Below are 110,359 nucleotides of genomic sequence, written 5' to 3' on the forward strand. Positions count from 1 at the left end.
TGCCAAGACAATGCGGTTCCATCCTCGCCCATTGGGCGTCCGTCAGTACAAATCGTTCCATTCACAGCTTGAATCACAGCAACACCCAAATGGGAATCCAAAATCCCCACAAACCCTAGGGCACTTTCCGATCCGATGGAATCATCTAATCGGATAAAGATGCTCTGTTTATCAATGTGATAGAGCACTACATCCGATCCAATCGGATCGGAAAGTGCTCTAAGACGCTGCGAAAAACTGCCGCACGGCCTCGACCGTCTCGGCCAGCCCCACGCGCTCTACGGCAACGCCGGGCGGAAACGCGCTCTCGAGTCGCGAGGGAAACGCCCGGTCCAGCAGCACGAACACGCCGCGGTCATCGGCGCGGCGGATCAGCCGGCCAAATCCCTGCCGCAGTCGGAGCCTGACGATCGCATCGTCATAGCCGCGCGGATCGCCGTCCGAGAGATGGGTGCGTCGCACCCGGTGCAGGATGTCCGGCCGCGGCCAGGGCGTCCGCTCGAACACGACGAGACGCAGCGCGTTGCCCGGAATGTCGACCCCATCGCGCATCGCGTCGGTGCCGAGCAGGCAGGCATTCCGCTCGGCGCGGAAACTCTCGACCAGGGTCGCGTTGTTCATCGCATCGACATGCTGGGCGAAGAGCGGAATGTTGGCCGCATCCAGCGCGGGGGCGATCCGCGCCTGCACGTCGCGCAGCCGCGCGATCGCGGTGAACAGCCCCAGCGCGCCGCCGCCCGAGGCGAGGAACAGGGCGCGGAACCCCGCGGCCAGCGTCTCGGGCGAGGCGCGGAGATTGTCGCGCACGATAAAAATCCGGGTCTGCGCCGGATAGTCGAAGGGTGAGGCGAACGCGGCGCGGATCGCCGGTGCTGCGAGATGGGTGGCGCCGCTGCGCGCCTCGGCCCGCCGCCATTCGGCATCCTGCTCGGCATCCTCGACGGCGGTGGTGCGGTCGCGCAGCGTCGCCGAGGTGATCAGCAGCCCGTGCGCCCGGCTCGCCACGGCATCGGCGAATGCCTCGGTCGGGTCGAGCAGGTGCGACAGCAGGGCGCTGTCGCGGCCATGGCGGATGAACAGCACGTGACGCGGCCGTTCGCCCGGCTCCGGCGGCGCGGCGGTGACGGCGGCGAGCATCCGCCGCCAGCTCGCCACCGGATCGAGCGCGCGGCGCGTGAGGCCGCGGATCGCCGCCTCGATTCGCTGCCGTTCGGCGCTCTCGATGGTGCCGGCCTCCTCGTCCAGCCGCGCCGCGAGCCGTGCGCGCAGCGACGCGAGCGGCGTTTCGAGCCGGGCGAGATCCCGCCCGAGATCGGCGGCGGCGGCGGCAAGCTCCGGCTCGGCCGGGTAGAGATCCGCCTCGATATCCAGTGCGGCGTCGCGCTCGGCCGGGGTGGCGCGGGCGCGGGCCTGGGCGGCGAGGGCGGCGAGAAAGGCCTCGGCCGCGCCGGGGCCGATCTCGTCGAGCGTGGCCGCCGGGTCGGCAAGCCGCGTCAGCGCCGCCCCGCCAGGCAGCACCCGCGCCGCCGCCCGCATCGCCTCCAGCGGCGGAGCGAGCTGCGAATCCGCGCCGACCAGATCCTCCAGCCGCCGCGCCAGCCCCCGCGCGCGCGACCGCCCGCCCTCGGCGCCGAGCAGCCACCGGCGCAACTCCGCCATGCTGGCGCCGGAAAGCTCGGCCGCGAAGGCGGAATCGGCGGCGTCGAACAAATGATGTCCCTCGTCGAACACATAGCGCGTCGGCACGCTCGCATCATCGAGCCCGCCCCAGACCGCCTGCGCCATCACCAGCGCATGGTTGGCGATCACGAGATCGGCGCCGCGGGCGCGGCGGATCACATGCTCGATCGTGCAGCGCTTCCAGTGCGCGCAGGCCGAATGGATGCACTCGCCGCGCCGGTCGGCGATCTGCGCGAGCAGCCCGGTGCCGAACAGCTCGGCGAACCAGCCCGGCAGGTCGCCGCCGGCGATGTCATGGTCGCCCGAGGCCAGCGCCCAGCGCGCGACCAGCCCGAGGCCGACAAGATTGCCCCCCCGCGCCCCGGCGGTCGCGTCCTCGAAATTCAGCAGGCAGAGATAGTTCTCCCGCCCCTTGCGCAGCACGACGCGCTGCCGGCGTCGCGCGGCATTGCTCTCCAGCCGCGCGGTCTCCTGCTCGATCTGCCGCTGCAAGTGCCGCGTATAGGTCGAGATCCACACGCTGCCCTGGTTGCGCTCGGCCCAGAGCGAGGCCGGGGCGAGGTAGCCGAGCGTCTTGCCGGTCCCGGTGCCGGCTTCGGCCAGCACGCAATGCGGCGCGCCCTCGGCTTCCGGCGGCGCAAAGGCGGCGGTCGAGGCCGAGGCGTAATCCGATTGCGCCGGTCGCGCTTCCGCCGCGCCGCCGCGCAACTCGGCCAGCCGCGCGCGCGCCGCGTCCGGCGGCACAGCATAGGCCGAGGGTGGCGGCCGCGGCGCCTCCTCCTCCCATTCGGGCAGGATCACGCCGAGTCGCAGCGCCGCGCGGTCGGGCCGTGCGGCGGGCTCGCCCAGCGCCGCCGCCACCGGCTTCGCCCAGGGCCAGCCGGCGTCTCCCATCAGCGCCGCAAGCCCCGCGGCCCGCCGGTTCATCGGCAGCGCCGCCCCCTGGCCGAGCCGGCCGAGCAAGGCGGTGGCGATGTCCGGCAGCAATGCAGCCGCCGCCTCGATCGTGGCCGGCGGATCGAAATCGAGGGCGCGGGCAAGGCCCGACGGGGTCGGCGCCGCCGTCACCGCCGGCAGCACGAAGGCGAACAGGTCGAGCAGGTCGAACACCGGGATCGACAGGTCGAGCCGCCGCAGCGTCGCCGGGCCATGCACCACGAGGGGCGGCGGCAGGTCGCGCAGCGCTGCCTGCGCCTGCGCGGCGGTGAGCAGCCGCAACTCGCCATCGGGATCGAGCAACGCCGCCCTGCCATGCGCCGTCACCAGCGATGGCGCGGCTTGCGGGGCAGGGGGATGCGCGGACTCCATGCGGTCTCTCTATCCCGCGCCGGCGGTTTCGCCAAAGGGCGCGGAAATCAGCCGGCGATCCGCGCGAGCAGGGTGCCGACCACCGATTCGAACATCGCCGCGGTCAGCCGGCCGGTATTGGTGTTGAGGCGGGAGACGTGGAAACTGTCCGCGAGCGCGATGCCGCCCGGCAGCTCGATCATCGCGCCATGGCCGAACCGCGCATGGCTCGCCCGCAGCCCGAAGGCGCGCAGCGTCGCCTGGTGCGCGACGCCGCCGAGCGCGAGTATGCCGCGCAGCCGCGTCATCGCCGCGATCTCGTCTTTCAGGAACGGGTTGCAGGCGGAAATCTCGGACGGCAGCGGCCGGTTTTCCGGTGGCACGCAGCGCACCGCATTGACGATCCGGCAATCCTGCAACTCCAGCCCGTCATCCGCGCGCTCGGCATAAACACCGCTGGCGAGGCCGAATTTCAGCAACGTGCCATAGAGCAGCTTGCCGGCGAAATCGCCGGTGAAGGGCCGGCCGGTGCGGTTGGCGCCGCGCAGCCCGGGCGCCAGCCCGACGACCAGCAGCCGCGCCTCGCGCGGGCCGAAGCCCGGCACCGGCGCATTGAACCAGAGGGGAAACGCCGTGCCGTTCGCCGCGCGAAATTCCGCAAGGCGCGGGCAAAGCTGGCAGTCGCGCGGCGGCTCCGCTGGCATCGGCGGCTCGGTCCCCGAAGGGCTCAGTCCTGGGTCGCCTCGGCGCGCTGCGTGCGCTGCTTCGGCTCGGTCTGCCGGCGGGTAAACTCGGGTGCGATATCGGCAAGATCGACGAACTGGTCCGCCTGCCGGCGCAACTCGTCGGCAATCATCGGCGGGCTGGTCTTGATGGTCGAGATGACCGACACGCGCACGCCCCGCCGCTGCACCGCCTCGACGAGCCGGCGGAAATCGGAATCGCCCGAGAACAGCACGGCATGATCGATATGCGGCGCGATTTCGAGCATGTCGATCGCGAGTTCGATATCCATGTTGCCCTTCACCCGGCGCCGCCCGGCGCCATCGGTGAATTCCTTGGCCGGCTTGGTGACCAGGGTATATCCGTTATAGGCAAGCCAGTCGGTGAGGGGCTTCAGCGGCGAATATTCCTCGGTCTCCAGCAGGGCAGAGTAATAATGCGCCCGGATCAGGTGCGACTTGTCGAAAAATTCAAGAAGTCTCCTGTAATCCACGTCGAAACCCAGGGCACGAGACGCTGCATACAGATTTGCGCCATCGATGAACAAAGCCGTTTTTTCTTGTGGTAACAGGCGCATCAGAAAAAGCCTTTCAGGGATAATATAGTTCGGTCAAACATGTTGCTTAAAACAGGTTCGGCTATCACGGTTGCGCCGATATGTCACGCAAGCAAGAGTAGCATTCATGATTCTGGTCGCGCTCGGTGCAAACCTGTCTTTCGCAGAGAGTGTCTCACCGTATGACACATGTTTTCGTGCCTTGGAAGACGTCGTAAAAATTCCAAATATTTGTTTCGATGCGGCTTCGGGTTGGTATCGAACTTCGCCGGTGCCGCCCGATCCATCGCAGCCGGACTATTGCAACGGTGTCGCCCGGTTCTCCGGCACACCCGATCCGGCCGACCTGCTCGCCGCCCTGCACCGGATCGAGGACGCGTTCGGCCGCACCCGCAGCGTCCTTAACGCCGCGCGAACACTCGATCTGGACCTCATCGACGTCAACGGTATCGTACGCAATGCGGTCCCGCCCATTCTGCCGCATCCGCGCGCCCATTTGCGGGGTTTCGTCTTGCGGCCGTTACTTGATGTCGCCCCCGATTGGGTGCATCCTGTGGTTAAGTCGTCGGCAGCAGAGCTGCTTGCAGCACTCCCGGCGGAGGAAATGCGCGGCATTTCGCGCTGGTAGCAGGAACGCACCGGTTCGCTTGCGCGCCGGGCGCTAAGTTGCTATTTTTCCCAATCAGGTTGTTCACGGCGCCCTTGTGCGCCCGGCTGGAGTGTTGCCATGGCCCGCGTCACCGTCGAAGACTGCATCGAACAGATCCCCAACCGGTTCGAGCTCGTGCTGCTCGCGGCCCAGCGCGCCCGCAACCTCGCCCGCGGCGCCACCATCACGATCGACCGCGACAACGACAAGAACCCCGTCGTCGCCCTCCGCGAAATCGCCGATTCCACCGTGGTCTTCGGCGAGCTTGAGCAGGATCTGGTCAAGTCGCTCTCCCGCGTCCCCGACCCTGAGCCGGCCGATGAGGAGGTGCAGGACCTGATCCCGACCGACCAGAACATTTTCGGCCTGCAGGACGTCTCCGCCGAGGAGGAAGCCGCCGCGATGGCCGCGGAATCCGAGGAAATGACCTCCGAGGACATCGCCGCGGCGATCGAGGCCGAGCTCGGCGGCGGCCGTCCGCGCCGCTGACCGGACCTTGAACCGGTGGGCGCGCCGCGCGATGGGCTGGCATTGAACCAACCCTCCCGCGCGCCCGAGGGGCTTTCCGGCATCACCGTCACCCATGAGGCGCTCACCCCGCTGATCAGCCGGATCGCCGCGTACGATCCGCGGATCGACGCCGCCCTGATCGACGATGCTTACGGCGTCGCCGAGGCCGCCCATGCCGGCCAGACCCGCGAAAACGGCGATCCCTACATTTCCCACCCGCTTGAAGTCGCCGGAATCCTCGCCGATTACCGGCTCGACGCCAGCAGCATCGCCACCGCCCTGCTGCATGACGTGATCGAGGATACCGGCGTCACCCTGCCGACCCTGTCCGGCCGCTTCGGCCCGGAAATCGCCGGCCTGGTCGATGGCGTCACCAAGCTGACCCGCCTCGAACTCCAGTCCGACCGCACCAAGCAGGCCGAAAATTTCCGCAAGCTCGTGCTGGCAATGAGCAAGGACATCCGCGTCCTGCTCGTCAAGCTGGCCGACCGGCTGCACAACATGCGCACCATCGATTTCGTCCGCGCGCCCGAGCGCCGCGCGCGAATCGCCCGCGAGACGATGGAGATCTACGCGCCGCTGGCCGAGCGCATCGGCATGGACCGCGTCAAGGTCGAGCTGCAGAACCGCGCCTTCGCCGTGCTCGATCCCGAGGCCGCCGATTCGATCAAGGCGCGGCTGAACTTCCTGCGCGGCCAGGGTGCCGACGTGATCGACGAGGTGCGCGGCGAACTCGGCCGCATCCTCGGCGATGCCGGGGTCGAGGTGGTCGATATTTCCGGCCGCGAGAAGTCGATCTACTCGATCTGGGAAAAGATGCAGCGCCGCAACGTCGCCTTCGAGCAGTTGTCGGACATCATGGCGTTCCGCATTCTCGTGCCCACCCGCGAGCAATGCTACATAGCACTTGGCGCCATCCACGCCGCCTTCCCGGTCATCGCCGGCCGCTTCAAGGACTATATCTCGACCCCCAAGGCCAACATGTACCAGTCGCTCCACACCGGGGTGACGCTGCGCCATCCGCGCAACCAGAAGATCGAGGTGCAGATCCGCACGCCCGAGATGCACGCCATCGCCGAAAACGGTGTTGCCGCGCACTGGCTCTACAAGCAGGGCGATGCCTCGCCGTCCGATGTCAGGCAGTTCCGCTGGGTGCAGGACCTGCTCGAAATCCTCGAAAACTCGTCCGCCCCCGACGAATTCCTCGAAAACACCAAGCTCGAACTCTACCAGGACCAGGTCTTCTGCTTCACCCCCAAGGGTCAGCTCATCCAGCTCCCCCGCGGCGCCACGGCGGTCGATTTCGCCTATGCGGTCCACTCGCAGATCGGCGATACCTGTGTCGGCGCCCGGATCAACGGCCGGCTGATGCCGCTGCGCTACGAGTTGCAGAATGGCGACCAGGTGGAAATCCTCACCGCCCGCGGCGGCACGCCCTCGCCCTCGTGGGAACGCTTCGTCGTCACCGGCAAGGCGCGCGCCCGCGTCCGCCGCTTCATCGCCAGCCAGCTGCGCGAGCAGAACCGCGACCAGGGCAAGGCCGCGCTCGCCAAGGCGTTCCGTCAGGATGGCGTCGATGGTTCGGAAAAGGTGCTGGACGCCGCGCTGAAGGGGCTGAAACAGGCCAGCCTCGACGATCTCTACGTCGCCGTCGGCACCGGCAATCTCGCCGCGAAGGACGTGGTTCACGCCGCCTATCCGGAACTGCGCGAAAGCCGCGCGCCGCGCATGGTGCCCGGCCTGCTCGCCCGCGCCCCGCGCCCGCCCGCGCGCGGCACCGGCCTGCCGATCACCGGGCTGATCTCCGGCATGGAGGTGCATTATGCCGGCTGCTGCCATCCGCTGCCGGGCGACAAGATCGTTGGCATCATCGCCACCGGCAAGGGTGTGACCATCCACACCCGCGACTGCCTCACCCTCGAAACCTTCGCCACCACGCCCGAGCGGTTCATCGATGTCGACTGGGACTATGCCCAGATCGCCCATGGCCGCGACGGTGCGCGCGACGGCGCCGGCCGCGAGCGTCCCTTCACCGGGCGCATCAGCGTCATCGCGGCCAATGCCCCGGCGACCCTCGCCAACATCGCCAACGCCGTCGCCAAGCAGGACGGCGCCATCGCCAATCTCAAGATCGTCCACCGCCAGCAGGATTTCTTCGAATGCCTGATGGATGTGGAGGTGCGCGACCTGCGGCATCTGTCCCAGGTGATCGCCGGGCTGCGCGCCGCCGGCGGCATCGCCCAGGTCGATCGCGCCCGCACCTGACCCCGCCGGGTTGGCGCTGCCGCTCTCAATGGCTATGACGCTCGCATGATCATCGGCATCGGCTCCGACCTCTGTGACATCCGCCGCGTCGAGCGCACGCTCGAACGCTTCGGCGAGCGGTTCATCCAGCGCGTCTTCACCGAAACCGAGCGCCGCCGCGCCGCCCGGCGCCCGGCGCAGTTCGCCGCGACCCTCGCCAAGCGCTTCGCCGCCAAGGAAGCCTGCGCCAAGGCGCTCGGCACCGGCTTCAGCCGCGGCGTCTTCATGTCCGATCTCGGCGTGGTCAACCTGCCGAGCGGCCAGCCCACCATGCAGCTGACCGGCGCCGCCGCCGAACGCCTCGCCGCACTGACCCCGCCCGGCCGCACCGCCTTCGTCCATGTCTCCCTGACCGACGAGCCGCCCTACGCCTATGCCCATGTGATCATCGAAGCGCGGGACGGCGCGTGAGCCGATGAGCGAATCGGCCATGACGGTCCCGCTCTGCCGGCATTTCGGCGTTTGCGGCGGGTGCAGCGCGCAGGATGTCGCCCCCGCAGCCTTGGCCGCGTCCAAGCGCGCCCGCCTCGCCGCCGCCCTCGCGCGGGCCGGATTCGCTAGCCCCGAGATCGCACCGATAATCTCGATCCCGATGGGCTCCCGCCGCCGGGCGGATTTCGCCGTCGCCCGCGTCGCCGGCGCGGTCCGGCTCGGCTTTCACGAGGCCCGCTCGCGCAACGTGGTCGACATCGCCGAATGTCCGCTGCTCCGGCCCGAGCTCGAAGCGCTGATCGTCCCGCTCCGCGCGCTGCTCGCCCGGTTGCAGGGGCTGCGCAAGAGCGCCGATCTCAGGGTCAACCTGCTCGATGCCGGCGTCGACGTGTCGGTTGCACTCGATGGCGAGGCCACCGCCGCCGACCGCGCGCGGCTGGTCGCCTTCGCGCAGGAACACGACCTGCCGCGGATCAGCCTCGGCGCCGAGCCGGTGCTGATCCGCCGCCCGCCCACGCTCGACTGCGCCGGCCTCGTCGTCGTCCCGCCGCCCGCAGCCTTCCTGCAACCGAGCTTCGAGGGCGAGGCCGCAATCCGCGCCGCCGTGCTCGCCGGCTTGCCGCCGAAGCTCACCCGCAAGTCGCGCATCGTCGAGCTCTACGCCGGAATCGGCACCCTCACCGGCGCGCTCGCCGCCCATGCCAGGGTGCATGCGGTCGAAGGCAGCGCCCCTGCGGTCGCCGCGCTCGATGAAGCGGCGCGGACCGGCGGCCTGGCCGGCCGGATCGACACCGAGCGGCGCGACCTCGCCCGCCGCCCCGTCACCGCAAAGGAACTTGCCGGCGCTGCCTGCGTCGTGCTCGACCCGCCCTTCGATGGCGCCGGCCCGCAGATCGCCCCGCTGGTCGAGGCGAAGCTCCGCCGGATCGTCTATGTCAGCTGCAACCCCGAGGCCCTCGCGCGCGAGGCTTCAGCCTTCGCCCGCGCCGGCTACCGCCTGCTCGCGTCCACCCCGATCGACCAGTTCCCCGGCTCCGACCATCTGGAAAGCGTCATCGTCCTCGGCCTCTGAGCGGGGCGCGCGGCAGCAAAACCTTGCGCGCGGCGAAGTCGCCATGTTACCTACGATCGCATGAGCCAGACGGGATTCCGTTCCGCGCTTTTCCTGCGCCGCGCCGCCATTGTGCTGCGGGGCCTTCCGCTCGCGCTTCGACTTATCGACCCCTGGGCGTAACACCCGGCTGAAAACCGGCGCGCACAGGGGAGACAGACGAAGCGACCCACCGGTTCCCCAGCAGAGCGAGTGCATTCCATGACGATCCATCACCCGAATTTCGGCGCGATCCAAGACGATCGCGTGTTCATCTTCGACACCACGCTGCGCGATGGCGAGCAGTCGCCCGGTTTCTCGATGAATCTCGACGAGAAGCTGCGCATGGCCGAAGCCCTGGCCGAACTCGGCGTCGACGTCATCGAGGCCGGCTTCCCGATCGCGAGCCAGGGCGATTTCGAAAGCGTGCGCCGCATCGCCGAGACCATCAAGGGGCCGGTCATCGCCGGCCTCGCCCGTTCGGGCCGCGACGACATCGTCCGCGCCGGCGAGGCGGTGAAACCGGCCGAGCGCAAGCGCATCCACACCTTCATCTCCACCTCGCCGCTGCACATGAAATACAAGCTGCGAATGGAGCCCGAGGCGGTGCTGGAGGCGGTGGTCCGCTCCGTCACCCTCGCCCGCGACTATACCGACGACGTCGAATGGTCGGCCGAGGATGGCAGTCGCACCGAGCCCGATTTCCTCTGCCGCTGCGTCGAGGCGGCGATCCGCTCCGGTGCCACGACGATCAACATCCCCGATACGGTCGGCTACGCCGTGCCGGAAGACATCGCGCGGATCTTCACCATGCTGCGCGAGCGCGTCCCCGGCGCCGATGCGGTGATCTTCTCGACCCATAACCACAACGATCTCGGCCTCGCCGTCGCCAACACCATCGCCGCGATCAAGGCTGGCGCGCGGCAGATCGAATGCACGATCAACGGCATCGGCGAGCGCGCAGGCAATGCCGCGCTGGAAGAGATCGTGATGGCGATCCGTACCCGGCCCGATGCCGTGCCCTACCGCAACAATATCGACACGCCGCGCATCCTGCGCACCTCAAAGCTGCTCGCCACCATCACCGGGTTCGACGTGCAGCCCAACAAGGCGATCGTCGGGCGCAACGCCTTCGCGCATGAAAGCGGCATCCACCAGGATGGCGTGCTCAAGAACGCCGCGACCTACGAGATCATGACGCCCGAATCGGTGGGCTGGCAGAAGACCAGCCTCGTGCTCGGCAAGCATTCCGGCCGCGCCGCCTTCCGCGACAAGCTGCGCGCCCTCGGCTATGGCGAGGTTGGCGACAACGCGCTGAACGACGCCTTCCGCCGCTTCAAGGACCTCGCCGATCGCAAGAAGCTGGTCTACGACGAGGACATCGCCGCCCTGTTCGACGAAACCGTGCTGCGCGACCAGAGCCGCATCCGCTTCGTCGCGCTGGAAGTCTGGGCCGGTTCGAAGGCGAAGCCCCGCGCGCGGCTCGAACTCGAGGTCGATGGCGAGATGAAGGTGCACGAATCGCATGGCGACGGTCCGGTCGATGCCACGTTCAACGCCATCCGCGCGATCTGCCCGCATGAGGCGGAGCTGAAGCTCTTCACCGTCGGCGCCGTCACCGAGGGCACCGATGCGCAGGCGAAATGCGGCGTCCGCCTCGAGGAAGGCGGCAAGAGCGTCGACGGCCAGGGATCGGATACCGACACCATCGTCGCCGCCGCCCGCGCCTATGTCCACGCGCTCAACAAGCTCATCGTCAAGCGCGAGCGCAAGGAACCGGCGGCGCTGACCGCCTGACCCGGTCCCTTCTGGCAGGCGGCGCCATAGAGCACGTTCCGATCCTTCCGGATCGGATATCGTGCTCTATCATATTGCTAAACAGAGAATCTTTATCCGATCAGATGACTGCATCTGATCGGGTGATCTTCTATCCGTCCACCAGAAATCCCTGGAGTGCGGCCAGCGTCGCCCCCGGGGCTTCCTCCGCGAGGAAATGGCCGGACTCGATGGCCTGCCCCCCGACCGGGCCGGACGCATACCCCTGCCAGATCTCAAGCGGATCGTAGAGCGCGCCGACCAGCCCGCGCGACCCCCACAGCACCTGCAAGGGGGGCGTGATCCGCTCCCGCCGCGCGCGGCTCTCGCGGTCATGGTCGAGGTCGATCGCCGCCGCCGCGCGATAATCCTCGCAGATCGCCGTCACCGTCGCCGGGTCGGCCATCGCCCGCCGGTAATCCGCCATCGCGGTCTCGTCGAACACCGCCTTCGCGGTCTTGTGCCGGGCGGTCTGCGACAGCAGCCAGTATCCGGCGTCGCGGTTGATCAGGTCTTCCGGCAGCGGCGCCGGCTGGGCGAGGAAGAACCAGTGATAATAGCCCATGGCGAAGCGCATGTCGGTGCGCTCGAAATGCTCGATCGTGGGAATGATGTCGAGCAGTGCCAAGCGCGAGATCCGCTCGGGATGATCGAGGGCCAGCCGGTGCGACACCCGCGCCCCGCGATCATGGCCGACCAGCGCGAAGCGGCCGATCCCGAGATGCGCGGCGAGGTCGACGATGTCTCGCGCCATGCGCCGCTTGGAATAGGCTTCGTGGTCCTCGCTCGCGGCCGGCTTGTAGCTCAGCCCATAGCCTGTGATGTCCGGGCAGATCACGGTGAAGCGCGAGGCTAGCGCGGGAGCGATCCGATGCCACATGCAATGGGTCTGCGGCATGCCGTGCAGCATCACCAGCGGCGGTCCGCTGCCGCCACTGCGCAGCCGGAACTGCCGCCCGTCGCCGAGATCGGCCGTCGTCTCGCTGAACCCTTCGAAAAATCCGCTCATCTGCGCTCCCGGCATGTGTTGGCGAATACCGCAAGCAGCGGTCCCGCCGGGACAGAGTGCCAGCAGGGCGCGGCCTTGAACAGGGCATCGAGACGCGGCACCAGCGCGCGGCTCGCCCCATCCGCCTCGATCCGTGCTATAGCGATGCGCGGATAAGGCAGGGAAGCCGCCAGCACCGCCGGCCCTGCCGTCCGCGCCACCAGAATCCGCATCGCCGCCGGCGCCGCCGCCACGAACGGGCCCGGCACGCCCACCCCGTCATTGCCGAACGGCAGAACGACCAGCGTGCCCGCCGGCAGACGCGCCGCCGCCCGCGCCGTGCGCCCGGCCGGCTGCATCGTCGCCGGCGAAAGCGCGAGCCCCGCGACCGACGCCGCCCCGACCGCCAGCAGCACCGCCAGCACCCGCGGCCGATCCCGCAGCGTGGCCGCCAGCGCCAGCCCGGCAAAGGGCAGGCCAAGCCACACATAGCGCATCTCGAAAGGCTGGTTGCCGAACGCCGCCCCCAGCGCCAGCAGGCCGAGCGGCGGCGCGGCGAACCCCGCCGCCAGCAGCGCCCGATCCTCCCGCCCGAGCGCCCGCCGCCCGTCGCGCAGGACAAGGAACACCAACCCGGCCAGACCCACCCCAAGCACCGCCGCAACCGGCATGGCGAGGGCGGGCGGCACCTCGCGGGGCAGCGCGCCGAGCAGCGCGCCGGCTTCATCCCGCGCCAGCGCGCCCAGCGCCGGGGCGAGGTGAAACGGCGGAAACTGCCCCCGCCGCGACCCCGCCTGGGCAAGAAAGAACCACAGCCCCGCCGGCAGGAACACCGCCCCGCCCATCGCCGCCGCCAGCCACACTTGCCATCGCCGCCAGGTCATCCAGGCCAGCCACAGACCCACCGCAGCCGCGGTGAAGCTGGCGAGATAATTGCTGAAACACGCGGCACCCAGCAGCGCGCCGGCGCAAAACCCGGCGCGGACATCGCCCCCTCGCGCCGCGCGGATCGCCAGCAGCGTCCCCCCCATTGCGCAGAGCGTCGCCAGCGCGAAATCCCGCGCCACGATCCCGGTATAGGCGAAGCCGTAGAACAGCGTCGTTATGCCGATGGCGAGCGAGGGACCGATACCCATCCGCACGGCGATCCGCCCGAGCAGCGCCAGCGCGCCCAGCGTCTCGCCGACCGAGAGCAGCCGCAGCCGGAACAGCCCGGTCCCGATCGCGTCGCGCCAGAGCGACAGCAGCCAGAAATACAGCGGCGGATGCACATCGCCTTGCCGCAAGCCCGTCGCAATCGCGCCAAACCCCGCATGGCCGCGATAGAATGCCCGCGCGGCGCCGGCGCTGAAGGGCAGGGCGGGCCAGTCCGGCCGCGGGTGCGAGGCGACAAGGAAGACGGAATAGAACTCGTCATACTCGCCACCCCGGCACCACGCGATCGCGACGAGCAGGATGGCGGCGCCGCACAGCGCGGGCGCAAGGCGGGCAGGGCGCATGTCGGCAGCTCCGGGTCTATCCCGAATAGCAACCACAGGTTGTTGTGCCTGACAACCCGGTCAAAGCATGTCCCGCAGCCGGAACCAGCTCGTCGCCAGCACCAGGGTGGGCATCCGCAGCAAGGGCCCGCCCGAAAACCGCGCATGCGGAATCCGGGTGAAGGTATCGAACCGCTCGGCGCGGCCGGCCACCGCCTCGGCCATCAGCCGGCCAGCGAGCCCGGTCAGCGCCACGCCATGCCCGGAAAACCCCTGGGCGAACAGCACGTTGCGGCCGAGCCGGCCGAAATGCGGCAGCCGGTTGCGGGTGATCGCGACATTGCCGCCCCACACATGCTCGGCCCGCGCATCCGCGAGCTGCGGAAAGGCCCGCTTCGCCCGCGCCAGCATCGCCGCGCCGAGATTGGGCGGCGGCAGCGTCGAATAGGAAACCCGCCCACCGAACAGCATCCGGTCGTCCGCGCTGCGGCGGAAATAGTCGAGCACGAAATTGAGGTCCGCCACCGCCTCGTCATGCGGAATGAGATCGCGCACATCCGCCCGCGATTCGGTCGCGACGATATAGGTGCCGACCGGCATGACATAGCCCGCGATCGGCTGCGCCAGCGTGCCGAGATAGGCATTGCCGCAGATCAGCAAATGCCCCGCGCGCACGCTGCCGCCCGCCGTCTTCAGCACCACACTCTCCCCCGGCGTGATCGACGCGACCCGCGTGCCCGTATGGATCGTCGCCCCCGCCGCCATCGCCGCATGGGCCAGGCCGAGCGTGTAGTTCAGCGGATGGATATGGCCCGCCACCGGGTCGAGCAGCCCGGCGCGGTAGCGCGGGCTGCGCAGCCGCTCCTGCAGCGCCGCACCACGCAGCAACCGGAATCCCTCCAGCCCGAGTTCCTCGAGTTCCCGCTGCCAGGCTTCCAGCTCGGCCACCTGCCGGTCCTTCACCGCGACATGCAGGTAGCCAAGCCGCGGATCGCACGGGATCGCGAACCGCGCGATCTGCGCATGCACGAGGTCCACTGCCTCGAGCGACATCTCCCACAGCGCCTTCGCCGCCTTATCGCCGACAAGCCGCCTGAGCTTGCCGAGATCGGCGGCGAAGCCCGGCAGCACCTGCCCGCCATTCCGCCCCGAGGCGCCGAAGCCGATGCGCTCGCCTTCGAGCACGACGACGCGATAGCCACGCTCGGCAAGGTGCAGCGCCGCCGAGCATCCCGTCATCCCCGCGCCGATGATCGCGACATCGCAGCTGATGTCGCCTTCGAGCGGCGCCGTCGTCGCCTCATACCGCGCCGTGGTGTCGTAATAGTTCGACAATGCCATGCGGTTCAGACGTTCAGCAGCAGGTGTTCGCGCTCCCACGAGCTGATCACCCGCAGATAGGTCTCGTATTCGAGCCGCTTCACCGCAACGAACACCTCGACCAGCTTCTGCCCGAGAATGTCGATCAGCGGCCGCGCCTGTTCCATCATCTCGAGCGCGTGCGAGAGTTCGCGCGGCAGCGAATAAGGCTGCGAATAGGCCGAGCCGCGGAAAGCCGGCGTCGGCGTCAACCCTTCGACCATGCCGAGATAGCCGCAGGCGAGCGAGGCGGCGAAGGCGAGATAGGGGTTCGCATCCGCCCCCGGCACCCGGTTCTCGACGCGCATCGCATCCGCCTCGCCATAGGGCACGCGCAGCCCGCAGGTCCGGTTGTCATGCCCCCATTGCAGGTTGATCGGCGCGTTCGAGAAGCGCGTCAGCCGCCGGTAGGAATTCACGTTCGGCGCAAAGATCGGCATGATCACCGGGATATATTTCTGCAACCCGGCGATGAACGAGAGAAACAGCGGGCTCGGCCGCCCGTCCGTATCGGCGAACAGCGTCCGCCCGGTTTCGAGATCGACCACGCTCTGATGCACATGCATGGCGCTGCCCGGCTCCTCGTCCATCGGCTTGGCCATGAAGGTGGCATACATGTCGTGCCGCAATGCGACCTCGCGCACCGTGCGCTTGAACAGGAACACCTGGTCCGCCCGGTTCAGCGGGTCGCCGTGCAGGAAGTTGATCTCGACCTGGGCCGCCCCCTCCTCGTGGATGAGCGTGTCGAGATCAAGTTCCTGCATTTCGCAGAAATCGTACATCTCCTCGAACAGCGGGTCGAACTCGTTGACCGCGTCGATCGAGTAGGATTGCCGTCCGGTTTCCTGCCGCCCGGAGCGGCCGACCGGCGGTGCCAGCGGATAGTCGGGATCGGTGTTGCGCCCGACGAGATAGAACTCCAGCTCCGGCGCCAGCACCGGCTTCCAGCCGCGCTCCTCGTAGAGTGCCAGCACATGGCGCAGCACCTGGCGCGGGGCGATCGTCACCGGCCTGCCGTTGGAATACTGGCAGTCATGGATGATCTGCGCGGTCGGCTCATGCGCCCAGGGCACGAGGCGAACGGTGGCAGGGTCGGGGATGAGATTGATGTCGATGATCGCCGGATCGGTCAGCTTGTCATCCGGGTCCTCGGGATATTCCCCGGTGACGGACTGGATGAAGATGCTCTCCGGCAGCCGTGGCGCGCCGCCGCGCAGGAATTTCTGCGCCGGCATGATCTTGCCGCGCGGAATACCGGTGATGTCGGGCACCAGGCATTCGACTTCGGTGATGCGGTGTTCGTTGAACCATTCAGCCAGGTCGTTCATGTGTGCCTCAAGGGCGGTCCCGGCGGGCGGCGAGGCCCGCCGGCGATATGCCCGGTTGCAGATATGCGGCGCGGGGTCCGGCCGCCGCGCCGCAGGTCCGGCGCGCCCGGCCGGGCGCGCCGTCTTGCCTTAGAGCATCATCCGATCAGATGGAATCATCTGATCGGATAAAGATGCTCGACTTATCAATATGCTAGAGCACTACATCCGATCCAATCGGATCGGAAATGGCCTGCGCCGGCGTCAGCGCCGGCAGGAAGCTCAGCCGCTTCATCTGCGCCGGCGTCGGCGTGACCAGCTCCTGCTTGATCGCCTTGTCGAGATACGGAATCGAGGCCGCGTTCGGGCTCGGATACATGTTGAAGTTCGACAGCTCCGCCCCCTCCTTGGCGCCGAGGATGAAGTTGATGAACTTGTAGGCCAACTCGGGGTCGGGCGCATGGGTCGGGATCGCCATGTTGTCCACCCAGGCTTCCGAGCCTTCCTTCGGCAGGATCCAGCCGATGTTCAGGCAGGTCTTGTCGGCATAGCACTGCGCGACGCTGCCGCTCCAGGTCATGCCCATCGCCACGACCCCCTTCTTGAGCTGCTGCATCGTCGGATCGCCGTCGACGAAGCCCGAGAAGTTCGAGCGCTTGACCTGTGTCTCGATCAGTTTCGCCGCCTTGATCCAGGCCGCCTTGGTCTTGCAGGCGAAGCCCTCGCCGAGATAGGCGCAGGCCGCGCCGATCAGGTCGCGCCCCGAGCCCTTCATCATCGAGAACGGATAGCCCGAATTGTATTTCGGATCGAACAGCGCCGCCCAGCTATCGGGCGGGTTCTTGATCTTGTCCTTGTTGTAGCCGATCACGATCGTGCCCCACTGATAGGGGACCACGTACGCATCGTGCGGATCGTAGCTGACATTGCGGAAGCGCGGCAGCAGGTTCTTGAAGTTCGGCAGCGTCGCCTTGTCGAGCTTGCGGATTAGCCCCTGCTGGACCAGCTGCGGGATGTAGTAGCTCGACGGCACGACGACGTCATACTGCGAATCCCCGCCGGCGCGCAGCTTCGCCTCCAGCTCCGAATTCGAATCGTAATAGGTCTGCACCACCTTGCAGCCGCAATAGGCCTCGAATTTCTTGATCAGGCCCTTGCCGATATAGTCCTGCCAATTGAACAGATAGAGCGTCTTGCCCGCGGCATGCGCGGCCGGCGCCCCACCGCCGATCGCGATCAGCGCGGCGAGCGCGCCCCCCGCGATCCTGCCCATCAATCCCTTCATCAAAAACCTCCTGTAGCGTTTTCCATCCGCGTTTCCGCGTCCTCGTCCATTGCCTTTGCGGCGGCTCGTCGGTCTCAGTCGCCCGGCCGCGCGACGAGCTTTCGCGTCCGGTTTCTCGTGAAGGCGTATTGCAGCAGCCCGGTGCCGATCACGGTCGCGATCATCAGCGTCGCCAGCGCGTTGATGTCGGGTGAAACGCCCTTCCGCGCCACCGCGCTGTAGATATAGATCGGCAGCGTCGTGCTGCCCGGCCCGGCGGTGAAGAAGCTGATCGTGAAATCGTCGATCGACAGGGTGAAGGCGAGCAGGAACCCGCCGATGATCGCCGGCCGGATCACCGGCACGGTCAGATGCAGGAAGGATTGCCGCGCATCGGCATACAGATCGTGCGACGCCTCGAACATGTTCGGATCGAGCCCCGAGAGCCGCGCGAACACCACGAGGGCGACGAACGGCGCCTCGAAGGTGACATGCGCGATCCCCATCGTCAGCAGCCCCGCGCCCAGCAGCCCGGTCGTGCCGTGGATGAAGCTGAAGAATATCAGCTCGGAAATCCCGAACACGAGGCTCGGCATGATGATCGGCGTATAGATGATCAGGCTCGGCAGCGCGCTGCCGAAGCCCCGCGCGCGGCGGTCGCGATAGCGATACAGGCCGAAGCCCATCAGCGTGCCGAGCGCCGTCCCCAGCACCGAGGAGCCGATCGCCAGCGTCAGCGACCGCCGGAACGCCGCGATCACCTCCGGCGAATGCAGCAGGTCGGCATACCAGTAGAAGGTCTGCCCCTTCGCCAGAGGCGGCGGTGCGAAGGAAAAGATCGCGATCAGCAGCAGCGGCGCATAGAGCAGCACATAAACCGGCAGGCTCATCGCCAGCAGCGAGCGGCGGGTCGATTTTCCCATCGAGATGGCCATCATCCGCGCCTCACATCATGCTCTCCTCGGCGCCGCCGAGCCGCTTGCTCAGCACGCGGAAGGCGAACAGTCCCGCACAGGTGAATACCAGCATGAAGATCGTCAGCGCCGCGCCATAGGGCCAGTTCGGCGTCTCCAGGAATTGCGAGGCGATCAGCGAGCCGATCATCATCGACTTGCCGCCGCCGAGCAGCGTCGGCACCACGTAGTCGCCGAAGGCCGGGATGACGACGAGAATGATGCCCGAGAGCAGCCCCGGCAGGGTCTGCGGAAACACCGTGTTCCAGAACAGCCTGGGGCCCGAGGCGTAGAGATCCCGCCCGGCCTCGACCAGCGCCCAGTCCAGCTTCTCCGCCGCCGCGTAAAGCGGCACCACCATGTAGGGTAGATAATTGTAGGTCAGCCCGATCTGCATCGCAAGCACGCCGGGAAACAGGCCGAGATGCGGCTGCAGCAGCCCGAGCGACTGCACGAGATGCGACAGCGCCGATTCCGGCCCGAGCAGCTCCATCCACGCATAGGTCCGCACCACCTGGTTGGTCCAGGACGGCAGCACGATGAACAGCAGCAACAACGGCCGCGCCGCCGGCGGGCGGGTGACGATGAAGAACACCACCGGATAGGCGAACAGCACCGTCAGCACCCCGGCACTCATCGCCTGGACCAGCGAGCGCGCGAGCACGGTGATGTTGCCGGAACTCCAGCCGAGAATCGAATACCCGGCGACCTCGCGCAGCGGCTGCAAGGTCAGCGGCAATTCCGGCCCGCCATAGCTGCCCGAGGTGAAGAAGCCGATGCCGAGCAGGATCGCGCTCGGCAGCACGAGAAACGCCACGATCCAGGCAAGGCCCGGCCCCGCCGTCACCCAAAGCCGCACCGCGCGGCCGAAGCGCTCGGCCCGCGCCGCACGCCCGCGCAGCGAGGCGGCCGCCGCACTCATGCGCCGATCAGCACGATGTTCTCGGGCTTCAGCTCGCAGGTCACCGCCTCGCCGGGCCGCCAGCTCCGTTCGGCCGCCTGGTTGTTGGTATCATAGACCAGCAGCGGCGCGCCGTTCTCCAGCTCGACCCGGTATTGCGTCGATGCCCCCATGTAAATCGCCTCGCGCACCACGCCGGCGAGCATGTTCGCCCGCCCGGCGGGCGCGCCGCCCTCGCCATACATCCAGATCTTCTCGGGGCGGATCATCGCCGTCCCGCGCGCGGGATCGGGCGCGCTGATCGCCAGCCGGCCGAGCGGCGTCTCGATCAGCCCGCCCGGCAGCGCGCTCACCGGCCAGATGTTCGACAGGCCGAGGAACTCGGCGACGAACACGCTCGATGGCCGCTCGTACACATCCAGCACCGGGCCGACCTGGAGCAGCCGGCCGCGCTGCATCACCCCGATCCGGTCGCTCATCACCAGCGCCTCGTGCTGGTCGTGGGTGACGAAAATGAACGTCATGCCGAGCCGCTTCTGCATCCGCATCAGCTCGACCTGCAATTCCGCCCGCAGCTTGGCATCCAGCGCCGAGAGCGGCTCGTCGAGCAGCACCACCTCCGGCTCGTTGACCAGCGCGCGGGCGAGGGCGACGCGCTGGCGCTGCCCGCCGGAAAGCTGCGCCGGGTTGCGGTCGGCGAAGGCGTCGATCTGCAACAGCTCCATGATCCGCTGCGTGCGCGTGCGCCGCTCGGCGCGGGCGATGCGCCGCATCCTGAGCCCGAAGCCGATATTCTCCGCGACACTCAGATGCGGGAACAGCGCGTAGGACTGGAACACCGTGTTCACCGGCCGATGATGCGCCGGCACCGCCTGCATTTCCCGGCCGGAGACCAGGATGCGCCCGGAATCGGGCGTCTCGAAGCCGGCGATCATCCGCAGCAGCGTCGTCTTGCCGCAGCCCGAGGGGCCGAGCAGGGTGAAGAACTCGCCCGGATGGACCACGAGATTGACCCGGTCGACGGCGATGGCATCGGCGGCGAACACCCGGCTGATGTCTTCGAGAATGATCTGCCCGCGCCTCTCGGCCACCTCCGGCCTGCTTGCGGTATGCTGCGCTTTCATGGCTGCCGAGACTACCGGTCCCGCCATCAGCCGCAAGCCCCCCGCGGGGATATCGGCGCGGCGCCGCGGCATCGCGGCGCTTTGTCGCGTTCCATGATCTCTCCCAGCTTTCCTGCCGGATGGCTCCGGCGGATTTTTCGGCCCTTGCGCCAGCTTTCGTTCCCTGAAGGTGAAGCATCGCCAAACTCACGGTTATCGTCAAGAATAATCAACGAGCGGGATGAGGGTTGACGAAGCATCGCCCCCCTTTCCACCGCCGCCGTTGAAAGTTCGGATCATATTGCCGAAAACCTCGTTGGCGGTCGCATGAGCCGGTTGCGCGGGGCAGGGGGCGCGACTAGGGTGTGATGATTATTCTAAACACCACCGTCGCGAAAGGATCCTGCCCATGCTGATCGGCGTTCCGCGGGAGATCAAGAACAACGAATTCCGGGTCGGCCTCACGCCCGCTTCGGTGCGCGAGCTGCACGCAAACGGCCATCGCGTCCTGGTCGAGACCGGCGCCGGCGAGGGAATCGGCATGGACGATGCGGCCTATGTCCGCGCCGGCGCCGCCATCGCCCCGGATGCCGCCACCGTGTTCGCCGAAGCCGAGATGATCGTGAAGGTGAAGGAGCCGCAGCCCGTCGAATGCCGCCGCCTGCGCCCCGGCCAGATCCTCTTCACCTATCTCCACCTCGCCCCCGATCCCGAACAGGCGAAGCTGCTGATGGAGTCCGGCGCCATCGCCATCGCCTATGAAACCGTGACCGACGCGCAGGGCCGCCTGCCGCTGCTGGCGCCGATGAGCGAGGTCGCCGGCCGCATGGCGGTGCAGGTCGGCGCGGTCTCGTTGCAGAAGGCCGCCGGCGGGTTCGGCGTCCTGCTCGCCGGCGTGCCCGGCGTGCCGCCCGCCCATGTGGTGGTGCTCGGCGGCGGCGTGGTCGGCACCAACGCCGCCCGCATCGCCCTCGGCATGGGGGCCGATGTCACCATCCTCGACAAGTCGATCGCCCGCCTCGCCCAGCTCGACGATCTCTACGGCCCGCGACTGAAAACGATGTTCTCGACCACCGAGGCGCTGGAGCAGATGATCTTCAACGCCGATCTCGTCATCGGCGCGGTCCTCGTCCCCGGCGCCTCGGCGCCGAAACTGGTCACCCGCGACATGCTCGGCCACATGCGCCGCGGCGCCGTGCTGGTCGATGTCGCGATCGACCAGGGCGGCTGCTTCGAGACCAGCAAGCCCACCACGCATGACAACCCGACCTATATGGTCGACGGCGTCGTGCATTACTGCGTCGCCAACATGCCCGGCGCCGTGCCCCGCACCTCGACCTTCGCCCTCGCCCAGGCGACGCTGCCCTACACGCTGCGCCTCGCCGGGCAGGGCTGGCGCGAGGCGCTGCGCGCCGATCCGCATCTGCGCGCCGGGCTCAACGTCGCCGAGGGGCGGATCGTCCACCCGGCCGTCGCCGCCGCCCTCGGCCACGAGGTGCTGCCGGTCGAGCGGGTTCTCGCCTGAGCATGGACGCCGACGCGCCGTCCCCGCCCGAACCGGCGTCCCTCTCCGCGCCCGCCGCCGATGCTGACGCCGGGGCCGATGCTGACGCCGATGCCGGCGTCGGCGCCCGGCTGCGGCGGATGCGCCAGGTCTTCGGCCTCACCCAGCGCGAACTGGCCCGCCGCGCCGGTGTCACCAACGGCGCCATCTCGCTGATCGAGCAGGGCCGGGTCAGCCCGTCGATCTCCTCGCTGAAGAAAATCCTCGACGGCATCCCGATGTCGCTGGCCGAGTTCTTCACCCTCGACCTCGCCGCCCCGGAAGACGTGTTCTTCACCGCCGCCGAGCTGACCGAAATCGCCTTCGGCGAGCGGATCTCCTTCCGCATGGTCGGCCGCCGGCTGAAGGACCGCGCGCTGCAGATGCTGCACGAACACTACGCCCCCGGCGCCGATACCGGCGAGGCGATGCTCCGCCACGAGGGCGAGGAAGCGGGTGTGATCGTCAGCGGCCGCCTCCTCGTCACCGTGGGCGACCAGGAGCGCACCCTCGGCGCCGGCGATGCCTATTATTTCCACAGCCGCATCCCGCATCGCTTCCGCAACCCGTTCGACGCGCCCTGCGAAGTGATCAGCGCCAACACGCCGCCGAGCTTCTGACCCGGCACATTCCGGTTGAACCGCGCGGCCGGAGCCGATACTCTCGATCGGTGATGTTTTGCTCCGGTCCACCAGCGCCGGCTCCGTCCCGCCCTGGCGCGCGGCGCCAGCCCGTCTCGCCCCGCGCCGGCCTCGACCTGCATGCCGAGATGCTGCGCCTGTGCGCCCGCATCGGCTTCAGCCCGCCCCGTTCCTGATCGCTGCCGAGCCGCGGCCCAGGCCGCACCCCCCGCACGACACAACGGAGACATTCATGCCCGACCAGCCCCTCGCCCTCGACTGGCAGCACGCCGATGCCGCCCACCACCTCCACCCCTTCTCCGACCACAAATCCCTCCACGAGGGCCGCGTGCGGATCATCACCGAAGGCGACGGCGTCTGGCTGACCGACGATCAGGGCAACCGCATCCTCGATGCGATGGCCGGCCTCTGGTGCGTCGCCGCCGGCTATGGCCGCGCCGAACTGGTCGAGGCCGCGGCGGCGCAGATGCGCGCGCTGCCCTTCTACAACACCTTCTTCAAGACCTCGACGCGCCCGGTCATCGCCCTGGCCGAGCGCCTCGCCGCGATGGCGCCGGGCGATCTCAACCACGCCTTCTTCGCCTGCTCCGGCTCCGAAGCGGTCGATACCGCGCTGCGCATGGCCCGCACCTACTGGATCACCCGCGGCAAGCCCGCCAAGCGCATCATCATCGGCCGCGACTACGGCTATCACGGCTCCACCACGCTCGGCGCTGCCGCCGGCGGGATGAAGGACATGCACCGCCAGGGCGCCGCACTGCCCGATTTCGTCCATATCATGCCGCCTTACTGGTATGGCCGCGGCAGCCAGATGGACCCGGCCGAATTCGGCCTGCACGCCGCTCGCGCGCTGGAAGCGAAAATCGCCGAACTCGGGGCCGACAACATCGCCGCCTTCATCGGCGAGCCGATCCAAGGCGCCGGCGGCGTCATCATCCCGCCCGCGACCTACTGGCCGGAAATCCAGCGCATCTGCCGCGAGAACGACATCCTGCTGATCGCCGACGAGGTGATCTGCGGCTTCGGCCGCACCGGCCGGATGTTCGGCTGCGAGACCTTCGGCATCCAGCCCGACATGATGACCCTCGCCAAGGCCATCACCTCCGGCTACGCGCCGCTCTCCGCCGTCATGGTGGGCGACCGCGTGGCCGATGTGCTGATCAACGAAACCGGCGAATTCTATCACGGCTTCACCTATTCGGGTCATCCGGTCTCCTGCGCCGTCGCCCTCGCCAATCTCGACATCATCGCCCGCGAGCGCCTGCCCGAGCGCGCCGCCGCCAGCGGCGAGATCCTGCGCGCGAAGCTGCACGACGCGCTGGCCGACCTGCCGATCGTCGGCGAGATCCGCGGCGTCGGCCTGATCGGCGCGATCGAGCTGACCGCCGACCGCCGCACCCGCCGCTTCTTCGAGAAAACCGGCCGCGTCGGCACGATCTGCCGCGACCATTGCTTCGCCAACGGCCTGGTGATGCGCGCGGTGCGCGACACGATGGTCTTCTCCCCGCCGCTGATCATCAGCGACGCGGAAATCGACGACATGGTCGCCCGCGCCCGCCGCGCCATCACCGCGACGATGGACGAGGTCCGCGCCGAGATGGCGGCCTGAGATGGACGCGATGGCCGCCCCCGACGATCCGCGCGCGCTGCTCGCCGATTGCGAGCTGATCGAGGCGTTCATCATCGATGTGAACGGCGTGCCCCGCGGCAAATGGCTCCAGCGCGACCGGGCGGAGGCGCTCTTCGCCGGCGGCGTCGCCCTGCCGCGCTCGGCCTACCTGCTCGACATCTGGGGGCGGGACATCGTCGAGGGCGGCATCGCCTTCGACACCGGCGACCCCGACGGCGTCTGCCTCGCCGTGCCGCACAGCGTCGCCATCATGCCCTGGGCCGAGGGCCGCGCCGCGCAGGCGCTGCTGACCATGCAGGAGCCGGACGGCTCGCTGTTCTACGCCGATCCGCGCGGTGTGCTCTCCCGCGTGATCGACCGTCTCGCCGCGCGCGGCCTGACCGCGGCGGTCGGCGTCGAGCTCGAATTCTACCTGCTCGATCCCAACCGCACCGGCGGCCAGCGCGTCGCCCCGCGCGGTGCCGATGAAAGCCACTGGCGCGGCTGGCAGACCGATACGCTGGGGCTCTGGGAAATCCACGACTACGAGCCCGTGCTGCGCGACCTGCTGCGCGCGGCGGACGCCCAGTCGATCGCGCTCGACACGTTGATCAGCGAGAACGGACCCGGCCAGTTCGAGGTGACGCTGCACTACGCGGCGGATGCGCTGCGCATCGCCGACGACGCGGTGCTGTTCAAGCGCGCGGTCAAGCAGATCGCCCGCAAGCACGGCCTCGCCGCGACCTTCATGGCCAAGCCCTTCGGCAACTGGGCCGGCAGTGGCATGCACGCCCATCTCTCGCTGCTCGACCGCGCCGGGCGCAACGTCTTCACCGGCGATGCCGCGCGCCCCGCCCCGCTGCTCTACCACGCGCTCGGCGGCCTCGTCGCCGCGATGCCGGAGACGATGCTGACCTTCGCGCCCCACGCCAATTCCTACCGCCGCTTCGCCCCCGGCACCCATGCGCCGGTCTTTGGCGACTGGGGGCACGACAACCGCATGTCCTCGATCCGGGTGATCAACGCCGACCCCGCCGCCGCCCGCATCGAGCATCGCGTCGCCGGGGCCGACAGCAACCCCTATCTCGTCCTCGCCGCCCTGCTCGGCGCGATGGAGCAGGGGATCGCGGAGGGAACCGATCCCGGCGCGGAAACAAGCGGCGACCGTGTGGCCTCCACCGCGCCGCGCCTGCCGATCGCCTGGAGCCAGGCCACCGAGCGCTTCGCCGGCTCCGCCCATGCCCGCGCCATCTTCGGCGAGGCCTTCCAGTCCATCTTCGCCGCCTGCAAGCGCCAGGAAATCGCCGAATTCCGCCGCCGCATCTCCGATGTCGAATACGACGCCTACCTGAAAAACGCGTAGAGCACTTTCCGATCCTTTCGGATCGGATGTAGTGCTCTACCATACTGATAAACCGAGCATCTTTATCCGATCAGATGACTCGATCTGATCGGAACGTGCTCTAGGCGCGCGCGCCGCGCGGTCAGACGAAGCCGCGGCGGATGCCGAACTGGTCGAGCTTGCGATACAGGGTCGGCCGCGAAATCCCGAGCCGCTGCGCCGCCCGGCTCAGATTGCCGTTCTCCGCCCGCAGCATGTTGCAGATCGCCAGCCGCTCGGCCTCGCCGATGCTGGCCGGCGCCGCCATCTCCGCCGCCGCCTCGTCGCGAAGCGGCGCATCGCGGAACTCCGCCGGCAGGTCGGCGCGCCGCACATGCCCGTCATGGCGCAGGATATGCAGCTTCTCCATCAGGTTGCGAAGCTGGCGCACATTGCCCGGCCAGGAATGCTCGCGCAGCGCCTCAAGCGCATCCGCATCGAATTCAAGCGGCGCCGCGCGCAACCGCCCGGCGATGCGATGGTTGAAATGCTCGACCAGCAGCAGGATGTCCTCGCCGCGCGCGCGCAGCGGCGGCACCTCGATCGTCACCGTGCTGATCCGGTAGAACAGGTCGCGCCGGAACCGCCCGGCCTCGACCTCGCGGCGCAGGTCGCGATTGGTCGAGGCGACGAGCCGCACCTCCACCGGCCGCGTCCGGCTGTCCCCCAGCCGCCGCACCACCCGCTCCTCCAGCACCCGCAGCAGGAAGGGCTGGATCTCGATCGGCATCTCGCCGATCTCGTCGAGGCAGAGCGTGCCGCCATGCGCCAGCTCGAACACGCCTGGCTTGCCCTCGCGGCTCGCGCCGGTGAAAGCGCCCGGCACGTGGCCGAACAACTCGCTGCCGAACAGCTCGCGGGTGATGCCGCCGCAGTTGAGGGTCACGAACGGGCTGCCCGGCGTCCGCCGGCTGCCCTCATGGATCAGCCTTGCGAACAGTTCCTTGCCGACCCCGGTTTCCCCCTCGATCAGCGCCGAGGTCACATCCGGCGTCGCCGCCACCCGGCGGGCGATCTCGACCGCGTGGCGCAGTGCCGTGCTGTCGCCGACGATCCGCAGCGCGCCATCCTCGCCAGCCTGCGTCGCCCCCGTTGCTGTTATCCTTGCTGGCGTTATCCCCGCTGGCGTCGCCCCTGCGGCCATCGGGCGCGCGGCGCGCTCGGGAAACACCAGCGCCGCGCCGCGGATGCCATTCTCCGCCTGCAGCGAGCTGACATGGCAGCGCCCGAGTGCGGCAGGCAGATCGCCGTCCCCGGCCTGCCCGGCGAGGAAGCGTTCGAGCCGCCGCTCCGCGGTCTCCGCCGTCGCATCGGTGCGGAAGGCGTGCAGCGTGCTCTCCGCGACATTGTGGCAATAGACCGGCCGGCCGCGGTGATCGACGATCAGCAACCCGTCGCTGCGCCGGTAATCCGTCGCCGAGGAGATGAACGCCTCCAGCAGCCGGGCGCGTTCCTCGTTGCGCTGCTCGGCCAGCGCCTTCTCGATTTCCTGCGCCGCGGCGACGACGAGGCCGATATTGTGCGGCCTGAAAATGTCCGGATGGCCGGAGAGGTCGACCACGCCGATGATGCTGTTGTCGAACGGATCGCGGATCGGCGCGCCGGCGCAGGTCCAGCTCTTGATTCCGGCGCAGAAATGCTCGGCCGCATGCACGAAAACGGGCGCGCCCGCCCAGAGCGCGGTGCCGATCCCGTTGGTGCCGACGACATCCTCGGTCCAGGTTCCGCCGATCGCGAGATTGATGTCCATGCCCTCATGCAGGGTGCGGCGATCGCCCATCGCCTCGAGCAGCACGCCATCGCCATCGGCCAGCACGAGCATCGCGCCGGTCCCCTCCAGCAGCCGCCCGATCGTCCCGAAGCTGCGCCGCGCCGCCCGCGTCAGGTCGCGGTTGCGCTCGATCAGCGCCTCCACCTCGCGGTTCAGCGGCGCCTCGCTCTGCCGCGCGTCGATCCCGCACGAGGCGCAGCGCGACCATGAATCCCCGATCAGCGAGCGGACGCTGAAGCCCCGCGCGCAATGCGGCTCGCCGGCGAGCAGCCGCTCCCATGCCTCCATCGTCGCCCGCTCGTCATAAGCGGCCATTCCCGGCGCCGCCAGGCTGTCACTCAATGCCGAGCCGAACGCCGACCTCGCCGGCCAGTTCGTCCTCCCCCTGCTCCGGGTCGAGCCGCATTCCGTCCAGATCGGCGAGGCTCTCGACGATCTCCGGCGCCGCCGGCGCGATGAAGCCGTTCGCGGCACTCGCCAGCACGAACACCTCTTCGCCGCCGCGCCGCACCACATTGCCCACATGATGAAGCTGGTAGCCGCTATTGCCATCGACGATGCAGACCCGGCCATTGACGCTGATCCGCACCGCCGGCGCCGCCACCTCCGCCTCGGGCCGGCTTGCCAAGCCGGTGCTGATGATCAGGCCGCGCGCCTGCGGTGCCGGCTTCGGCGCCTTGCGTGCCGAATAGCCGCCTGCCGTGATGTGATCGGCAATGCGCGTGATCGTCGCCCGGTTTTCCTGCAACACCTTGCGGATCCGCGCATCTTCCGGGCGCGGGCCGTCGCGTTTGGTGTAGATGTTGACCATGGTTCCTCCCAAAAAGAATCCTCAGGTCGCTGCATCGGCGTCGATGGTTCTGCGGATCGTCCACCATCTCCCATGCCGACAGGTTCAGTTATGCTGGATGACGGATGAATTGGTGGTAGCCAGATGCCGCAAGTTGTGAAAACAAGTAACGGATCGAATTTTTGTTGATATTTCCTCAAGTTTTTCCACGCATCCGTAACCTTGCCGCGCAGGTGCCGCCCTCTCGCTGTTCCGATTCGGCGCAGTTCTTGCGGCACTGCAAAATGCGCATCAGGACACGCAGCTGCATTTATAACGCCGCGATCGCCTGTCACCGCCGATGACACCGTCCCCGCCGCCGCCTTTCTGGTCGGACAGTGCGGCCGGCCTGCTGGTCGCGCTGAAGGTGCAGCCGGGCGCCCGCCGCCCGCGTTTCGGCCCGGTCGTCGAGGCCCCGCCCGCGCCGGGCTGGCCACCAGCGCGCCTGCGCGTCGCCGTCGCGGCACCGCCGCAGGAAGGCCGCGCCAACGAGGCGGTGCTGAAGGCCCTGGCCGAAGGTCTCGGGCTCAGCCCGTCCCGGCTCGCCCTGCGCGCCGGCGCCCAGGCGCGCGACAAGCTGGTGCTGGCCGCAGGCCTCAGCGCCGCCGATCTCGCGCCCCGCCTCGCCGCACTCGGTCAGCAAAACGAAGCGTAAAGTTAGGGCATCATCCGGTCCCCCCGGATCCGCGATCTCAGGCTCGCGTCCCGAAGCGGGCAGGCGAGGGGATCGCGGTGTCCGCATCGGCCAGCGTCCGCAGCATCGCCACGCGATGATGCCGGAAATTGCGCAGCGTGTCGGCGAGCGTGTCCTCGCTCGACCACCTGACCCCGCCGAACGGATCGGCCGGCCGCCTGCCGGAAAGGCCGATCAGCCAATACCCGCCATCGACCGCCGGGCCGAACACCGCCTGCGCGCCGCGCAACGCGTGCGCCGCCCGGCGCAGATCCTCCCGCGCGATGCCCGGAATATCGCTGCCGATGATGATCACCGGCCGCCGCCTGTAGTGCCGGAACACCCGTCCCATCCGCGCCCCGAGATCGCCGCGCCCCTGGCCAATGCGCTTTGGGCCAATGCGCTTTGGGCCAATGCGCTCTTGGCCAATGTCCTCTGGGCCAATGCGCCCGAAGCCGCGCATTGCGAACCGCGCGTGATGATCCGGCGTGAGCGCGACGATGCGCTCGAACCCGCGCAGCAAGCGCAGTTCCGCGAGCAGCCGCGCCAGCTCGCCGCGCGCGAAGCGCAGGGCGGCGCGATCGCCGATCCGCCGCGCCAGCCGCCGCTTGCCGACGCCAAGGCGCGGCACCCGTGCGAACACGACGACAACCGGCGTCATCGCCCGCCCTCCGGCAGCATCATCAGCGCCCGCGCCTTGGCCCGGCGCCGGGTCCGGCCTGTTCGCTCTCGCACGGCATCCGCATCTCCCGCATGGTTCGCATCGCTTTCGTCGGGAGCGCGTTGCAGGTTACGCGCGCATCGTCCAGCGGAGTTCCCCGCCGCGCCGGCTCAGCGGGTCACGTCGGCAGGACCGACCCGGCGCATGATCTGCCGGCTCGTCAGCACCGCGTGGTGGATTTCCGCCGGAGTCACGAGGGCGGCGCCCGCCCCGAGCCGCACCTTGCCATCCGGCTCGGGGATCGCGATCGGCTCGACCAGCACTCTCGCCACCCCCTCCCGCATCATCCCTAGCCGCACCGCGACGGCGGGGCTGACATCCAGCATCCGGCTCGGGACGAAGGGGCCACGATCGTCGACGGTGATGGTGGCGCTGGCGCCATTGGTAAGGTTGACCACCCGCGCCACGGTGCCGAGCGGCAGCGTCTTGCTGGCGGCAACGGCGGCTCTGGGGTTGAACCGCTGGCCGTCGGCGGTCCTGCGCCCGCGCAGGCGCGCGGCATAGAACGACGCCCGGCCGACCTCGCTGCGGCCGGTCAAATCCGTCGGCGGGTGCCGCACCGCCGCCACCGCGATCGGCTTCATCGCCTGCAACCGCGCCGCCTCCGCGAGCCCATGTAGTGCCGCGGGCGCCGCCGGCCGGGGCGGCGGCGGCGGCGGCAGGGCAAGCCCGGTCACCGGATGCAGCCCGGCGCACGAGACCAGCCCGAAACTGCACAGCACGACGAGCCCGAGGCGCATCGCCCCGCCCGCATGCCGTATCCTCGCCGCCCGGGCGCATCCTTTCGGTGTGTCCATGATCCAGATGGATGGCTGCCATGCGTGGCAGAATTAAGGCAATCGTCACGAATTCGTATCAATCCATGTCTCATGGTGACGGGGTGGAGCCGTGCACGCTGAGATGCCTGATCCGGAATCCATAGCGCGCGGCCAGCATCTCGCCCACGCGCAGCCGGTGGCACTGGCAGGCCGAGGCCTCGTAGCAGAGCAGGCAGGAGGGCGAAGCCGCCGCCCAGGCCGCCGCTTCGGCAAGGGCGAAATCGGCCTCCGGCGTCGCCAGCCGCGCCTCGACGATCCGCCAGAACGTGTCCCATTGCCGCCGCCGGTTGGCTTCCCGTCCCTCGGCCGGCGTGCCCAGCGCCTTGAGATGCCGATACCCGATCCCGGCCTCCGCCAGCCCCGCGGCGAGGCTGCGCTTGGAAAACCCCGCGCGGCGCGACAGCGGCAGGTCCCGCACGTCGATCACCTGGCGTATCCCCGCATCGCGCAGGCACCGCACGAACGCGTCGAACCCGCAGGCCTCGTAGCCGATCGTCGCGATCTCGCCTGTCGCCATGGGCCGATCATAGTCCAGACCCCGCCATACGGGCGAAAAAAAACCCCCGGACATTTCCGGGGGCCAAGTCGATGGGTCGAACTTCGGAACAGGGAACATCTCCGTCCTATCCGGCGGCGCCGTTCCGGCCGGTGGCGGCGACGTTGCTTTTACGTCAGGTTTTGCCCTGTTTGACGTTGATTTTTATACAAATTTGTTTACAAAAGAGTATTAGTTTGAAACAACAACACATATCGCGACAAAACGTCGAAATTTCTCTGGTTGAGGCGGGAGGCCCGGGTGACATTGTCCTGCTTCCGATACGGGCCTGACGATGTGATGTTTCCGTCTCGCCAGAGGCGGCACGCGCCAAACCACGCCGGAGCAAGACCGTTTGTCCCGCACTGAGCCTCATCCACTCCTGCGAGACACGACGGCGCGCCACGAGCGCGGCGCCGCGCCATCCGACTCCTCGTTCCACCGCATCGCCCGGCTGGCGGCGCACGGGCTCGACCTCCCGGCGGCGCTCGTCTTCCTGGTCGAGGGCAGGGCGCTGCGGCTCGCCGCCGTCTATGGCACCAGCCTCGCCCGGCTGCCTCGCGGCAGCGCGATCCTCGATGCCGCCTGCCGCGAAGCCGGCGGGCTGGTCCTGCCCGATGCCTGCGCGGAGCCGCGCTTCGCCGACGATCCGCTGGTCACCGGCCCGCCGCATGTCCGCTTTTTCGCCGCCGCCTGCCTCACTTTGCCCGACAGCCAGCCGATCGGCGCCGTCTGCGTCTTCTCGCCCTTGCCATCCCCCGCTTTCGCGAAGCGCGTCCGGTTGTTCCTGGCCGACCTCGCCGAGGCGGCGAGCGGCGAGCTCGAACACCGCCGGACCACCTTCCGCCAGACCCGCATCGCCGCCGACCTCGCCTACTGGAACCGCCTGTCCGAGGAGATCGCCGCCGCCGCCGGGTTCGACGAGGCGGTCGACCGCGCGCTGGCCCGCTGCGCCGAGCGCACCGGCGCCTCGCTCTGCTTCCTCGCCGGCTATCACCCGACCTACCGGCTGATCGAATACATCACCGCCCATGTCAGCCCCGACAGCGGGCTGCGCGGCTTCGACATGACCCGCTGGCCCGGCGGCCACGCCGTCGACGATGTCAGTTTCGGCGCTGGCCTCGCCGAAGACCGCATCATCGATTCCGGCCCGCTGCGCGACCTCGCCGACCTCCATGACTACGTCCATCTCAAGGCCCTGTTCCGCGCCGGGGTTCGCCGCCAGCTCGCCTATCCTTTCGACCTCGCCGACAGCCGCTTCGGCCTCGTGCTCGATTTCGAAACCCCCGCCATCCCCGAGAATACCGGCCGCCTGGTACAGGATTTCCTCGCCCGGCTGGCGCCGCTGCTGATGGGAAGGCTGCGCGAGGATGCGCTCGAACGTGCCAACCGCACCCTGCGCACCATCCACGCCACCACCGAGGCCTTCGCCGGCCTCGCCACCGCCGAGGCGCTCTACGCCGCCCTCTGCTCCCTCGCCGTCGAAACCGGCGGCTACGACACGTGCTGGATCGGCCTCGCCGGCAACGAGCCCGGCCGGCCGATCCGCGTCGCCGCGTGCGCCGGCAAGGGCGTCGCCTATGTCGAGCAGCTCCGCCTCTCCTGGGGCGACACGCCGGAGGGCCAGGGGCCGGCCGGCACCGCCATCCGCGAGGGCCGGATTTCCCGCTGGCGCGACATCGCGGTCGATCCGCGCTTCGAGCCCTGGCGCGCCCAGGCGCACGAGGCCGGCTTCCGCGCCTGCATGGCGCTCCCGATCGGCCTGCCCGCCATCCCGGCACCCGCGGTCTTCACCCTCTATTCCTCCAACCCGATGGCTTTCGGCGAGGAGGAACAGGCTCTGCTGGTCGAGCTGACCGCCAACCTGACCAAGGCGCTGCGCGATGTCGCGACCCGGCAGGAGCGTGACGCCGCACTCACCGCCCGCTCGATGAGCGAGCGGCGCATCGAATGGCTGCTCGCGGCGAGCGGCACGGTGCTCTACACCCTGTCCCTCCAGGAAAACGCCGCCCTGCCGCTCGAGATCAGCCGCAACATCATCGACCTGCTCGGCTACGCGCCCGAAGAGGTCAGCGGGCCGGACTGGTGGCCCCGCCACGTCCATCCCGACGACCTGCCACGGGCCGGGCAGGGCGTCGCCCTTGCCATCGCCGCCGGGCACCACATCCACCGCTATCGCATCCGCCACCGCGATGGCGGGTTCCGCTGGATTCGCGACGAGCTGACCCTGCAGCGCGACGCCGACGGAAGTCCCTCCGCCATCGCCGGTGTGTGGATCGACATCACCGAACATCACGAGGCTGAGGAACAGATCTACCGCCTCGCCCATCTCGATCCGCTGACCGAGCTGCCCAATCGCCGCCTGCTCAACGAGCGCCTCGGCGCCGCCCTCGACGCGGCGCGGCGGGACGGCAGCCATGGCGCCCTGCTGTTCATCGATCTCGACCGGTTCAAGACGATCAACGACATGCTCGGCCACAGCGCCGGCGATGCGGCGCTGGGCGAAACCGCCCGCCGCCTGCGCCTCGCCATCCGCGCAACCGACACCATCGCGCGGATCGGCGGCGATGAATTCGTCGTCGTCCTCGCCCCGTCCGAGGCCTCCGCCGAGGCCGCCTCCGCCCACGCCACCGCGCTCGGCCACGCCCTGATCGAAACGGTGACGAGCCGCCCCATCTCGATCGGCGGGCGGCACTATCATCTCGGCGCCAGCATTGGCGTCACCCTGTTCCCGAAACCGGCGGACACGATCGACACGCTGATCCGCGAGGCGGATACCGCGATGTACCGGGCCAAGTCCGGCGATGGCGACGTGGTGATGTTCCGCCCGCAAATGTACCAGTCGATCCTCGACCGCCACGCCGTCGAGGACGACATCCGGAGCGCCCTGAAGGACGAGCGTTTCGAGATCTGGCTGCAGGAGCAGGTCGATGCCGCCGGCGCGCCGGCCGGGGTCGAGGCCCTGCTCCGCCTGCGCGGGCGCGACGGCCGGCTCACCCCGCCCGACCGCTTCGTCGGCGTCGCCGAATCCTCCGGCCTGATCGTCCCGCTCGGCCGCTGGCTGCTGGGCGAAACCTGCCGGCTGATGGCCCGCATCGGCGCCGACCGACCGGACTGGCGCATGTCGGTCAATGTCAGCCCGCGGCAGTTCCGCGATCCCGCCTTCGTCGCCGATGTTCTGGCCGCACTCGATCAGGAAGGTGTTTCCCCGGCACAGCTGACGCTCGAGATCACCGAGAACCTGCTGATCCGCGACCCCGAGGAGGTCGCCCGGATCATGGACACGCTGGCCGCGCGCGGCGTGCGCTTCTCGGTCGATGATTTCGGCACCGGCTATTCGAGCCTGCTCTACCTGCGGCGCCTGCCCATCCACGAGCTCAAGATCGACCGCGGCTTCATCTCCCAGGTGCCGCACGATGCCTCCGCCGTCGCCATCGTCGAGGCGATCCTCGCCATGGCCCGCCAGCTCGATCTTGATATCGTCGCCGAGGGCGTGGAGACCGCGGCGCATGTCGATTTCCTGCGCGCCCGCGGGCCGATGCGGATGCAGGGATATTTCTTCGCCGCCCCCCGCCCGGCCGCCGCCTGGCTCGCCGCCGCCCCCGCCGCCCCGCCTGCCGCGCCGATCTAGAGAATTATCCGGTCAGATGGGATCATCCGATCGGGTAAAGATGCTCTGGTCAGGCGCCTCACGGCTCCGCCGGCGCGCGGAGCATCGCCTCGCGCGCCGCGGTCGCGAGCTGGTCGACCCTCTCGTTCATCGGATCGCCGGCATGCCCGCGCACCCAGATCCACTCGATCTCGTGCGGCTTCGCGGCGGCGAGCACGCGCTGCCAGAGTTCGTAATTCGCCACCGGATCGCCCTGCGCGTTGCGCCAGTTCCGCCGCACCCAGCCGGTATGCCAGCGGGTGATGCCGTTGCGCAGATACTCGCTGTCGGTGTGCAGCTTCACCCGGCAGGGGCGCTTCAGCGCCTCCAGCGCGGCGGCGGCGGCGGTCAGCTCCATGCGGTTGTTGGTGGTCTCGCGCGCGGCGCCTGAAATCTCCCGCTCCGCCGCCCCGAAGCGCAGCACCGCCGCCCAGCCGCCGGCACCCGGATTGGGCTTGCAGCCGCCATCGGTCCAGATCTCGACCAGCCCCTCCGGCCCGGCCGTCATCGCCGGCTCAGACCCCATAATCCGCCGCCGATCCCGCCTGGAGGTGAAAGCGCAGCCGGCGGTAATAATCGAGCGGGTCCTTCCGCGTCACCAGCGCATCCTCCGGCGTGTTGATCCAGTCATAGAGCCGGGTGAGCAGGAAGCGGATTGCCGCCCCCCGGCACAGCACCGGCAGCGCCTCGGTCTCGGCGGCCGAAAGCGGGCGCACCGCCTGGTAGCCGCGCAGCAGCGCGCGGGATTTCGTGATGTTGAAGCTGAAATCCGGCTCGAAGCACCAGGCGTTGAGGCACACCGCGATGTCGTAGGCGTAAAGATCGGTCGCGGCGAAATAGAAATCGATCAGCCCCGAGATCGCGTGGTCGAGGAAGAACACGTTGTCGGGGAACAGGTCGGCATGGATATGGCCGCGCGGCAGATCCGCCGGCCAGGCGGCGAGGGTGGCCTCCAGTGCCGTGCGAACCTCCCCGGTCAGGCCCGGCAGCACCGCATCGCCGCTGTCGCCGCAGCGCCCGAGCAGCGGCGCCCAGCCCTGCGGGCCGAGCGCGTTCGCGCGGGTGGCCGCGTAATCCTCGCCGGCCAGATGCATCCGCGCCATCGCCGCGCCGAGCGGGCCGCAATGCGCAACCGTCGGCCGCCGCGGCCAGACGCCGGGCAGGAAGGTGGTGATCGAAGCGATCCGCCCGGCCAGCGGGTTGAGATTGGCGCCGTCGCGCGCGCGCACCGGCAGCGGGCAGGGCAGGGACTTCGCCGCCAGGTGCTCCATCAGCCCGAGAAACCACGGCAGCTCCGCCGGATCGACCCGCCGCTCGTAGAGCGTGAGGATGAAGTCGCCCGCCGTGGTCCGCAGCGAATAATTGCTGTTCTCGACCCCCTCGGCGATGCCGCGGAACGCGACTACGCGGCCGATATCATAGCCTTCGAGGAACGCGGCCAGCGCGTCGTCGGTCACTTCGGTATAGACTGCCATGAGTTCGGAGATGACCGATCGCCGTTTTGATGGCAAGGGAGGGTTAACAAATCGGATGGAGACCGCGTTGACCCGCATTGCCCGCCTTGCCGCCCTGTTCGCCCCGCTCGGTCTTGCCGCCTGCGCCGGTGGGCCGGGTCCGAAGCTCGACTGTCCGCAGGTCGCGGTGCTGCAACAGGCCGATCGCCTCGTCCGCGTCGCCGGCCCCGCCGACGATGTCGCGGCGCGGATCGTCGATGCGCGGGTCACCGGCGTTGCCGGCAAATGCGCGCCGCACGGCGATGCCGGCGAGCGCGTCGTCTTCCGCATCGGCTTCGCCGCCACCCGTGGCATTGCCGCCCGGCAGGACCGCTACACCCTGCCGTATTTCGTCGCGATCACCGAGGGCGACCGCATCATCGCCAAGCAGGTCTATCCGGTCCGCTTCGACTTCCGCCACGGCCCCACCCAGGCGGTGGCGACGACCAGGCCGATCCGGCTCGATTTCCCCCGCGCCCCGCGCAGCGCCACCCAGCAGGTGCTGGTCGGCTTCCAGCTTACCCCGGCCGAGCGCGCCGCCGCGTCGCGGAGCGCGCGATGAGCCTCTCCGCCCCCGAGGTCATGGCCCATCATCAAGGGGCCGATTATCTCGACTGCCTGCGCCGTCTGCATCGCGCGCTCGCCCCCCGCCGCTATCTCGAAATCGGCGTCTGGCGCGGCGAATCCCTCGCCCTTGCCGAAGCCGAGAGCCTCGCGATCGACCCCGATTTCCAGCTCGACCGCGACGTCCTCGCCGGCAAGCCCGCCTGCCACCTGCATTCCTGCGGCAGCGACGCGTTCTTCGCCCGCCACGATCCGCTCGCCATCCTCGGCGGCCCGGTCGATTTCGCCTTTCTCGATGGCATGCACCGGTTCGAGTTCCTGCTGCGCGACTTCATCAATACCGAGCATGTCTGCCACAGCCGCAGCGTGATCGCCCTGCATGACTGCCTGCCGATCGACCCCAGGATCACCTTCCGCGACCAGAACGAGGAGCTGCGCCGCGATGCGGTGGTGCCCGGCTGGTGGGCCGGCGATGTCTGGAAGATGGCCGTGCTGCTGCGGCGCTACCGGCCAGACCTGCGGCTGCTCGCGCTCGATGCGCCGCCGACCGGCCTGCTCCTGGTCTCCGGGCTCGACCCCGCGAGTTCCCGCCTGGAGGAGGCCTACGAGGCGATGGTCGCGGAGATGATGGAGGTCGATCTCGCCGCCTTCGGCACCGCGCGCCTGTTCGCGCTGCTCGCCCCGCGCCCGACTGCCTTGCTCGACGATCCCGCCGCCCTCGACGCGGCGCTCTTCGCGTGAGCCCGCCCTTCGCGGGTGCCGCCCTCGTCACCGGCGGCGCGAAGCGGCTCGGCGCTTCCATCGTCCGCGCCCTGTCGGCGGCGGGCTTCCCGGTCGTCATCCACCACCGCGCCTCGTCGGCCGAGGCCGAGACCCTGGCCGCCGAGCTGCGCGCGCAGGGAGGGATCGCGCATGTCCTCGCCGCCGACCTCGCCGATCCCGCAGCGGTCGAAACCCTGATCGGCCGCGCCGCCGCCCTCGCCGGCCCGGTCAGCGTCCTGGTCAACAACGCCTCGCGCTTCGAATTCGATTCGGCCGCCAGCGTCACCGCCGCCTCGATCGCCGAGCATATCGCGCCCAACCTCGCCGCCCCGGTGCTGCTCGCGCGCGACATGGCGTCCGGCCTCGCCGGCCAGCCCGGCGTGATCGTCAACCTGCTCGACCAGAAACTCGCCAATCTCAACCCCGATTTCTTCTCCTACACCCTCGCCAAGGCCGGCCTCGCCGCGGCGACCGAGATGCTGGCGATGGCCCTCGCCCCGGCGATCCGCGTCTGCGGTGTCGCCCCCGGCCTCACCCTGATCGGCGCGAAGCAGAGCGAGGAAAATTTCCGCCGCGGCCAGGATGCCACGCCGCTGCGCCGCGGCTCGCAGCCCGAAGACATCGCCCGCGCCGTGCGCTTCATCGTCGAGACCCCCTCGCTCACCGGCACCACCCTCTATGTCGATGCCGGCGAGCACCTGATGCGCCGCCAGCGCGACGTCTCGTTCAGCGCCGGATAGCGCGGCGTCGTACCAGAGACGCCCTTGTGCCGGCGGGGGGCGTGCCCTAATTGCGGCGACATGACCGAAGACACGCTGAACGCCGGCCCCGACCACAAGACGGGCCCGGACCCCCTGGCGGCTGGCAGCGACACGGCGCCCGCCTCCGAGGCTGAACAGCTTGCCGCCGCCCGCGAGCGGATCGCCACCCTCGAGGCCGAGGCCGCCGATTTGCGCGACAAGTGGATCCGTTCCCAGGCCGACATGGAAAACCTGCGCGCCCGCACCCGGCGCGAGGTGGAGGATGCCCGGCTCTACGCGGTGCAGAAATTCGCCGCCGACGTTGCCGAGGCGGCCGAAAATCTCCGCCGCGGGCTCGATGCCCTGCCGCCGCCGCAGGAGGGCGAATCCCCGCTTCTCGCCAAGCTGCGCGACGGGTTCGCCGGCGTCGAGCGCAGCTTCATCGCCATGCTCGAGCGCAACGGCATCCGCGCCGATGAGGCGATCGGCGCCACCTTCGATGCCGACCGCCACCAGGCGATGGCCGAGCAGGAAACCGCCGACTCCCCGCCCGGCACGGTGATCCAGGCCTGGAGCCGGACATGGACGCTGAACGGCCGCCTGCTCCGCCCGGCGATGGTGGTGGTGGCGAAGGCGCCCTCCGGCGGCCAGCCCGGCAAGCCGCTCGATATCGAGGCCTGATCCCCGCGCGTCGGTCATCGCCGCTGCGCCAAAATTCCGGCCCCCTCGGCCAGCCAACCCCTTGTGCCCGCAGGGGTGGTTCAATACATCAAGCGGGCGAAACAATAGGGGTGTGCCCGATGCTTCGGGTCCGGCGCACCCGCTGAAAGGAGTGTTTCTATGAGCAAGGTCATCGGCATCGACCTCGGTACCACCAATTCCTGCGTCGCGATCATGGAGGGCAAGGATGTCCGCGTGGTCGAGAACAGCGAAGGCGCCCGCACCACGCCCTCGATGATCGCCTTCTCCGAGAGCGGCGAGCGCCTGGTCGGCCAGTCCGCCAAGCGCCAGGCGGTCACCAACCCGACCAACACGCTTTACGCGGTCAAACGCCTGATCGGCCGCCGCTACGAGGATCCCACCGTCGAGAAGGACAAGGGCCTCGTCTCCTACAATATCGTCCGCGGCGACAATGGCGATGCCTGGGTCGAATCCCGCGGCCAGCGCTTCGCGCCGAGCCAGATCTCGTCCTTCGTGCTCACCAAGATGAAGGAAACCGCCGAGGCCTATCTCGGCGAAGCCGTCACCCAGGCGGTCATCACCGTCCCCGCCTACTTCAACGACGCCCAGCGCCAGGCCACCAAGGACGCCGGCAAGATCGCCGGGCTCGAAGTGCTGCGCATCATCAACGAGCCCACCGCCGCGGCCCTCGCCTACGGCATGGACAAGAAGAACGGCGGCACCATCGCGGTCTACGACCTCGGCGGCGGCACGTTCGACGTCTCGATCCTCGAACTGGGCGATGGCGTGTTCGAGGTGAAATCCACCAATGGCGACACCTTCCTCGGCGGCGAGGATTTCGACCAGCGCGTGATCGACTACCTGGCCGACGAGTTCAAGCGCGAGCAGGGCATCGACCTGCGCAAGGACAAGCTGGCCCTCCAGCGCCTCAAGGAAGCCGCGGAAAAGGCCAAGATCGAGCTGTCCTCCTCGAAGGAAACCGAGATCAACCTGCCCTTCATCACCGCCGACGCCTCGGGGCCGAAGCATCTCGTGATGAAGCTGACCCGCGCCAAGCTCGAAAGCCTCGTCGATGATCTGGTCGAGCGCACGCTCGGCCCGTGCCGCGCGGCGCTGAAGGATGCCGGTGTGACCGCCGGCGAGATCGACGAGGTGATCCTGGTCGGCGGCATGACCCGCATGCCCAAGGTCATCGAGACGGTGAAGACCTTCTTCGGCAAGGAACCCGCCCGCAACGTCAACCCCGACGAGGTCGTGGCCATCGGCGCGGCCATCCAGGGCGCGGTGCTGAAGGGCGACGTCAAGGACGTCCTCCTGCTCGACGTCACCCCCCTCTCGCTCGGCATCGAGACGCTGGGCGGCGTGTTCACCCGCCTGATCGACCGCAACACCACGATCCCGACCAAGAAGAGCCAGACCTTCTCCACCGCCGACGACAACCAGACCGCCGTGACCATCAAGGTCTACCAGGGCGAGCGCGAGATGGCGGCGGACAACAAGCTGCTCGGCAATTTCGACCTGACCGGCATTCCCGCGGCCCCGCGCGGCGTGCCGCAGATCGAGGTCACCTTCGATATCGACGCCAACGGCATCGTCTCCGTCTCGGCCAAGGACAAGGCGACCGGCAAGGAGCAGCAGATCCGCATCCAGGCCTCCGGCGGCCTGTCGGACACCGATATCGAGCGCATGGTCAAGGATGCCGAGGCGAACGCCGCGGCCGACAAGGTCAAGCGCGAGCTGGTCGATGCCCGCAACCATGCCGACGGTCTCGTCCACCAGACCGAAAAGACGCTGAAGGACAACGAGGGCAAGGTCTCCGCCCAGGACAAGGGCGAGGCCGAGGCGGCCATCGCCGCGGTCCGCTCGGCGCTCGAGGGCAGCGATCTCGAGGCCATCAAGTCGGCCACCGAGCGGCTGACCCAGGTCGCGATGCGTGTCGGCGAGGCGATGTACAAGGCGCAGGCCGAGGCTGGCGCCGCCCAGCCGGGTGCCGAGTCCGCGCCGGGCGACAAGGTGGTCGACGCCGAGTTCGAGGATGTCGACGACAAGAAGAAGTCCGCGTGACGGTCGCCGCCGCACGATAGATGCTTGCCAGTCCCGGACCAGCGATGGTCCGGGACATTCTTGTTTCTGAGATTGTCGGGATTGAGCCGGGATCATGGCGAAGACGGATTATTATGAACTGCTCGGCGTATCGCGGAGCGCCGCCGCCGATGAGCTGAAAAAGGCCTATCGCAAGCTGGCGATGCAATATCACCCGGACCGCAATCCGGGCGATGCCGCGGCCGAGCAGAAATTCAAGGACATCAACGAAGCCTACGACGTCCTCAAGGACGAGCAGAAGCGCGCCGCCTATGACCGCTTCGGCCATGCCGCGTTCGAAGGCGGCGGGCCGGGTGCCGGCGGCTTTGGCGGCGGCGGCTTCGGCGGTTTCGGCGGGTTCGAGGGCGGCATCGGCGATATTTTCGAGCAGATGTTCGGCGAGGCGATGGGCGGGCGCCGCGGCGGCCGGGCCGAGCGCGGCGGGGCGGATATCCGCGCCGCCGTCGAGATCGACCTGACCCAGGCCTTCGCCGGCACCAAGAGCGAGATCCGGGTGCCGACGCGCGTCTCCTGCGATGCCTGTTCGGGCTCCGGCTCGGCCGACAAATCCGCCGCCAACGAGGCGTGTTCGACCTGCGGCGGCGCCGGTCGCGTGCGCGCCCAGCAGGGCTTCTTCGTCGTCGAGCGCACCTGCCCGACCTGCGGCGGCGCCGGCCGCACCGTCCGCAATCCCTGCCGGGTCTGCTCCGGCGTCGGCACCGTGCCGCGCGAGCGCACCCTCTCGGTCTCCATTCCCGCCGGCGTCGAGGATGGCACGCGCATCCGCCTCTCCGGCGAGGGCGAGGCCGGCGGCCGCGGCGCGCAGCCCGGCGATCTCTACGTCCATGTCGCGATCCGCCCGCATCCGATCTTCCAGCGCGACGGTGCGAACGTCTTCTGCCGCGTGCCGCTGCGCATGGCCCAGGCCGCCTTGGGCGGCGAGATCGAGGTTCCCGCGATCGATGGCTCCCGCGCCCGGGTCAAGATCCCCGCCGGCACCCAGACGGGCGACCAGTTCCGCCTGCGCGGCAAGGGATTCTCGGTGCTGCGCAGTTCGGCGCGCGGCGACATGTATATCCAGGTCGCGGTCGAAACCCCGCAGAACCTGACCAGGCGCCAGCGCGAACTGCTCGAGGAATTCGAGCGCGAGGCCGGGACCACCGCCGCCGGCAGCCCCGAGCATGAAGGCTTCTTCGCCAAGGTGAAGGAATTTTTCGACGGATTGTAACAATCCCCCGCCGCCGCCCCGAAGCCAGGCTCCGGTGCGGCGGCGGGGCGTTGCTTTCCGCCGTGCCTCGCCCAACTATCCCGGCAGGCCGCCAACCAACAGGATGAACATCATGAAGCCAGTTCTGCCTGCCGCCGCCGCCATCGCCCTGCTTCTCGCCGGCTGCGCCGTAGCCCCGCCGAGCGGGCCGAGCGTGGTCTCGATGCCCGGCCCCGGAATCTCCTTCGACCAGTTCCGCCATGACGACTCGCTCTGCCGCTATTACGCGAGCCGCCAGATCAACCCGGCCGAGGCGCAGGCCGCCGGCCAGTCCGCCACCAACGCCGCGGTCGGCGGCACCCTGCTCGGCGCCGCCGCCGGCGCGCTGCTCGGCGCTGCCGGCGGCAATGCCGGCACCGGGGCCGCGATCGGCGCGGGTTCCGGCCTGCTGCTCGGCAGCGCCATGGGCGGCGGCAACGCCCAGAACGCGGCGGACTCGATGCAGGCGCGCTACAACGTCGCCTATGCCCAGTGTATGGTAGCGCACGGCAACAAGATGGAAGGCTATGCGCGCGGATACCGACCGTCCTACAATTACGGCGCGCCGTCCTATGCGCCGCCCGGCTACTACGCCTATCCGCATTACTGATCCGGTCCGCGCCGGCGGTGTCGCACTCGGTGCCGCGCCGCCGCCGATGGCGCGGCCGCGACGGCGCCGGCGCTGGCGGATTCCGCTCCCGGTCTCGATCGCCCTGCACGCGGCGATCCTGCTCCTGCTGCTCTACGTGGTGCATCGCCGCCGGTTGCCCGAGCCGCACCCCCAATCCGGCATCGAAGTCGTGTTTCAGAATTCCGGCCTGACCCACACGGCGAAGCACGACGCCGCCCCCGCAGAACCCCGCCACGCGCCCGAGGCCACACCATCCCTGCCGCCGCCGCCGCTTGCCGCCCCGCCGCCGCAACCAGCACTCAAGCCGGTTCCCGCGCCATCACCAGCGCCGCCCGCGGTCCATCTCGACACGCGCCAGTTCGCCCCGCCGCCGATGCAGGCCTCCATCGTCCCGCACGCCCCGCCGGTGCCGAAATCGCCGCCCCGCCCGTCTCGCCCGGCGCCGCGCCACAGCTATGTCGTGATGAACGGCATGTCCTTCGGCAGCCGGCCGAGCACCGCGCTCACCCATCGCAGCACGGCGCTCAACCTCGCCCCCGCCGCCCCCGACTTCAACCGCCATGCGCCCGACATCGTCTTCAAGGGCAAGGCCGGGCCGGACTGGCAGAGCGCCTTCAACAAATGGGTGAACACGCATGATTATTACCCCGAGGGTGCCGCCGCCCAGGGCCAGCAGGGCTCGGTGACGGTGAGCTTCACCGTGCTGCCCGACGGGCGGGTGATCGACCTGCACATGGTCAGCCGCTCCGGCGCGCCGCTGCTCGACATGGCGTGGTATGGGCTGTTCAACGGTGCGCAGGTGCCGAAATTCCCGCCCGGCTCGAAGGCGAAATCCGAGCAGGTGACGGCAACCATCCACTTCATCCTGATCCACTGACCCCGCCCCGTGCGGGGCAGGGCAGGGAGCTACCCCGCGCCGGACGGCGCAAAAACCACCCGCGCCGGGCGGCGCAAAAACCACCCGCGCCCCGTGCGGGGCGCAAAAATCAGCCGCGCCGGGCGCGGCGGATGACGCCCGCCGCCTCCAGCGCGGCGATCTCGGCCCCGGTATAGCCATGCTCGGCGAGGATCTCGTCGAGATGCGCGGCAAAGCCCGGCGGTGCCGCGTGCGGCCCGCCCGGCGTGCGCGAGAACTTGATCGGCGTGCCCAGCGTGCGCACCCCGTCCAGCTCCGCGACCATGGCGCGGTGCCGCGCGTGCTCGCTCTCCAGCGCCGCATCCACCGGCCGCACCGGCCCGGCCGGAATCCCGGCGCGGATCATCCGCTCGGCCAGTTCCTCGCCGTCATGCCCGGCGAGCGCCTCGCTCAGCGCCGCGGTCATCGCCGCGCGGTTGGCGAGCCGGTCGGCATTGGTGGCAAAGCGCGGATCGGCGGCGAGGTCCGGCCGCTCCAGCAGCGCGCAGAGCTTGCGGAACTGCCCGTCATTGCCGCCGGCGATGAAAATCTCGCAGGTCGCGGTCGGGAAGGTGTCATAGGGGGCGATGTTGGGATGGGCGTTGCCCGTCGCCGCCGGCCGCTTGCCGTTCAGCAGGTAATTCGCCGCCGCCGGGTGCAGCAGCGCCATGCCCGCATCGTGCAGCGTCATGTCGATGAACTGCCCGCGCCCCGAGCGCTGGCGCTCCTGCAACGCCATCAGGATGCCGACCGCCGAATACAGCCCGGTCGCGAGATCGACCACCGGCGTCCCCATCCTGAGCGGCCCCTCGCCGGGGCGGCCGTTGATGGTCATCAGCCCCGTCATCGCCTGCACCACCGCGTCATAGCCCGGCAGCCCGCCGAACGGCCCGTCGGCGCCGAACCCCGAGATCCGGCAATGCACGAGGCGCGGAAAGCGCGGGGCCAGCGCCGCCTGGCCGATATTCCACTTCTCCAGCGTGCCGGGCTTGAAATTCTCCACCAGCACGTCGGCCTCCTCCAGCAGCCGCAGCAGCACCGCGCGCCCCTGCTCGTGCGCGAGGTCAAGCGTCATCGCCCGCTTGTTGCGATTGGCGCCGAGAAAATAGCTCGCATCCCGCGCCCCGTCCGCCCGCTCGAGGAAAGGCGGTCCCCAGTCGCGCACCTCGTCGCCCTGCGGCGGCTCGATCTTGATCACGTCCGCGCCGTGATCGGCGAGGATCATCGTGCAATACGGCCCGCCCAGCACCCTGGTCAGGTCGATCACCTTCAGCCCGGTCAGCGCGCGTTCGGTCATGGCGGCGATCATGGTCCCCTGTCGAATTCGGTGTCGCGCCCATCTGATGCTATGGACGCGGCCTCGACACAAGCAGGACAGGGAAGGGAGCGGAGATGGAACTCGGATTGAAGGGCAAGCGGGCGATCGTGTGCGCGGCCAGCAAGGGGCTCGGCCGCGCCGTGGCCGTCTCCCTCGCCCGCGAGGGGGTGGATCTGGTGATCACCGCGCGCGGCGAGGCGGCGCTGGCCGAAACGGCGGCGGCGATCCGCGCCGAAACCGGGGTGAAGGTCGAGATCGCGGCCGGCGACATCACCACCGAGGCGGGCCGCGCCGCGGCGCTCGCCCTCTGCCCCGCGCCGGACATCCTGATCAACAATGCCGGCGGCCCGCCCGCCGGCGATTTCCGCAAATTCACCGACGCCGACTGGGAAGCCGCCCTGCGCGCCAACATGCTCACCCCGATCGCGCTGATCCGCGCGACGGTGGATGGCATGATCGAGCGCCGCTTCGGCCGCATCGTCAACATCACCTCGGCGGCGGTGAAATCGCCGATCCCCGCCCTTGGCCTGTCCAATGGCGCCCGCGCCGGGCTCACCGGCTTCGTCGCCGGCCTCGCCCGCCAGGTCGCGAAGCACAACGTGACGATCAACAATCTTCTCCCCGGCCCCTTCATGACCGACCGTCTGCGGGACAACGCGGCCTCCGCCGCCCGCGCCTCCGGCCGCTCGGTCGAGGACGAGCTCGCCGCCCGCGCCGCCGCCAACCCGACCGGCCGCGTCGGCACGCCGGAGGAATTCGGCGATGCCTGCGCCTTCCTCTGCGGCGCACAGGCGGGCTTCATCGTCGGCCAGAACCTGCTGCTCGATGGCGGCGCCTTCAACGCGGCGTTCGGCTGACCTTGGCCTACCCGGTTTCGGATCATTACGACGGCGCCCGCTTCTTCAACCCCGAAGGGGCCCGCCGCCGCACCGGCCGCTTCCCGATGCTCCGCTGGGTCACGCGGCGCGAGGGACGGGCGAAATGGCCCGACCGGGTGGAAAACCGGATCTTTGCTCCGCCGCCCGCCGCGGTGGCGGCGGGCGAGGCGGCGGTGACCTTCATCGGCCATGCGAGCTTCCTGATCCGCCTGCCGGGCCTCGTGCTGCTGACCGACCCGATCCTCTCGGATCGCTGCTCGCCGGTCGGCTGGGCCGGGCCGCGCCGGGTCCGCCCGCCCGGCCTCACGCTCGAGGCGATGCCGAAGCCGGACGCGATCCTGCTCTCGCACAACCATTACGACCATTGCGACATTCCGACCCTCGCCGCCCTGCACGCGCGCTTCGGCCGCATCCCGATCTTCACCCCGCTCGGCAACCGCGCCTTTCTCACCCGCAAGGGGCTCGGCCCGGTCACCGAGCTTGACTGGTGGCACCATGCCGAGCTGCACGGCACCCGCATCACCCTGACCCCGGCGCGGCATTTCGCCGCCCGCACCCTGCGCGACCGCAACGCCACGCTCTGGGGCGGTTTCATGCTGCGCCATGAAGCCGGCCAGCTCTATTTCGCCGGCGACACCGGCTATACCGGCTATTTCCGCATGATCCGCGAGCGTCTCGGCCGCCCCGGCCTCGCCTTGCTGCCGATCGGCGCCTACGAGCCGCGCTGGTTCATGGGCAATGTCCACATGAATCCGGCGGATGCGGTGCGCGCCTTCGCCGAGCTGGGGGCGGCGCGGGCGGTGGGGATGCATTTCGGCACGTTCCAGCTCACCGACGAGGCGATCGACGCCCCGGAGCGCGACCTCGCCGCCGCCCGCGAGGCCGCCGGCCTGCCGGCCGCGCGTTTTTCCACGCTCGATGTCGGCGAGACCGGCCTGTTCCGCCTCGATCCCGGCTGACTGCCCTCAGCCGGCAAAAGATCACGGCTGACCGACCTCAGCCGGATCAAAAACCCGGCTGACTGCCCTCAGCCGGATCAAAAACCCGGCTGAAGGGGGTCAGCCGCGAATCGCCTCGATCCGCGGCGGGTTGCGCAGCGTCTGCAGGATCACGCAATAGCGCTCGGTGCTCTCGATCAGCCGGGCCACGCTCTTCTCGTCCGCATCGGTGTCGAGATCGAAGCGCAGCGAAATCTCGGTGACACCCACCGGCGTGGCGCGGTCGATCGCCAGCGTCCCGCGCGCGTCCCACACCCCCTCGGCGGTGATGCTGCCGCGCTTCACAATCACCCCCATCGCGGTCGCGACGGCGGACAGCGTCACCCCGGCGCAGGCGACCAGCGCCTCCAGCAGCATGTCGCCCGAACAGGCCTGCGAGCCGTCGCCGCCGGCCGCCTCGTGCAGCCCGGCGGTCACCTCGCCGTCATGGCCGCGCACCACGCAGGCGAGCCCGCCCTGCACGATCTCGCCCACCGCGCGCGAGACGATCCGCGCCGAGGCGGCATCCTCGCGGTATTTCTGCTTCAGCGGCGCCTGCAAGGCGCGGAGTTCGGCGGCATCCATCGCGGTCTCCCGGAAACTGTCCTGTGTCTTGCGGCGAGGATGCAGCCGCCGCCCCGCCGAGGCAAGCGGCGGATCAGTGATGCGCCTCGGGCGCCGGCTCCACCGTATTGGGCTTGGGGATCGGCCGGTTCTCGACGACGCGCAGGAACTGGTGCGACATCGCGTGATAGACCGGCTCCTTGCAGACCAGCCGCGAAGCCATGGTGCCGAGGATCGCGGCAATCCCGACCGGCACCGACATCGACGGATCGGAGGTCATCTCGATCACGATCACCGCCGCCGTCAGCGGCGACTGCACGACGCCGGCGAAATACCCGGCCATGCCCACCATCGCGAATCCCGCCACCGGCAATCCCGGCAGCAGATGCACGAACGCCGTGCCGACGCCGACGCCGACAGCGAGGGAGGGCGCGAAAATCCCCCCCGGAATCCCCGAGAGATACGACACCAGGGTGGCGAGGAATTTCAGCGGCGCGAAATCGACCGGCGGCAGCACGCCCGAAACCATCGCATCCCGCGCATTGGCATAGCTCGCATCGAACACCATCCCGTGCGAGGCGAAGCCGATCGCCGCGAGCACGAGGCCGCAGAAGGCGGCGAAAATCACCGGCTGCTTCTGCGCGAGGCGGTTGATCGCGCCGGGCAGGAACTTCCACGGTGTCACCAGGATCTGCGCGAACACCCCGCCCGCGAGCCCGCCGATCACGGCGCAGACCGGGATCAGCAGCCAGACCCAGTCCAGCTTCAGCACCGCGTGCGAGAAGCCGAAATAAGGCTGGTAGCCGAGGACGAACATCAGGGTGATGCCGCTCGCGAAGGCGGCGAGGATGATCGAGCGCACCTGCCGGTCATCGAAGCTGCGCGCCATCTCCTCGATCGCGAAGACGATGCCGGCCAGCGGCGCGTTGAAGGCGCAGGTGATGCCCGCCGCCCCCCCGGCGAGGATCAGCAGCCGCTGCAGCGCATGGGTGCGCTCCAGCCCCATCCGCCCGCAGATATTCATCGCAGCACAGCCGATCTGCACCGTCGGCCCCTCCTTGCCGATCGACGCGCCGCTCGCGAAGCCGATCAGCGTCAGCAGGAATTTCCCCACCGCGATCCGCAGCGACAGCACCGAATCGACATCGGCCGAATCCTGCATCTGCAACCCGGCCATCGCCTGCGGAATGCCCGAGCCCTGCGCGCCGGGAAACACCTGCCGGGTGAGATAGACGATGAGCGCGAGCCCCGCCGGGCAGAGCAGGAACACGATCCAGCCGTGCTGCGCCGTGACATGCTGGAACAGCGCCGTCGCGCGGACGACGCCGATGCCGAAGGCGATGGAGACCAGTCCGGTGATGATGGCGGCGAGAACGAAGATGAGATTGCGTTTCAATGCCGCCATGAATGAAGATCTCCCTGAAAAATGATCCCGGCGGCAGGGCCAGGCCACATCCCGCCGCGCCCGCGGGGCTTGCCCGATACCGCTTGATTCATGTCAATGCCAGAACGGGCACCGCATGTGAACCGTCCGCCGCCCGCGCCCGGCGCTGCGGCCGCCGGCGCCGCCTGAGAGGACAGACTTGACCGCACCATCCAACGAGGCTTCGGCCACCCCGCCCCGCCGCGCGCTCGACCGTCGCCTGATCGCGGCGGGGCAGGGGGCGCGGCGCTGGCTCGGGCTCGCCATCGGGCTCGGCCTCGCCGCCGGCCTCGCGGTGATCGCTCAGGCGCTGCTGCTCGCCCATGTCGTCACCGCGCTGATCTTCCGCCACGAAGCCGCCGCCGCGCTGGCGCTGCCGCTCGCGTCCCTGGCCGGGCTGCTGCTCCTGCGCGCGGCTTTGAGCTTTGCCGCCGAACGCGCCGCCCACCACGCCGCCGCCGCGGTCAAGCTCTCGCTCCGCCGCACCATGCTCGACCATCTCTTCGCCCTCGGCCCCGCTTACGCCGCCGGCGAGCGCAGCGCCGACCTCGCCGCCACCCTGCTCGACGGTGTCGAGGCGCTGGAGCCCTATCTCGCCCGCTACCTGCCGCAGATGGCGCTGGTCGCACTGGTCCCGCTCGCCATTCTCGCCGCCATCTTCCCGGTGGACTGGATCAGCTTCCTCGTCCTGCTCGTCACCGGCCCGATCATCCCGGTCTTCATGGTCTTTGTCGGCTACCGCGCCGAGGCGATCAACCGCCGGCAATGGCGCGAATTGCTGACCATGAGCGCCCGCTTCCTCGATGCCGTGCAGGGGATCACCACGCTGCGGCTGTTCGGCCGAGCGCGCGACGAGATCGCGCTGATCGGGCGCATCGCCGATGAATACCGCCGCGCCACCATGGCCGGGCTGCGCATCGCCTTCCTCACCTCGGCGGTGCTGGAATTCTTCGCCTCGCTCTCGATCGCCCTGGTCGCCGTGCTGTTCGGCGCGCGGCTGCTGCACGGGCATATCGGCTTCTTTCCCGCCTTCTTCGTGCTGCTGCTGGTGCCGGAATTCTTCCTCCCCCTGCGCGGCCTCGCCACCCATTACCACGCGCGAATGACGGCGCTGGCCGCCGCCGGCCGCATCTTCGACGTGCTCGATACACCACCCGCGACGACCTGGGGCGATGCCGTTCCGCCATCCGGTCCGCTGTCGCTGCGCTGCGCCGGCCTCACCATCGCCCACGAGCCCGGCCAGACGGTGCTGCACGGGATCGACTGCGCCTTTCCCGCCGGCACGCTCACCGCCATCGTCGGCCGCTCCGGTGCGGGCAAATCCACCCTCGCCGCCGCCCTGCTCGGCTTCGTCGCCCCGCACTCCGGCGCCGTCCTCGTCAATGACGACACCGCGCTCACCGCGCTCGACCGTGAGGCCTGGTGGGCGCAACTCGCCTATGTGCCGCAGACCCCCCGCGTCTTCGCCGGCACGATCGCCGCGAATCTGCGCCTCGCCCGGCCGGAAGCGGACGACGCGGCGCTGCGCGAGGCCCTCCGCCGCGCCCGCCTGCTCGACGAGATCGACCGCCTGCCCGCCGGGATCGAGACAAGCATCGGCGATGGCGGCGCCGGGCTCTCCGGCGGCCAGGTCCAGCGCCTCGCCCTTGCCCGCGCCTTCCTGCGCGACGCGCGGCTGCTGATCCTCGACGAAGCCACCGCCCATCTCGACCTCGAAACCGAGGCCGAGATCGCCGCCGCCATCGCCGACCTCGCCCGCGGCCGCACCGCGATCCTGATCGCCCACCGCCTCGCCACGGTGCGCCGGGCCGACCGCATCCTGGTGCTGGAGGGCGGGCGCCTCGCCGAATCCGGCACGCATGACGAGCTGCTCGCCCGCGGCGGCGCTTACGCCGCCCTGCTCGGCGCCGCGGAGGCACCATGCGCGACCTGATCCGCCTGCTCCGCCTCTACGCGCCCTACCGGGCCTGGGTGCTCGCCGGCGTAGCACTCGGCCTGCTCACCGTGCTGGCGAATTTCGCCCTGCTCGCGCTCTCCGGCTGGTTCCTCGCCGCCACCGGCGTCGCCGGCCTCGCCGGCTACGCGGCGCAGAACGTGTTCAACTTCTTCACCCCGGCCGCCGGGGTGCGCTTCTTCGCCACCCTGCGCGTGCTCGCCCGCTATGCCGGCAGGCTGGTCGATCACGAGGCGACGTTCCGCCTGCTCGCCCGGCTGCGGATGGTCGCCTATGCCGGGCTCGAACCGCTCGCCCCGGTCGGCCTCGCCGGCGAGCGCGGCGGCGACCTGCTCTCCCGCCTCGTCGCCGATATCGACCGGCTGGGCGATTTTTTTCTCCGCGTCGTCTCGCCCTTCGTGATCGCGGCTGCGGCGGCGCTGGTCATGGCGCTCGGCTTCGCCATCGTCTCGCCCGCGGCCGGGCTGCTGCTCCTGCTCGGCCTGACCATTGCCGGCATCGCGGTGCCGCTGGCGAGCCTCGGTCTCGGCCGCAACCCCGCCCGCGCCGCCGTCGCGGTGCAGGTGCAGCTGCGCGCCGATCTCGTCGATTCCGTCCAGGGCATGGCCGAACTGCTCACCTGCAATGCGAGCGGGGCGATGGCGGCGCGGGTCGATGCGGCGAGCGTCGCCCTGCTCGCCGCCCAGCGCCGCCTCGCGGCGATCGCAGGCTTCGGCGCCGCCGCCATCCTGCTCGCCTCCGGCCTGACCATGCTGGCGATGCTGCCGCTCGCAGGCACGCTGGCGGCGGCGCACCGCATCGCCGGCCCGGTCATCGCCCTGCTCGCCCTCGGCGCGATGGCCGCCTTCGAGGCGGTCGCCCCGCTGCCGGCCGCCTTCCAGCTCCTCGGCGGCATGGCCGAATCCGCCCGCCGCGTCTTCGACCTGCTCGACCGTCCGCCCCCCGTCGCCGAGCCCGCCTCCAGCCCGCCCCGCCCGGCCCGGCTCGACCTCAGGCTCGATGGCGTCTCGCTCCGCTATCCCGGCGCCGCCCATGCGGCGCTCGCCGGCATCGACCTCGCGATCGCCGAGGGCGAGCACGTCACCATTCTCGGCCGCAGCGGCGCGGGCAAGACCTCGCTGTTCAACCTGCTGCTCCGCTTCGCCCCGCCCGCGGCGGGCAGCGCCACGCTCGGCGGCGTCGATCTCGCCACCATCCGCGGCGATGACCTGCGCTCGCTCTTCACCGTGGTCTCGCAGACCACCGCGATCTTCGCCGGCACCCTGCGCGACAACCTCCTCCTCGCCCGCCCGGATGCCGACGACGCCGCACTCTGGCGCGCGCTGGAGACCGCCCGCCTCGCCGATTTCGTCAGCACCCGTCCCGGCGGCCTCGATTCGCTGGTGGGCGAGGCGGGGGCAAAACTCTCCGGCGGCGAGGCGCGGCGGCTCTCGCTCGCCCGCGCCGCCCTGCGCGCCACCCCCTTCCTGCTGCTCGACGAGCCGACCGAGGGGCTCGACCCGCTGACCGAGGCTGAATTCCGCCGCGCGCTCGCCGGCCTTGCCGCCGGGCGCACGGTCATCGCCATCACCCACCGTCTCGACCACCTCGCCGATGACGACCGCGTGGTGATGCTGGAGCAGGGCCGCATCGTCGCCGATGGCCGCTTCGGCGCGCTCCGCCGGGGCGAGGGGCCTGTGGCGCGGCTGTCACGGCTGCGGGAGATGTCGCGCCACTTCTGAGCCCGCCTGCAACGGATTGATACAGATCAATGCGGCGCCGCCCCAGCGGTCTAACGCTCTGGGCAATGCCAACCACGGCCGGGCGGGGGTCCCGCCGGTCATCGGGCCAGGAGTTCACCATGATCGACCCGACAGTCGTCGACCTGTCGCGCCTGCAATTCGCGCTGACCGCGCTGTATCACTTCCTGTTCGTCCCCCTCACGCTGGGGATGACCTTCCTGCTCGCGACGATGGAGACGGTCTACGTCATCACCGGCAAGCAGATCTACAAGGACATGGCCCTGTTCTGGGGCAAGCTGTTCGGCATCAACTTCGCCATCGGCGTTGCCACCGGCCTGACCATGGAATTCGAGTTCGGCACCAACTGGTCGATGTATTCGCATTTCGTGGGCGACGTCTTCGGCACCCCGCTCGCCATCGAGGGGCTGATGGCCTTCTTCATGGAAAGCACCTTCATCGGCCTGATGATCTTCGGCTGGGACCGGCTGAGCCGCCCCGCCCACCTCGCCATCACCTATCTCGTCGCCCTCGGCTCGAATCTCTCGGCGCTGTGGATCCTGATCGCCAACGGCTTCATGCAGGACCCGACCGGCGCCAAATTCGACCCCGACACGATGCGGATGCAGTTCCACAGCTTCGCCTCCCTCGTCTTCAGCCAGGACGCGCAGGCGAAATTCGTCCACACCTCGATCGCCGGCTACGTCACCGGCTCGATGTTCGTGATGGGCATCTCCGCCTACTACCTGCTGCGCCGCCAGCACCGCGAATTCGCCGCCCGCTCCTTCCGCATCGCCGCGATTTTCGGGCTGATCTCCACCCTCGGCGTGGTCACGCTGGGCGATGCGCTCGGCCGGATGGACTATCTGGTGCAGCCCGCCAAGCTCGCCGCGATGGAAGGCATCTGGCACACCACCAAGGGGCCGGGCGCGCCGTGGCTGATCGCCGCCGTGCCGAACGACCGCACCCAGAAAAACGATTTCGAGATCGGCGTGCCCTATGTGCTGACCCCGCTGGTCGCGCATGCCTGGAACGTCCGCATCCCCGGCATCGCCGAACTCGAGCAGCAGGCGCAAACCCGCGCCGCCAAGGGCATCCAGGCGGTGATCGCGCTCAAGCAATATGGCGAAACCCACAGCCCGGCGGCACTCGCCGCCTTCCGCAAGAACGAGGCGGACATGGGCTACGGCTTCCTCGCCCAGCGCTTCGCGCCGGATCAGGATCTCTCCAGGATCACGCCCGCGAACCTGCCCGGCATCCTGCAGAAAACCGGCCGCGAATCGATCCCCAACGTCTTCGTCGAGTTCTGGAGCTTCCGCCTGATGGTCGGGCTTGGCCTCGCCTTCCTCGTGGTCTTCGCCTTCGGCGCCTATTACAGCCTGCGCAACGAGCTTGAGAAACACCCGATGGTGATGCGCGCGGCGATGTGGGCGATCCCGCTGCCGGTGCTGGCCTGCGAATTCGGCTGGATCACCGCCGAGAACGGCCGCCAGCCCTGGACGGTCTATGGCTGGCTGCCGACCTTCCAGTCCGCCTCCAGCCACTCGGTCGGCTACATGCTGTTCTCGCTGATCGGCTTTGCCCTGCTCTACAGCCTGTTCATCGCCGCCGAGCTTTACCTGATGTTCAAATACGCAAGGCTCGGCCCCGGCGAGCACGCCCATCCCCGCCCGGTCGAGGCTCCGGTCGGCGTCGGACTGATGCGCCCCGGCTTCGCCGACAAGTCCTGGCAATAAGGAAACCGCGCCATGGAACTCTATATCGCGCTCAAGCTCATCTGGGCGGTGCTGCTCGGGGTGCTGCTCTGCGGCCTCGCCATCATGGTGGGGATGGACATGGGGGTCGGCGCGCTGCTGCGCTTCGTCGGCCGCACCGATGCCGAGCGCCGCACCGCGCTGGCCGTGATCGGCCCGCACTGGGATGGCAACCAGGTCTGGTTCATCCTCGGCGGCGGCGCCATCTTCGCCGCCTTCCCGACGCTCTACGCCACCTCCTTCTCGACCTTCTACGTGGTGATGATCCTGCTGCTCTTCAGCATGATCATGCGCCCGGTCGCCTTCGAATACCGCTCCAAGGTCGATGCAAGGCGCTGGCGCTCGACCTGGGACTGGGCATTCCTGATCTCCGGCGCCCTGCCGATGATCATCTACGGTGCCGCCTTCGGCAACGTGCTCCAGGGGGTGGGGTTCCATTTCGGCTGGGACGGCCAGTATTACCAGGACGAGAGCTTCGTCTGGTACCTGCTCAACCCCTTCGCGGTGATGTGCGGCGTGATGTCGCTCGCCCTTGCGGTGCACCAGGGCGGGGCGATGCTGATGATCCGCGGCGAGGGCCCGATCGCCGAGCGCGCCCGGCGCTACGCGGTGCCCGCCGGCCTGCTCGCCGCCGCCCTGTTCACGATCGGCGGGGTCTGGGTCCGCTTCATCAAGGGCTTCGCCTACACCGCCCCGGTCAACCCGGCGATGCCGGCGACCCCGCTCGGCGGCCCTGCGGTCGCGATGCGCGCCGGCGCCTGGATGGACAATTTCCACCAGCACCCGGTGCTCTGGCTGCTGCCGGCTGTGGGCCTGTTCGGCATGATCGCGGGTCCGCTCGCGCTCGCCGCCCGCAAGCCGATCCTCGGCTGGTGGCTCGGCGCGCTGGCCTGGATCGGCACGATCTTCACCACCGGGGCGGCGATGTTCCCCTTCCTGATGCCCTCCACCACCGCCCCGGCGCAGAGCCTGACGGTGTGGAACGCCTCCGGCAGCGCCTATAATCTCGGCTGGATGCTGGCCTTCGCGCTGGTCTTCGTGCCGATCATCCTGAGCTACACGGCCTGGGCCTTCCGCGTCATGCGCGGCAAGGTGAAAACCGAGGCCGTCATCGCCAACGACCACTCCTATTGAAGCGGGAGGCACCATCCATGCTGTCCATGATCAAGTTCGTCGCCCTCGGGGGCATCCTGGTCGCCGCCATCCTGCTCGCGGTGGTCACCGGCGATGAAGGCCCCTGGTATTTCGGCTGGCTCGTCGGCACGGTGATGATCGTGCTGATCGCCGCCAGCGGTGCCGTGCTGTTCGAGGCGCAGGAAAGCGCCGTCCGCGCCCGCAACCACAACAGCAACCACGTTTGAGGAGACCCCCCATGCTCGGCGGACTCGAAGGCCTCATCCTGTTCATCCCGTTCGTCTATTTCGGGCTCTACGTCATCGCCTGGCTCTACGCCCGCCGCCATTTCCCCTGACGGCGCGGGAATGCGCGCGCGCCCCGATCCGCCGGATCGGGGCGCGTTGGCGCATCCGCCACCACGCGGTGCCGTATTCGGTTTATCAACAAGACAGAGCACGGCATCCGATCCTGATGGATCGGAACGTGCTCTGGAAAGAGGGGTTCAGAACAGGAACGTATGCTCGCCGGTGCTGGTCACCGCGCGGGCCATGGCGGCGAGCGCTTCCGTGGGCATGTCCGGCCCGGTCGAGACGATCCGCATCGCCCCGCACCCGGCCGCCCGCGCCATCGCCGCGAGCCGCGTCGCCATGGCGGCGCGCAGCTCCCGCCCATGCAGCGGGTCCATCACCGCGAAGGGCCGCACAGCCATCACCATCCCGTGCTCGATGTCGCTCACGCACCGGTAACAGGCGAGGCCGCACGGATTGTCGCGCCGCACCCAGCGGATCGTGATCGTCCCGCGCCGGTTCGGGTCCGCCCCGAGCAGCCCGCGCGCGTGGCGGCGCCAGCGCGGCAGGTCCAGCCAGGGCTGCACGAGGCGCGCCAGCACGAAACACGGGTCGATCTGCGCCTCGTTCATCGGTTCAATCAGGAATGCCGGTTCGTGCATGATCCTCATCATCAATAAGCATGACAGGATTGCCCGCCACGACGCCGCCCGCCTTGATCGAAATCAAGTATTGCCGCCGGAACCCTGATCAAATTCCGGTTCAGATGCCGCCCCAGGCATGATTTCGATGACATAACGAACAGTCGGTTCAAAATGATTGCGGTTGCGCCCCGCGCGTCGGCTGGCCTAGATACAACATTCTGAGACGTCAGAAGGGCGCGCAGATGTTGGAGCAGCGGGATCGGGCGCATCGTTCGCCGATAAATCTTTCCGAAGCCATCATTCCGGGTCTGTGCGCGGGGTGCGGTGCGCGTCATATCGGCCTGTGCGACGCACTCGCCGACGAAGACCTGCACTTCCTCGCCAGCGTCGCCCGGCAGATCACGGTCGCCCGCGGCCACAGCTTCGCCATCGAGGGCGACAGCGCACGCTATTTCTTCAACATCAATGCCGGCACTGCCCGCCTGCACAAGGATCTGCCGGATGGCAGGCGGCAGATCACCGGCTTTGTCGGCCCCGGCGATTTCGTCGGCCTCGCCGCCGACGACCGCTACACCTTCAGCGCCGAGGCGATCGAGGATGTCCGCCTCTGCCGGTTCGACCGCACCGAGCTGCGCGGCGTCTTCTCCCGCTTCCCCGCACTCGAGCGCCGCCTGCTCGACGTCGCCTCGCACGAGCTGATCGTCGCCCAGGAACAGATGCTCCTGCTCGGCCGCAAGAGCGCGATCGAGCGTCTCGCCAGCTTCATCGATGGCTGGAGCCACCGCGCGATGCTGTGCGGCGGCGGCAGGGAATCGCTGCGCCTGCCGATGACCCGCACCGACCTTGCCGACTATCTCGGCCTGACCATCGAAACCGTCTCCCGCGCCCTCTCGGCGCTGCGCAAGCAGGGCGTGATCGACGTCACACCCGACCACAATATCAGCGTCGTCAAGCCGCACGCCCTGCACGAGATCGCCCGCGCCGGCGCCTAGAGCATCATCCGATCCATCGGGATCGGAGCGTGCTCTATTCGCCCGCGCCAGCGTTTGACGCAGGTCAATGCGCGAGGCGGGCAGCGCGCCCATCATCCCCCTCAGCCAGAAGGAGGATCCGATGAACGTGCGCGAGATCATGACGGTGGGGCCGCTCACCGTCGAGCCGGAAACCACCCTCGCGGATGCCGGCCGCATCATGCTGGACCAGAATCTCTCGGCCCTCCCGGTGATCGACCGCGGCGGCCGCCTGCTCGGCATCGTCACCGATGGCGACATGCTCCGCCGCCCCGAGCTTGAAACCGTGCCGGAAATCGGCTGGTGGCGCGGCTTCCTCGCCCCCGAAACCTCGGCCCGCCAGTTCGCGCGCACCCGCGGCCGCCATGTCGGCGAGATCATGACCACGCCGGTCCGCTCCGTCGGCCCCGACACGCCGCTCTCCGACGCGATCGACATCATGGAAACCTACCATGTGAAGCAACTGCCGGTGGTCCAGGGCGAGGTCCTGCTCGGCATGCTCAACCGCCGCAACATCCTCTCCCGCCTGATCACCGCCCTGCTGGTGATCGAGGACACGCCGGTGAGTGACGACGTGGTGGCAACCCGCATCCGCGCCGCCATCGAGAAAACCAACTGGGCGCCCAAGGCGACCATCGAGGTCAAGGTCGATCACGGTATCGCGACGCTCTCCGGCCCCGTCTTCAGCGATGCCGAGCGGATGGCGCTGATCGTGCTCGCCGAGGGGATCGGCGGCGTCCGCCGGGTGGCCGACGAAATGGTCTATGTCGATCCCACCAGCGGGGTCGCTTTCGGTTCCTACTAGAGCATCATCCGATCAGATGGACCCATCTGATCGGATAAAGATGCTCGGTTTATCAATAAGATAGAGCACTACATCCGATCCGAAAGGATCGGAAAGTGCTCTTGAGCATCATCCGATCAGATGGACCCATCTGATCGGATAAAGATGCTATATTTATCAATATGATAGGGCGCCTTACCTGCGTCCGGGCGGCGATTCGGTCAGCCGGCGCGCCGCCTCGGCGATGTCGGCTTCGTCCGCGCAATAGGAAAACCGCACGAAATCGCCGCCGCGCGCGGTGTCGAAATCATGCCCCGGCGTCGCCGCAATGTGCAGCTCGTGCAGCATCGCCCGGCAGAATTCGGCGCTGTCCTGCCCGCTCGCCGCGATGTCGGCATAGATGTAGAAGGCGCCATCCGCCGGCGAGAGCTTCGTCATCCCGGCGCGGGGCAGGGCGTCGAGCAGCAGGGCGCGCGAGCTTGCATAGGCATCGCGCCGCGCCGAGAGTTCGGCGTGGCAGTCGAACGCCGCCTCGGCCGCGCGCTGGGCGACATGCGGCGCGCAGATGAACATGTTCTGCGCCAGGCACTCCACCGGCCGCACCAGCTCCTCCGGCAGCACCATCCAGCCGACGCGCCATCCCGTCATCGAGAAATATTTCGAGAACGAGTTGATCACGATCGCCGAGGGGCTGAAGGCGGCGGCGGTGGCGGCCGGCGTGCCATAGGTCAGGCCGTGATAGATCTCGTCGCTGATCAGCCGGATGCCGTTCGCATGGCAGTGCCGGGCGAGGGCGGCGAGGTCGTCGGGATGCAGCATCGCCCCGGTCGGATTGGCCGGCGAGGCGATCAGCAGCCCGTCCGGCTGCGGATCGAGCGCTTCGAGCATCGCGACCGTCGGCTGGAACCCGGTCTCCTCGGTCGCCGGCAGCAGCAGCGGCCGCAGCCCGAGTGCTGTCATGATGTTCAGATAGGGCGGATAGCAGGGCGCGGCGAGGGCGATCGTGTCCCCCGGCTCGAACGCGGCGAGGAAGGCGAGCGGAAACCCGCCCGAGGCCCCGGCGGTCACCGCGATGCGCGCGGCGGGCAGGTCGAGCCCATACCAGTCGGCGTAATGCGCGGCGATCCGCCGGCGCAGCCCGGCAAGCCCCAGCGCCTCGGTATAGCCGAGCGGATCACGCCCCTCCATCGCGCAGGCTATGGCGCGGCGCACCCCCTCGGGCGCGCCGGCGCCGGGCTGGCCGACCTCCATGCGGATCACCCGGCGATTCGCCGCTGCCGGACTCGCGGCGAGCGCATTGGCCGCCGAAATCACGTCCATCACCAGAAAGGGCGGAACCCGCCCCGCCGTGCCGGTTTTCAGTGCCATGGCCGCCTCAGCGCGACCCGATGGCGAGCCCGGCGCCGCGCGGATCGGCCACGGCGGCGCAGGATTTCGGCGCTCCCGGCAGCGTGCCCGAACAGGCGATCGCATTCGCCCGGCCCGGCGCCGGCACCGGATGCGGCATCGCCTGGCCGGCGCGCAGCGATTCGGCCATCGCCGCCCCGGCGGCGAGCGGCGCGCCCGCCTGTCCCGCTCCCGTCGTCACCGCGCGGAAGGCGCCATCCGTGGTCGCGAGCGCCACGCTCAGCAGCGGCGGGCTGACCCGCTTCGGCGAGGCGGCGAGCAGGATGCCCGTCCCGGTGGCGATCCGCCCGGTGCCGAACAGGTTGTTCATCGTCGTCGCACAGCCGACCACGCCGCCCTTCGCATCGGCGATCGCATATCCCGCCGAAGCCGGCAGCGCGCCGAACCCGGTCACATGCCGCGCAGCGGCGGCGGCAGCCAGCGCGTCGCGCCCCGCCCCGGCGAGATCGTCCGGCGCGCTCGCCAGCGCCTCTATCGCCGCGCGCGTGCCCATCCCGGCAGCGGTCGGCGGCAAAGCGATGTCCGCGCCCAGCGCATGAACGATATCCGGCGTGGCATAGCGCGCGGCATCGGCGCGCAGGTCGGTCGCGGTCAGCCCCGCGCCCGCCTCGGCCGCCCCGGCGAGCAGGCTGTCCGCCAGGTGCCCCTGGTAGAAGCTCAGCACCCCGCCGCTCTGCAACCGCGCGAGCGTGGCGGCGAGGTCCGGCTGGCGCAGCGTCTCGCCGGCCTGCAACAGCTGGCCGGCGGGGCTGGCGAACACGTTGCGCGCGGCCGGATCGGCCAGCAGCGCATCGCCCACCACGCCAAGATCAGCCGCCAGCGCGCGCGAAACCGGAACGCCGCCGCCGGCCATCGTGGCGGCGGGCGCCATGTCGGTGGCGAGCGGCAGGGCGCCGTAGCGCGCCTGCATGGCGAGCAGCCCGCGCGCCATCTGCGGCACCGCCGCCGGGCGCGCCGCCCCTGCCTGGCTGCCGCGCGGCGTGCCGGGCGGAAACAGCAATGCGACGGGGCGGCCGGTGCCGCCCTCGTCATGCGGCATGTCGATGAGACAAACAGCGCCGCCGCCGAGCCCGGCGCGCGAGGGCAGGGTGACGCCGAGGGCGAAGCCCGCCGCCACCGCGGCATCCACCGCATTGCCGCCCTTCTGCAGGATCTCGTGCGCCGCGACGCTCGCCTCCGGCACCGGCGTGACGACGAACCCCGCCACCGGCGCCTGCGGCTTCGGCTCGCCCAGCCGGGCGTTGCCGCCGCCGCCGACAAGTTCGTTCGACAGGCCGCAGCCGGCGAGCAGGAGTGCGGCGGCGAGCGGGGCGGTGCGGCGCAAGATCGACAAATTCGCCATCCTCGTGACTGTGGAATACGGCAGGAGCGAAACCGGGATAACCGCCTTCGCCCGGCCGGGCAACATTCGAGCCATCCAGCCCCGCGCCCGGCGCGGGTTGCGCCGCCGCCCCCGCACCCCAATTCGACGGCAATGCGGGACGGCGCGCCGCCCGCGAGGATGATGCAGCAGGAGACCGCAACAATGCTGACGACGATCGACGCGTGGCTGAACCGCACTTTGCGCAACCATGACAAGTTGCGCAAGCTGGCCTGGTTTTCGCTCATTTATGTCTCGAGCGTAATCGCTTTTGGAATTTTCGCCTTCGCCCTGCAGGCGCTCGTCCCCGCCTGACCGCCGGCCCGATGTTGCGCTGCCGCATGGAGTGCGCTACCCGCCCTGCTCATGCTCATGAAGGCTCCAGAGCGGACCGATGATGGATTGATGTCGGCCTACCGGGCGCTGATCGAGGCCGGCACGATCCTGCCGGACCCGGTGCAGCGCCGTGCCGCCGAGCGTCTGCACGAACTCTGGTCCCGCCTGCGCGCCTACGATCCCACCCCCAAGGCCCCGCCCAATGGCTGGCTCGGCCGCCTGCTCAACAAGAAGCGGGTGGACGAGGTGCCGGAGGATTACCCCTCGGGCCTTTATCTCGTGGGCGAGGTCGGCCGCGGCAAGTCCATGCTGATGGACCTGTTTTTCAGCGCCGCCGAGGTGCCGCGCAAGCGCCGGGTGCATTTCCACGAATTCATGCAGCAGGCCCATGCGAGGCTGCACCGGCTGCGCGCCGAGCGGCCCGACGAGGATGCGGTGCTCTCGCTCGCCGACGCCATCGCCGCCGAATCCGTGCTGCTCTGCTTCGACGAGTTCCAGGTCCACGATATCGGCGATGCGATGATCCTCGCCCGCCTGTTCGAGGCGCTGTTCGCCCGCGCCGTGGTCGTCGTCGCCACCTCGAACACGCTGCCGGACGATCTCTACCGCAACAAGCCGGGCTATGAGAGTTTCCGCCCCTTCATCGGCCTGCTCAAGCGCCATCTCGACGTGATGGTGCTCGATGGCGGGCGCGACTACCGGCGCGAGCGCGTGCGCGGCGCGCGCAACTGGTACGTCCCCGCCGATGGCCGGGCCGAGCGCGCTCTCGATGATGTGTTCGCCGAACTGACCGGCGGCGTCGCCCCGTGTGCCGAAACCCTCACCGTCTTCGGCCGCAAGCTCGCCGTGCCGCTCGCCGCCAGCGGCGTCGCCCGGTTCGACTTCGCCGCCCTCTGCGCCCAGGCGCTCGGCTCGGGTGATTATCTCGCCCTCGCCACCCATTACGACACCGTGCTGATCGACGGGATTCCCCGTCTTTCGCCGGACAATTTCGACGAAGCGCGGCGCTTCATCACCCTGATCGACGCGCTCTACGAGCACCGGGTGAAGCTCTACGCCTCGGCCGCGGCGGAACCCGCAGCACTCTACACCTCGGGCGAGGGGGTCGCGATCTTCGAGCGCACCGTCTCCCGCCTCGAGGAAATGCGCAGCGAGGCCTATTTCGCCCTCGCGCATCTCACCTGAGATGCTGTTGCGCCGTCCCGGCCATTGGTCTAGGCCGCACGACGGCGGTTCCGCCCAGGACGGACGGCGCGCAGGCAATCGGTTTCGACTGACAGGCGAATGATCACCGTAAGGGGGCCCAATGAACATACATGAATACCAGGCCAAGGAATTGCTGAAATCCTATGGCGTCGCGGTGCTGGACGGGCATGTCGCCTGGACCGGCGAGGAGGCCGCCGAGGCGGCGCGCAAGCTTCCCGGCCCGATCTATGTCGTGAAGTCGCAGATCCATGCCGGCGGCCGCGGCGCCGGCCATTTCAAGGACGATCCCGAGGGCAAGGGCGGTGTCCGCCTCGCGAAATCGCCCGAGGACGTCGCCGCCGCCGCCGAGGCGATGCTCGGCAACACGCTGGTGACCAAGCAGACCGGCGCCGCCGGCCGCGTCGTCCGCCGCGTCTATGTCGAGGCCGGCTGCGACATCAAACGCGAACTCTACCTCTCGCTGCTGGTCGACCGCGCGAAATCCGAGATCGTCATCATGGCCTCGACCGAGGGCGGCATGGAGATCGAGGAAGTCGCCGAGAAGCACCCTGAGAAAATTCTCCGCGTCGCGGTCGATCCGGCGAGCGGCATCTCCGGCTTCCACGCCCGCCGCCTCGGCTTCGGTCTCGGGCTCGACGCCACCCAGATGAAGGCCTTCGCGAAATTCGTGAACGCGATGTACAAGGCCTTCGTGGCACTCGACTGCGCGATCGTCGAGATCAACCCGCTGGTCGTCACCGGCGCCGGCGAGGTTGTCGCCCTCGACGCCAAGGTCAGCTTCGACGACAACGCGCTCTACCGTCACCCCGACCTCGAAAAGCTGCGCGACGAGGCCGAGGAAGACCCGAAGGAACTCGAAGCCGCCAAGCACAGCCTGAACTACGTGGCGCTGGATGGCTCGATCGGCTGCATGGTAAACGGCGCCGGCCTCGCGATGGCGACGATGGACATCATCAAGCTCTACGGCGCCGAGCCCGCGAACTTCCTCGATGTCGGCGGCGGGGCGACCAAGGAGCGCGTCACCGCGGCCTTCAAGATCATCCTGTCGGACCCGAATGTCGAAGGCATCCTGGTCAACATCTTCGGCGGCATCATGCGCTGCGACGTGATCGCCGAGGGCGTGGTCGCCGCGGCGCGCGAGGTCTCGCTCTCGGTGCCGCTGGTCGTCCGCCTCGAGGGCACCAACGTGCAGCTCGGCAAGGACATCCTCTCCAAATCCGGCCTGCCGATCATCGCGGCCGACAATCTCGCTGACGCGGCGCAGAAGATCGTCGCCGCCGTGAAGGAGGCCGCATAATGGCTATTCTCGTCAACGCCGAAACCAAGGTCATCACCCAGGGCTTCACCGGCGCGCAGGGCACCTTCCACTCCGAACAGGCGATCGCCTACGGCACCAAGGTCATGGGCGGCGTCACCCCGGGCAAGGGCGGCACCCGCCATCTCGACCTGCCGGTGTTCGACACCGTGGCCGAGGCCCGCGAGGCGACCGGCGCCGATGCGAGCGCGATCTACGTCCCGCCGCCCTTTGCCGCTGACGCCATCCTCGAGGCGATCGACGCCGAGATCCCGCTGATCGTCTGCATCACCGAGGGCATTCCGGTGCTCGACATGGTGAAGGTCCACCGCGCGCTCGCCGGCTCGAAATCGATCCTCGTCGGGCCGAACTGCCCGGGCGTCATCACGCCGGATGCCTGCAAGATCGGCATCATGCCGGGGCACATCCACCGCCGCGGCAAGGTCGGCATCGTGTCGCGCTCCGGCACGCTGACCTATGAGGCGGTGGCGCAGACCACGGCGGCCGGGCTCGGCCAGTCGAGCTGCGTCGGCATCGGCGGCGACCCGGTGAAAGGGCTCGATTTCGTTGACGTTCTGGAAATGTTTCTGGCCGATGATGAGACCGAGGCATTGATCATGATCGGCGAAATCGGCGGGCAGAGCGAGATCGAGGCGGCCGAGTTCCTGGCCCGCAACAAGGTGAAGAAGCCCACCGTGGGCTTCATCGCCGGCGTCACCGCGCCGCCGGGCCGCCGCATGGGGCATGCCGGCGCCGTGATCTCCGGCGGGCGCGACACCGCGCAGGCCAAGATCGAGGCGATGAAGCATGCCGGCATCCATGTGGCCGACAGCCCGGCTTCGCTGGGCAGCACCATGGTCAAGGCGCTTCGCGCCTGAGCCGGGAGACATCAGGCTTGTCGTTCCGTCTCCGATCGCCAAGGGTGCATGCAGGTGTGCATGCAGGTGTGCATGCAGGGGTTCATGCAGGGGTTCATGCAAGGAAAGCATCCCTGAGGCGATCCCTGACGGTGCAACGGCCTGACCGATTGGACTATGTGACGACCACGATTTGAAAGACGCGCCGGCTCCATGCCGGCGCGAACTCCATGAGCCAGATACGGCCGAGGGACATCTGAGATGGCGGGTGTGGATATTCTTGCGACAGCGATGAACGGCGGCAACGCGGCCTTCATCGCAAATCTTTATGCGAAATGGGTCGAGGCGCCCGATTCGGTCGATCCGGATTTCGCCAGCCTGTTCGCCGCCCTCGGCGACGATGCACGATCGGTGCTGAGCGACGCGGCCGGCGCCTCCTGGGCGCCGCGACCGGTCAGCTTCGAGCGACCGGCAGCCCCTTCCGCACCGGGCAAGGATGCACCGCTTTCCCGCCAGGGCACGATCGATTCGATCCGTGCCCTGATGTTCATCCGGGCCTATCGCGTGCGCGGCCATCTCCAGGCCGATCTCGATCCGCTGGGCCTGCGCGAGCCCGGCCCCCATCCCGAGCTTGATCCCGCGACCTACGGCTTCACCGAGGCCGACATGGACCGGCCGATCTTCATCGACATGGTGCTGGGCCGCGAAACCGCGACGATGCGCGAGATCATCGCCATCCTGCGCGAGAGCTATTGCGGCAAGATCGGCGTGGAGTTCATGCACATCCAGGACCCCGAGCAGAAATCCTGGATCCAGCGCCGTGTCGAGGGCGCGCCCTGGCGCACCGCGCTCGATGCCGCCGGCAAGCGCCGCGTCCTCACCCAGCTCACCGAGGCCGAGGGCTTCGAGACCTTCTGCCAGCGCCGCTATGTCGGCACCAAGCGCTTCGGCCTCGAAGGCGGCGAAAGCACCATCCCCGCGCTGCACGCGATCATCGAGACCGCGGCGGAAGGCGGTGTTGGCGAAATCGCCATCGGCATGCCGCATCGCGGCCGGCTCAACACGCTGGTCAACATCGTCAAGAAGCCCTTCACCGCGGTCTTCTCCGAATTCGGCGGCGAGAGCTTCAAGCCGGATGCGGTGCAGGGCTCGGGCGACGTCAAATACCATCTCGGCACCTCGACCGACGTGATGATCGCCGGCCGCAAGGTGCATCTCTCGCTCCAGCCCAACCCCTCGCATCTCGAGGCGGTGGACCCGGTCGTCGCCGGCAAGGTCCGCGCCCGGCAGGACATGGCGGGCGACACCCGCGGCCGCCGCTCGGTCATGGGCATCCTCATGCATGGCGACGCCGCCTTCGCCGGCCAGGGCCTGGTCTATGAAACCCTGGCGATGAGCCAGCTCATCGGCTACCGCACCGGCGGCACGGTGCATATCGTGGTGAACAACCAGATCGGCTTCACCACCGTGCCGGCCCACGCCTATTCCGGCCTCTACTGCACCGATGTCGCCAAATCCGTGCAGTCGCCGATCTTCCACGTGAACGGCGACGATCCCGAGGCGGTCTCCTTCATCGCCCGGCTCGCCACCGAGTTCCGCATGGAATTCGGGGTGGACGTGGTGATCGACCTGGTCTGCTACCGCCGCCACGGCCATAACGAGACCGACGAGCCCGCCTTCACCCAGCCGCTGATGTATCAGGCGATCCGCGGCCGCAAGACCACCCGCACCCTCTATGCCGAGCGCCTCGCCGCCGAGGGCGCGGTCAGCACCGCCGAATCCGACCAGATCCACAAGGATTTCGTCGCCACCCTGGAAGAGGCCTACAAGGCCGCCGCCAGCTACAAGCCCAACAAGGCGGACTGGCTGGAAGGCCACTGGGCCGGCCTCAACTCCGCGCGCGACGAGGATGGCGAGACCGAGGAACCCACCGCCATCTCGCTCGAAACGCTGCGCCGGATCGGCGATGCGCTCGCCCACGTGCCCGAGGGGTTCGAGGTCAATCCCAAGATCGCCCGCCAGCTCGACGCCAAGGCCGAGATGATCCGCACCGGCGAGGGGATCGACTGGGCGACCGGCGAGGCCCTTGCCTTCGGCTCGCTCCTGCTCGAAGGCCATCGCGTCCGCCTCTCCGGCGAGGATTGCCAGCGCGGCACGTTCAGCCAGCGCCACGCCGTGCTGATCGACCAGACCAACCAGAACGAATACGTCCCCCTCAACAATATCGAGGACGCGCAGTCCCGCATCGAGATCTTCAACTCGCTGCTCTCCGAGGCCGGCGTGCTCGGCTTCGAATACGGCTACTCGCTGGCCGATCCGCGCACCCTCGTGCTCTGGGAAGGCCAGTTCGGCGACTTCGCCAATGGCGCGCAGGTCATCATCGACCAGTTCATCGCCGCCGGCGAGAGCAAGTGGCTGCGCATGTCCGGCCTGACCCTGCTGCTGCCGCACGGCTATGAAGGGCAGGGGCCGGAACATTCCTCCGCCCGTCCCGAGCGCTTCCTCCAGCTCTGCGCCGAGAACAACATGGCGGTGTGCAACATCACCACCCCGGCCAACTATTTCCACGCGCTGCGCCGCCAGCTGAAGCGGAACTTCCGCAAGCCGCTGATCATCATGACGCCGAAATCGCTGCTGCGGCACAAGCTCGCCGTCTCGACGCTGGATGACATGACCAACGGCTCCGCCTTCCGCACCGTCATCCCCGAGACCGACGCGCTGGTGGCCCCCGAGAAGGTGCGCCGCGTCGTGCTCTGCTCCGGCAAGGTCTATTACGACCTGCTGGCCGAGCGGCGGGACCGCGGGATCGACGATGTCGCGATCGTGCGGATCGAGCAGCTCTATCCCTTCCCCAGGAAGGCGCTCAAGACCGCGATCGAGGCCTATGTGAACGCCGAGGTGATCTGGTGCCAGGAAGAGCCCGAGAACATGGGCTACTGGCATTTCCTCGACCGCCGGATCGAGGCGACGCTGGAATGCACCGCGACGAAAATGGCCGCCTCGCGCCCGCGCTTTGCCGGCCGCAAGGCGGCGGCGAGCCCGGCGACGGGGCTGGCAAAGATCCATGCCGCCGAGCAGGCGGCCCTGGTCAGGGAAGCGCTCGGCGTCTGAGGCGCGGGCAGGAACAGGAAGTAAGGCAGGAAGCATGAGCACCGAAATCAAGGTTCCCACCCTCGGCGAGAGCGTGACCACCGCGACCGTCGCGCGCTGGATCAGGAAAGTGGGCGAGACCGTCGCCCAGGATGAGCCGATCGTCGAGCTGGAGACCGACAAGGTCACCGTCGAGGTCAACGCCCCGCAGGCCGGCACGATCGAGGCGATCGCCGCCGATGAGGGGGCCGAGGTCGAGGTCGGCGCCCTGCTGGGCACGATCGGTGCCGGCACCGGCGCCGCTGCCGCGCCGGAAGCCCGCCCGGCCGCCAACCCGCAGCCCGGCGTCAACCCGCCGCCGCCGCCCTCCGGCCCGGTCGCCCGCACCGGCCACGCGCCGATGCCGGCCGCGCAGAAAATGATGACCGAGCAGAAGATCGACGCCGCCCAGGTCGACGGCACCGGCAAGGACGGCCGCATCACCAAGGGCGACGTGCTGGCCTTCATCGAGACGCCGGCCGCAGCCACAGCGCCGGCAGCCCCCAGGACAGCTCCCAGGGCGCCGCGCACCGCCGATGCGCGCGAGGAACGGGTAAAGATGACCCGCCTGCGCAAGACCATCGCCGCAAGGCTGAAGGAAGCGCAGAACACCGCCGCCATGCTCACCACCTTCAACGAGGTGGACATGGGCCCGGTCATGGCGCTCCGCGCCGAATACAAGGACGTGTTCGAGAAGAAGCACAAGGGCATCCGCCTCGGCTTCATGAGCTTCTTCGTCCGCGCCTGCATCGCCGCCCTGCGCGAGTTCCCGGCGGTCAACGCCGAGATCGACGGCGACGAGATCGTCTACAAGAACTTCGTCAACATGGGCATCGCCGTGTCCAGCCCCTCGGGCCTGGTCGTGCCGGTGCTGCGCGATGCCGACCAGCTGAACTTCCCGCAGATCGAGGGCGCGATCGCCGATTTCGGCAAGCGCGCCCGCGACGGCGCGCTGAAGCTCGACGAGCTGTCGGGCGGCTCCTTCTCGATCACCAATGGCGGCGTGTTCGGCTCGCTGATGTCCACGCCGATCATCAACCCGCCGCAATCCGCCATTCTCGGCATGCACAAGATCCAGGACCGGCCGATGGCGGTCGGCGGCAAGGTCGAGATCCGGCCGATGATGTATCTCGCCCTGTCCTACGACCACCGCATCATCGATGGCCGCGAGGCGGTCTCCTTCCTCGTCCGGGTGAAGGAAAGCATCGAGGATCCCCGCCGCCTGCTGCTGGACATCTGAGGAGCGCATCATGGCCGATCAGTTCGACGTCATCGTCATCGGGGCCGGTCCGGGCGGCTATGTCTGCGCCATCCGCGCGGCCCAGCTCGGCATGAAGGTCGCGTGCGTGGAAAAGCGCGCGACCCTCGGCGGCACCTGCCTCAATGTGGGCTGCATCCCCTCCAAGGCGCTGCTGCAATCCTCCGAGAACTACCACGAGCTTCTGCACGGCTTCGCCCGCCACGGCGTCTCCGCCGAGAACGTCTCCTTCGATCTGGCCAGGATGATGGGCCACAAGGACGAGGTCGTCGGCGCCAACACCAAGGGCGTCGAGTTCCTCTTCAAGAAGAACAAGGTGACCTGGCTCAAGGGCGCCGCGTCGTTCAAATCCGCCAGCACGATCGTGGTGGACGGCAAGGAATACGGCGCGAAACACATCGTCATCGCCACCGGCAGCGAGAGCGTGCCGCTCCCCGGCGTCGAGATCGACGAAACGCAGATCGTCACCTCCACCGGCGCCATCGCGCTGGCGAGCGTGCCGAAGCATCTCGTGGTGATCGGCGGCGGCTATATCGGCCTCGAACTCGGCAGCGTCTGGCGTCGCCTTGGCGCCGAGGTCACCGTGGTCGAGTTCCTCGACCGGCTGGTGCCGACGATGGATGGCGAGGTCGCCACCGCCTTCCAGAAAACCCTCGGCAAGCTCGGCATGAAGTTCAAGCTCGGCACCAAGGTCACCGGCGCCGCCAAGACCGCCAAGGGCGTCACCCTCACGCTCGAACCCGCCAAGGGCGGTGCCGCCGAAACGCTGGAGGCCGATGTCGTCCTCGTCGCGATCGGCCGCCGCGCCCATACCGAGGCGCTCGGGCTCGACGCTGTGGGTGTCGCGACCGACGAGCGCGGCCGGGTCAAGACGAATGGCCACTACGCCACCAACGTCCCCGGCATCTACGCGATCGGCGACGTCATCGCCGGCCCGATGCTCGCCCACAAGGCCGAGGAAGAGGGCGTCGCCCTCGCCGAGCTGCTGGCCGGTCAGGCGGGCCATGTCAACTACGGCGCCATCCCCGGCGTGGTCTACACCTGGCCGGAAGTCGCCTCCGTCGGCAAGACCGAGGAAGAGCTGAAAGCCGAAGGTGTGGCCTACAAGGTCGGCAAATTCCCCTTCATGGCGAATGGCCGCGCCCGCGCCATGGGCGAGACTGACGGGTTCGTGAAGCTCCTCTCCGACAAAACGACCGACAAGCTGCTCGGCGCCCATATCATCGGCCCGGATGCCGGCACGATCATCGCCGAGCTGGTGCTGGCGATCGAGTTCGGCGCCTCCGCCGAGGATGTCGCCCGCACCAGCCACGCCCATCCCTCGCTCAACGAGGCGGTGAAGGAAGCGGCCCTGGCGGTCGACGGCCACGCCCTGCACATCTGACGTTTCGTCAGACTGGCTAAATTCGCCGTGCCCCGATCTCCGGCAAGGAGATCGGGGCATTTCGATTTCCAGTCAGCGTATCTTGTCGGATCGATGTCCGTGCAGGACATCAGTGAAAATCGATGTCCGTGCAGGACATCAGTGAAAATCGATGTCCGTGCCGGACATCAGCGCAAATCGATGTCCGTGCCGGACATCAGCGCAAATCGATGTCCATGCTGGACATCAGGATATCAGGATAAATCGATATCCAGCCAGGACAGATGCCCGCCCTTGCCGGCCCCGGTATCCATCATGATCGCCCGTCCGCTGGCGCGTCCCTCCAGCGTCAGCGGCCGCCCGTTGGTGCTGCGCTGGTCATGCCCGCAATAGACCGTCATGCCCTCGGGAATCCGGTCCACCCAGTCGAGCAACCGCTCGGGCTTGCCCATTCCCGTCACCCGCCCGGTGGTCTGGCCAAAGAGCGCGCGGGCGAGCAGCCGGTCGCGCTTGTCCGCCATCGTTCGCGGCCTGGTGAACAGCATCGCCGGATCGAACCCGCCATGCACGAACACCGCCCGCCCGGCGACGATCCAGGCCGGCGCCCGGCCGATCTCCTCAACCGCCCGCGCCGCCATCGCCGGATCGAGTGCGGCAATCGTCGCCGCCAGCGCCTCGCCCACCTGCACACCGTCCCCGCGCAGCGCGCGGGCGAGCTTGTAGTCGTGATTGCCAAGCAGAAACAGGCCGCGCCCGGCATCGAGCAGGTCGAACATCAGCCGCAGCGCGCCCGGCGTGTCCGGCCCGTCATCGACGAGGTCGCCGAGCTGGACGACGAAGCGCTCCGTCGCGCAGGCAGCGGCGAAGGCCGCGGAATCGCCATGCACGTCGCCCACCACCCGCAGCTTCGCGCCCGGCTGAAGCCGCGCCATCATGCCCGCACCGCGATCGCCGCGCGCAACTGCTCCTGCGCCGCCCGGTCGATCGGGAAGCGCCGCATGATCGCGGCGGCGGCGATCTTCAGCGCCGCCGGCACGCCGCAATAAAGCACGAGCAGAACCATGACCTGCATGGTCCCGTTCTGGCCGTGGGTCGAAAATCCCGCAAGCCCCAGCAGCGGAAAGGCGATCCCCGGCGCCAGCGCGTTGCCGGCCTTCTGCGCCATCGTCGCCGCGGCGAAATACAGCCCCGCCCGCTGCTCCCCGCTCGCCAACTCGTCGACATCGACGACATCCGCCTGGATCGCCGGCGGAATGGTGAAATCCGCCCCCAGCCCGGCGCCGGTGAACAGGCTGATCACGCCGAACCAGATGAGCGGATGCGCCGTATGCAGGATCGACGGCACGAAGCCGAAGGCAAGCCCCGAGACCGCCATCGCCAGCATCCACGCCCGATGCTTCCCCGCCCGCACCGAAAGCGCCAGCCAGAACGGCACCGAGACAACCCCCGCCGCGAAATAGACCAGCAGGATCGGCCCCGAGGCATCGGGCGCGTGCAGCACCTTGTCGAACACGATCAGGATGAGCGCCGCCGGCAGCCCGTTCGCCAGCCCGTTCACCGCCCAGGCCAGGATCAGCCGGCGAAACGGCGCATTGCCGCCGATCAACCGGAGTGCTGCGCCGAGCCCCGCCGGCCGCATTGCCTGCTTCACCGGCTTCGGGTCCGGCACGGCGAGCAGCGCGAGCGCCACCGCCGGCCCCGCCAGCCCGATCGTCAGCAGCGCGAGCAGATGCGCCTGCCCGACATGCGAGGTGATGCCGAGCAGCACCGGCGCCAGCGCCGAGATCAGGATGCCGAGAATGGTCCCGCCCTCGCGCAGGCTGGTGATCCGCTGGCGCTCGGCATAATCGTCCGAAAGCTCCGCCCCCCACGCCCAATAGGGCAGCGAAAGCGCGGTCCACCCCCAGGTCACCAGCGCATAGAACACGAACAGCCAGAGCGCCCCCGCGCCGGCGGGCGGGAAGAACAGCCCGATCGCCCCCACCGCCGCCACCGGCATCGCCAGCGCCATGAACGGCTTGCGCCGCCCGAAGCGCGAGCGGCTGAGGTCGGAAAGCCGCCCCACCATCGGGTCGATCACCACATCGAAAATCCGCACCGCGGTCAGCACGACGCCGACGGTCGCAAGATCGAGCCGCATCGCCCCGGCCCAGAAATCCGGCAGGATCACCAGCAGCGGCAGGCCCAGCATCGCCAGCGGCAGGGCAGGGGCGGCGTAGGTCAGCAGCTGCCGCCGCGTCGTCCGCGCGGCCAATCAGCCCCGCGCGATCACGAACTGGCCGACATCGGTCCACCCGGCGCGGAACCCGGCCTCGCAATAGGCGAGATAGAACTCCCACAGCCGCTTGAACCGCGCGTCATATTGCCGCGACATCTTCGCGATCCGCGGCCAGGCGGACTGGAACGCCTCCTGCCAGCGCGACAGCGTCTCGGCATAATCCTGCCCGAAATGGAACGCGTCGCGCAGCGTGAACCCGGCGCGGCCGATCTCCGCGCGCAGCCGCGCCGGCGAGGGCAGCATGCCGCCGGGAAAGACATGGCGCTGGATGAAATCGGCGCTGCGCCGATACTCCTCGAAATACCGGTCGGCGATGGTGATCACCTGCAACCCGGCGAGTCCGCCCGGCGCCAGCCGCTCGCGCAGCGCGGTGAAATAGGCCGGCCAGTAGGTCTCGCCCACCGCCTCGAACATCTCGATCGAGGCGATCCGGTCGAAGGTCTCCGGCACGTCGCGATAATCCTGCAACCGGAATTCCACGCGCCCGCCGAGCCCCGCCGCGTCGATCCGCGCCTGCGCATAGGCGAGCTGCTCGCGCGAGAGGGTGATGCCGGTGACCTGCGCGCCATAATGCCGCGCCGCGATCTCGGCGAAACCGCCCCAGCCGCAGCCCACCTCCAGCACCCGCATCCCCGCTTCGAGCCCGAGGGCGCGGCAGAGCCGGTGATATTTCGCCTCCTGCGCGGCTTCCAGCCCGGCTTGTCCCGGCGCGAACACGGCGGCGGAATAGGTCATGCTGGGGTCGAGCCAGGCGGCGTAGAAATCGTTGCCGAGATCGTAATGCTCGGAGATGTTGCGCCGCGCGCCGCGCCGCGTGTTCGGCCGCAGCCGGTGGGCGATGAAATTCACCGCCCGCGCCCAGAGCTTGCCGCGCAGCAATTCCTCCCAGCTCTCCTCGTTCAGCGTGCCGAGATGCAGCACGTCGATCAGCCGGGGGCTGTCCCACCAGCCTTCGAGATAGGCTTCGGCGAGGCCAAGGCTGCCGCCGAAGGCGAGCCTCGCGATCATCCGCGCGTCGCGCACCACCAGCGTCGCGTTCGGCCCCGGTGCGGCGCCGGCGAAATGATGCACCGAGCCATCCGGCAGCACCACTTCCAGCGTGCCCACGCGGATCATCCGCGCGATGCCGAGGCCGAGGCGTAGCCTGCGGTCGCGCGGCAGCGGCGGGGCGGAGAGGGCGGTGGCGTCGGTCATGCAGGATCTCCTCGGACGATCGGCGGATGGCCGTCTTTCGGCTCGCTGTGAAACGTGGCGCCGCGCAGCAGCGTGAGCAGCGCCTCCCAATGGATTGCGGCGATGATCTTGAGCGGCAGCAGCGGCATAAGCAGCACCGCGCGGAGCAGTGCAGCGTCGGTGGCGTCCCGCCGGACCAGCGCCATCGAGGCGGTCAGCCGCGGCGCGGGCGCGCCATGAACGATCCGCACCGCGAAGCGCCGCCCCGGCGGGGTGAGGGTGAAGGCGTAGCCGCCCTGCATGTCGAACAGCGGCGAGACATGCATCCGCTTGTCCGCGCGCTGGCGGATCGGCGATCCCGAAGCCGCCGGGATCAGATAGCCGATCTGGTCGCCGAACGTGTTCTTCACCTGGTGCAGCACGGCGCCGAGCCGGCCCTCCCGGTCGTAGCAGATGTAAAAGCTGATCGGGTTGAACGCATACCCGAGGATACGGGGAATGGTGATCAAACGGATGCGCGCGGCGAAGGCGGAAAGTCCCGCCTCGCCCAGCGCCGCCTCCACCCAGGGGCGCAACGCGCTGCCGTCACGCGGCCCGTGGTCGCGGTCGTGCAGGGCGACGAGGCCGAAGCGATTGTGGCGAAACACCCGGCTCGCGCAAGCGAACCCGTCAATCGCGTCAAGATCGATATCGAGCATCCACAGCCGGTAGGCGAAGCTGCGCCTTGGCGGCGCATGGCGCACATGGCGCAGCACGCCCTCATAGATGCCCGCCCCGCTCATCGCGCCGCGTCCGTGCCCTGCCAGGGGATATCGAGCCCCATCGCCCGCGCCACCCGCACGGCCGAGGCGATGCCGTCCTCGTGAAACCCCCAGCCGGTCCAGGCGCCGGCGAACCACAGTCCGCCCCGCCCCTGGATCTCGCCGAGCCGCTCCTGCGCCGCCATCGCCGCCGCGTCGAATTGCGGATGGGTATAATCGCGCACCACCAGCACCGTGGCCGGATCAGGCGCGACCAGCGGGTTGAGGCTGACCAGCAGCGGCTCGGCGACCGCCAGCCCCTGCAAGCGGTTCATCCAGTAGGTCACGCTGACCGCCCTGCCATGATCGGCGGCGTCGCGGGCGAGATAGTTCCATGACGACCACACCGCCTGTCGCCGCGGCATCAGCGCCGTGTCGGTATGCAGCACCGCGCGGTTGGGCTGGAAGCGCACCGCGCCCAGAATCCCCCGCGCGTCCGGCGAAGCGTCGGCCAGCATCGCCAGCGCCTGGTCGGCATGGCAGGCGAACACCACCTCGTCGAATGTTTCCTCTCCCGCATCGGTGACGACGATGACGCCGCCCTCCGCGCGCCGCACCTGCCGCACCGGCGCTGCCAGCCGCACCCGGTCGCCGAGTGAAGCCGCCACGCGCTCGACATAGCGGCGCGAGCCGCCGGTCACCGTCCGCCATTGCGGCCGGTCGTTCAGCGTCAGCAGGCCGTGATTGTGGAAGAACCGGGCGAAATGCCGCGCCGGGAAGGCCCGCATCCCCTCGACCGAGGCGGACCAGATCGCAGCCCCCATCGGCAGGATATGATCCTCGACGAAATCCCGGCCATAGCGGTTGCGATCGAGCCAGGCGCCGAGCGATTCATCGCCGGTCGCGTGCAGCAGCGACGGCGCCTCGCGGTTGAAGCGCATCACGTCGCGCAGCATGCGCAGGAAGCGCGGCCGCACCAGATTGCGCCGCTGCGCGAACAACTGCCCGAGCGAGCCGCCGCCATATTCGAGGTCGCCCCCGCCGATCGACACGCCGAAGGACATGTCGGTGTCATGGGTGGCAACGCCGAGTTCGCGGAAAAAGGCTTCGAGATTCGGATAGTTGCGATCGTTCAGCACGATGAACCCGGTATCGACCGCGATCTCCTGCGTCCCGAGCCGCACATGCTGGGTATCGGCATGGCCGCCGAGGATCGGCGCCGCCTCGAACAGCACGACATCCCGCCGCGCGCGGGCCAGCCACGCCATCGCCATCCCGGCGATGCCGCCGCCGATCACGGCAAGCCGCCCCCCGCTCATTGCGCCGTCCCGCTGATCGCGGCGAAGGCGGCGAGTGCGCGCTCCCGCCCCTCGGCCAGCCCGACGATCGGGTTCGGATAGCGCGTCCCGAGCCTGATGCCGGCGCCGCGTAGCACGATCTCCGGCGCCTCCCATGGCGCGTGGACATACTTGTCCGGCAGATTGGCGAGTTCGGGCACGAAACGGCGGACATAGGCGCCGTCCGGGTCGAATTTCCGCCCCTGCAACACCGGGTTGAAGATGCGGAAATAGGGTGCTGCATCCGCCCCGCTGCCCGCCACCCATTGCCACGAGGCCGCGTTCGAGGCCGCGTCGGCATCGACGAGACAGTCATGAAACCATCGCTCCCCCGCCTGCCAGGGCAGCAGCAGGTGCTTGACCAGGAAGGAGGCGACGATCATCCGCACCCGGTTATGCATCCAGCCGGTCTGCCAGAGCTGGCGCATCCCGGCATCGACGATGGGCACCCCCGTCCGCCCGCGCTGCCAGGCGGCGAGGTCCGCCGCACTCTCCCGCCAGGCCATGTTGGCGAATTGCGCCTTCATCGGCCGGGTCGTGAGATCCGGCGTGTGCCAGAGCAGATAGGCGGCGAATTCGCGCCAGATCAGCTCCTTGAGGAAGGTCTGCCGCGCCGCGTCGCGCCCCGCCGCCGCCGTGGCGTCGCGCCAGACCGCATCGATCGCGATCTCCCCCCAATGCAGATGCGGCGAGAGGCCCGAGGTGCCGGCAATCCCCGGCAGGTCGCGCTGGCGGTCGTATTCGCCGAAACCATTGGCGAGAAAGGCGTCGAGCCGCGCCCGCGCCCCGGCCTCGCCCGGCGTCCAGCTCGCCCGCAGCCCGCCGGCCCAGTCGGGCTGCGTCGGCAGCAGCCCCCAATCGGCGAGGCGCTCGCTGCCCGGGTCGCCGGCGGCTTCGATCCGCCCCGGTGCCGCGATCGGCGGGCGCGGCGCAAACGCCTCGAAACAGGCGCGGGAGAACGGCGTATAGACGCCATACACCCCGCCGGTCTTGGTGGTGATCCGCTCCGGGCCGAACATCAGCGCCGAGCGATGGCGGTGAAACCCGATCCCCGCATCCTGCAACGCCGCCGCCACGCGCCGGTCGGCATCGCGCAGCCAGGGCTCGTGCGCCCGCCCGGCATGGACGCCGACCGCGCCAATCTCCTTCGCCAGCGCCGGGATGATCGCCGCCGCATCGCCCCGCCGCAACACGAGCCGCCCACCGCGCGCGGCGAAATCGGCCGCAAGGGCGGCGAGCGAATGATGCAGCCACCAGCGCGACGCCCCGCCCGTCTCCGCCGCCGGGTCGAGCACGAAAACCGCCAGCACCGCGCCGCCCTCGATGGCGGCGGCCAGCGCCGGATTGTCGGCGAGGCGCAGGTCGTTGCGCAGCCAGAGCAGTGAAGTCGCCATCACGCGGCCTTTCCGGCATGGGCGAGGGGAAACGCATAAACCCGCTCGCGCCCGAGCAGGAACACCTGCCCGCCGCGCGGGAACAGGGCACGGATCGGCGGCGAAGTCACCTCCAGCCCGCCGGCATAGGCGCCGAAGGCCGGCAGCAGCACGCGATGCGAATCGGCCACGAAGCACGGCCGCGCCACCGCGGCCGCCCGCGTCGCGATCCGCGCCTTCGGATGGAAATGCCCGGAAAACTCGATCTGCCCTTGCGCCACCTCGCCGGCCACATGCCGAAACACGGCATCGCCCTCGGCGTGTTCGGCAAGCCCCGCGCCGGCATCGTGATTGCCCTCGATCCAGAGGAAGCGATGCGCCGCCTCCATCCGCGCGAGATGCGACGCCTCCTGCGCCGGCAGCCGGGCGCGGCCGGCCGCATCGTGGAAACTGTCGCCGAGCGCGATCACCCGCTCCGGCGCGTAGCGGCGCAACAGCAGCGCGAGCCGATCGAGCGTCGCCCGGCTATCGTAAGGCGGCAGCAAGCCGCCGCGCGCGGCGATCGACGAGGCTTTCTCCAGATGCAGATCGGCGACGATCAGCGTCCGCCGGTCCGGCCAGAACACGGCGCCGGCGGGGTCGAGCAGGAAGCGCCCGGCGGCGCGGTGAATCGGTGCGGCAGTCATGATGCCGCTCATTTCACAAGCGCGTGCGTTAGACCAGAGTGCCCGTTCCCATCGCCTCGGCGACGAGCGCCTCCGCCTCGCCGAGCAGCGCCTCCTCGGCCTCGGCGCCGCCGACGCGCTCGCGCCCGATTTCCAGCAGCACCGGCACGGCGAGCGGCGAAACCCGGGGCAGGGCGCGGTGATGCACCCGCCCGCGCGCGCGCGCCAGCATCCCGGCGATGCGGGCGAGATCGACCAGCCCGTGCGCGGCATCGGCCCAGGTGGCGCGGAGGAGAATATGGCTTGGATCGTGCTTGCGGAGAACATCATAGATCAGATCGGTATTGACGGTGATCTGTCTACGGTTCTTTTCGCCGCCCGGATGCACCCGCTCGATCAGCCCGGCGATGACCGCGACATTGCGGAAACTGCGCCGCAGCATCGAGCTTTCCGCCATCCACGCCTCCAGATCCTCGCCGAGCAGGTCCTCCTCGAACAACCGCCCGATCCCGGTCGGCTCCCGCGCGCACCAGATGCCGAGCACGTAATCGGTCGCGACATAGCCGAGCGGCTGGAAGCCGAGCCGCTCCAGCCTGCGGGTCAGCAGCATCCCCAGCGCCTGGTGCGCCTGCCGCCCCTCGAAGCAATACGCCACGAGATACCATCGCCCGCCGCGCGGAAACGTCTCCACCAGCAGGTCGTCCGGCGCCGGCAGCGCCGAGCGCGCCGCCTGCAGGCCGAGCCATTCGCGCACCGGTTCGGGAAAGCGGTCCCATGTCGCCGGCGTGTGCAGCATCAGCCGCACCCGGTCGGCGAGGTTGGTCGAAAGCGGCATCCGCCCGCCGACATAGGCCGGAATCTTCGGCTCCCCCGTCCCGCCCTCGGCACAGAGCACGCTGGTCTCGCGAATGCCGATAAAGCGCAGCAGCCGGCCGGCGAAGCGGAACGTGTCGCCCGGCGCCAGCATCGCCGCGAAATACTCCTCGACCTCGCCGAGCACCGCCCCGCCGCGCCCGGCGCCGAGCCGCACCTTCAGCACCGGCGCCTCGACGATGGTGCCGATATTCATCCGCAGCCGCCGCGCCACCGCCTCGCTGCGCACATGCACCACGCCCTCGGCATCGCGAAACAGGCGGCGATACCGCTCATACACCGCAAGCGCATACCCCCCGTCCTCGACGAAGCGCACCACCTGGTCGAAATCCTCCCGCGCCAGCGCGGCATAGGGCGCCGCTTCGGTGATCTCGGCGAACAGGTCGTCGGGATGGAAGGAGGCGGCGCAGGCGCAGCCCAGCACGTGCTGCGCCAGCACATCGAGCCCGCCCGGCCGTGGCGGATCGCCGTCGAGATCCTGCGCCGCCACCCCCTCGATCGCCGCGGCGCATTCCAGCACCTCGAAGCGGTTGGCCGGCACGAGCAGCGCGCGCGAGGCCTCGTCGAGCCGGTGATTGGCCCGCCCCAGCCGTTGCAGCAGGCGCGACACCCCCTTGGGCGCACCGATCTGGATCACCTGGTCCACCCCCGCCCAGTCGATGCCGAGATCGAGCGAGGAGGTCGCGACCACCGCGCGCAGCTTCCCGCCCGCCATCGCCGCCTCGACCCGCCGCCGCTGCTCCACCGCGAGGCTGCCGTGATGCAGCGCGATCGGCAGGGTCTCCTCGTTATGCTTCCACAGCGCCTCGAACATCAGCTCGGCCTGGGCGCGGGTGTTCACGAACACGATCGTCATCCGCGCCTCGCGGATGCGCGCCAGCACCGCCGCCGCCGCCATAAGCCCCATATGGCCGGACCACGGCATCCGCGCCGGCCCGATCAGCATCCCGATCTCCGGCGCCGCCCCGGCTTCGCCCGCGATCATCGCGGTCGCCCCACCCTTGCCATCCGGCGAAACCCAGGCGCGGATCGCCGCGGGATGGGCGATCGTCGCCGACAGCCCGATCCGCACCGCCCCCGGTGCGAGCCGCGCCAGCCGCGCGAGGCAGAGCGCGAGCTGGTCGCCCCGCTTGGTCCCGGCCAGCGCATGCACCTCGTCGATCACGATGGAAGCCAGCCCCGCGAAGCGCGACGCCGCCTCGGGATCGTAGAGCAGCAAGGCGAGGCTCTCCGGCGTGGTCAGCAGGATATGCGGCGGCCGCGCGCGCTGCCGCGCCCGCCGGTTCGCCGGCGTATCCCCGGTGCGGGTCTCGATGCGGATCGGCAGGCCCATCTCCGCCACCGGCGCTTCCAGGTTCCGCGCGATATCGGTGGCCAGCGCCTTCAGCGGGCTGACATAGATCGTGTGCAGCCCCTCGGGCGGCGCCTCCGCCAGCGCGATCAGGCTGGGCAGGAACCCGGCCAGCGTCTTGCCCCCGCCGGTGGGGGCGATCAGCAGCGCGCTCTCGCGCCGCCGCACCGCACCCAGCACGGCGAGCTGGTGCGGCCGCGGCGTCCAGCCGCGCGCGGCGAACCAGTCGGCGAAACGGGGGGGCAGGGCGGTCACGCGCCAGACATGGCAGACTTGGCGAAACCTGCAATCCGTCCCCATCTTCCCGCCATGCCTCCGCATCCCGAAACCTGGCTGCATCCCCGCCCCGAAGGGCTCCATTGCGTGCCCGGCGATTTCTTCATCGACCCCACCCGCGCCGTCGACCGCGCGGTGATCACCCATGGCCATGCCGACCATGCCCGGCCGGGCCATCGCCACGTGCTGGCCAGCGCCGAAACCCTCGCGATCATGCGGGTGCGGATGGGCGAGGCGCGGGCCGGCGCCGTGCAGCAGGCGGCCGCCCCGGGCGAGATCGTCCGCGTCAACGGCGTTGGAATCTCCCTCGTCCCCGCCGGCCATGTCCTCGGCTCCTGCCAGGTGGTGCTGGACTACGAGGGCAGCCGCGCGGTGATCTCGGGCGACTACAAGCGCCGGCGCGATCCCACCTGCGCGCCCTTCGTCCCGGTGGCGTGCGACGTGTTCGTCACCGAAGCGACCTTCGGCCTGCCGGTCTTCTGCCACCCGGACGCCGCGTCGGAAATCGCGAAACTGCTCCATTCCATGACGATCTTTCCCGCCCGCGCCCATCTCGTCGGCGCCTATGGTCTCGGCAAGGCGCAGCGGCTGATCGCCCTGCTGCGCGAAGCCGGATACGAGTCCCCGATCTACCTCCACGGCGCCCTGCAAAAACTCTGCGATCTCTATCAAGCCCTCGGCGTGTCCTTGGGCGATCTCCGCCCCGCCACGGTCGCCGACAAGGACGCGCTCAAGGGCGCCATCGTCCTCGCCCCGCCCTCGGCGGTGGCGGATCGCTGGGCGCGGCGGCTCGATGATCCGGTGATCGCAATCGCCTCGGGCTGGATGCGCGTCCGCCAGCGCGCCAAGGCCTCCGGCGTCGAGCTGCCGCTGGTGATCTCCGACCATGCCGACTGGGACGAGCTGCTCGCCACGGTGGAGGATGTCGCCGCCCCGGAAATCTGGGTCACCCATGGCGCCGAGGCGGCCCTGCTGCGCCAGCTCTCGCTGATGGGCCGGCGCGGCCGCGCGCTCAGCCTGATCGGCTATGGCGATGAGGCGGAGCAGGAATGAAACCCTTCGCCGACCTGCTGGAACGCCTGCTCTACACCACCGGGCGCAACGCCAAGATCGCACTCCTCGCCGATTACTTCGCCCACCGCCCCGATCCCGAGCGCGGCTACGCGCTCGCCGCTATCGCCGGCGCGCTCGATTTTCCCGGCGCGAAACCCGCCATGCTGCGCGAACTGGCCGCCGCCCGCACCGATCCCGAGCTGTTCGCCCTTTCCTATGATTTCGTCGGCGACCTCGCCGAGACCATCGCCCTGCTCTGGCCGCCGGCCGCGCGCGCGGCCCCGCCCGGCCTGCCCGATCTCGTCGCCGCCCTGCGCGCGGCGCCGCGCGCCGAAATCCCGGCGCTCATCGAAGCCTGGCTCGATGCGAGCGACGTCTCGACCCGCATCGCCCTGATCAAGCTGATCACCGGCGGCCTGCGCGTCGGCGCCGCACTGCGCCTCGCCAAACTCGCCCTGGCCCGGCAATTCGCCGTCGAGGCCGACGAGATCGAGGAAGTCTGGCACGGGCTGGAGCCGCCCTACACCGCGCTGTTCGACTGGCTGGAAGGCCGCGCCCCGCGCCCGGCCCCCGGTGCCGCCCCCGTCTTTCGCCCGCCGATGCTGGCCCACCCGATCGAGGCGGCGGATCTCGCGACACTCGACTGGTCCGCCCATCGCGCCGAATGGAAATGGGACGGCATCCGCGTGCAGCTCGTCTCCACCCCCGGCGGCAGCCGGCTCTACTCGCGCGGCGCGGAAGACATCTCCGCCGCCTTCCCCGAAATCGTCGCGGCGATGGATTTCCACGCCGTGCTCGATGGCGAGCTGCTGGTCATCCGCGATGGCGCGGTGGCCCCCTTCGCCGATCTCCAGCAGCGCCTCAACCGCAAGAGCGTCCCGGCGAAACTCCGCGCCGCCTACCCGGTCGGCGTGCGGCTGTATGACATGCTGTTCGAGGGCGAAACCGACCTCCGGGGCCTGCCCTTCGATGCCCGCCGCGCCCGGCTCGAAGCCTGGTTCGCCAGCACCTCTCCGGCGTCGATGGACCTTTCGGAGCTGATCCCTTTCGCCGCCGCCGCCGATCTCGCCGCCCTGCGCGCCGGCGCCCGCGATGCCGCGATCGAGGGGCTGATGCTCAAGCGCGCCGACAGCCCCTACCTCGCCGGCCGCCCCAAGGGCCATTGGTGGAAATGGAAGCGCGACCCGCTCAGCCTCGACTGCGTGCTGATGTATGCCCAGCGCGGCCACGGCAAGCGCTCCTCCTATTATTCCGACTACACCTTCGGCGTCTGGACGGCGGAGGGCGCGCTGGTGCCGGTCGGCAAGGCCTATTCCGGCTATACCGATGCCGAGCTGCAACGGCTCGACCGCTGGATCCGCGCCCACACGGTCGCGAGCTACGGCCCGGTGCGCGAGGTGGAGAAGGCGATCGTGCTGGAAGTCGGGTTCGACGCGGCGCAGCGTTCCACCCGCCACAAATCCGGCATCGCGCTGCGCTTCCCCCGCATCCTGCGGATCCGCGACGACAAGCCGGCCGCCGAGGCCGACACGCTGGAAACCGCGCGTCTGCTCCTGCCCAGCTAGTCCTGTTTAGCCGCCAGCGGCAGCTTTACTGATCCGTGCCGCCTGCCAGCGGCCCGAGCGCCGCCCGGATGCCGAATTCGCCGGGCAGCGCGCCGTGCGGGAACAGTACGTTGACATGGCCGAGCTTGCGCCCCGGCCGCGCGGCGGTCTTGCCGTAATGATGCGGGATCAGCCCTGACGTCGCGACGATCCGCGGCCAGAGCGCGATATCCTCCGGCCCGACCAGGTTCTTCATCACCGCGTCGGAATGGCGGATCGCCGGCGGCAGGGGCAGCCCGGCGACGGCGCGGATATGCAGCTCGAACTGGCTGGCCGGGCAGGCATCGATCGTCCAGTGCCCGGAATTATGCGGCCGCGGGGCGATCTCGTTGGCCAGCACCTGGCCATCCCGGCCGATGAAGAACTCCACCGCGAGCAGCCCTACCAGGCCGATCCGCTCGGCGACGAGGCGCGCCATCTCCCGCGCCGTCTCCCGCAGCGCGGGATCGAACGGGGCAGGGGCCAGGGTAAGATCGAGGATATGGTCGCGATGCCGGTTCTCGACCATGTCGAAGGCGCTGACCGTCCCATCCGCCCCGCGCGCGACGACGACCGACCCCTCCGCCGCGAAATCGACGAAGCCTTCCAGGATCAGCGGCTTCGGATGCAGCAGGCCAAAGGCCATCTCCGCCTCCGCCTCGGTGCGGATCAGCGCCTGGCCCTTGCCGTCATAGCCGAGCCGCGTGGTCTTGAGCACGGCGGGCAGGCCGATCGCGGCGATGGCGGCGGTCAGCTCCGCCATGGTTTCCACCGGCGCCCAGGGCGCGGTGCCGATACCGGCCTCGTTGAGGAAACGCTTTTCCGCGATCCGGTCCTGGCTGATCCGCAGAATCTCCGGCCCCGGCCGCACCGGGCGGCGATCGGCCAGCAGGTCGAGCCCCTCGGCCGAGACGTTCTCGAACTCGAAGGTGATCACGTCCACCGCATCGGCGAAGCGCAGCAACGCGGCATTGTCGTCGTAATCCGCCCGCGTCGTCGCGGCCGCGACCTGCGAGGCCGGCGCGTCGGGTTCGGGGGTGAAGATATGGCAGCGATAGCCGAGCCGAGCCGCCGCCATGGCGGACATGCGGCCGAGCTGGCCACCGCCGACGATGCCGATCGTGGCGTTGGGGGGAAGCGGAAAACCGGTCATTCTGTGGGCGGATCCTCGGGTAGGTCGGGCACGCTGTCGGTCTGGGTGCGGCGCCAGGCGTCGAGCCTGGCCTCGATTTCCTTGTCCGTCACCGCGAGCATCGCGGCGGCGAAGAGGGCGGCGTTGATCGCCCCGGCCTTGCCGATCGCGAAGGTGGCGACCGGCACGCCGCCGGGCATCTGCACGATCGAATGCAGGCTGTCCACCCCTTTCAGCGCTGCACTCTCCACCGGCACGCCGAGCACCGGCACCGGGGTGAGGGCGGCGACCATGCCGGGCAGATGCGCGGCCCCACCGGCCCCGGCGATGATCGCGGCCAGCCCCCGTCCGCGCGCTTCATGGGCATACTCGACCATCCGCAGCGGCGTGCGATGGGCGGAGACGACGCGCGCCTCGAAGGCGATGCCGAGTGCCTCAAGCGTCTCGGCGGCATGGCGCATGGTCGGCCAGTCCGACCGGCTGCCCATGATGATCCCGATGCGCGGCGTCACGCGATATCGTCCGGGATCAGCCGGCTTTCGAGCCTCAGGATCTGGTCGCGCAGCAGCAGCTTGCGCTTCTTCAGCCGCTGGATCTGCAACTGGTCGGTCAGCATCTCGTCGCCGAGCCGCGCGATCACCGAGTCGAGATCCCGGTGTTCGCTGCGCAGGCCGTGCAATTGGCGGAGCAGGTTGTCCTTGTCGGTCAGCATGTTTCGCTTCTAGCACAGCCGCGCGAGGCTGGCCTATCCCGGTTTTGCCCTCCCCGTGCCCCGCCGCCTTCCGCATGCTCGCCGGCGCGGGCGCGAATATAAAAGATTGATGACAACCGGAACGCGCAGGACTAGACTTTTGGTCAGGCGCCCGGCCGGGCACCGCCCGGCTTGCGCCACAACGATCCACACTCGGAAAGGAGTCGAGGATGAGCCTGCAAGCGAGACTGGAATCCCTGAAGCAACGTCACGCCGGCCTTGAATCCCGCATCAACGACGAGGACCGCCGGCCGCGACCGGATGATGAAAATCTCGCCCGGCTCAAACTGGAAAAACTTCGCCTGAAGGAAGAAATCGAGCGCATCCGCGTCAGCTGATCGGTGCGCCCCGGCACGAGACATCGTGCCGGAAAAATTTATCGGCACGCGGTTCCGTGCCGTTTGACCCGCCCGGGCCGGATCACCGGTCCGGGCGCCTGATTTCCTGCGGTTGACCCGCTCTCAGGCCGCCTCGTCGCTCGAATCCGTCATCGGCTGCGGCACTTCCTCGCCTTCGCGCTCGATCCGCGCATTCGCCGCCCCCACCACGTCGTTCAGGTCGGACTGCTTGCACAGGCCGAGGATCACCGGGTCGCGCGGCTTGATATTGGCGCTGTTCCAGTGCGACTTGTCGCGCACCTTCTGGATCGTGTCCTTGGTGGTGCCGAGCAGCTTGACGATCTGCGCGTCCTGCACGTGCGGATAGTTGCGCAGCATGAACGCGATCGCATCCGGCCGGTCGATCCGCTTGGCCACCGGAGTGTAGCGCGCCCCCTTGCTGCGCCGCCCGCCGGGGATGGCGGCCTGCAACATTTTCAACCGCGCCTTGGGATCGGCCTCGCAGCGGCGGATTTCATCGGCGGTGGTCTGCTTGTTGGCGACCGGATCGTAGCCGACGATCCCCTGCGCCACCTCGCCATCGGCGATCGCCTGCACCTCGAGCGGATGCATGCCGCAGAAATCCGCGATCTGCTCGAAGGTCAAGGCGGTCTTCTCGATCAGCCACACCGCGGTGGCCTTCGGCATCAGGGGGAGCGTCATCATCATACCTCAGAGAGAGAGCGGCGCGCGCGGCCCTTCGGCGGCGGCGAACGCGCGGGCGTATATATTGCAGCAACATATGGTGCAGAGATCTTGTCCCGGTCAAGCCGCATGGCACGGAAATGCCGCAATTCCCCCCTGCGCCCGCCGCTCCAGCGGTTTGCGCCGCCGCGGGTCTTGCCTTTGGTCGCGCGAGCGTAAACATGACGCCCATGATCGACCCGTTCGGCCGCGCCATCACCTATCTCCGCATTTCGGTCACCGACCGCTGCGATTTCCGCTGCGTCTACTGCATGGCGGAGGACATGACCTTCCTGCCCAAGGCGGACCTGCTCTCGCTGGAGGAGCTGGAGCGGCTGGCCGGCGCCTTCGTCGATCTCGGCGTGCGCAAGCTGCGCCTGACCGGCGGCGAGCCGCTGGTCCGCCGCGGCGTGATGACGCTGCTCAACCGCCTCGGACAGCGTCTCGGCCACGGGCTCGACGAACTGACCCTGACCACCAATGGCAGCCAGCTCGGCCGATTCGCCGAAGACCTCGCCGCCGCCGGGGTGAAGCGGGTGAACGTCTCGATCGACACGCTCGATGCCGAAAAATTCCAGTCCATCACCCGCTGGGGCCGGCTGCCCCAGGTGATCGAGGGCGTGATGGCCGCGAAGGCGGCCGGGCTCAAGGTCAAGATCAACGCCGTGGCGCTCAGGGGCGTGAACGAGGATGAGTTCGACACGATGCTGGACTGGTGCGGCCAGCACGGCTTCGATTTCTGCCTGATCGAGACGATGCCGCTCGGCGAGGTCGACCAGGACCGGACCGATCAATACCTGCCGCTCTCCACCGTCCGCCAGCGCCTCGCCGCGCGCTGGACCCTGACGCCGACCGACTACGTCACCGGCGGCCCCGCCCGGTATTTCGACGTCGCCGAGACCGGCACGCGGCTCGGCTTCATCACCCCGCTCACGCATAATTTCTGCGAAGGCTGCAACCGGGTGCGGCTGACCTGCACCGGCACGCTCTATATGTGCCTCGGCCAGGACGACGCGGCGGATCTGCGCGCCGTCCTGCGCGGCTCGGACGATGACGCCGTGCTGCGCCAGGCGATCCGCGATGCGATCGCCCGCAAGCCGAAAGGCCATGATTTCGTGATCGACCGCGCCGGCCGCGCCCCCGCCGTCGCCCGCCACATGAGCGTGACCGGCGGGTAGGGGATCCGCCGCCGCCCGCCAGACCGGATGTGGCGTTCGCCGATAGCTGCAATCAGAATTTGCAACCGTGACATCCGATCGGCCGACATCTCCCGTATGCCTCATGACGGCAAACGTCGGCTTATGCACCGATTTGGTAGGTCCACGTCACCAAATCAAAATTTGACAAAGGTAAACATCTTGGATACGATTAGCGAATAATCGAGAATAAATATCAATAATAAAATACAACCTAAATACCTGTTTTTTGAGGGGCGCGGCAAGTCGGTCATCCCGGTCTTGCCATCAAAGTCAAAAACCAAATCATTGTCTCCGGGCGCTGAGGAATGGATCTTTCCTACATCTATCTGTTCTTCGACGGTATGACCGTGCTGGCCGGCATTCTTCTTGTCGTGACCGGCTTCCTTTCCGGCGCCGAAATGTTGAAATGGTGGGGTAGCGCCTATTTCATCGGCGCGGCCGGGCTCGGTGCCTTCATTGCCGGCAGGTTCGGCGCCCATTGGCTTGCCCACGGGCTGGCGCCCGGTCTCCTGCTGATGGCCTACGGGATGATGTGGCTGGGCGCGCGCCGCCTCGCCGGCCGGTCCAGCCCGATGCTGCTGGCCTTGCTGCCGGGCCTCGCCTGGTGGGCCATCGGCGCCACGCTCCCCTTCGCCGCCAAACCCTGGCTCTATCTCGTCGCGCAGACGCCGCTGACCCTGTTGATGATCGCGCTGCTGCTGGTCGAGGTCGTGCGGATTCCCGCCCCCGCGGCCGCGCGCTACCCGCTGGCGGCCGCCCTCGTCGTCCATGGCGTCTTCATCGTCGTTCGCGCCGCCGACCTGCTCCAGCACGGCACGCCCGCCGCGCTGCGGCTCTGGCTCGTCATCTCGGCCGGCGAGGGCATCATCTTCGTGTTCTGCGATGCGTTGTGCGCCAGCCATCTGGTGCGGATGCTGCGCGAGCGCCTGCTCGACAGCGCCGCCCATACCGACTTCCTCACCGGCGTGCTCAACCGCCGTGGCTTCACCATCCAGGCCGAGCGCCGCTTGCGCGCCACCTCCTGCATGCTGCTGGTGCTCGACATCGACGGCTTCAAGCGCATCAACGACACGCTCGGCCATGCCGAGGGCGACCGCCTGCTGCGCGAACTGGGCCGGATCTGCATGGAAAGCGTGCGCGCCGGCGATGTGGTCGGCCGGCTCGGCGGCGACGAATTCGCCATCCTGATCGATGGCGGCACCGGCGAAACCGCCTCCTCCATTGCCACCCGGATCCGCCAGGCCTTCGCCCAGACCCTCACGGCGCACGGGCTGGAAGTCGGGGTCAGCATCGGGATCGACGGCGCGAAACCCGGCAATACGCTGGATGACCTGCTGCGCCAGGCCGACATGCGGCTCTACCGCGCCAAGGGCAGCGCGCCGCGCGTCCGCAAGCTCGTCCTCGGCGCCGGCTGAACCCGCATCGCCTGCGCTCTCGCGCTAGAGCATCTTTATCCGATCGGATGGAACCATCTGATCGGATAAAGATGCTCTAATTATCAACAAGATAGAGCACGGCATCCGCTCCGGATGGATCGGAACGTGCTCTGGAGCATCATCCGATCGGATGGAATCATCTGATCGGATAAAGATGCTCTAATTATCAACAAGATAGAGCACGACATCCGATCCGGATGGATCGGAACGTGCTCTAGCGCAGTCAGTTGACCGCGCGCTTCGCCCCTGCAGCCGGCCGTGCCGCAAGCCGCGCCATCCGCGTCTCCACGGCGTCCGCCTCCGCCGCCGGCATCGTCGCGTCGAGCACCTGCCGCGCCGCGCCGTGATGGCCGGAAAGGGCGAGGGCGGCGGCATAATCCGCCCGCTCCGGCGCCGAAATCGGCCCGCCTTGCGCAAGCGGCGCGATGATCGCGGCGCCGGCGCCGGCATTGCCGCCAAGCGCCAGGGCAAGGCCGAGATTCGCCCGCGCCGCCCGGAAGTTGGGGCGCAGCGCCAGCGCCCGGCGGAAGGCCGGCGCCGCCGCGGCGAAGGCGCCGCGCTGGGACAGTGCCACTCCGAGATCGTTGAACGCCACAGCATTGTGCGGGTCGTCCCGCGTCGCCCGCCGGAACGCGGTCACCGCCCCGCGTCCGCCGCCGCGCAACGCGCAGCGGCCAAGCCCGATCTCCGCCCGCGCATCATGCGGTGCGGCGCCGAGCAGCGCGGTGTAATCGCGCGTCGCCGTCTGGCAGTCGCCGAGCAGATAGGCGGCATCTCCATGGATCAGCCGCGCCCGCACATTGCCCGGGTCGAGCTTCAGCACCGCATCGGCGACATGCAGCGCGAGATCCGGCCGGTTCCCCGCCAGCGCCGTCTCCGCCACGTTCAGCGTGTTGGCGCCGAGCGCCGGGCGTGCGGCGCTGGTCCGCGCCGGCCCAGCGCAGCCGGCGAGCGCCGCCGCGACAATGCCGAGCATCGCCCCTGGCAGCCACCGTGTCCTCCGCCCGGTCATTGGGTGATCCCCGACAGCCCGCCGGACGATGCCATGCCGCCGCCACCGCCACCACCGCCACCGCCGGCCCCGCCGAGCGGAGCCGCGCCGCCGCCGCCGCCTGCCGGCGCCTTCAGCGCGCTACCCACCGCCTTTTCCGCGATCGGCCCGGTCAGCCGCGCATCGCCGCGCCCGGCGACGAGATCATGCGGATTGACCAGCTCGATCGCGATATTGTGCATCGGCGCACCGTTCTCCCGCCATGTTCCCGGCCGCGCGAACGGGTCGCCCCCGGCGCAGCCGGCCAGCAGCAGCGCGCTCGCCCCGAGCAGGATGGCCGCGCGACCGTGCCGCCTTGCGCTGCGCTCGCCCATCGTCGTCCTCATCGCAGGATGAACCCGGCCTGGCCCGGCAGCACGACCGCGTGCCCGCCGCCATTGTCGCGCCCGAGAAAGACCCGCTGGATCTGGTTGGGCGGCGACCATCCCTGGTCCGGCGTCATCATCCGCCCCGCCTGGTCCACCGGCTTGACGAGATAGGGGGTCACGAGGATCACGAGTTCCTCCTCCTGCCGGTCGTAGCTGTCGGCGCGAAACGCGGCGCCGAGCACCGGAATGTCGCCGAGCCCCGGCACCGACTTGTCGGTCTGGTTGCTGCTGTTGCTGAGCAGGCCGGCGATGGCGAGGGTCTGTCCGCTGCCGATCACGACCGTTGTCGAGGCCGACTGGGTGGACAGCGACGGCACCACGATCGACGTGCCCGCCACCGCGATCTGGAAGGCGTTCTGCGTCGTCGGCGCGCTCACCGTCGGCTCGACATGCAGGATGATGCTGCCGTTATCGAGCACCACGGGGCGGAATTTCAGCTGCACGCCGAAATCCTTGTACTGCACCGTCACCTGGCCGTTCTGCCCGGGCACCGGCACCGGGAAGGAGCCGCCATCGATGAAGCTCGCGCTCTGCCCCGAGAGTGCGGTCAGCGTCGGCTCAGCCAGGATATGCGCGAGATTGTCGCTGTTCAGCGCGTCGAGAATGCTGTCGATCGCGCCGCCACCGGTCGAAAGCCCGGCATTGTAGCTCCCCGCGGCCGGCGTCGCCGGGCTCGATCCGTTCAGCACGTCGAGCGCGCTGAACCCGAACAGGAACTTGCCCACCGAAATCCCATTGCCCGCGCTCTGCCAGTTGATCCCGAGCTGCTGCGTGATCGTGCGCGACATCTGCGCGATCCGCACCTTGAGCGCCACCTGCTGCGGCAGCCGCACCTCGGTCTGATTGACCACGTGGCCGCCCTTTCCGGCGATCAGGTGCGCCTGCTGCATCACCTGGTAGTCCTGCACCGGCGTCGCCACCGTGCCGCGCACCACCACGCCATGCGCAGCACTGCTGATCGCGAGCCGCGCGCCGGGAGCCGTCCGCGCCGCGCCGGCGCGGATTGCCGCGGCGTGATAGGTGCCGGGGGTCACCGCGACCCGGAACGTCGCCACGTCATGCCCCTGCGAATCGGTCACGGCGATGGTGGTGAAGCCCGGCGCGGTGCCGAACACGAACAGCGTATGCGCGCTGGCCGGTCGCACCGACACCACTTTCGGATCGGCGACGAACACGTTCGCCGCGGTGCCGCGCAGCGTCACCAGCCTGCCGCTGCCCTGGGCGATGTTCAGCCGTCCGCCCGCCACCGCCACCGCGTGCCGCGCCTTCTGTCCGGCCGGGGCCGCCGCCGTGCCGCTCCCGATCGCGATCAGCGCCGCCAGCAGCCGCGTCGCCGCAAGCCTGGTTGAAAATCGCCGCGTCGTCCGCGCGGGCGGGAATATTCTGTCCGGTGGTGGAGCCAAGGCATTTTTCCTCAAACGGGACAGGTCTCAGGGGTGAGACGCGCTAGAGGTAAATTTACGGATGTTCTATTAACGAATGGTTGCCGTCGCGGATTTCGCGTGGCGAATTCCGAAAAGCGCCTTCCTGCGTGCGATACCCCCTTGCCGAATGCGCAACCTATGGCATGATCCCCTCAATCAAATTCAAAACTGCGAATAAGGGGAGCTACCAATGTCCAGAAAGAAAACAGCGTTCGCCGCCGCCTTCGCCGGCGCGGCCATGGCGGTGGTGCCGGTGGCGGCACAGGCCGCGAAGCCGATCGTCGTCGGCATCACCTCCGAAATTGGCACCATTCCCGGCAAGGCCATCGCCAATGGCGCGACACTCGCCGCCGAGCAGATCAACGCCGCCGGCGGGATCGACGGCCGGCCGATCAAGCTGGTGATCGAGGACGATCACCTTTCCACCACCGATGCCATCCGCTCCTTCCAGCGCATGGTGAGGCAGGATCACGCCGTCGCCATCATCGGCACCTTCGTCAGCGAGGTGGCGCTGGCGCTCGAACCCTGGGCCGCCCGCCTGCACGAGCCCTACATGATCACCGGTGCGGCCGCCAACGAGCTGTCCGAATACGTCCACAAGGACTTCAAGGCCCATCAATACATCTTCCACGCCTACATGCCGGCCGCCTATCTCGCCCGCGCGGTGTGCGACGCCTCGAAGGCGACCCTGGTCGACCAGTTCCACATGAAGACCGCCGTGGTCATGAGCGAGGACGCCGCCTGGACCAAGCCGCTCGACGCCGGCTACGATTCCTGCCTGCCCAAGATCGGCCTGAAGGTGCTCGACAATATCCGCTTCGCGCCCAACACGTCCGATTTCACCCCGATCTACCAGAAGATCGAGACGCTGAAGCCCAACGTCATCATCGCCGGCTGGGCCCATGTCGGCGTGCAGCCGACGGTGCAGTGGGCGCAGCAGAAAGTGCCCGTGGCGCTCGCCGGGATCAACGCCCAGGCCGGCTCCGACGTGTTCTGGAAAGCCACCAACGGCGCGACCGAGGGTGTGATCACCGGCAGCACCGCCGCCCCGGGCGTTGCCATCACGCCGAAAACCCTCCCCTTCACCGACGCCTATGTGAAGAAATTTGGTTACTCCCCGGCCTATTCGGCCTACTCGACCTATGATGCCGTCTATGCGCTCGCCGATGCGCTGAAGCGTGCGAAATCCACCAAGCCGCTGCCCATCGTCCATGCGCTGGAACAGACCAACATGGTCGGCACCCAGGGCCAGATCGCCTTTCAGGGCGCGAAGAGCAAGTTCGCCCACGCGCTGAAATACGGCCCCGACTATGTCACCGGCGTTGCCCTGCAATGGCAGGCCGGCCAGCAGAAATGCATCTGGCCGCTGAAGCTCGCCAACGCCAAGGCGAAGTTCCCCGGCTTCGTGCCCGTCCCGAAATCCTGACCCGCCCCGCGGTCCCGCCGGCCCTGTCGCCGGCGGGATCTGCCCACGTTTTCGTCTGACCTGGGAGGGTAGGACTTGCTAGCGATCCAGATCCTGATCGACGGTTTCGCGATCAGCACGCTCTACGCGCTCGGCGCGCTGGGCTTCACGCTCATCTTCGGCGTCTCCGGCGTCCTCAATCTCGCGCATGGCGGCCTGATGGTCATCGCCGCGATGATCGCCTGGTATCTCGATACCTCGCTCGGCTTCGGCCCCTATGTCGGCGCCCTCGCCGGCGTCGCCGTCTGCCTCGTCGCGGCCCTCGTGACCTATGGCGGCATCGTCCGCCCGATCGAGAATTCCCGCGCCGTGCCCGCGCATGAGCGCGAGCTGTTCGTGCTGACGGCGACCCTGCTCTGGGGCGTGATGATCCAGGAGTCGCTGTCCTACGCCTTCACCAACAGCCCGATCACGGTGCAGCCGCTGATCGCCGGCACGGTCTCCATCCTCGGCGTCCGCACCCCGATCAACGAGATCTTCATCGCCGCCGTCGCCTGGGCGGTGATGGGCGCGCTCTGGCTGCTGGTCAACCGCACCCAGGTCGGCCGCCGCCTGCTCGCCGCCTCGATCAACCCGCGGGCGCTCACCCTGCTCGGCTTCGAGCTCGACCGGATCTACCTCTTCGTCTGGGTGATCTACGGCCTGCTCGCGGGCATCGCCGGCGTGCTGCTCGGCAGCTTCCTCGGCTCGGGGTCCGATTACGTGCCGGGGCTGACCGGCAGCGCCTTCACCATTGTCGTGCTGGGCGGGCTCGGCTCGGTCTCCGGCACGCTGATCGCGGCCTATATCGTCGGCTACATCGAAACCGTCACCGCCTACCTGGTCTCGCCCTCGCTGCGCGAGGTGCCGGCCCTCATCCTTCTCGTCGTGGTGATCTACATGCGGCCGCAAGGGCTGCTGGGACGGCGCTGATGTCGACGATACCGAAATCCCGCCTGGCCGCGCTCGCGGTCTTCCTCATCGTGCTGGCGCTCTTCCCGCTCGGCGCCAATGGCTACATCCTCGGCGTGCTGACCACCGCCTTCTACTTCGCCGTCTTCGCGATGTCGTGGGATCTGCTGTTCGGCTATGCCGGCGAGGTCAATTTCGGCCCGACCTTCCTGATCGGCCTCGGCGCCTATGGCGCGGGCATGTCGAACGCGCTGCTCGGCCTGCCGGTGCCGCTCGCCATCGTCGTCGGCGCCCTCGCCGCGGTGGCCGGCGGCGTTGCCCTGGCCATCCCCGCATTGCGCCTCTCCGGCCCCTATCTCGGCCTGATCACCCTGGTCTCGGTGCTGCTGCTGCAACAGGCCATCGTCATCTTCGCCGGCGTCACCGGCGGCGAGATCGGCCTCTCGGTGCCGGACGTGCTCTCGATCAGCAGTGCGGCCAACTATGAATACGCGCTCGCCTTCATGCTGGTCAGCGGGCTGATCCTGTTCCTGATCTCCCGCTCCTCGCTGGGGATGATCCTGCAGGCCGCCGGGCAGGACCAGGTGGCCGCGGCAGCACTCGGCTTCAACGCGACCCGCCACAAGATCCTCGCCTTCGCCGTCTCCGCGCTGTTCTCCGGCCTCGCCGGCGCCTTCCTCGTCTTCTATCTCGGCACCGCCTCGGTCAGCGCCGTGGTCGACATCTCGATCGGCGTGCGGGTGATCATCGCCGCCGTGCTCGGTGGCCGCCGCACCATCATCGGCGGCGCCATCGGCTCGGTCTTTCTCATCGTCGCCGGCGAACTCCTCCGCCCGATCGGCCAGCTCTCCACCTTCGTCGTCGCCCTGATCGCGCTGGTGGTGATCGTGCTGTTCCCGGACGGTCTGCTCGGCCTGCTGCCGCACCGGAGGGGCGCATGAACACCACCACCACCCCGCGCCTCGCCGTCAGCGGGCTGCACAAGCGCTTCGGCGGCCTCATCGCCGTCAAGTCGCTCGACTTCAACCTCTATCCCGGCGAGATCCTCGGCCTGATCGGCCCCAACGGCTCGGGCAAGTCCACGGTCATGCAGATGATCATGGGCGTCGTCCGCCCCACCGCCGGGCAGATCCTGCTCGACGGGCAGGACATCGCCGGCCGCCCGACCTACGACATCGCCCGCGCCGGCGTCGGCATCGTCTTCCAGCACTCCCGCCCGTTGCGGCTGCAAACCGTGCTGGAAAACATCCTGCTCGGCCTGCTGCCCGACAGTCTGAGCCGCCTCCGCCCGCCGCCGGGCGCGATCGAGACGGCGCGGCGAATCGGCGAGGAATGCGGCCTCGGCGAGGTGCTCGACCGCCTGCCGGCAACGCTCCCCTTCGCCGACCTGCGGCGGATGGAACTCGCCAAGGCGATCGCCCGCAACCCGAGCGTGGTGCTGATCGACGAACCCTTCGCCGGCCTGACCAGTGCCGAGGTGCATGATTTCTCCGCCCTGATCCGCCGCTTCCGCGACCAGGGCCGCGCCGTCATGCTGGTCGACCACAACGTCAAGAGCATCGCCTCGCTGGCGGACCGCGTGCTCGCCCTCTATCTCGGCGAAAAGATCGCCGAAGGCTCCTCCGAGCAGGTGATGCAGGACGAAACCGTCCGCCGCGTCTATCTCGGCGGCGGCATCGAAACCCACGAACGCCCCGAGGCCGAGATCGCCGCCCACAAGGTGCTGCTCCAGGCCGAGGATATCAGCGTCTTCTACGGCAAGGCGCAGGCGCTGGAGAATGTCTCCCTCACCGTGCACGAGGGCGAGTTCGTCTCCATCGTCGGCCTCAACGGCGCCGGCAAGACCTCACTGTTCAACGCCATCTCCGGCCTCGTCCCGTTCCGCGGCGCGATCAGCTGGGACGGGGCGAAGCGCGCCGGCGAATCGGCGGCGGCAATCGCGCGCGCCGGCATCGTCCAGTGCCCGGAAACCCGCGAGCTGTTCGGCCGCCTGTCGGTCGCCGAGAATCTCGAACTCGCCGGCCAGCGCCTGCCGCCCGGCGAACGCGCCTCCCGGCTCGACTGGCTGCACGAGCTGTTCCCGATCCTGCGCGTCCGCGGCACCCAGGAATCGCGCACCCTCTCCGGCGGCGAGCAGCAGATGCTCGCCATCGCCCGCTCGCTGATGCTCAAGCCGCGCCTGCTGATCCTCGACGAGCCGACCCTCGGCCTCGCCCCGGTCATCCTCGGCCAGCTGTCCGAGGCGCTGTCCCGCCTGCGCGAGACCACCGACATCACGGTCCTTCTCGGCGAGCAGAACGTCACCTTCGCCCTGCCGCATGCCGACCGTGTCTATGTCATCGAGCATGGCCGCATCATCTGGAACGGCACGCCCACGCGCTTCGCCGCGGAGGCGGGAACCGGCTACCTGTAAGGCCGGTTCCGCCGCGTGTTGATCGAATATTAACCCGTCTTCGCCTAGCCTGAGTGTGACCTTTACGTCACGATCTTACGTAAACGATAACGAAACTGCCCTATCCGGAGGTAATGAGATTGTCATTCTTCGTCACGAATGGCACCACACTATCATCCATCCGGATACTCGCTACCCGATCGGATGATATCGCCCCGATCGGCACTCCAGCAGGGGTTTCCCATTCCGGCAGGATCGGGAAATCTCCAAAAAAAAACCGTGACCACCCAACAAGGAGACCGTCCATGACCGACAAGACAGCCTCGAAATTCTCCCGCGCCGCTTTGTCCGTCGCCGGCGCCGCCTTCGGTGTCGGCCTCGCCGTCGCGGCGATGACCCTGCCGGCCCAGGCCGGCGGCCCGCTGCCGTATGACGCGCCGTCGCCGCCGCCCAATGTCAGCGTCGCGATGCTCTACAACCAGTTCGCCTCGGCGACCACGTTCTACACCCAGCACGGCACCAAGCTCGGCCACACCAACATCGAGACCGACGTGCCGATCCTCCGCCTCGTCCACACCTTCAACCCGGTGGACGGCATGCAATGGGGCGCGCAGCTCATCGTCCCCTATGTCTCCTTCCTCGGCAACCAGCGGGTCGGCGGCCAGAGCCTGTCGCACCAGGGCGGCTTCGCCGAGCCGCAGCTCTCCGCCTTCATCTACCCGCTCAACAACCCCGCCGAGGACGAAACCGCCGTCCTCGCCTATTTCGTCAGCCCGCCCTCCGGGTCCTACAACCCCTCGATCGCGCTGAACGCCAGCACCAACAACTGGGTGAACAATCTCGAAATCGGCTTCACCCACAAAATCTTCGGCCAGGCCAAGGGCCGCCGTCTCGACTTCCAGGTCTGGGCCGATGGCTATGTCTATGGCGACACCAGCGTCTCCCCCGGCGTCCATCTGAAAACCGACCCGGTCGGCCAGCTGATCGTCTACGCGCCGTATTATTTCCACCCGCAGACGGCCGGTTATGTCGGCCTGAGCTTCGAGAAAACCTTCGGCGGCAGGGTGTCGGAGGTCAAGGCGGGCGTCACGACCGATACCGGCAACCGCAACGATTTCACCCGCCTCGGCATCATCGCCGGTTCGTTCCTCTCGCCCACCATCTTCGGCCAGGCCGAACTCTCGACCGACCTGCAAACCCGTGGCGGCGCGCGCAACAACGTCGTCTTCCTCGCCCAGGTCGGCAAGGTTTTCTGATCGACTAGAGCATCATCCGATCGGATGGAATCATCTGATCGGATGAAGATGCTCGGTTTATCAATATGATAGAGCACTACATCCGATCCAAAAGGATCGGAAAGTGCTCTAATGCGGGCGCCCGGACGGTCCTGCCGTCCGGGCGCTTTTCATTCTGCCATCCCCGGAGGCAGGGCGGCGCGCAGCATCGCGAGGTTGCGCTCCAGCACCGGCAGCCCATCGCGCGCGGTCTGCTGGAACGCCTGGTTCCGCCCCTCGCGCAGTTCGCCCTGGAACACCGCGATGGCGCTCTCATGGCTGCCGATCTCGTCGCGCAGGAACTCGACGGTCAGGTTCGGCTGCGGGTGATAATTGAGCGAGACGAGTTTTTCCTTGAGGTCGAAGGGCAGGGCGGTGGGCAGTCTCACGCCCTCGCGCGCCGCCAGCGCCTGCAGCCGCGGCGCATAGGTCGCGGCATCGGCGCAAACCTGCTCCACCGCCGCCCGCGCCGTCGGCTCGATCGGCCCGCGCCTGACGAACGAACAGGCGTCGAGATCGAAATTCACCAGTTGCGAGGCGGTGGTGACGAACGCGAGATCCGTCGGCCCCAGCGCCGCCCCCAGCGGCGCCTCTGCGGTGGTCGCGCAGCCGCCAAGCGCGAGCAGCGCGCCCAGCGCGGCGAGGCGGAAGCGCGCCCGCCCGGCGCGGCCTCTCGCATCAAGCGGGACAACAGATGCAGCAACGGGTCTGGTTGCAGCTTGCATGATCGTGATCCTCCATGGCGCGCCGGCACTCTTGCCGCGCCCGCCATCGTCCCCCGCGCCGCTGCCGCCGTCATTGATCTAGAGCACTTTCCGATCCGATTGGATCGGATGTAGTGCTCTATCATATTGATAAGTCGAGCATCTTTATCCGATCAGATGATTCCATCTGATCGGATGAATAACCTAGGGTTGCATCGATGTTGGAAAGCAGACCAGAGATGGTTGTTTGACGCCTCATCTCCTCCCATCGATACAAACTGGCCCCGGACATGTCCGGGGCCTTTTTCTTGCCGGGATATTTGTCCCAAATTACGGGATTTTCATAGGTTCTGGGAATGGTCCAGAATTATATACTCGCTGTTAAGTAATTCCCGTTTTGTTCACAGCACCCCGTCTTGCGCCCCGTCTTGCGCCGCTCCCGGCCGGCTCAGCGCGAACAAGCCCGCCACCTCGTCCCGCGCGCCGAGGCCCAGCACCGCATCGGCCAGGCGCTCGGCCTGCGCCGCGCCCAACACCTGCCGCGTCAGCCCGTCGAACTTGGCGCGGAACGCCGCCTCGTCGGGAAACGTCTCCGGCTCGCCCCGCGGCACCACCACGCGCCGCACGAAACGCTGCCCCCGCGCGTGCACAGTCAGCTTGCCGGACATGTTCCGCGGAAACTCGGCCTCGATATCCGGGTCGTTCTCGCAGCGCACCCGCGCCATCAGCGCGCGGATCCCGGGGTCGTCCAGAAGCTCATAGCTCGCCCAGTCCATCCGGCCGGTCGCCAGCGCGGTGGCGATCACGAAGGGCCCGCTGAACTGCGCATCGACGATGTTTTCCGGCCGCGCCTTGCGCGAGGCCGGCTCGCCGATCAGCAGCATCCCCGCGCGCGAGATCCCGAGCGTCGCGTCCTCGATCTCCTCGGCCCGCAGCCCAAGCTCCGCCCGCAGCGCGATCGCCGCGTCGATCCCGGCATGACCCCAGCGGCACGAGGGATAGGGTTTCACCCCGGTCTTCATCAGCTCCCAGTCGGTGCCGAGCCCGGCCAGCACCCGCTCCGGCTCCGGCGCCGGGCTATAGGCGTTGAGAAACCCGTGCCGCCCCTCGATCGGCGCCGCCGCGCCCTTGAACCCCTCGCGCGCGAGGCAGGCGGCGGCCATTCCCGCCATCCCCGCCCAGCCCACCTGGAAGCGCTTGGTCCAGGCCCCGTTGGCGAGGAATTGCAAACTGCCCGCGGTCTGGCTGAGCACGATGCCGAAGCCCGACGCCATCGCCGCCGGGCTCAGCCCGAACACACGCCCGACCGCGGCCATCGCGCCGAAACTCCCGCAAGTCGCACTCGGATGGAAGCCGCGGTCGTAATGCGCGCCGGCCGGCAGCGCCAGGGCGAGCCGCAGCGCCACCTCATACCCCGCCGCGATCGCCGCGATCACCGTCGCCCCATCCGCCCCGCTCATCGCCGCCGCCCCCAGCGCCGCCGGGATCACCGGCGCGCCGGGATGCACGATCGCCGCCGCATGGGTGTCGTCGAAATCCAGCGAATGCACCAGCGCGCAGTTGATCAGCGTCGCCCCGGCGGCGGCATAACCGGCCGGATCGGCGAAAACCGGCGCCTCGCCATCCCCCATGCCCATCGCCCGCACCGCGGCGATCAGCGCCCTCGTGCTCTCCGCCGCCTCCCGCGCCCGCACCGCGTTGCCCACCGCGTCCAACGCCAGCAGGCCGATCCGCTGCGTCACCGCCGCCGGCAGATCCGCCATGCCCAGCCCGGCGGCGAAGCGCGCGAGGTCTCCGGTGATGCCCGCCTCGATGTCCGCGGCGTCGGTCGTCGTCGTCGTGCTCATGCCGTCCCGTCCTGTTCCCTTGTCTCGCCGGCGCGGGCGAGGATCTGCCGCGCCCGCAGCCGCACCGGCGCGTCCACCATCGTCCCGCCAACCGCGACCGCCCCCTCATCCCCGGCGGCGAGGATCTGCCGCGCCCAGTCGATCTCGGCCGCCGCCGGCGCGAAGCCGGCCCGCGCCGGGCCGATCTGTTTTGGATGGATGCAGAGCTTGCCGCCGAAACCGAGGCTCATCGCGTGGCGCGCGTCATCCTCTATCAGTGCCGCGTCATCGAGCGCCGGCGTCACCCCGTCGAGCGGCGCCGCCAGCCCGGCGAGGCGCGATGCCAGCACCAGCTCCGCCCGCGCCGGCAGCAGCACCTCGCGCAGATGCGTGGCGCCGAGATCGGCGCAATAATCGATGCTGCCGAAGGCCAGCCGCCGCACCGCCGGGCTCGCGGCGATCTCGCGCGCCATCGCCATGCCCCGCGCCGATTCGATCAGCGCGATCACCCCGCGCCCCATCGCGGCGCGCTCGGCCTGCGCTGGCGTCTCCGCCTTCGCCAGCACGATCCCGGCAACCGGCAGTGCGACGATCGCGGCAAGATCGTCCTCGTGCCATGCCGTGCCCGCCGCGTTCACCCGCACGAAGGCGGCAACCCCGGCCGGCAGCGTGGCGAACCCCTCCGCCAGCGCCGCCCGGGCCATCGCCTTGCGCGCCGGCGCCACCGCGTCCTCCAGATCGACGATCACCGCATCGGCGCCGCTCGCCGCCGCCTTGGCATAGCGCTCCGGCCGGTCCGCCGGCACGAACAGCGGCGCGATCGCGGCGAACCCGCTCATGCGGCCCGTGCCTCCATCGTCCGCTTGCCGTCATTGGTCTCGACCCAGAGTGCGAACCCATCCCCCTCGCGCCGCGCGCACAGCGCGAACACCTCGAAATCGAACAGCGGCTGCACCCCGCGGAAGCTGAAGCTCTCCGGCCGCCGCCCGCCGATCTCCTCGGCGAACTGCAACAGCCAGGTCGCCTGCAACGGCCCGTGCACGATCAACCCCGGATAGAACTCGACCCCGGTGACATAGCTGCGGTCGTAATGGATGCGATGGCCGTTGAACGTCACCGCCGAGTAGCGGAACAGCAGGGTCGGGCTCGCCGTCATCTCCCGCCGCCACGTCGCCGGCGCCGCCGCCTTGTCCGTCCCCGCCTTGTCGGTCACCGCTGCCGGCCGCGCTCCACCTGGCCCCGCCCCGCCTTGCCCCGCCCCGCCTTGCCCCGCATCAAGGCCGCGATAGACGATGTCGTGCCGCTCGCGCAGCGCCACCCCCCGCGCGGTGGCGAGCGTGTGCCGCACCGTCACGAAACACAGCGTCCCGGTCCGCCCCTGCTTGACGACGACATCGCCGATCTCCGAACTGCGCCGCACCGTGTCGCCCACGCGCAGCGTGTCGTGGAATTCGAGCGCGCCGCCCGCCCACATCCGCCGGGGCAGGGGAACCGGCGGCAGGAATCCGCCGCGCGCCGGGTGCCCGTCGGCGCCGAGCCGCGCGCCCACCACCGTCGGCGGCGACAGGCACCAATGCACCGCGAGCGGCGCGATCTCGCCCGGCGCCGGCATCTCGTCGCCAAGATCGAGCGTCGCGCGGAACTCCCGCACCAGCCGCGGCGCGAGCACATCCTCCGCGGTTTCCTGTCGGCCGATCCACTGCCGCAGCATCGCCTCGTCAACCTGTTCCATCGCGCTCAACCTTTCCCGCCCGCCGCCGCGTCCAGCTCCGCGAGCACCGCTTCGGTATGCTCGCCGAGTGCCGGCACCCTGCCATAATCCCGCATCACCCCGGCCACGATCGCCGGCGGCGCCGGAATCGCCGCCGGCCCGGCTGCGGTCTCCACCGTGATCCGGCGCAGATGCGGATGCGCCGAAAGTGCCGCCATGTCGTTCATCCGCGCGAAGGCGAGGTCCGCGCGGTCCAGCCTCTCGGCCAGTGCCGCGCCGGGCAGGCGGGCGAAGGCTTCGGCCACCGCCGCATCGGTCTCCGCCCGGTGGTTCACCCGCGCGACATTGCTGGAAAACCGCGGATCCTCGACCAGCTCCGGCCGTTCGAGGATGTCGCGGCACAGCGTGTGCCACTCCCGCTCGCTCTGGATCGAGATCAGCACGGCGTCGCCATCCGCGGCGGTAAACACGCCATAGGGTGCGACCGAGGGATGCGCGAGACCGACGCGCTTCGGCGGCCGCCCGGCCTCGGCGTTGAGCAGCGGCACCGCCAGCCAGTCGGCGATCACGTCGAACATCGAAATCCGGATATCCGCGCCTTGCCCGCTCTGTCCGCGCGCGATCAGCGCCTCCAGGATCGCCGCGTGCCCGGCCGCGCCGGTCGCGATATCCACGATCGAAATCCCCACCCGCGCCGGCTCGCCCGGCCCGCCGGTGATCGAGGCGAGCCCCGATTCCGCCTGGATCAGCAAATCATAGGCCTTGCGCCCGGCCAGTGGTCCGCTCTCGCCATAGCCCGAGATCGAGCAGCAGATCAGCCGCTCGTGGGCGGCGCGCAGCGTCTCGATGCCGAGCCCCATCCGCGCCATCGCGCCGGGCTTGAGGTTCTGCACCAGGATATCCGCGGTCCCGATCAGCGCCGCCAGCCGCGCCCGCCCGTCCGGCGTGGCCAGATCGAGCACGACCGATTCCTTGCCCCGGTTGAGCCAGACGAAATAGCTCGACCCCGCCTTGAGCGCGTCGTCATAGAAGCGCGCGAAATCGCCCTCCGGCCGCTCGATCTTGATCACCCGCGCCCCCGCATCGGCGAGCCGCGCCGTGCAATAGGGCGCCGCCACCGCCTGCTCGACGGCGACGACCGTCAGCCCCGCCAGCGGCGCGCGCATCAATACGACCTCGGCATGCCGAGCACGTGTTCGGCGAGATACGACAGCACGAGATTGGTCGAGATCGGCGCCACCTGGTAAAGCCGCGTCTCGCGGAACTTGCGCTCGATGTCGTATTCGGCGGCGAAGCCGAACCCGCCATGGGTCTGGATGCAGGCTTCCGCCGCCTCCCACGAGGCTTCGGCCGCCAGCATCTTCGCCATGTTGGCCTCCGCCCCGCAATTCTGCCCCGCCTCGTAGCGCGCCGCCGCCTCGCGCACCATCAGCTCCGCCGCCCGCATCCGCGCATAGGCCCGCGCGATCGGGAACTGGATGCCCTGGTTCTGCCCGATCGGCCGGCCGAACACCTCCCGCCCGTTCGCATACGAGACCGACTTGCTGGTAAACCACTTGGCATCGCCGATGCACTCCGCCGCGATCAGGATGCGCTCCGCGTTCATGCCCGACAGGATATAGCGGAACCCCTTGCCCTCCTCGCCGACCAGCGTGTCCGCCGGGATCCGCAAATCATCGAAAAACACCTCCGTCGTCGCGTGGTTCATCATCGTGCGGATCGGGCGGATGGTCAGCCCGTTGCCGCGCGCCTCGCGCATGTCGATCAGGAACACCGAGAGCCCGTCGGTCTTCTTCGCCACCGCCTCGCGCGGCGTGGTGCGGGCGAGCAGCAGCATCAGGTCCGAATGCTCCGCCCGCGAGGTCCAGATCTTCTGGCCATTGACCACGTAATGCCCGCCCTCGCGCCGCGCCGTGGTCTTGAGGGCGGTGGTGTCGGTGCCGCTGGTCGGCTCGGTCACGCCAAAGGCCTGCAACCGCAGCGCCCCGCTGGCGATCTGCGGCAGGTAGGTTGCCTTCTGTGCCGCGCTGCCATGCCGCAGCAGCGTGCCCATGATATACATCTGCGCATGGCAGGCCGCGCCGTTGCAGCCGCTCTGCTGGATCTCCTCCAGGATCGCCGCCGCCCCCGAAAGCGGCAGGCCCGAGCCGCCATATTCCTCCGGGATCAGCGCCGCCAGCCAGCCATCGCGGGCGAGCGCGCCGACGAACGCCTCCGGATAGGCGCCCTCCTCGTCGAGCCGGCGCCAGTATTCGCCCGGAAACCCGGCGCAGAGCTTGCGGATCTCGGTGCGGATCGCCGCATAGGCATCCTCCGCATGGGGTTCGGCGAAACCGTCCATTCTGTCTCCTCCTCGCGCCGCATCGCTCCGATCCGGCGATTTGTCCCGCGCGCAGCCTAACGCGCCGCTTCCCCCTCAGGAACCGGCGTCGTTTCGCTGGCAGCCATCGCATCCTGCGATGGCCCTGCCGGACGGGCAAGGGGGCGAAACACCGTTCCGCTCTGAAAACGGATCGCGAGCGTGTTGACGAAACTGCCGATTTTCGGTCTGCTGCCGGCAGGGAGGACTTCCAGATGGCACATTCAACCACCGGTGCTGACGCGCCGAAGCCGTGGGCCGCGCGGCTCACGCCGTCGCATTGGCGCATCCTGACCGCGGCGTTTTTCGGCTGGGTCTTCGATGGCTATGAAACCTACGCGCTGATCACCGTGATCGGCCCGGCGATGATCGCCCTGCTGCCCGCGTCCGAGCGCAGCCACCTGCACCAGGCGGCCGGTCTCGCCATCGCCATCACCCTGCTCGGCTGGGCCGCCGGCGGCACGATCGGCGGCATCGTCGCCGACTATATCGGCCGCAAGCGGATGCTGCTGATCTCGGTGGTGGGCTACAGCGTGTTCACCGGCCTCACCGCCTTCAGCTCCTCGGTCCTCATGCTGGTGGCGTTCCGCTTCCTCACCGGCCTGTTTCTCGGCAGCGAATGGAGCACCGGCAACGCCCTGCTGGCCGAGACCTGGCCGAACGAGGCGCGGCCGAAAGGGGCGGGGTTCCTGCAATCGGGCTTCGGCTTCGGCGCGTTCCTCGCCGCCGCGGTGTGGTATTTTGTCCGCCCCCTCGGGCCGGAAGCCTGGCGGGTGATGTTCCTCGTCGGCGTGCTGCCCGGCTTCCTGGTGCTGATCCTGCGCAGCCGCATCGAGGAATCGGCGAGCTGGCTGGCAGCGGTGCGCGAGAAGCGCTGGGCGGTGACCGAGCGTACCCAACCCGTCGCCAGGGCCGATCGCCGGCCCTTCACCCTGTTCCAGCTCTTCGCCGACGCCGAGGGCCGCCGCCGCACCCTGCTGGCCTGCCTGATGTCGGTCGGCACCACGATGGGCTGGTGGGGCATCGCCACCTGGATTCCCGGCTTCGTCGGCGGGTTCGCAGCCCATCACGGCCTGAGCGGGCCCTACTGGGCGAGCGTCGCCGGCCTCGTCTACACCGCCGGCGCGATCCTCGGCTATCTCGCCTCCGGCTTCCTCGCGGACTGGATGGGCCGCCGGCTCTATCTCGTCTTCCTGTTCGCCGGCGGGCTGATCATGACGCCCGCGGTCTATCTCTGGTCGCACTCGCTGCCGGTCCTGCTGGCGGCCGCGCTGCTGAACGGGTTCTGGACGCTCGGCGCCTTCGCCTGGTACGCGATCTACCTGCCCGAGCTGTTCGCCACCAATGTGCGCGGCACCGCCTCGGCCTTCGTCTTCAACGCCTCGCGCTTCATCGCCTTTCTCGGCCCGCTGCTGGCCGGCCAGCTGATCGGCGCGCTGGGCGGGCTTGCGCATGTGGCGATGGATTTCTCGGTGATCTACCTGCTTGGCCTGTTGGTCGCCCCGTTCATGCCGGAAACCAGGGGGCAGCCGCTCCCCGAATGAGACGGCCGCAGGCGCCTTCCTTGCTCCGGCGCCTGAAAAAAACCTCGCCCTGCCGGCTGGTGCCGGCAGGGATGGTGCTCTGGGCTGCGGTTCAGGCTGCCTGGGGAACGGCGGTCGCCGAGAGGTCGACCCCGAGCTTCGCCGCCGCTGCGGCATTCTCGGCCTCCGAGCCGGCGAACCGGTAGCCTTCTTCAAGGAGCTTGGTCGTATAGCGCCGGTTATACGAGAAGGCGAAAATGAATCCGGCCACGCCAGCAGTTAAGATACTCAGGACGATAAAAATCAGCCCGATCATATAATCGCCACGAAATAAAGCGGGAAATCCACCGAAAAAAAACGTTGTCCAGCTAAATCCATAAAATCCATTTTTTGTTATTCCCGTCGCCGGGTTCTTCAACAAAATCTTCTTTGCCATAAATAGCCCTCCTGTATGAGGCGTATTAAATAGTTCTTCACTTTCTTGTCAAACAAAAGATTGTGAATTGACAATGTTTTTAACGATAAAACCTCACCGTGCGGCCCGGTCACGATCGTTCCATTTCCGGATGTATGGCGAGGCGGGGAAAGGTGTCCAGAATCCAGTTTTAGAGCACGTTCCGATCCATCAGGATCGGATGATGCTCTGGCGATTCGCGCCCCGGCACGCACAACAAGAATTGGCGGCGCAAAATTGGCGACCCTGGCGTGACTCGAACACGCAACCACCCGCTTAGAAGGCGGGTGCTCTATCCAGTTGAGCTACAGGGCCGTCCGGTCGCGACAATCGCTTAATTCGTCGCCGATTTCCAGCCACCACGACGCATCGGCGCGGGGGGCGGGCAGGGCGGTCAGTGGGTCCAGTTCGCCCGCCGGTCGGGGCGGAAATTATCGGCATAGGCCTTGGGCTTGCGGTGCCGCTCGGTCGGGATTTCGAGGTCGAAGGCGATGCCATGCGCCTCGGCATAGGCGATGGCCTCCTCGCGGGTCGCGAAGCGCAGCCGCACCTCGCTGGCCAGCATGTCGCCGCTGCCGGTCCAGCCCATCAGCGGGTCGATCCGCTTGGCCATCGCCGGCTCGAATTCCAGCACCCATTCCCTCGTCTTCGCCCAGCCGGACTGCATGGCGCTTTTCGGCGGCAAATAGATTCTGGCGCGGTTCATCGTGCAATTCCTCTCGGCCTGTCCGTCTCGGGGCGCCCGGATTCGAACCGGGGGCCTCTTGTACCCAAAACAAGCGCGCTACCAGGCTGCGCCACGCCCCGCTCGGACGATTGCTACCTACAGCGCCAGCAAGGTGCGAGGCAAGCGCCTCACTTGCCATTCCCGAATTGCGGCCCGATCACCTTGTCGCCGACATCGATGTCGTCCTTCGCGGTGATCCCGCCCTGCAACTCGATCGTCGCCGCCACGGGCACCCGGCTCGAAATGATCCGCAGGCTCTGCGGCACCGTGTCGTTGGCAATATGCCGGATCGTCCCGTGCGGCCCGACGAACACCATGTCCAGCGGCACCAGCGTGTTCTTCATCCACATCTCGGAAACCTGCGGCGGGCTCCACGGAAAGATCATCCCGCCATCGGCGGCAACACTCTTGCGGAACATCAGCCCGACTTCCTGCTGCTTCGGCGTCAGCGCCTGTTCCACCTTGAAGACGAAGCGCTTGCCATGCTGGTTGACGATGGTGATCGTCTCGGTCGGCAGCGTCGTCTGCGGCCCGGTGATCGCCGCCGCCGCCACCCCGCCGGCCAATCCGCCAGCAATCCCGGCCGCGAGGCAAAATCCCATCCAGCGTCTCATCGTCCTGCTCCTCATTGCATCACGCGGCGAGGCGGCGCACCTCATCCCGCACCACGCCCGCCTGCGGCGGATCGTCGAGGCGGGTGAGCCAGCGCGCCGGCCGTGGCCGCGACTGCTGGCGGAAATAGCTGATTCCCGCCAGCACGTCCAAGGCCGCCTGCGGCAGCGCCTCCGGCACCGCGTGCCCGTTCAGCATCCCCCACATCCCCGCCCAGGCCCGCCCGAGCGCATACGGATTGTACCCGCCCCCCCCGAGCACGATCAGCCGCGGCGCCAACCCCCGGATCGCCTCCAGCGCCGCCCACAACCCCCGGTTCGACAGCGCCAGCCGGCTCATCGGATCATCCGCCAGCGCATCCGCCCCCGGCAGGAACACGATCCCCTCCGGCCGCGTCGCCGCGATCGCCGGCAAAATCCGCGCCTCCATCAGGAACGCCAGCTCCGCGTCGCAAAACCCCTCCGGCACGGCGAAATTCAACACCCCCGCCGCCGCGTCGCTCGTCACCCCCGTCCGCGGCCAGCGCCCCGCCTCATGCACGCTGATCGTCGTCACCCGCCCATCGCGCGCGAACGCCGCCTCCACCCCATCGCCGTGATGCGCGTCGAGATCGAGATAGACCAGCCGCTCCAGCCCAAGGTCGAGCCACTCCATCAGCGCCAGCACCGCGTCGTTGATATAGCAGAACCCGCTCGCCCGCGCCGGCCAGGCATGATGGTTCCCCGCCGCCGGCACATGCGCGACCCCGCCCGAAGCCGTCAGCCTTGCCGCCAGCATCGCCCCCCCCGCCGAGGTCGCCGGCCGCCGATACACCGCGCGATGCACCGGATTGCCCTCCGCCCCGATGCCGAACCGCGCCCGCACCTCCGCCGGCACCGCCTGCGTCCGTTCCGCCGCCTCCAGCGCGTCGAGATAGGCCGGATCGTGAAACCGCTCCAGCGCCGCCCGCCCCGCCACCGGCGCCGTCCGATACTGCCCCGCCGCCAGCCACCCCATCGCCCGGATCAGATCCTCCGCCACCGGCGCGCGCATCGTCGCCAGCGGATGCGGCGGCACCGCGATCGCCGCCCGATACACCTCCGCCCCGATCAGCACCGCCTTGCGCGTCCCGCTCATCCGCCTTGCCTACCCATCACGCCCTGCCGTTGCTATAGGCTGGGCATGAGTGACGAATTGACAACGCTCGCGCAGGACGCTTCCCCCGCCAGCACCGGTGCCTTCCCCCGCCGCACCTTCGCGATCATCTCCCACCCCGACGCCGGCAAGACCACCCTGACCGAGAAGCTCCTCCTCTTCGGCGGCGCCATCCGCGAGGCCGGCATGGTCAAGGCCCGCCGCGAGCGCCGCAACACCCGCTCGGACTGGATGGCCATCGAACGCCAGCGCGGCATCTCCGTCACCTCCTCGGTCATGACCTTCACCTGGCACGACGTCGTCTTCAACCTGCTCGACACGCCAGGCCACCAGGACTTCTCCGAAGACACCTACCGCACCCTCACCGCGGTCGACGCCGCCGTCATGGTGATCGACGCCGCCCGCGGCATCGAGGCCCAGACCCTCAAGCTCTTCGAGGTCTGCCGCCTGCGCGACATCCCGATCATCACCTTCGTCAACAAGATCGACCGCGAAGGCCGGGACCCCTTCACCCTGCTCGATGAAATCGCGAGCACCCTCGCGCTCGACGTCTGCCCCCTGGTCTGGCCCGTCGGCATGGGCGGCCTCTTCCGCGGCTGCTGGGACATCCGCGCCAACCGCCCCATCGGCCGCGTCGCCCCGGATGGCGAACCCGCCGAACCCGTCATCATCCCCGACGACCAGATGGCCGAGCTGCGCGACGCCGTCGAACTCACCGGCGCCTACCCCGCCTTCGACCGCGAAGCCTTCCTCGCCGGCCACCTCACCCCCGTCGTCTTCGGCACCGCGCTCAAGGATTACGGCGTCGTCGAACTCCTCACCCTCCTCGCCGAACACGCCCCGCCGCCCACCACCCAGCGCGCCGAACCCCACCCCGTCCGCGCGGAACAGAAAACCGTCACCGGCTTCGTCTTCAAGGTCCAGGCCAACATGGACCCCAACCACCGCGACCGCATCGCCTTCACCCGCATCTGCTCCGGCCGGTTCCAGCGCGGCATGAAACTGCTCCACGTCCGCTCCGGCAAGCCGATGGCGATCCAGGCCCCGATCTTCTTCTTCGCCCAGGACCGCTCCCTCGCCGAGGAAGCCTTCCCCGGCGACATCATCGGCATCCCCAACCACGGCTCGCTGCGCGTGGGCGACACGCTGACCGAAGGCGAAACCCTCCGCTTCACCGGCATCCCGAGCTTCGCCCCCGAAATCCTCCGCCGCGTCGTCCTGACCGACCCGATGAAAGCCAAGCAGCTCCGCCGCGCCCTCGAAGACCTCGCCGAAGAAGGCGTCGCCCAGGTCTTCCGCCCGATGCTGGGTGCGGACTGGATCGTCGGCGTCGTCGGCGCCCTCCAGCTCGACGTCCTGCAAGCCCGCATCGACGCCGAATACAAAATCCCCATCCGCTTCGAACCCGCCCCCTACGTCACCGCCCGCTGGATTTCCTGCCCCGACCCCAAACGCCTGAAAGACTTCATCGAAGCCAACCAATCCACCCTCGGCCACGACCGCGACGACTCCCCCGTTTTCCTCGCCCGCGACACGTTTTCGCTCCGCTTCATCGCCGAACGCTGGCCCGAAATCACCTTCGCCACCACCCACCAATCCGCCTCATGATTCTGCTCCCCCCGCTGCTGCGGCGGGGGAGGGGATCACAGCGATTGAACGGCAGGAAAGCGTCCGTCGCAGCCATTTGGCATCTTGGTCGGTTGCCTCGAAACCTGCCATACAATTGAAATTATCCTGCAGAGTAGGGCAAGAAGTGGGCAGCCTTAGGTTCTGTACCTATTGCCATGACTACGGGGCGTCTGATTCAAGTCTGTTCGGAGGACTTGGAGCATGGCGGAACTTTTCTGGCTGAACGACACGCAA

The 110,359-nt window shown here is 68.9% G+C and carries 99 protein-coding genes and 2 tRNA genes; 49 read left to right on the forward strand and 52 right to left on the reverse strand.

Annotated elements, in window-relative coordinates; translation table 11 throughout:
* The 4 genes from B7Z76_RS03395 to B7Z76_RS03410 form a co-directional block, all read right to left on the reverse strand.
* Window positions 1-188, reverse strand: a 188-nt coding sequence (locus tag B7Z76_RS03395; RefSeq protein ID WP_291342153.1) for a hypothetical protein, incomplete at its 3' end; no start/stop codon positions are given.
* A 31-nt stretch (window positions 189-219) separates the two neighbouring features.
* Entirely contained in the window at window positions 220-2,988 is a 2,769-nt protein-coding gene (locus B7Z76_RS03400; protein ID WP_291342155.1) for a helicase C-terminal domain-containing protein, read from the reverse strand.
* 47 nt (window positions 2,989-3,035) lie between these two features.
* Window positions 3,036-3,671 (reverse strand): uracil-DNA glycosylase, encoded by a 636-nt coding sequence (locus tag B7Z76_RS03405; protein WP_291342157.1) that lies wholly within the window; start codon window positions 3,669-3,671, stop codon window positions 3,036-3,038.
* A gap of 23 nt (window positions 3,672-3,694) precedes the next feature.
* Complete coding sequence (locus B7Z76_RS03410) at window positions 3,695-4,267, reverse strand: NYN domain-containing protein (RefSeq protein WP_174504392.1); 573 nt, start codon at window positions 4,265-4,267, stop codon at window positions 3,695-3,697.
* 106 nt (window positions 4,268-4,373) lie between these two features.
* On the opposite strand from B7Z76_RS03410, the gene folK reads away from it, so the two are divergent.
* From folK to B7Z76_RS03440, 6 genes are all read left to right on the forward strand, one after another.
* Complete coding sequence (gene folK, locus B7Z76_RS03415; RefSeq protein WP_291342160.1) at window positions 4,374-4,874, forward strand: 2-amino-4-hydroxy-6-hydroxymethyldihydropteridine diphosphokinase; 501 nt, start codon at window positions 4,374-4,376, stop codon at window positions 4,872-4,874.
* Window positions 4,875-4,973: 99 nt separating this feature from the next.
* Window positions 4,974-5,384, forward strand: a complete 411-nt coding sequence (gene rpoZ / locus B7Z76_RS03420; RefSeq protein ID WP_174504394.1) for a DNA-directed RNA polymerase subunit omega — start codon at window positions 4,974-4,976, stop codon at window positions 5,382-5,384.
* Between the two features lie 81 nt (window positions 5,385-5,465).
* The gene (locus B7Z76_RS03425; protein ID WP_236656538.1) at window positions 5,466-7,670 is read left to right on the forward strand and encodes a bifunctional (p)ppGpp synthetase/guanosine-3',5'-bis(diphosphate) 3'-pyrophosphohydrolase; all 2,205 of its coding nucleotides are present in this window, start codon (window positions 5,466-5,468) and stop codon (window positions 7,668-7,670) included.
* 45 nt (window positions 7,671-7,715) lie between these two features.
* Window positions 7,716-8,120 carry a holo-ACP synthase gene (gene acpS / locus B7Z76_RS03430; RefSeq protein WP_291342163.1) on the forward strand — a complete coding sequence of 135 codons (405 nt, stop codon included), beginning with the start codon at window positions 7,716-7,718 and terminating at the stop codon, window positions 8,118-8,120.
* A gap of 4 nt (window positions 8,121-8,124) precedes the next feature.
* Window positions 8,125-9,213, forward strand: coding sequence for a class I SAM-dependent RNA methyltransferase (locus B7Z76_RS03435; protein WP_291342164.1), 1,089 nt, complete (start codon window positions 8,125-8,127; stop codon window positions 9,211-9,213).
* 240 nt (window positions 9,214-9,453) lie between these two features.
* Window positions 9,454-11,028 carry a 2-isopropylmalate synthase gene (locus tag B7Z76_RS03440; RefSeq protein WP_174504396.1) on the forward strand — a complete coding sequence of 525 codons (1,575 nt, stop codon included), beginning with the start codon at window positions 9,454-9,456 and terminating at the stop codon, window positions 11,026-11,028.
* A gap of 130 nt (window positions 11,029-11,158) precedes the next feature.
* On the opposite strand, the gene B7Z76_RS03445 is transcribed toward B7Z76_RS03440, so the two are convergent.
* The 8 genes from B7Z76_RS03445 to B7Z76_RS03480 all read right to left on the reverse strand — a co-directional run bounded on the left by B7Z76_RS03445 (window position 11,159) and on the right by B7Z76_RS03480 (window position 20,420).
* A complete protein-coding gene (locus tag B7Z76_RS03445) occupies window positions 11,159-12,055 on the reverse strand; it encodes an alpha/beta fold hydrolase (protein WP_236656451.1) in 897 nt (298 codons plus the stop codon).
* Window positions 12,052-13,533, reverse strand: coding sequence for a glycosyltransferase family 39 protein (locus B7Z76_RS03450; protein WP_174504398.1), 1,482 nt, complete (start codon window positions 13,531-13,533; stop codon window positions 12,052-12,054). The genes B7Z76_RS03445 and B7Z76_RS03450 overlap by 4 nt, the downstream gene beginning before the upstream one ends.
* Window positions 13,534-13,593: 60 nt before the next feature.
* Window positions 13,594-14,853, reverse strand: a complete 1,260-nt coding sequence (locus B7Z76_RS03455) for an FAD-binding oxidoreductase (protein ID WP_291342168.1) — start codon at window positions 14,851-14,853, stop codon at window positions 13,594-13,596.
* A 5-nt stretch (window positions 14,854-14,858) separates the two neighbouring features.
* Window positions 14,859-16,199 (reverse strand): glutamine synthetase family protein, encoded by a 1,341-nt coding sequence (locus B7Z76_RS03460; RefSeq protein WP_291342170.1) that lies wholly within the window; start codon window positions 16,197-16,199, stop codon window positions 14,859-14,861.
* A 193-nt stretch (window positions 16,200-16,392) separates the two neighbouring features.
* The gene (locus tag B7Z76_RS03465) at window positions 16,393-17,463 is read right to left on the reverse strand and encodes a spermidine/putrescine ABC transporter substrate-binding protein (protein WP_291342172.1); all 1,071 of its coding nucleotides are present in this window, start codon (window positions 17,461-17,463) and stop codon (window positions 16,393-16,395) included.
* Between the two features lie 74 nt (window positions 17,464-17,537).
* Window positions 17,538-18,380, reverse strand: coding sequence for an ABC transporter permease (locus tag B7Z76_RS03470; RefSeq protein WP_174504402.1), 843 nt, complete (start codon window positions 18,378-18,380; stop codon window positions 17,538-17,540).
* A 7-nt stretch (window positions 18,381-18,387) separates the two neighbouring features.
* On the reverse strand, window positions 18,388-19,317 hold the full coding sequence (locus B7Z76_RS03475) for an ABC transporter permease (RefSeq protein WP_174504403.1): 930 nt from the start codon (window positions 19,315-19,317) through the stop codon (window positions 18,388-18,390).
* On the reverse strand, window positions 19,314-20,420 hold the full coding sequence (locus B7Z76_RS03480; protein ID WP_291342177.1) for an ABC transporter ATP-binding protein: 1,107 nt from the start codon (window positions 20,418-20,420) through the stop codon (window positions 19,314-19,316). The genes B7Z76_RS03475 and B7Z76_RS03480 overlap by 4 nt, the downstream gene beginning before the upstream one ends.
* A 388-nt stretch (window positions 20,421-20,808) precedes the next feature.
* Between B7Z76_RS03480 and ald the strand changes: the two genes are divergently transcribed.
* The 5 genes from ald to B7Z76_RS03505 are packed head-to-tail and all read left to right on the forward strand — an operon-like array spanning window position 20,809 to window position 25,555.
* Window positions 20,809-21,924, forward strand: a complete 1,116-nt coding sequence (gene ald, locus B7Z76_RS03485) for an alanine dehydrogenase (protein WP_291342180.1) — start codon at window positions 20,809-20,811, stop codon at window positions 21,922-21,924.
* 2 nt (window positions 21,925-21,926) lie between these two features.
* Window positions 21,927-22,562 carry a cupin domain-containing protein gene (locus B7Z76_RS03490; protein ID WP_291342182.1) on the forward strand — a complete coding sequence of 212 codons (636 nt, stop codon included), beginning with the start codon at window positions 21,927-21,929 and terminating at the stop codon, window positions 22,560-22,562.
* A gap of 53 nt (window positions 22,563-22,615) precedes the next feature.
* Window positions 22,616-22,759, forward strand: a complete 144-nt coding sequence (locus B7Z76_RS03495) for a hypothetical protein (RefSeq protein WP_291342184.1) — start codon at window positions 22,616-22,618, stop codon at window positions 22,757-22,759.
* Between the two features lie 56 nt (window positions 22,760-22,815).
* Window positions 22,816-24,192, forward strand: coding sequence for an aspartate aminotransferase family protein (locus B7Z76_RS03500; protein WP_291342186.1), 1,377 nt, complete (start codon window positions 22,816-22,818; stop codon window positions 24,190-24,192).
* A 1-nt stretch (window position 24,193) separates the two neighbouring features.
* On the forward strand, window positions 24,194-25,555 hold the full coding sequence (locus tag B7Z76_RS03505) for a glutamine synthetase family protein (RefSeq protein WP_174504407.1): 1,362 nt from the start codon (window positions 24,194-24,196) through the stop codon (window positions 25,553-25,555).
* Between the two features lie 121 nt (window positions 25,556-25,676).
* Here B7Z76_RS03505 and B7Z76_RS03510 read toward each other — a convergent pair whose 3' ends face one another.
* Together B7Z76_RS03510 and B7Z76_RS03515 are read right to left on the reverse strand one after the other, a co-directional pair.
* Window positions 25,677-27,686: a sigma-54-dependent Fis family transcriptional regulator gene (locus B7Z76_RS03510; RefSeq protein ID WP_291342188.1), complete on the reverse strand. Its 2,010-nt coding sequence runs from the start codon at window positions 27,684-27,686 to the stop codon at window positions 25,677-25,679.
* On the reverse strand, window positions 27,679-28,155 hold the full coding sequence (locus tag B7Z76_RS03515) for a hypothetical protein (protein WP_291342189.1): 477 nt from the start codon (window positions 28,153-28,155) through the stop codon (window positions 27,679-27,681). Before B7Z76_RS03515 ends, B7Z76_RS03510 begins: the two co-directional genes overlap by 8 nt.
* A 319-nt stretch (window positions 28,156-28,474) precedes the next feature.
* Between B7Z76_RS03515 and B7Z76_RS03520 the strand changes: the two genes are divergently transcribed.
* Window positions 28,475-28,828, forward strand: a complete 354-nt coding sequence (locus B7Z76_RS03520) for a DUF167 domain-containing protein (protein ID WP_291342191.1) — start codon at window positions 28,475-28,477, stop codon at window positions 28,826-28,828.
* Between the two features lie 37 nt (window positions 28,829-28,865).
* On the opposite strand, the gene B7Z76_RS03525 is transcribed toward B7Z76_RS03520, so the two are convergent.
* The 3 genes from B7Z76_RS03525 to B7Z76_RS03535 form a co-directional block, all read right to left on the reverse strand.
* Complete coding sequence (locus B7Z76_RS03525) at window positions 28,866-29,507, reverse strand: DUF2064 domain-containing protein (RefSeq protein ID WP_291342193.1); 642 nt, start codon at window positions 29,505-29,507, stop codon at window positions 28,866-28,868.
* Window positions 29,508-29,677: 170 nt separating this feature from the next.
* Window positions 29,678-30,364, reverse strand: a complete 687-nt coding sequence (locus B7Z76_RS03530; RefSeq protein ID WP_291342195.1) for a septal ring lytic transglycosylase RlpA family protein — start codon at window positions 30,362-30,364, stop codon at window positions 29,678-29,680.
* Window positions 30,365-30,434: 70 nt separating this feature from the next.
* Window positions 30,435-30,902, reverse strand: coding sequence for a DUF488 family protein (locus tag B7Z76_RS03535; protein ID WP_291342197.1), 468 nt, complete (start codon window positions 30,900-30,902; stop codon window positions 30,435-30,437).
* A 373-nt stretch (window positions 30,903-31,275) separates the two neighbouring features.
* On the opposite strand from B7Z76_RS03535, the gene B7Z76_RS03540 reads away from it, so the two are divergent.
* Entirely contained in the window at window positions 31,276-34,551 is a 3,276-nt protein-coding gene (locus B7Z76_RS03540; RefSeq protein WP_291342198.1) for an EAL domain-containing protein, read from the forward strand.
* 58 nt (window positions 34,552-34,609) lie between these two features.
* Here the strand turns inward: B7Z76_RS03540 and rnhA are convergent, their stop codons facing one another.
* On the reverse strand, window positions 34,610-35,077 hold the full coding sequence (rnhA, locus tag B7Z76_RS03545; protein ID WP_174504931.1) for a ribonuclease HI: 468 nt from the start codon (window positions 35,075-35,077) through the stop codon (window positions 34,610-34,612).
* 7 nt (window positions 35,078-35,084) lie between these two features.
* Complete coding sequence (locus B7Z76_RS03550; RefSeq protein WP_174504413.1) at window positions 35,085-36,044, reverse strand: homoserine kinase; 960 nt, start codon at window positions 36,042-36,044, stop codon at window positions 35,085-35,087.
* Window positions 36,045-36,111: 67 nt separating this feature from the next.
* Here B7Z76_RS03550 and B7Z76_RS03555 point away from each other — a divergent pair, with 67 nt between their 5' ends.
* The 8 genes from B7Z76_RS03555 to B7Z76_RS03590 all read left to right on the forward strand — a co-directional run bounded on the left by B7Z76_RS03555 (window position 36,112) and on the right by B7Z76_RS03590 (window position 43,645).
* Window positions 36,112-36,624 (forward strand): hypothetical protein, encoded by a 513-nt coding sequence (locus B7Z76_RS03555; RefSeq protein ID WP_291342199.1) that lies wholly within the window; start codon window positions 36,112-36,114, stop codon window positions 36,622-36,624.
* Window positions 36,621-37,367 (forward strand): class I SAM-dependent methyltransferase, encoded by a 747-nt coding sequence (locus B7Z76_RS03560; protein WP_174504415.1) that lies wholly within the window; start codon window positions 36,621-36,623, stop codon window positions 37,365-37,367. Before B7Z76_RS03555 ends, B7Z76_RS03560 begins: the two co-directional genes overlap by 4 nt.
* On the forward strand, window positions 37,364-38,128 hold the full coding sequence (locus B7Z76_RS03565) for an SDR family oxidoreductase (protein WP_174504416.1): 765 nt from the start codon (window positions 37,364-37,366) through the stop codon (window positions 38,126-38,128). Before B7Z76_RS03560 ends, B7Z76_RS03565 begins: the two co-directional genes overlap by 4 nt.
* 60 nt (window positions 38,129-38,188) lie before the next feature.
* A complete protein-coding gene (locus B7Z76_RS03570; RefSeq protein WP_291342200.1) occupies window positions 38,189-38,809 on the forward strand; it encodes a nucleotide exchange factor GrpE in 621 nt (206 codons plus the stop codon).
* A 159-nt stretch (window positions 38,810-38,968) separates the two neighbouring features.
* Complete coding sequence (gene dnaK, locus B7Z76_RS03575) at window positions 38,969-40,873, forward strand: molecular chaperone DnaK (RefSeq protein ID WP_174504418.1); 1,905 nt, start codon at window positions 38,969-38,971, stop codon at window positions 40,871-40,873.
* A 91-nt stretch (window positions 40,874-40,964) separates the two neighbouring features.
* Window positions 40,965-42,119 carry a molecular chaperone DnaJ gene (gene dnaJ, locus B7Z76_RS03580; protein WP_174504932.1) on the forward strand — a complete coding sequence of 385 codons (1,155 nt, stop codon included), beginning with the start codon at window positions 40,965-40,967 and terminating at the stop codon, window positions 42,117-42,119.
* Window positions 42,120-42,231: 112 nt separating this feature from the next.
* A complete protein-coding gene (locus tag B7Z76_RS03585) occupies window positions 42,232-42,747 on the forward strand; it encodes a glycine zipper family protein (RefSeq protein WP_291342203.1) in 516 nt (171 codons plus the stop codon).
* The gene (locus tag B7Z76_RS03590) at window positions 42,710-43,645 is read left to right on the forward strand and encodes an energy transducer TonB (protein WP_291342204.1); all 936 of its coding nucleotides are present in this window, start codon (window positions 42,710-42,712) and stop codon (window positions 43,643-43,645) included. Before B7Z76_RS03585 ends, B7Z76_RS03590 begins: the two co-directional genes overlap by 38 nt.
* A gap of 109 nt (window positions 43,646-43,754) precedes the next feature.
* Here the strand turns inward: B7Z76_RS03590 and B7Z76_RS03595 are convergent, their stop codons facing one another.
* On the reverse strand, window positions 43,755-44,972 hold the full coding sequence (locus tag B7Z76_RS03595; protein ID WP_174504420.1) for a CaiB/BaiF CoA-transferase family protein: 1,218 nt from the start codon (window positions 44,970-44,972) through the stop codon (window positions 43,755-43,757).
* Between the two features lie 83 nt (window positions 44,973-45,055).
* On the opposite strand from B7Z76_RS03595, the gene B7Z76_RS03600 reads away from it, so the two are divergent.
* The gene (locus B7Z76_RS03600; RefSeq protein WP_174504421.1) at window positions 45,056-45,838 is read left to right on the forward strand and encodes an SDR family oxidoreductase; all 783 of its coding nucleotides are present in this window, start codon (window positions 45,056-45,058) and stop codon (window positions 45,836-45,838) included.
* Window positions 45,839-45,840: 2 nt separating this feature from the next.
* The gene (locus tag B7Z76_RS03605; protein ID WP_174504422.1) at window positions 45,841-46,818 is read left to right on the forward strand and encodes an MBL fold metallo-hydrolase; all 978 of its coding nucleotides are present in this window, start codon (window positions 45,841-45,843) and stop codon (window positions 46,816-46,818) included.
* Window positions 46,819-46,917: 99 nt separating this feature from the next.
* Here B7Z76_RS03605 and B7Z76_RS03610 read toward each other — a convergent pair whose 3' ends face one another.
* Together B7Z76_RS03610 and B7Z76_RS03615 are read right to left on the reverse strand one after the other, a co-directional pair.
* Window positions 46,918-47,421 (reverse strand): OsmC family protein, encoded by a 504-nt coding sequence (locus B7Z76_RS03610; RefSeq protein WP_174504423.1) that lies wholly within the window; start codon window positions 47,419-47,421, stop codon window positions 46,918-46,920.
* 73 nt (window positions 47,422-47,494) lie between these two features.
* The gene (locus B7Z76_RS03615) at window positions 47,495-48,805 is read right to left on the reverse strand and encodes a chloride channel protein (RefSeq protein WP_291342208.1); all 1,311 of its coding nucleotides are present in this window, start codon (window positions 48,803-48,805) and stop codon (window positions 47,495-47,497) included.
* 178 nt (window positions 48,806-48,983) lie between these two features.
* On the opposite strand from B7Z76_RS03615, the gene cydD reads away from it, so the two are divergent.
* From cydD to B7Z76_RS03640, 5 genes are all read left to right on the forward strand, one after another.
* A complete protein-coding gene (cydD, locus tag B7Z76_RS03620) occupies window positions 48,984-50,756 on the forward strand; it encodes a thiol reductant ABC exporter subunit CydD (protein WP_291342210.1) in 1,773 nt (590 codons plus the stop codon).
* Window positions 50,744-52,498, forward strand: coding sequence for a thiol reductant ABC exporter subunit CydC (gene cydC, locus B7Z76_RS03625; RefSeq protein ID WP_291342212.1), 1,755 nt, complete (start codon window positions 50,744-50,746; stop codon window positions 52,496-52,498). Before cydD ends, cydC begins: the two co-directional genes overlap by 13 nt.
* A gap of 119 nt (window positions 52,499-52,617) precedes the next feature.
* Window positions 52,618-54,231 (forward strand): cytochrome ubiquinol oxidase subunit I, encoded by a 1,614-nt coding sequence (locus tag B7Z76_RS03630; RefSeq protein WP_174504427.1) that lies wholly within the window; start codon window positions 52,618-52,620, stop codon window positions 54,229-54,231.
* A 12-nt stretch (window positions 54,232-54,243) separates the two neighbouring features.
* The gene (gene cydB, locus B7Z76_RS03635) at window positions 54,244-55,383 is read left to right on the forward strand and encodes a cytochrome d ubiquinol oxidase subunit II (RefSeq protein ID WP_291342215.1); all 1,140 of its coding nucleotides are present in this window, start codon (window positions 54,244-54,246) and stop codon (window positions 55,381-55,383) included.
* Between the two features lie 17 nt (window positions 55,384-55,400).
* Window positions 55,401-55,610 (forward strand): hypothetical protein, encoded by a 210-nt coding sequence (locus tag B7Z76_RS03640; protein WP_174504429.1) that lies wholly within the window; start codon window positions 55,401-55,403, stop codon window positions 55,608-55,610.
* A 257-nt stretch (window positions 55,611-55,867) separates the two neighbouring features.
* Here the strand turns inward: B7Z76_RS03640 and B7Z76_RS03645 are convergent, their stop codons facing one another.
* The gene (locus B7Z76_RS03645; RefSeq protein ID WP_236656460.1) at window positions 55,868-56,314 is read right to left on the reverse strand and encodes a hypothetical protein; all 447 of its coding nucleotides are present in this window, start codon (window positions 56,312-56,314) and stop codon (window positions 55,868-55,870) included.
* Window positions 56,315-56,538: 224 nt separating this feature from the next.
* On the opposite strand from B7Z76_RS03645, the gene B7Z76_RS03650 reads away from it, so the two are divergent.
* Both B7Z76_RS03650 and B7Z76_RS03655 read left to right on the forward strand, forming a co-directional pair.
* Complete coding sequence (locus tag B7Z76_RS03650) at window positions 56,539-57,288, forward strand: Crp/Fnr family transcriptional regulator (protein ID WP_236656461.1); 750 nt, start codon at window positions 56,539-56,541, stop codon at window positions 57,286-57,288.
* A 121-nt stretch (window positions 57,289-57,409) separates the two neighbouring features.
* Window positions 57,410-58,111 (forward strand): CBS domain-containing protein, encoded by a 702-nt coding sequence (locus B7Z76_RS03655; protein WP_174504431.1) that lies wholly within the window; start codon window positions 57,410-57,412, stop codon window positions 58,109-58,111.
* Window positions 58,112-58,285: 174 nt separating this feature from the next.
* Here B7Z76_RS03655 and B7Z76_RS03660 read toward each other — a convergent pair whose 3' ends face one another.
* Entirely contained in the window at window positions 58,286-59,458 is a 1,173-nt protein-coding gene (locus B7Z76_RS03660; protein ID WP_291342217.1) for a pyridoxal phosphate-dependent aminotransferase, read from the reverse strand.
* Window positions 59,459-59,465: 7 nt separating this feature from the next.
* Entirely contained in the window at window positions 59,466-60,839 is a 1,374-nt protein-coding gene (locus B7Z76_RS03665; RefSeq protein ID WP_174504433.1) for a gamma-glutamyltransferase, read from the reverse strand.
* 183 nt (window positions 60,840-61,022) lie between these two features.
* On the opposite strand from B7Z76_RS03665, the gene B7Z76_RS03670 reads away from it, so the two are divergent.
* The 7 genes from B7Z76_RS03670 to lpdA all read left to right on the forward strand — a co-directional run bounded on the left by B7Z76_RS03670 (window position 61,023) and on the right by lpdA (window position 70,321).
* The gene (locus tag B7Z76_RS03670; RefSeq protein ID WP_174504434.1) at window positions 61,023-61,172 is read left to right on the forward strand and encodes a hypothetical protein; all 150 of its coding nucleotides are present in this window, start codon (window positions 61,023-61,025) and stop codon (window positions 61,170-61,172) included.
* Between the two features lie 51 nt (window positions 61,173-61,223).
* Entirely contained in the window at window positions 61,224-62,378 is a 1,155-nt protein-coding gene (zapE, locus tag B7Z76_RS03675; RefSeq protein ID WP_174504435.1) for a cell division protein ZapE, read from the forward strand.
* A 121-nt stretch (window positions 62,379-62,499) separates the two neighbouring features.
* The gene (gene sucC, locus B7Z76_RS03680) at window positions 62,500-63,696 is read left to right on the forward strand and encodes an ADP-forming succinate--CoA ligase subunit beta (RefSeq protein ID WP_174504436.1); all 1,197 of its coding nucleotides are present in this window, start codon (window positions 62,500-62,502) and stop codon (window positions 63,694-63,696) included.
* Window positions 63,696-64,571: a succinate--CoA ligase subunit alpha gene (gene sucD / locus B7Z76_RS03685; RefSeq protein ID WP_174504437.1), complete on the forward strand. Its 876-nt coding sequence runs from the start codon at window positions 63,696-63,698 to the stop codon at window positions 64,569-64,571. Before sucC ends, sucD begins: the two co-directional genes overlap by 1 nt.
* A 240-nt stretch (window positions 64,572-64,811) precedes the next feature.
* Entirely contained in the window at window positions 64,812-67,661 is a 2,850-nt protein-coding gene (locus B7Z76_RS03690) for a 2-oxoglutarate dehydrogenase E1 component (protein ID WP_174504438.1), read from the forward strand.
* Window positions 67,662-67,695: 34 nt separating this feature from the next.
* The gene (odhB, locus tag B7Z76_RS03695) at window positions 67,696-68,919 is read left to right on the forward strand and encodes a 2-oxoglutarate dehydrogenase complex dihydrolipoyllysine-residue succinyltransferase (protein WP_291342221.1); all 1,224 of its coding nucleotides are present in this window, start codon (window positions 67,696-67,698) and stop codon (window positions 68,917-68,919) included.
* Window positions 68,920-68,929: 10 nt separating this feature from the next.
* Window positions 68,930-70,321: a dihydrolipoyl dehydrogenase gene (lpdA, locus tag B7Z76_RS03700; RefSeq protein ID WP_174504440.1), complete on the forward strand. Its 1,392-nt coding sequence runs from the start codon at window positions 68,930-68,932 to the stop codon at window positions 70,319-70,321.
* Window positions 70,322-70,554: 233 nt separating this feature from the next.
* Here lpdA and B7Z76_RS03705 read toward each other — a convergent pair whose 3' ends face one another.
* The 8 genes from B7Z76_RS03705 to B7Z76_RS03740 are packed head-to-tail and all read right to left on the reverse strand — an operon-like array spanning window position 70,555 to window position 80,390.
* Complete coding sequence (locus B7Z76_RS03705) at window positions 70,555-71,235, reverse strand: metallophosphoesterase (RefSeq protein WP_291342223.1); 681 nt, start codon at window positions 71,233-71,235, stop codon at window positions 70,555-70,557.
* Entirely contained in the window at window positions 71,232-72,554 is a 1,323-nt protein-coding gene (locus tag B7Z76_RS03710; protein WP_291342225.1) for an MFS transporter, read from the reverse strand. Before B7Z76_RS03710 ends, B7Z76_RS03705 begins: the two co-directional genes overlap by 4 nt.
* A complete protein-coding gene (locus B7Z76_RS03715) occupies window positions 72,555-73,772 on the reverse strand; it encodes a cyclopropane-fatty-acyl-phospholipid synthase family protein (protein ID WP_174504442.1) in 1,218 nt (405 codons plus the stop codon). It lies immediately after the preceding gene.
* On the reverse strand, window positions 73,769-74,533 hold the full coding sequence (locus B7Z76_RS03720) for a DUF1365 domain-containing protein (RefSeq protein ID WP_174504443.1): 765 nt from the start codon (window positions 74,531-74,533) through the stop codon (window positions 73,769-73,771). Before B7Z76_RS03720 ends, B7Z76_RS03715 begins: the two co-directional genes overlap by 4 nt.
* Window positions 74,530-75,810, reverse strand: coding sequence for an NAD(P)/FAD-dependent oxidoreductase (locus B7Z76_RS03725; RefSeq protein ID WP_291342228.1), 1,281 nt, complete (start codon window positions 75,808-75,810; stop codon window positions 74,530-74,532). Before B7Z76_RS03725 ends, B7Z76_RS03720 begins: the two co-directional genes overlap by 4 nt.
* The gene (locus B7Z76_RS03730) at window positions 75,807-77,222 is read right to left on the reverse strand and encodes a deoxyribodipyrimidine photo-lyase (protein WP_291342265.1); all 1,416 of its coding nucleotides are present in this window, start codon (window positions 77,220-77,222) and stop codon (window positions 75,807-75,809) included. The genes B7Z76_RS03725 and B7Z76_RS03730 overlap by 4 nt, the downstream gene beginning before the upstream one ends.
* Window positions 77,222-77,887, reverse strand: a complete 666-nt coding sequence (pdeM, locus tag B7Z76_RS03735) for a ligase-associated DNA damage response endonuclease PdeM (protein ID WP_291342230.1) — start codon at window positions 77,885-77,887, stop codon at window positions 77,222-77,224. The genes B7Z76_RS03730 and pdeM overlap by 1 nt, the downstream gene beginning before the upstream one ends.
* Window positions 77,888-77,915: 28 nt before the next feature.
* A complete protein-coding gene (locus B7Z76_RS03740) occupies window positions 77,916-80,390 on the reverse strand; it encodes a ligase-associated DNA damage response DEXH box helicase (RefSeq protein WP_291342232.1) in 2,475 nt (824 codons plus the stop codon).
* Between B7Z76_RS03740 and B7Z76_RS03745 the strand changes: the two genes are divergently transcribed.
* Both B7Z76_RS03745 and B7Z76_RS03750 read left to right on the forward strand, forming a co-directional pair.
* Window positions 80,355-81,419: a ligase-associated DNA damage response exonuclease gene (locus tag B7Z76_RS03745; RefSeq protein WP_408736363.1), complete on the forward strand. Its 1,065-nt coding sequence runs from the start codon at window positions 80,355-80,357 to the stop codon at window positions 81,417-81,419. The genes B7Z76_RS03740 and B7Z76_RS03745 overlap by 36 nt on opposite strands.
* Window positions 81,416-82,984: a cisplatin damage response ATP-dependent DNA ligase gene (locus tag B7Z76_RS03750; protein ID WP_291342236.1), complete on the forward strand. Its 1,569-nt coding sequence runs from the start codon at window positions 81,416-81,418 to the stop codon at window positions 82,982-82,984. Before B7Z76_RS03745 ends, B7Z76_RS03750 begins: the two co-directional genes overlap by 4 nt.
* A 25-nt stretch (window positions 82,985-83,009) precedes the next feature.
* On the opposite strand, the gene B7Z76_RS03755 is transcribed toward B7Z76_RS03750, so the two are convergent.
* From B7Z76_RS03755 to B7Z76_RS03765, 3 genes are read right to left on the reverse strand one after another with little or no spacing between them, the layout of a single operon-like run.
* A complete protein-coding gene (locus B7Z76_RS03755) occupies window positions 83,010-84,155 on the reverse strand; it encodes a 5-(carboxyamino)imidazole ribonucleotide synthase (protein ID WP_174504449.1) in 1,146 nt (381 codons plus the stop codon).
* Entirely contained in the window at window positions 84,152-84,646 is a 495-nt protein-coding gene (purE, locus tag B7Z76_RS03760; RefSeq protein ID WP_201712631.1) for a 5-(carboxyamino)imidazole ribonucleotide mutase, read from the reverse strand. Before purE ends, B7Z76_RS03755 begins: the two co-directional genes overlap by 4 nt.
* A complete protein-coding gene (locus B7Z76_RS03765) occupies window positions 84,643-84,846 on the reverse strand; it encodes a YdcH family protein (RefSeq protein WP_174504450.1) in 204 nt (67 codons plus the stop codon). The genes purE and B7Z76_RS03765 overlap by 4 nt, the downstream gene beginning before the upstream one ends.
* A gap of 209 nt (window positions 84,847-85,055) precedes the next feature.
* Here B7Z76_RS03765 and B7Z76_RS03770 point away from each other — a divergent pair, with 209 nt between their 5' ends.
* A complete protein-coding gene (locus tag B7Z76_RS03770) occupies window positions 85,056-85,223 on the forward strand; it encodes a YdcH family protein (protein WP_174504451.1) in 168 nt (55 codons plus the stop codon).
* A gap of 123 nt (window positions 85,224-85,346) precedes the next feature.
* Here B7Z76_RS03770 and B7Z76_RS03775 read toward each other — a convergent pair whose 3' ends face one another.
* On the reverse strand, window positions 85,347-85,928 hold the full coding sequence (locus tag B7Z76_RS03775) for a DUF1013 domain-containing protein (protein WP_174504452.1): 582 nt from the start codon (window positions 85,926-85,928) through the stop codon (window positions 85,347-85,349).
* Window positions 85,929-86,137: 209 nt separating this feature from the next.
* Here B7Z76_RS03775 and moaA point away from each other — a divergent pair, with 209 nt between their 5' ends.
* Together moaA and B7Z76_RS03785 are read left to right on the forward strand one after the other, a co-directional pair.
* A complete protein-coding gene (gene moaA, locus B7Z76_RS03780; protein WP_174504937.1) occupies window positions 86,138-87,124 on the forward strand; it encodes a GTP 3',8-cyclase MoaA in 987 nt (328 codons plus the stop codon).
* 326 nt (window positions 87,125-87,450) lie between these two features.
* Window positions 87,451-88,560 carry a diguanylate cyclase gene (locus B7Z76_RS03785; protein WP_174504453.1) on the forward strand — a complete coding sequence of 370 codons (1,110 nt, stop codon included), beginning with the start codon at window positions 87,451-87,453 and terminating at the stop codon, window positions 88,558-88,560.
* A gap of 244 nt (window positions 88,561-88,804) precedes the next feature.
* Here the strand turns inward: B7Z76_RS03785 and B7Z76_RS03790 are convergent, their stop codons facing one another.
* From B7Z76_RS03790 to B7Z76_RS03800, 3 genes are read right to left on the reverse strand one after another with little or no spacing between them, the layout of a single operon-like run.
* Window positions 88,805-89,593, reverse strand: a complete 789-nt coding sequence (locus B7Z76_RS03790) for a M48 family metallopeptidase (RefSeq protein WP_174504454.1) — start codon at window positions 89,591-89,593, stop codon at window positions 88,805-88,807.
* Window positions 89,590-89,958 carry a hypothetical protein gene (locus B7Z76_RS03795; RefSeq protein ID WP_291342243.1) on the reverse strand — a complete coding sequence of 123 codons (369 nt, stop codon included), beginning with the start codon at window positions 89,956-89,958 and terminating at the stop codon, window positions 89,590-89,592. The genes B7Z76_RS03790 and B7Z76_RS03795 overlap by 4 nt, the downstream gene beginning before the upstream one ends.
* On the reverse strand, window positions 89,955-91,403 hold the full coding sequence (locus B7Z76_RS03800; RefSeq protein WP_291342245.1) for a type II and III secretion system protein family protein: 1,449 nt from the start codon (window positions 91,401-91,403) through the stop codon (window positions 89,955-89,957). The genes B7Z76_RS03795 and B7Z76_RS03800 overlap by 4 nt, the downstream gene beginning before the upstream one ends.
* Before the next feature lie 211 nt (window positions 91,404-91,614).
* Between B7Z76_RS03800 and B7Z76_RS03805 the strand changes: the two genes are divergently transcribed.
* The 5 genes from B7Z76_RS03805 (at window position 91,615) to B7Z76_RS03825 (ending at window position 97,428) form a co-directional block, all read left to right on the forward strand.
* Entirely contained in the window at window positions 91,615-92,850 is a 1,236-nt protein-coding gene (locus tag B7Z76_RS03805) for an ABC transporter substrate-binding protein (RefSeq protein WP_174504456.1), read from the forward strand.
* 75 nt (window positions 92,851-92,925) lie between these two features.
* On the forward strand, window positions 92,926-93,801 hold the full coding sequence (locus B7Z76_RS03810; protein ID WP_174504457.1) for a branched-chain amino acid ABC transporter permease: 876 nt from the start codon (window positions 92,926-92,928) through the stop codon (window positions 93,799-93,801).
* Window positions 93,801-94,721, forward strand: coding sequence for a branched-chain amino acid ABC transporter permease (locus B7Z76_RS03815; protein WP_174504458.1), 921 nt, complete (start codon window positions 93,801-93,803; stop codon window positions 94,719-94,721). The genes B7Z76_RS03810 and B7Z76_RS03815 overlap by 1 nt, the downstream gene beginning before the upstream one ends.
* The gene (locus B7Z76_RS03820) at window positions 94,718-96,193 is read left to right on the forward strand and encodes an ATP-binding cassette domain-containing protein (RefSeq protein ID WP_291342248.1); all 1,476 of its coding nucleotides are present in this window, start codon (window positions 94,718-94,720) and stop codon (window positions 96,191-96,193) included. Before B7Z76_RS03815 ends, B7Z76_RS03820 begins: the two co-directional genes overlap by 4 nt.
* Window positions 96,194-96,477: 284 nt before the next feature.
* Window positions 96,478-97,428, forward strand: coding sequence for a transporter (locus B7Z76_RS03825; RefSeq protein ID WP_291342250.1), 951 nt, complete (start codon window positions 96,478-96,480; stop codon window positions 97,426-97,428).
* 149 nt (window positions 97,429-97,577) lie between these two features.
* Here the strand turns inward: B7Z76_RS03825 and B7Z76_RS03830 are convergent, their stop codons facing one another.
* The 6 genes from B7Z76_RS03830 to B7Z76_RS03855 form a co-directional block, all read right to left on the reverse strand.
* A complete protein-coding gene (locus B7Z76_RS03830) occupies window positions 97,578-98,171 on the reverse strand; it encodes a DUF4142 domain-containing protein (RefSeq protein ID WP_174504461.1) in 594 nt (197 codons plus the stop codon).
* 380 nt (window positions 98,172-98,551) lie between these two features.
* On the reverse strand, window positions 98,552-99,997 hold the full coding sequence (locus B7Z76_RS03835; protein ID WP_236656464.1) for an MmgE/PrpD family protein: 1,446 nt from the start codon (window positions 99,995-99,997) through the stop codon (window positions 98,552-98,554).
* Window positions 99,994-100,815: a CoA ester lyase gene (locus B7Z76_RS03840; protein WP_291342252.1), complete on the reverse strand. Its 822-nt coding sequence runs from the start codon at window positions 100,813-100,815 to the stop codon at window positions 99,994-99,996. Before B7Z76_RS03840 ends, B7Z76_RS03835 begins: the two co-directional genes overlap by 4 nt.
* Complete coding sequence (locus tag B7Z76_RS03845) at window positions 100,812-101,708, reverse strand: MaoC family dehydratase N-terminal domain-containing protein (RefSeq protein WP_291342254.1); 897 nt, start codon at window positions 101,706-101,708, stop codon at window positions 100,812-100,814. Before B7Z76_RS03845 ends, B7Z76_RS03840 begins: the two co-directional genes overlap by 4 nt.
* Window positions 101,709-101,713: 5 nt before the next feature.
* Window positions 101,714-102,853, reverse strand: coding sequence for a CaiB/BaiF CoA-transferase family protein (locus tag B7Z76_RS03850; RefSeq protein WP_324482496.1), 1,140 nt, complete (start codon window positions 102,851-102,853; stop codon window positions 101,714-101,716).
* The gene (locus B7Z76_RS03855) at window positions 102,853-104,028 is read right to left on the reverse strand and encodes an acyl-CoA dehydrogenase family protein (RefSeq protein ID WP_174504465.1); all 1,176 of its coding nucleotides are present in this window, start codon (window positions 104,026-104,028) and stop codon (window positions 102,853-102,855) included. The genes B7Z76_RS03850 and B7Z76_RS03855 overlap by 1 nt, the downstream gene beginning before the upstream one ends.
* Window positions 104,029-104,261: 233 nt before the next feature.
* On the opposite strand from B7Z76_RS03855, the gene B7Z76_RS03860 reads away from it, so the two are divergent.
* Window positions 104,262-105,590 carry an MFS transporter gene (locus B7Z76_RS03860; protein WP_174504466.1) on the forward strand — a complete coding sequence of 443 codons (1,329 nt, stop codon included), beginning with the start codon at window positions 104,262-104,264 and terminating at the stop codon, window positions 105,588-105,590.
* Between the two features lie 91 nt (window positions 105,591-105,681).
* On the opposite strand, the gene B7Z76_RS03865 is transcribed toward B7Z76_RS03860, so the two are convergent.
* From B7Z76_RS03865 to B7Z76_RS03890, 6 genes are all read right to left on the reverse strand, one after another.
* Window positions 105,682-106,005: a hypothetical protein gene (locus B7Z76_RS03865; protein WP_174504467.1), complete on the reverse strand. Its 324-nt coding sequence runs from the start codon at window positions 106,003-106,005 to the stop codon at window positions 105,682-105,684.
* A gap of 256 nt (window positions 106,006-106,261) precedes the next feature.
* Window positions 106,262-106,338 (reverse strand) — tRNA-Arg (locus tag B7Z76_RS03870).
* 79 nt (window positions 106,339-106,417) lie between these two features.
* The gene (locus tag B7Z76_RS03875; RefSeq protein WP_174504468.1) at window positions 106,418-106,729 is read right to left on the reverse strand and encodes an ETC complex I subunit; all 312 of its coding nucleotides are present in this window, start codon (window positions 106,727-106,729) and stop codon (window positions 106,418-106,420) included.
* A 27-nt stretch (window positions 106,730-106,756) separates the two neighbouring features.
* A tRNA-Pro gene (locus tag B7Z76_RS03880) sits at window positions 106,757-106,830 on the reverse strand.
* Window positions 106,831-106,878: 48 nt separating this feature from the next.
* Window positions 106,879-107,364: a DUF192 domain-containing protein gene (locus B7Z76_RS03885; protein ID WP_174504469.1), complete on the reverse strand. Its 486-nt coding sequence runs from the start codon at window positions 107,362-107,364 to the stop codon at window positions 106,879-106,881.
* A 19-nt stretch (window positions 107,365-107,383) separates the two neighbouring features.
* Window positions 107,384-108,478 carry an acetoin utilization protein AcuC gene (locus B7Z76_RS03890; RefSeq protein ID WP_291342260.1) on the reverse strand — a complete coding sequence of 365 codons (1,095 nt, stop codon included), beginning with the start codon at window positions 108,476-108,478 and terminating at the stop codon, window positions 107,384-107,386.
* A gap of 45 nt (window positions 108,479-108,523) precedes the next feature.
* On the opposite strand from B7Z76_RS03890, the gene B7Z76_RS03895 reads away from it, so the two are divergent.
* Window positions 108,524-110,104, forward strand: a complete 1,581-nt coding sequence (locus tag B7Z76_RS03895) for a peptide chain release factor 3 (RefSeq protein WP_291342262.1) — start codon at window positions 108,524-108,526, stop codon at window positions 110,102-110,104.
* Window positions 110,105-110,359: the final 255 nt, after the last annotated feature.

This window comes from Acidiphilium sp. 20-67-58 (assembly GCF_002255515.1).
Classification (GTDB): domain Bacteria; phylum Pseudomonadota; class Alphaproteobacteria; order Acetobacterales; family Acetobacteraceae; genus Acidiphilium.

What these genes read in the sequence shown, in the direction of transcription:
- B7Z76_RS03400 (WP_291342155.1), bottom strand. Translation starts at nt 2,988, where the DNA reads ATGGAGTCCGCGCATCCCCCTGCCCCGCAAGCCGCGCCATCGCTGGTG.
- B7Z76_RS03405 (WP_291342157.1), bottom strand. Translation starts at nt 3,671, where the DNA reads ATGCCAGCGGAGCCGCCGCGCGACTGCCAGCTTTGCCCGCGCCTTGCG.
- B7Z76_RS03410 (WP_174504392.1), bottom strand. Translation starts at nt 4,267, where the DNA reads ATGCGCCTGTTACCACAAGAAAAAACGGCTTTGTTCATCGATGGCGCA.
- folK (WP_291342160.1), top strand. Translation starts at nt 4,374, where the DNA reads ATGATTCTGGTCGCGCTCGGTGCAAACCTGTCTTTCGCAGAGAGTGTC.
- rpoZ (WP_174504394.1), top strand. Translation starts at nt 4,974, where the DNA reads ATGGCCCGCGTCACCGTCGAAGACTGCATCGAACAGATCCCCAACCGG.
- acpS (WP_291342163.1), top strand. Translation starts at nt 7,716, where the DNA reads ATGATCATCGGCATCGGCTCCGACCTCTGTGACATCCGCCGCGTCGAG.
- B7Z76_RS03435 (WP_291342164.1), top strand. Translation starts at nt 8,125, where the DNA reads ATGAGCGAATCGGCCATGACGGTCCCGCTCTGCCGGCATTTCGGCGTT.
- B7Z76_RS03440 (WP_174504396.1), top strand. Translation starts at nt 9,454, where the DNA reads ATGACGATCCATCACCCGAATTTCGGCGCGATCCAAGACGATCGCGTG.
- B7Z76_RS03445 (WP_236656451.1), bottom strand. Translation starts at nt 12,055, where the DNA reads ATGAGCGGATTTTTCGAAGGGTTCAGCGAGACGACGGCCGATCTCGGC.
- B7Z76_RS03450 (WP_174504398.1), bottom strand. Translation starts at nt 13,533, where the DNA reads ATGCGCCCTGCCCGCCTTGCGCCCGCGCTGTGCGGCGCCGCCATCCTG.
- B7Z76_RS03455 (WP_291342168.1), bottom strand. Translation starts at nt 14,853, where the DNA reads ATGGCATTGTCGAACTATTACGACACCACGGCGCGGTATGAGGCGACG.
- B7Z76_RS03460 (WP_291342170.1), bottom strand. Translation starts at nt 16,199, where the DNA reads ATGAACGACCTGGCTGAATGGTTCAACGAACACCGCATCACCGAAGTC.
- B7Z76_RS03465 (WP_291342172.1), bottom strand. Translation starts at nt 17,463, where the DNA reads ATGAAGGGATTGATGGGCAGGATCGCGGGGGGCGCGCTCGCCGCGCTG.
- B7Z76_RS03470 (WP_174504402.1), bottom strand. Translation starts at nt 18,380, where the DNA reads ATGATGGCCATCTCGATGGGAAAATCGACCCGCCGCTCGCTGCTGGCG.
- B7Z76_RS03475 (WP_174504403.1), bottom strand. Translation starts at nt 19,317, where the DNA reads ATGAGTGCGGCGGCCGCCTCGCTGCGCGGGCGTGCGGCGCGGGCCGAG.
- B7Z76_RS03480 (WP_291342177.1), bottom strand. Translation starts at nt 20,420, where the DNA reads ATGAAAGCGCAGCATACCGCAAGCAGGCCGGAGGTGGCCGAGAGGCGC.
- ald (WP_291342180.1), top strand. Translation starts at nt 20,809, where the DNA reads ATGCTGATCGGCGTTCCGCGGGAGATCAAGAACAACGAATTCCGGGTC.
- B7Z76_RS03490 (WP_291342182.1), top strand. Translation starts at nt 21,927, where the DNA reads ATGGACGCCGACGCGCCGTCCCCGCCCGAACCGGCGTCCCTCTCCGCG.
- B7Z76_RS03495 (WP_291342184.1), top strand. Translation starts at nt 22,616, where the DNA reads ATGTTTTGCTCCGGTCCACCAGCGCCGGCTCCGTCCCGCCCTGGCGCG.
- B7Z76_RS03500 (WP_291342186.1), top strand. Translation starts at nt 22,816, where the DNA reads ATGCCCGACCAGCCCCTCGCCCTCGACTGGCAGCACGCCGATGCCGCC.
- B7Z76_RS03505 (WP_174504407.1), top strand. Translation starts at nt 24,194, where the DNA reads ATGGACGCGATGGCCGCCCCCGACGATCCGCGCGCGCTGCTCGCCGAT.
- B7Z76_RS03515 (WP_291342189.1), bottom strand. Translation starts at nt 28,155, where the DNA reads ATGGTCAACATCTACACCAAACGCGACGGCCCGCGCCCGGAAGATGCG.
- B7Z76_RS03520 (WP_291342191.1), top strand. Translation starts at nt 28,475, where the DNA reads ATGACACCGTCCCCGCCGCCGCCTTTCTGGTCGGACAGTGCGGCCGGC.
- B7Z76_RS03525 (WP_291342193.1), bottom strand. Translation starts at nt 29,507, where the DNA reads ATGACGCCGGTTGTCGTCGTGTTCGCACGGGTGCCGCGCCTTGGCGTC.
- B7Z76_RS03530 (WP_291342195.1), bottom strand. Translation starts at nt 30,364, where the DNA reads ATGGACACACCGAAAGGATGCGCCCGGGCGGCGAGGATACGGCATGCG.
- B7Z76_RS03535 (WP_291342197.1), bottom strand. Translation starts at nt 30,902, where the DNA reads ATGGCGACAGGCGAGATCGCGACGATCGGCTACGAGGCCTGCGGGTTC.
- rnhA (WP_174504931.1), bottom strand. Translation starts at nt 35,077, where the DNA reads ATGACGGCCGGGCCGGAGGGGCTGGTCGAGATCTGGACCGATGGCGGC.
- B7Z76_RS03550 (WP_174504413.1), bottom strand. Translation starts at nt 36,044, where the DNA reads ATGGCAGTCTATACCGAAGTGACCGACGACGCGCTGGCCGCGTTCCTC.
- B7Z76_RS03560 (WP_174504415.1), top strand. Translation starts at nt 36,621, where the DNA reads ATGAGCCTCTCCGCCCCCGAGGTCATGGCCCATCATCAAGGGGCCGAT.
- B7Z76_RS03570 (WP_291342200.1), top strand. Translation starts at nt 38,189, where the DNA reads ATGACCGAAGACACGCTGAACGCCGGCCCCGACCACAAGACGGGCCCG.
- dnaK (WP_174504418.1), top strand. Translation starts at nt 38,969, where the DNA reads ATGAGCAAGGTCATCGGCATCGACCTCGGTACCACCAATTCCTGCGTC.
- B7Z76_RS03585 (WP_291342203.1), top strand. Translation starts at nt 42,232, where the DNA reads ATGAAGCCAGTTCTGCCTGCCGCCGCCGCCATCGCCCTGCTTCTCGCC.
- B7Z76_RS03590 (WP_291342204.1), top strand. Translation starts at nt 42,710, where the DNA reads ATGCGCCGCCCGGCTACTACGCCTATCCGCATTACTGATCCGGTCCGC.
- B7Z76_RS03595 (WP_174504420.1), bottom strand. Translation starts at nt 44,972, where the DNA reads ATGATCGCCGCCATGACCGAACGCGCGCTGACCGGGCTGAAGGTGATC.
- B7Z76_RS03600 (WP_174504421.1), top strand. Translation starts at nt 45,056, where the DNA reads ATGGAACTCGGATTGAAGGGCAAGCGGGCGATCGTGTGCGCGGCCAGC.
- B7Z76_RS03610 (WP_174504423.1), bottom strand. Translation starts at nt 47,421, where the DNA reads ATGGATGCCGCCGAACTCCGCGCCTTGCAGGCGCCGCTGAAGCAGAAA.
- B7Z76_RS03615 (WP_291342208.1), bottom strand. Translation starts at nt 48,805, where the DNA reads ATGGCGGCATTGAAACGCAATCTCATCTTCGTTCTCGCCGCCATCATC.
- cydC (WP_291342212.1), top strand. Translation starts at nt 50,744, where the DNA reads ATGCGCGACCTGATCCGCCTGCTCCGCCTCTACGCGCCCTACCGGGCC.
- B7Z76_RS03630 (WP_174504427.1), top strand. Translation starts at nt 52,618, where the DNA reads ATGATCGACCCGACAGTCGTCGACCTGTCGCGCCTGCAATTCGCGCTG.
- cydB (WP_291342215.1), top strand. Translation starts at nt 54,244, where the DNA reads ATGGAACTCTATATCGCGCTCAAGCTCATCTGGGCGGTGCTGCTCGGG.
- B7Z76_RS03640 (WP_174504429.1), top strand. Translation starts at nt 55,401, where the DNA reads ATGCTGTCCATGATCAAGTTCGTCGCCCTCGGGGGCATCCTGGTCGCC.
- B7Z76_RS03645 (WP_236656460.1), bottom strand. Translation starts at nt 56,314, where the DNA reads ATGCACGAACCGGCATTCCTGATTGAACCGATGAACGAGGCGCAGATC.
- B7Z76_RS03650 (WP_236656461.1), top strand. Translation starts at nt 56,539, where the DNA reads ATGTTGGAGCAGCGGGATCGGGCGCATCGTTCGCCGATAAATCTTTCC.
- B7Z76_RS03655 (WP_174504431.1), top strand. Translation starts at nt 57,410, where the DNA reads ATGAACGTGCGCGAGATCATGACGGTGGGGCCGCTCACCGTCGAGCCG.
- B7Z76_RS03660 (WP_291342217.1), bottom strand. Translation starts at nt 59,458, where the DNA reads ATGGCACTGAAAACCGGCACGGCGGGGCGGGTTCCGCCCTTTCTGGTG.
- B7Z76_RS03665 (WP_174504433.1), bottom strand. Translation starts at nt 60,839, where the DNA reads ATGGCGAATTTGTCGATCTTGCGCCGCACCGCCCCGCTCGCCGCCGCA.
- B7Z76_RS03670 (WP_174504434.1), top strand. Translation starts at nt 61,023, where the DNA reads ATGCTGACGACGATCGACGCGTGGCTGAACCGCACTTTGCGCAACCAT.
- zapE (WP_174504435.1), top strand. Translation starts at nt 61,224, where the DNA reads ATGCTCATGAAGGCTCCAGAGCGGACCGATGATGGATTGATGTCGGCC.
- sucC (WP_174504436.1), top strand. Translation starts at nt 62,500, where the DNA reads ATGAACATACATGAATACCAGGCCAAGGAATTGCTGAAATCCTATGGC.
- sucD (WP_174504437.1), top strand. Translation starts at nt 63,696, where the DNA reads ATGGCTATTCTCGTCAACGCCGAAACCAAGGTCATCACCCAGGGCTTC.
- B7Z76_RS03690 (WP_174504438.1), top strand. Translation starts at nt 64,812, where the DNA reads ATGGCGGGTGTGGATATTCTTGCGACAGCGATGAACGGCGGCAACGCG.
- odhB (WP_291342221.1), top strand. Translation starts at nt 67,696, where the DNA reads ATGAGCACCGAAATCAAGGTTCCCACCCTCGGCGAGAGCGTGACCACC.
- lpdA (WP_174504440.1), top strand. Translation starts at nt 68,930, where the DNA reads ATGGCCGATCAGTTCGACGTCATCGTCATCGGGGCCGGTCCGGGCGGC.
- B7Z76_RS03705 (WP_291342223.1), bottom strand. Translation starts at nt 71,235, where the DNA reads ATGATGGCGCGGCTTCAGCCGGGCGCGAAGCTGCGGGTGGTGGGCGAC.
- B7Z76_RS03715 (WP_174504442.1), bottom strand. Translation starts at nt 73,772, where the DNA reads ATGACCGACGCCACCGCCCTCTCCGCCCCGCCGCTGCCGCGCGACCGC.
- B7Z76_RS03720 (WP_174504443.1), bottom strand. Translation starts at nt 74,533, where the DNA reads ATGAGCGGGGCGGGCATCTATGAGGGCGTGCTGCGCCATGTGCGCCAT.
- B7Z76_RS03725 (WP_291342228.1), bottom strand. Translation starts at nt 75,810, where the DNA reads ATGAGCGGGGGGCGGCTTGCCGTGATCGGCGGCGGCATCGCCGGGATG.
- B7Z76_RS03730 (WP_291342265.1), bottom strand. Translation starts at nt 77,222, where the DNA reads ATGGCGACTTCACTGCTCTGGCTGCGCAACGACCTGCGCCTCGCCGAC.
- pdeM (WP_291342230.1), bottom strand. Translation starts at nt 77,887, where the DNA reads ATGACTGCCGCACCGATTCACCGCGCCGCCGGGCGCTTCCTGCTCGAC.
- B7Z76_RS03745 (WP_408736363.1), top strand. Translation starts at nt 80,355, where the DNA reads ATGGCAGACTTGGCGAAACCTGCAATCCGTCCCCATCTTCCCGCCATG.
- B7Z76_RS03740 (WP_291342232.1), bottom strand. Translation starts at nt 80,390, where the DNA reads ATGGGGACGGATTGCAGGTTTCGCCAAGTCTGCCATGTCTGGCGCGTG.
- B7Z76_RS03750 (WP_291342236.1), top strand. Translation starts at nt 81,416, where the DNA reads ATGAAACCCTTCGCCGACCTGCTGGAACGCCTGCTCTACACCACCGGG.
- B7Z76_RS03755 (WP_174504449.1), bottom strand. Translation starts at nt 84,155, where the DNA reads ATGACCGGTTTTCCGCTTCCCCCCAACGCCACGATCGGCATCGTCGGC.
- B7Z76_RS03765 (WP_174504450.1), bottom strand. Translation starts at nt 84,846, where the DNA reads ATGCTGACCGACAAGGACAACCTGCTCCGCCAATTGCACGGCCTGCGC.
- B7Z76_RS03770 (WP_174504451.1), top strand. Translation starts at nt 85,056, where the DNA reads ATGAGCCTGCAAGCGAGACTGGAATCCCTGAAGCAACGTCACGCCGGC.
- B7Z76_RS03775 (WP_174504452.1), bottom strand. Translation starts at nt 85,928, where the DNA reads ATGATGACGCTCCCCCTGATGCCGAAGGCCACCGCGGTGTGGCTGATC.
- moaA (WP_174504937.1), top strand. Translation starts at nt 86,138, where the DNA reads ATGATCGACCCGTTCGGCCGCGCCATCACCTATCTCCGCATTTCGGTC.
- B7Z76_RS03785 (WP_174504453.1), top strand. Translation starts at nt 87,451, where the DNA reads ATGGATCTTTCCTACATCTATCTGTTCTTCGACGGTATGACCGTGCTG.
- B7Z76_RS03790 (WP_174504454.1), bottom strand. Translation starts at nt 89,593, where the DNA reads ATGACCGGGCGGAGGACACGGTGGCTGCCAGGGGCGATGCTCGGCATT.
- B7Z76_RS03795 (WP_291342243.1), bottom strand. Translation starts at nt 89,958, where the DNA reads ATGAGGACGACGATGGGCGAGCGCAGCGCAAGGCGGCACGGTCGCGCG.
- B7Z76_RS03805 (WP_174504456.1), top strand. Translation starts at nt 91,615, where the DNA reads ATGTCCAGAAAGAAAACAGCGTTCGCCGCCGCCTTCGCCGGCGCGGCC.
- B7Z76_RS03815 (WP_174504458.1), top strand. Translation starts at nt 93,801, where the DNA reads ATGTCGACGATACCGAAATCCCGCCTGGCCGCGCTCGCGGTCTTCCTC.
- B7Z76_RS03820 (WP_291342248.1), top strand. Translation starts at nt 94,718, where the DNA reads ATGAACACCACCACCACCCCGCGCCTCGCCGTCAGCGGGCTGCACAAG.
- B7Z76_RS03825 (WP_291342250.1), top strand. Translation starts at nt 96,478, where the DNA reads ATGACCGACAAGACAGCCTCGAAATTCTCCCGCGCCGCTTTGTCCGTC.
- B7Z76_RS03830 (WP_174504461.1), bottom strand. Translation starts at nt 98,171, where the DNA reads ATGCAAGCTGCAACCAGACCCGTTGCTGCATCTGTTGTCCCGCTTGAT.
- B7Z76_RS03835 (WP_236656464.1), bottom strand. Translation starts at nt 99,997, where the DNA reads ATGAGCACGACGACGACGACCGACGCCGCGGACATCGAGGCGGGCATC.
- B7Z76_RS03840 (WP_291342252.1), bottom strand. Translation starts at nt 100,815, where the DNA reads ATGAGCGGGTTCGCCGCGATCGCGCCGCTGTTCGTGCCGGCGGACCGG.
- B7Z76_RS03845 (WP_291342254.1), bottom strand. Translation starts at nt 101,708, where the DNA reads ATGGAACAGGTTGACGAGGCGATGCTGCGGCAGTGGATCGGCCGACAG.
- B7Z76_RS03850 (WP_324482496.1), bottom strand. Translation starts at nt 102,853, where the DNA reads ATGCGCGCGCCGCTGGCGGGGCTGACGGTCGTCGCCGTCGAGCAGGCG.
- B7Z76_RS03855 (WP_174504465.1), bottom strand. Translation starts at nt 104,028, where the DNA reads ATGGACGGTTTCGCCGAACCCCATGCGGAGGATGCCTATGCGGCGATC.
- B7Z76_RS03860 (WP_174504466.1), top strand. Translation starts at nt 104,262, where the DNA reads ATGGCACATTCAACCACCGGTGCTGACGCGCCGAAGCCGTGGGCCGCG.
- B7Z76_RS03865 (WP_174504467.1), bottom strand. Translation starts at nt 106,005, where the DNA reads ATGGCAAAGAAGATTTTGTTGAAGAACCCGGCGACGGGAATAACAAAA.
- B7Z76_RS03875 (WP_174504468.1), bottom strand. Translation starts at nt 106,729, where the DNA reads ATGAACCGCGCCAGAATCTATTTGCCGCCGAAAAGCGCCATGCAGTCC.
- B7Z76_RS03885 (WP_174504469.1), bottom strand. Translation starts at nt 107,364, where the DNA reads ATGAGACGCTGGATGGGATTTTGCCTCGCGGCCGGGATTGCTGGCGGA.
- B7Z76_RS03890 (WP_291342260.1), bottom strand. Translation starts at nt 108,478, where the DNA reads ATGAGCGGGACGCGCAAGGCGGTGCTGATCGGGGCGGAGGTGTATCGG.
- B7Z76_RS03895 (WP_291342262.1), top strand. Translation starts at nt 108,524, where the DNA reads ATGAGTGACGAATTGACAACGCTCGCGCAGGACGCTTCCCCCGCCAGC.